The organism is Micromonospora sp. WMMD1082, assembly GCF_029626175.1.
Classification (GTDB): Bacteria; Actinomycetota; Actinomycetes; order Mycobacteriales; family Micromonosporaceae; genus Micromonospora.
This window is the reverse complement of record NZ_JARUBM010000002.1, coordinates 3,988,815-4,103,288: the sequence shown is the minus strand read 5'-3', so window position 1 is coordinate 4,103,288 and position 114,474 is coordinate 3,988,815. Positions and strand designations below refer to the sequence as shown.

The 114,474-nt window shown below is 72.2% G+C and carries 98 protein-coding genes, 1 tRNA gene, 2 pseudogenes and 1 riboswitch (1 of these 102 cut by a window edge); of the genes and pseudogenes, 37 read left to right on the top strand and 64 right to left on the bottom strand.

The window, feature by feature from the left end; all coding sequences use genetic code 11:
• On the bottom strand, nt 1–4,611 hold the 5' portion of the coding sequence (locus O7615_RS18805; RefSeq protein ID WP_278179016.1) for an NAD-glutamate dehydrogenase. The gene continues 444 nt to the left of window position 1, outside the view; 4,611 of the gene's 5,055 nt are visible here — the first part of the coding sequence; its start codon is at nt 4,609–4,611; its stop codon lies beyond the left edge, outside the window.
• Between the two features lie 286 nt (nt 4,612–4,897).
• On the opposite strand from O7615_RS18805, the gene O7615_RS18800 reads away from it, so the two are divergent.
• Nucleotides 4,898–6,850: a penicillin-binding transpeptidase domain-containing protein gene (locus O7615_RS18800; protein WP_278179015.1), complete on the top strand. Its 1,953-nt coding sequence runs from the start codon at nt 4,898–4,900 to the stop codon at nt 6,848–6,850.
• A 1,204-nt stretch (nt 6,851–8,054) separates the two neighbouring features.
• Here the strand turns inward: O7615_RS18800 and O7615_RS18795 are convergent.
• The 6 genes and pseudogenes from O7615_RS18795 to O7615_RS18770 all read right to left on the bottom strand — a co-directional run.
• Nucleotides 8,055–9,154 (bottom strand): annotated as a pseudogene (locus O7615_RS18795) (arginase family protein); the annotation flags it as partial.
• A 236-nt stretch (nt 9,155–9,390) separates the two neighbouring features.
• The gene (locus tag O7615_RS18790) at nt 9,391–10,302 is read right to left on the bottom strand and encodes a tetratricopeptide repeat protein (RefSeq protein WP_278179014.1); all 912 of its coding nucleotides are present in this window, start codon (nt 10,300–10,302) and stop codon (nt 9,391–9,393) included.
• A gap of 100 nt (nt 10,303–10,402) precedes the next feature.
• Nucleotides 10,403–12,091, bottom strand: a complete 1,689-nt coding sequence (locus O7615_RS18785; RefSeq protein ID WP_278179013.1) for a methylmalonyl-CoA mutase family protein — start codon at nt 12,089–12,091, stop codon at nt 10,403–10,405.
• A gap of 105 nt (nt 12,092–12,196) precedes the next feature.
• A complete protein-coding gene (locus O7615_RS18780) occupies nt 12,197–12,601 on the bottom strand; it encodes an Asp23/Gls24 family envelope stress response protein (protein WP_278179012.1) in 405 nt (134 codons plus the stop codon).
• 88 nt (nt 12,602–12,689) lie between these two features.
• On the bottom strand, nt 12,690–13,694 hold the full coding sequence (meaB, locus tag O7615_RS18775; RefSeq protein ID WP_278179011.1) for a methylmalonyl Co-A mutase-associated GTPase MeaB: 1,005 nt from the start codon (nt 13,692–13,694) through the stop codon (nt 12,690–12,692).
• Nucleotides 13,691–14,890 (bottom strand): acetyl-CoA C-acetyltransferase, encoded by a 1,200-nt coding sequence (locus O7615_RS18770; protein ID WP_278179009.1) that lies wholly within the window; start codon nt 14,888–14,890, stop codon nt 13,691–13,693. Before O7615_RS18770 ends, meaB begins: the two co-directional genes overlap by 4 nt.
• A gap of 61 nt (nt 14,891–14,951) precedes the next feature.
• Between O7615_RS18770 and mce the strand changes: the two genes are divergently transcribed.
• The 3 genes from mce (at nt 14,952) to O7615_RS18755 (ending at nt 19,531) form a co-directional block, all read left to right on the top strand.
• Nucleotides 14,952–15,419: a methylmalonyl-CoA epimerase gene (gene mce / locus O7615_RS18765; RefSeq protein ID WP_278179008.1), complete on the top strand. Its 468-nt coding sequence runs from the start codon at nt 14,952–14,954 to the stop codon at nt 15,417–15,419.
• A 354-nt stretch (nt 15,420–15,773) separates the two neighbouring features.
• The gene (locus O7615_RS18760) at nt 15,774–17,048 is read left to right on the top strand and encodes a DivIVA domain-containing protein (protein WP_278179007.1); all 1,275 of its coding nucleotides are present in this window, start codon (nt 15,774–15,776) and stop codon (nt 17,046–17,048) included.
• Between the two features lie 167 nt (nt 17,049–17,215).
• Nucleotides 17,216–19,531 (top strand): hypothetical protein, encoded by a 2,316-nt coding sequence (locus O7615_RS18755; protein WP_278179005.1) that lies wholly within the window; start codon nt 17,216–17,218, stop codon nt 19,529–19,531.
• Between the two features lie 77 nt (nt 19,532–19,608).
• On the opposite strand, the gene O7615_RS18750 is transcribed toward O7615_RS18755, so the two are convergent.
• Nucleotides 19,609–19,950 (bottom strand): hypothetical protein, encoded by a 342-nt coding sequence (locus tag O7615_RS18750; protein ID WP_278179004.1) that lies wholly within the window; start codon nt 19,948–19,950, stop codon nt 19,609–19,611.
• 371 nt (nt 19,951–20,321) lie between these two features.
• Between O7615_RS18750 and O7615_RS18745 the strand changes: the two genes are divergently transcribed.
• From O7615_RS18745 to O7615_RS18735, 3 genes are all read left to right on the top strand, one after another.
• Nucleotides 20,322–21,122, top strand: a complete 801-nt coding sequence (locus O7615_RS18745; protein ID WP_278179003.1) for a helix-turn-helix transcriptional regulator — start codon at nt 20,322–20,324, stop codon at nt 21,120–21,122.
• Nucleotides 21,113–21,295, top strand: a complete 183-nt coding sequence (locus O7615_RS18740; RefSeq protein WP_278179002.1) for a DUF397 domain-containing protein — start codon at nt 21,113–21,115, stop codon at nt 21,293–21,295. The genes O7615_RS18745 and O7615_RS18740 overlap by 10 nt, the downstream gene beginning before the upstream one ends.
• Nucleotides 21,296–21,878: 583 nt before the next feature.
• The gene (locus O7615_RS18735) at nt 21,879–22,985 is read left to right on the top strand and encodes an AI-2E family transporter (RefSeq protein WP_278182139.1); all 1,107 of its coding nucleotides are present in this window, start codon (nt 21,879–21,881) and stop codon (nt 22,983–22,985) included.
• Nucleotides 22,986–23,001: 16 nt separating this feature from the next.
• On the opposite strand, the gene O7615_RS18730 is transcribed toward O7615_RS18735, so the two are convergent.
• The 5 genes from O7615_RS18730 to O7615_RS18710 all read right to left on the bottom strand — a co-directional run bounded on the left by O7615_RS18730 (nt 23,002) and on the right by O7615_RS18710 (nt 27,866).
• Entirely contained in the window at nt 23,002–23,811 is an 810-nt protein-coding gene (locus tag O7615_RS18730) for an alpha/beta hydrolase (RefSeq protein WP_278179001.1), read from the bottom strand.
• A 59-nt stretch (nt 23,812–23,870) separates the two neighbouring features.
• Nucleotides 23,871–24,197 (bottom strand): hypothetical protein, encoded by a 327-nt coding sequence (locus tag O7615_RS18725; protein ID WP_278178999.1) that lies wholly within the window; start codon nt 24,195–24,197, stop codon nt 23,871–23,873.
• Between the two features lie 49 nt (nt 24,198–24,246).
• Entirely contained in the window at nt 24,247–25,923 is a 1,677-nt protein-coding gene (locus O7615_RS18720) for a 3-hydroxybutyryl-CoA dehydrogenase (protein ID WP_278178997.1), read from the bottom strand.
• 126 nt (nt 25,924–26,049) lie between these two features.
• A complete protein-coding gene (locus O7615_RS18715) occupies nt 26,050–27,114 on the bottom strand; it encodes an alpha/beta hydrolase (protein WP_278178995.1) in 1,065 nt (354 codons plus the stop codon).
• Between the two features lie 203 nt (nt 27,115–27,317).
• A complete protein-coding gene (locus O7615_RS18710) occupies nt 27,318–27,866 on the bottom strand; it encodes an FHA domain-containing protein (protein WP_278178994.1) in 549 nt (182 codons plus the stop codon).
• A 169-nt stretch (nt 27,867–28,035) separates the two neighbouring features.
• Between O7615_RS18710 and O7615_RS18705 the strand changes: the two genes are divergently transcribed.
• Nucleotides 28,036–29,532 carry an aldehyde dehydrogenase family protein gene (locus tag O7615_RS18705; protein ID WP_278178993.1) on the top strand — a complete coding sequence of 499 codons (1,497 nt, stop codon included), beginning with the start codon at nt 28,036–28,038 and terminating at the stop codon, nt 29,530–29,532.
• Between the two features lie 19 nt (nt 29,533–29,551).
• Here O7615_RS18705 and nucS read toward each other — a convergent pair whose 3' ends face one another.
• Nucleotides 29,552–30,211 carry an endonuclease NucS gene (nucS, locus tag O7615_RS18700; protein WP_278178992.1) on the bottom strand — a complete coding sequence of 220 codons (660 nt, stop codon included), beginning with the start codon at nt 30,209–30,211 and terminating at the stop codon, nt 29,552–29,554.
• 71 nt (nt 30,212–30,282) lie between these two features.
• Between nucS and O7615_RS18695 the strand changes: the two genes are divergently transcribed.
• The 3 genes from O7615_RS18695 (at nt 30,283) to O7615_RS18685 (ending at nt 32,726) form a co-directional block, all read left to right on the top strand.
• The gene (locus O7615_RS18695) at nt 30,283–30,903 is read left to right on the top strand and encodes a DUF4126 domain-containing protein (RefSeq protein ID WP_278182138.1); all 621 of its coding nucleotides are present in this window, start codon (nt 30,283–30,285) and stop codon (nt 30,901–30,903) included.
• A 129-nt stretch (nt 30,904–31,032) separates the two neighbouring features.
• Nucleotides 31,033–31,881 carry an ABC transporter ATP-binding protein gene (locus O7615_RS18690; RefSeq protein WP_278178991.1) on the top strand — a complete coding sequence of 283 codons (849 nt, stop codon included), beginning with the start codon at nt 31,033–31,035 and terminating at the stop codon, nt 31,879–31,881.
• Nucleotides 31,878–32,726 (top strand): ABC transporter permease, encoded by an 849-nt coding sequence (locus tag O7615_RS18685; protein WP_278178990.1) that lies wholly within the window; start codon nt 31,878–31,880, stop codon nt 32,724–32,726. Before O7615_RS18690 ends, O7615_RS18685 begins: the two co-directional genes overlap by 4 nt.
• Before the next feature lie 42 nt (nt 32,727–32,768).
• Here O7615_RS18685 and O7615_RS18680 read toward each other — a convergent pair whose 3' ends face one another.
• Together O7615_RS18680 and murA are read right to left on the bottom strand one after the other, a co-directional pair.
• The gene (locus O7615_RS18680; protein WP_278178989.1) at nt 32,769–33,617 is read right to left on the bottom strand and encodes a 3-hydroxyacyl-CoA dehydrogenase family protein; all 849 of its coding nucleotides are present in this window, start codon (nt 33,615–33,617) and stop codon (nt 32,769–32,771) included.
• A gap of 73 nt (nt 33,618–33,690) precedes the next feature.
• Nucleotides 33,691–35,133 carry a UDP-N-acetylglucosamine 1-carboxyvinyltransferase gene (gene murA, locus O7615_RS18675; protein ID WP_278178987.1) on the bottom strand — a complete coding sequence of 481 codons (1,443 nt, stop codon included), beginning with the start codon at nt 35,131–35,133 and terminating at the stop codon, nt 33,691–33,693.
• On the opposite strand from murA, the gene O7615_RS18670 reads away from it, so the two are divergent.
• Entirely contained in the window at nt 35,132–35,704 is a 573-nt protein-coding gene (locus tag O7615_RS18670; RefSeq protein ID WP_278178986.1) for a cob(I)yrinic acid a,c-diamide adenosyltransferase, read from the top strand. The genes murA and O7615_RS18670 overlap by 2 nt on opposite strands.
• Nucleotides 35,680–36,093 (top strand): VOC family protein, encoded by a 414-nt coding sequence (locus tag O7615_RS18665; protein WP_278178985.1) that lies wholly within the window; start codon nt 35,680–35,682, stop codon nt 36,091–36,093. The genes O7615_RS18670 and O7615_RS18665 overlap by 25 nt, the downstream gene beginning before the upstream one ends.
• Before the next feature lie 314 nt (nt 36,094–36,407).
• Here the strand turns inward: O7615_RS18665 and O7615_RS18660 are convergent, their stop codons facing one another.
• The 13 genes from O7615_RS18660 to O7615_RS18600 all read right to left on the bottom strand — a co-directional run bounded on the left by O7615_RS18660 (nt 36,408) and on the right by O7615_RS18600 (nt 47,165).
• A complete protein-coding gene (locus tag O7615_RS18660) occupies nt 36,408–36,989 on the bottom strand; it encodes a hypothetical protein (RefSeq protein ID WP_278178984.1) in 582 nt (193 codons plus the stop codon).
• Between the two features lie 467 nt (nt 36,990–37,456).
• Nucleotides 37,457–37,912, bottom strand: coding sequence for a DUF2550 domain-containing protein (locus O7615_RS18655; protein ID WP_278178983.1), 456 nt, complete (start codon nt 37,910–37,912; stop codon nt 37,457–37,459).
• 12 nt (nt 37,913–37,924) lie between these two features.
• Complete coding sequence (locus O7615_RS18650) at nt 37,925–38,209, bottom strand: F0F1 ATP synthase subunit epsilon (protein ID WP_278178982.1); 285 nt, start codon at nt 38,207–38,209, stop codon at nt 37,925–37,927.
• A gap of 88 nt (nt 38,210–38,297) precedes the next feature.
• Nucleotides 38,298–39,455, bottom strand: a complete 1,158-nt coding sequence (locus O7615_RS18645; protein WP_278178981.1) for an LCP family protein — start codon at nt 39,453–39,455, stop codon at nt 38,298–38,300.
• Nucleotides 39,456–39,671: 216 nt separating this feature from the next.
• Complete coding sequence (atpD, locus tag O7615_RS18640) at nt 39,672–41,126, bottom strand: F0F1 ATP synthase subunit beta (RefSeq protein WP_278178980.1); 1,455 nt, start codon at nt 41,124–41,126, stop codon at nt 39,672–39,674.
• Nucleotides 41,126–42,064 carry a F0F1 ATP synthase subunit gamma gene (locus tag O7615_RS18635; protein WP_278178979.1) on the bottom strand — a complete coding sequence of 313 codons (939 nt, stop codon included), beginning with the start codon at nt 42,062–42,064 and terminating at the stop codon, nt 41,126–41,128. The genes atpD and O7615_RS18635 overlap by 1 nt, the downstream gene beginning before the upstream one ends.
• A gap of 9 nt (nt 42,065–42,073) precedes the next feature.
• Nucleotides 42,074–43,720, bottom strand: a complete 1,647-nt coding sequence (atpA, locus tag O7615_RS18630; RefSeq protein WP_278178978.1) for a F0F1 ATP synthase subunit alpha — start codon at nt 43,718–43,720, stop codon at nt 42,074–42,076.
• A 93-nt stretch (nt 43,721–43,813) separates the two neighbouring features.
• On the bottom strand, nt 43,814–44,635 hold the full coding sequence (locus O7615_RS18625) for a F0F1 ATP synthase subunit delta (RefSeq protein ID WP_278178977.1): 822 nt from the start codon (nt 44,633–44,635) through the stop codon (nt 43,814–43,816).
• A complete protein-coding gene (locus O7615_RS18620) occupies nt 44,635–45,162 on the bottom strand; it encodes a F0F1 ATP synthase subunit B (protein ID WP_278178976.1) in 528 nt (175 codons plus the stop codon). Before O7615_RS18620 ends, O7615_RS18625 begins: the two co-directional genes overlap by 1 nt.
• Nucleotides 45,163–45,191: 29 nt before the next feature.
• Nucleotides 45,192–45,416 carry an ATP synthase F0 subunit C gene (gene atpE, locus O7615_RS18615; protein WP_169595663.1) on the bottom strand — a complete coding sequence of 75 codons (225 nt, stop codon included), beginning with the start codon at nt 45,414–45,416 and terminating at the stop codon, nt 45,192–45,194.
• A 93-nt stretch (nt 45,417–45,509) separates the two neighbouring features.
• Entirely contained in the window at nt 45,510–46,331 is an 822-nt protein-coding gene (gene atpB / locus O7615_RS18610; protein ID WP_278178974.1) for a F0F1 ATP synthase subunit A, read from the bottom strand.
• A complete protein-coding gene (locus O7615_RS18605; RefSeq protein WP_278178973.1) occupies nt 46,332–46,553 on the bottom strand; it encodes a hypothetical protein in 222 nt (73 codons plus the stop codon). It lies immediately after the preceding gene.
• A 165-nt stretch (nt 46,554–46,718) separates the two neighbouring features.
• Nucleotides 46,719–47,165, bottom strand: coding sequence for a hypothetical protein (locus tag O7615_RS18600; RefSeq protein WP_278178972.1), 447 nt, complete (start codon nt 47,163–47,165; stop codon nt 46,719–46,721).
• 35 nt (nt 47,166–47,200) lie between these two features.
• Between O7615_RS18600 and O7615_RS18595 the strand changes: the two genes are divergently transcribed.
• Nucleotides 47,201–48,700 (top strand): SDR family oxidoreductase, encoded by a 1,500-nt coding sequence (locus tag O7615_RS18595; protein WP_278178971.1) that lies wholly within the window; start codon nt 47,201–47,203, stop codon nt 48,698–48,700.
• A gap of 64 nt (nt 48,701–48,764) precedes the next feature.
• On the opposite strand, the gene O7615_RS18590 is transcribed toward O7615_RS18595, so the two are convergent.
• The 4 genes from O7615_RS18590 to prmC form a co-directional block, all read right to left on the bottom strand.
• Nucleotides 48,765–50,876 (bottom strand): transglycosylase domain-containing protein, encoded by a 2,112-nt coding sequence (locus O7615_RS18590; RefSeq protein ID WP_278178970.1) that lies wholly within the window; start codon nt 50,874–50,876, stop codon nt 48,765–48,767.
• A 96-nt stretch (nt 50,877–50,972) separates the two neighbouring features.
• Nucleotides 50,973–51,584 carry a phosphotyrosine protein phosphatase gene (locus O7615_RS18585; protein ID WP_278178969.1) on the bottom strand — a complete coding sequence of 204 codons (612 nt, stop codon included), beginning with the start codon at nt 51,582–51,584 and terminating at the stop codon, nt 50,973–50,975.
• Complete coding sequence (locus O7615_RS18580) at nt 51,585–52,229, bottom strand: L-threonylcarbamoyladenylate synthase (RefSeq protein ID WP_278182137.1); 645 nt, start codon at nt 52,227–52,229, stop codon at nt 51,585–51,587.
• Nucleotides 52,230–52,251: 22 nt separating this feature from the next.
• A complete protein-coding gene (prmC, locus tag O7615_RS18575; RefSeq protein ID WP_278178968.1) occupies nt 52,252–53,199 on the bottom strand; it encodes a peptide chain release factor N(5)-glutamine methyltransferase in 948 nt (315 codons plus the stop codon).
• Between the two features lie 73 nt (nt 53,200–53,272).
• On the opposite strand from prmC, the gene O7615_RS18570 reads away from it, so the two are divergent.
• Nucleotides 53,273–54,820 (top strand): GGDEF domain-containing protein, encoded by a 1,548-nt coding sequence (locus O7615_RS18570; RefSeq protein WP_278178967.1) that lies wholly within the window; start codon nt 53,273–53,275, stop codon nt 54,818–54,820.
• A gap of 6 nt (nt 54,821–54,826) precedes the next feature.
• Here O7615_RS18570 and prfA read toward each other — a convergent pair whose 3' ends face one another.
• The 7 genes from prfA to O7615_RS18535 all read right to left on the bottom strand — a co-directional run bounded on the left by prfA (nt 54,827) and on the right by O7615_RS18535 (nt 66,410).
• Entirely contained in the window at nt 54,827–55,915 is a 1,089-nt protein-coding gene (prfA, locus tag O7615_RS18565; RefSeq protein WP_278178966.1) for a peptide chain release factor 1, read from the bottom strand.
• Between the two features lie 93 nt (nt 55,916–56,008).
• Nucleotides 56,009–56,233, bottom strand: a complete 225-nt coding sequence (gene rpmE, locus O7615_RS18560; RefSeq protein WP_278178965.1) for a 50S ribosomal protein L31 — start codon at nt 56,231–56,233, stop codon at nt 56,009–56,011.
• Between the two features lie 284 nt (nt 56,234–56,517).
• Entirely contained in the window at nt 56,518–58,530 is a 2,013-nt protein-coding gene (gene rho, locus O7615_RS18555) for a transcription termination factor Rho (protein WP_278178964.1), read from the bottom strand.
• Between the two features lie 294 nt (nt 58,531–58,824).
• Entirely contained in the window at nt 58,825–59,769 is a 945-nt protein-coding gene (gene thrB, locus O7615_RS18550) for a homoserine kinase (RefSeq protein ID WP_278178963.1), read from the bottom strand.
• Between the two features lie 78 nt (nt 59,770–59,847).
• Entirely contained in the window at nt 59,848–61,134 is a 1,287-nt protein-coding gene (locus tag O7615_RS18545; RefSeq protein WP_278178962.1) for an MFS transporter, read from the bottom strand.
• Between the two features lie 89 nt (nt 61,135–61,223).
• Nucleotides 61,224–64,529, bottom strand: coding sequence for an efflux RND transporter permease subunit (locus O7615_RS18540; protein WP_278178961.1), 3,306 nt, complete (start codon nt 64,527–64,529; stop codon nt 61,224–61,226).
• Nucleotides 64,530–64,538: 9 nt separating this feature from the next.
• Nucleotides 64,539–66,410 carry an ABC transporter ATP-binding protein gene (locus O7615_RS18535; protein WP_278178960.1) on the bottom strand — a complete coding sequence of 624 codons (1,872 nt, stop codon included), beginning with the start codon at nt 66,408–66,410 and terminating at the stop codon, nt 64,539–64,541.
• A 72-nt stretch (nt 66,411–66,482) separates the two neighbouring features.
• On the opposite strand from O7615_RS18535, the gene O7615_RS18530 reads away from it, so the two are divergent.
• A complete protein-coding gene (locus O7615_RS18530) occupies nt 66,483–67,049 on the top strand; it encodes a TetR/AcrR family transcriptional regulator (protein WP_278178959.1) in 567 nt (188 codons plus the stop codon).
• A 146-nt stretch (nt 67,050–67,195) separates the two neighbouring features.
• Here the strand turns inward: O7615_RS18530 and thrC are convergent, their stop codons facing one another.
• Genes thrC through argS form a run of 4 tightly spaced genes read right to left on the bottom strand, consistent with a single transcriptional unit; the run spans nt 67,196 to nt 72,665 of the window.
• Nucleotides 67,196–68,245, bottom strand: coding sequence for a threonine synthase (gene thrC, locus O7615_RS18525; protein WP_278178957.1), 1,050 nt, complete (start codon nt 68,243–68,245; stop codon nt 67,196–67,198).
• A 44-nt stretch (nt 68,246–68,289) separates the two neighbouring features.
• Nucleotides 68,290–69,612: a homoserine dehydrogenase gene (locus tag O7615_RS18520; RefSeq protein WP_278178956.1), complete on the bottom strand. Its 1,323-nt coding sequence runs from the start codon at nt 69,610–69,612 to the stop codon at nt 68,290–68,292.
• Entirely contained in the window at nt 69,609–70,994 is a 1,386-nt protein-coding gene (gene lysA, locus O7615_RS18515) for a diaminopimelate decarboxylase (RefSeq protein ID WP_278178955.1), read from the bottom strand. The genes O7615_RS18520 and lysA overlap by 4 nt, the downstream gene beginning before the upstream one ends.
• A gap of 6 nt (nt 70,995–71,000) precedes the next feature.
• Complete coding sequence (gene argS / locus O7615_RS18510; RefSeq protein ID WP_278178954.1) at nt 71,001–72,665, bottom strand: arginine--tRNA ligase; 1,665 nt, start codon at nt 72,663–72,665, stop codon at nt 71,001–71,003.
• 100 nt (nt 72,666–72,765) lie between these two features.
• Here argS and O7615_RS18505 point away from each other — a divergent pair, with 100 nt between their 5' ends.
• The 4 genes from O7615_RS18505 to O7615_RS18490 all read left to right on the top strand — a co-directional run bounded on the left by O7615_RS18505 (nt 72,766) and on the right by O7615_RS18490 (nt 75,288).
• Nucleotides 72,766–73,584, top strand: coding sequence for a DUF3105 domain-containing protein (locus O7615_RS18505; RefSeq protein WP_278178953.1), 819 nt, complete (start codon nt 72,766–72,768; stop codon nt 73,582–73,584).
• A 1-nt stretch (nt 73,585) separates the two neighbouring features.
• The gene (locus tag O7615_RS18500; RefSeq protein WP_278178952.1) at nt 73,586–74,239 is read left to right on the top strand and encodes a DUF305 domain-containing protein; all 654 of its coding nucleotides are present in this window, start codon (nt 73,586–73,588) and stop codon (nt 74,237–74,239) included.
• Nucleotides 74,240–74,418: 179 nt separating this feature from the next.
• Nucleotides 74,419–75,111 carry a winged helix-turn-helix domain-containing protein gene (locus O7615_RS18495; protein ID WP_278178951.1) on the top strand — a complete coding sequence of 231 codons (693 nt, stop codon included), beginning with the start codon at nt 74,419–74,421 and terminating at the stop codon, nt 75,109–75,111.
• Between the two features lie 105 nt (nt 75,112–75,216).
• Nucleotides 75,217–75,288, top strand: a tRNA-Arg gene (locus tag O7615_RS18490).
• A gap of 241 nt (nt 75,289–75,529) precedes the next feature.
• On the opposite strand, the gene O7615_RS18485 is transcribed toward O7615_RS18490, so the two are convergent.
• Nucleotides 75,530–76,006, bottom strand: coding sequence for an SRPBCC domain-containing protein (locus O7615_RS18485; protein WP_278178950.1), 477 nt, complete (start codon nt 76,004–76,006; stop codon nt 75,530–75,532).
• A gap of 141 nt (nt 76,007–76,147) precedes the next feature.
• Here O7615_RS18485 and O7615_RS18480 point away from each other — a divergent pair, with 141 nt between their 5' ends.
• Nucleotides 76,148–76,573, top strand: coding sequence for a helix-turn-helix domain-containing protein (locus O7615_RS18480; protein ID WP_278178949.1), 426 nt, complete (start codon nt 76,148–76,150; stop codon nt 76,571–76,573).
• Between the two features lie 44 nt (nt 76,574–76,617).
• Here O7615_RS18480 and rph read toward each other — a convergent pair whose 3' ends face one another.
• Entirely contained in the window at nt 76,618–79,215 is a 2,598-nt protein-coding gene (rph, locus tag O7615_RS18475) for a rifamycin-inactivating phosphotransferase (protein ID WP_278178948.1), read from the bottom strand.
• A gap of 300 nt (nt 79,216–79,515) precedes the next feature.
• Nucleotides 79,516–79,863: pseudogene (locus tag O7615_RS18470) on the bottom strand (MerR family transcriptional regulator); the annotation flags it as partial.
• Nucleotides 79,864–79,964: 101 nt separating this feature from the next.
• On the opposite strand from O7615_RS18470, the gene O7615_RS18465 reads away from it, so the two are divergent.
• Nucleotides 79,965–80,663, top strand: coding sequence for an SDR family oxidoreductase (locus tag O7615_RS18465; protein ID WP_278178947.1), 699 nt, complete (start codon nt 79,965–79,967; stop codon nt 80,661–80,663).
• A gap of 89 nt (nt 80,664–80,752) precedes the next feature.
• Nucleotides 80,753–82,945, top strand: coding sequence for a heavy metal translocating P-type ATPase (locus O7615_RS18460; protein ID WP_278178946.1), 2,193 nt, complete (start codon nt 80,753–80,755; stop codon nt 82,943–82,945).
• 10 nt (nt 82,946–82,955) lie between these two features.
• Here the strand turns inward: O7615_RS18460 and O7615_RS18455 are convergent, their stop codons facing one another.
• The 5 genes from O7615_RS18455 to O7615_RS18435 all read right to left on the bottom strand — a co-directional run bounded on the left by O7615_RS18455 (nt 82,956) and on the right by O7615_RS18435 (nt 88,161).
• The gene (locus O7615_RS18455) at nt 82,956–84,068 is read right to left on the bottom strand and encodes an ABC transporter ATP-binding protein (RefSeq protein ID WP_278178945.1); all 1,113 of its coding nucleotides are present in this window, start codon (nt 84,066–84,068) and stop codon (nt 82,956–82,958) included.
• Entirely contained in the window at nt 84,065–84,973 is a 909-nt protein-coding gene (locus O7615_RS18450; protein ID WP_278178944.1) for an ABC transporter permease, read from the bottom strand. Before O7615_RS18450 ends, O7615_RS18455 begins: the two co-directional genes overlap by 4 nt.
• A complete protein-coding gene (gene modA / locus O7615_RS18445) occupies nt 84,876–85,604 on the bottom strand; it encodes a molybdate ABC transporter substrate-binding protein (protein WP_278182136.1) in 729 nt (242 codons plus the stop codon). The genes O7615_RS18450 and modA overlap by 98 nt, the downstream gene beginning before the upstream one ends.
• A 56-nt stretch (nt 85,605–85,660) precedes the next feature.
• On the bottom strand, nt 85,661–86,086 hold the full coding sequence (locus O7615_RS18440) for a TOBE domain-containing protein (protein WP_278178943.1): 426 nt from the start codon (nt 86,084–86,086) through the stop codon (nt 85,661–85,663).
• 119 nt (nt 86,087–86,205) lie between these two features.
• Nucleotides 86,206–88,161: an ABC transporter ATP-binding protein gene (locus tag O7615_RS18435; protein WP_278178941.1), complete on the bottom strand. Its 1,956-nt coding sequence runs from the start codon at nt 88,159–88,161 to the stop codon at nt 86,206–86,208.
• 246 nt (nt 88,162–88,407) lie between these two features.
• Here O7615_RS18435 and crcB (O7615_RS18430) point away from each other — a divergent pair, with 246 nt between their 5' ends.
• From crcB (O7615_RS18430) to O7615_RS18420, 3 genes are read left to right on the top strand one after another with little or no spacing between them, the layout of a single operon-like run.
• Nucleotides 88,408–88,887, top strand: coding sequence for a fluoride efflux transporter CrcB (gene crcB, locus O7615_RS18430; protein ID WP_278178939.1), 480 nt, complete (start codon nt 88,408–88,410; stop codon nt 88,885–88,887).
• Nucleotides 88,884–89,258 carry a fluoride efflux transporter CrcB gene (gene crcB, locus O7615_RS18425; protein ID WP_278178938.1) on the top strand — a complete coding sequence of 125 codons (375 nt, stop codon included), beginning with the start codon at nt 88,884–88,886 and terminating at the stop codon, nt 89,256–89,258. The genes crcB (O7615_RS18430) and crcB (O7615_RS18425) overlap by 4 nt, the downstream gene beginning before the upstream one ends.
• A 41-nt stretch (nt 89,259–89,299) precedes the next feature.
• Complete coding sequence (locus O7615_RS18420) at nt 89,300–90,340, top strand: cation transporter (protein ID WP_278178937.1); 1,041 nt, start codon at nt 89,300–89,302, stop codon at nt 90,338–90,340.
• A gap of 38 nt (nt 90,341–90,378) precedes the next feature.
• Here the strand turns inward: O7615_RS18420 and O7615_RS18415 are convergent, their stop codons facing one another.
• From O7615_RS18415 to O7615_RS18405, 3 genes are all read right to left on the bottom strand, one after another.
• Nucleotides 90,379–91,425 carry an FUSC family protein gene (locus tag O7615_RS18415; protein WP_278178936.1) on the bottom strand — a complete coding sequence of 349 codons (1,047 nt, stop codon included), beginning with the start codon at nt 91,423–91,425 and terminating at the stop codon, nt 90,379–90,381.
• A 98-nt stretch (nt 91,426–91,523) separates the two neighbouring features.
• Complete coding sequence (locus O7615_RS18410) at nt 91,524–91,889, bottom strand: sensory rhodopsin transducer (RefSeq protein WP_278178935.1); 366 nt, start codon at nt 91,887–91,889, stop codon at nt 91,524–91,526.
• Nucleotides 91,889–93,109, bottom strand: coding sequence for a D-arabinono-1,4-lactone oxidase (locus tag O7615_RS18405; protein ID WP_278178934.1), 1,221 nt, complete (start codon nt 93,107–93,109; stop codon nt 91,889–91,891). Before O7615_RS18405 ends, O7615_RS18410 begins: the two co-directional genes overlap by 1 nt.
• 124 nt (nt 93,110–93,233) lie before the next feature.
• Between O7615_RS18405 and O7615_RS18400 the strand changes: the two genes are divergently transcribed.
• Together O7615_RS18400 and O7615_RS18395 are read left to right on the top strand one after the other, a co-directional pair.
• Nucleotides 93,234–95,033 carry a glycoside hydrolase family 15 protein gene (locus O7615_RS18400; protein WP_278178933.1) on the top strand — a complete coding sequence of 600 codons (1,800 nt, stop codon included), beginning with the start codon at nt 93,234–93,236 and terminating at the stop codon, nt 95,031–95,033.
• A 114-nt stretch (nt 95,034–95,147) separates the two neighbouring features.
• On the top strand, nt 95,148–95,921 hold the full coding sequence (locus tag O7615_RS18395; RefSeq protein ID WP_278178932.1) for a zf-HC2 domain-containing protein: 774 nt from the start codon (nt 95,148–95,150) through the stop codon (nt 95,919–95,921).
• 66 nt (nt 95,922–95,987) lie between these two features.
• Here O7615_RS18395 and O7615_RS18390 read toward each other — a convergent pair whose 3' ends face one another.
• Nucleotides 95,988–96,557 (bottom strand): sigma-70 family RNA polymerase sigma factor, encoded by a 570-nt coding sequence (locus O7615_RS18390; protein WP_278178931.1) that lies wholly within the window; start codon nt 96,555–96,557, stop codon nt 95,988–95,990.
• Nucleotides 96,558–96,661: 104 nt separating this feature from the next.
• Here O7615_RS18390 and O7615_RS18385 point away from each other — a divergent pair, with 104 nt between their 5' ends.
• Together O7615_RS18385 and O7615_RS18380 are read left to right on the top strand one after the other, a co-directional pair.
• Nucleotides 96,662–97,486: an MEDS domain-containing protein gene (locus tag O7615_RS18385; RefSeq protein WP_278178930.1), complete on the top strand. Its 825-nt coding sequence runs from the start codon at nt 96,662–96,664 to the stop codon at nt 97,484–97,486.
• Nucleotides 97,483–98,439 carry an anti-sigma factor RsbA family regulatory protein gene (locus O7615_RS18380; protein ID WP_278178928.1) on the top strand — a complete coding sequence of 319 codons (957 nt, stop codon included), beginning with the start codon at nt 97,483–97,485 and terminating at the stop codon, nt 98,437–98,439. The genes O7615_RS18385 and O7615_RS18380 overlap by 4 nt, the downstream gene beginning before the upstream one ends.
• 69 nt (nt 98,440–98,508) lie before the next feature.
• Here O7615_RS18380 and O7615_RS18375 read toward each other — a convergent pair whose 3' ends face one another.
• The 4 genes from O7615_RS18375 to O7615_RS18360 all read right to left on the bottom strand — a co-directional run bounded on the left by O7615_RS18375 (nt 98,509) and on the right by O7615_RS18360 (nt 102,244).
• Nucleotides 98,509–98,682, bottom strand: coding sequence for a CsbD family protein (locus O7615_RS18375; protein WP_278178926.1), 174 nt, complete (start codon nt 98,680–98,682; stop codon nt 98,509–98,511).
• A 73-nt stretch (nt 98,683–98,755) separates the two neighbouring features.
• Nucleotides 98,756–101,008: a heavy metal translocating P-type ATPase gene (locus tag O7615_RS18370; protein ID WP_278178925.1), complete on the bottom strand. Its 2,253-nt coding sequence runs from the start codon at nt 101,006–101,008 to the stop codon at nt 98,756–98,758.
• A gap of 13 nt (nt 101,009–101,021) precedes the next feature.
• Nucleotides 101,022–102,002 (bottom strand): hypothetical protein, encoded by a 981-nt coding sequence (locus O7615_RS18365; RefSeq protein ID WP_278178924.1) that lies wholly within the window; start codon nt 102,000–102,002, stop codon nt 101,022–101,024.
• Nucleotides 102,003–102,034: 32 nt separating this feature from the next.
• Entirely contained in the window at nt 102,035–102,244 is a 210-nt protein-coding gene (locus O7615_RS18360) for a copper ion binding protein (protein ID WP_278178923.1), read from the bottom strand.
• A 119-nt stretch (nt 102,245–102,363) separates the two neighbouring features.
• Here O7615_RS18360 and O7615_RS18355 point away from each other — a divergent pair, with 119 nt between their 5' ends.
• The 3 genes from O7615_RS18355 (at nt 102,364) to O7615_RS18345 (ending at nt 105,632) form a co-directional block, all read left to right on the top strand.
• Nucleotides 102,364–102,660 (top strand): metal-sensitive transcriptional regulator, encoded by a 297-nt coding sequence (locus O7615_RS18355; protein ID WP_266248359.1) that lies wholly within the window; start codon nt 102,364–102,366, stop codon nt 102,658–102,660.
• Nucleotides 102,661–102,952: 292 nt separating this feature from the next.
• Nucleotides 102,953–104,317, top strand: coding sequence for a YibE/F family protein (locus O7615_RS18350; protein WP_278178921.1), 1,365 nt, complete (start codon nt 102,953–102,955; stop codon nt 104,315–104,317).
• Nucleotides 104,318–104,483: 166 nt separating this feature from the next.
• A riboswitch (cyclic di-AMP (ydaO/yuaA leader) is annotated at nt 104,484–104,615 on the top strand.
• Nucleotides 104,616–104,618: 3 nt separating this feature from the next.
• Nucleotides 104,619–105,632, top strand: coding sequence for a hypothetical protein (locus O7615_RS18345; protein WP_278178920.1), 1,014 nt, complete (start codon nt 104,619–104,621; stop codon nt 105,630–105,632).
• A gap of 99 nt (nt 105,633–105,731) precedes the next feature.
• Here O7615_RS18345 and O7615_RS18340 read toward each other — a convergent pair whose 3' ends face one another.
• Nucleotides 105,732–106,430: a carbonic anhydrase gene (locus O7615_RS18340; protein WP_278178919.1), complete on the bottom strand. Its 699-nt coding sequence runs from the start codon at nt 106,428–106,430 to the stop codon at nt 105,732–105,734.
• Between the two features lie 202 nt (nt 106,431–106,632).
• Between O7615_RS18340 and O7615_RS18335 the strand changes: the two genes are divergently transcribed.
• The 3 genes from O7615_RS18335 to O7615_RS18325 all read left to right on the top strand — a co-directional run bounded on the left by O7615_RS18335 (nt 106,633) and on the right by O7615_RS18325 (nt 109,567).
• Nucleotides 106,633–106,968 (top strand): helix-turn-helix domain-containing protein, encoded by a 336-nt coding sequence (locus O7615_RS18335; protein ID WP_278178918.1) that lies wholly within the window; start codon nt 106,633–106,635, stop codon nt 106,966–106,968.
• A gap of 256 nt (nt 106,969–107,224) precedes the next feature.
• Nucleotides 107,225–108,007 (top strand): hypothetical protein, encoded by a 783-nt coding sequence (locus O7615_RS18330; RefSeq protein ID WP_278178917.1) that lies wholly within the window; start codon nt 107,225–107,227, stop codon nt 108,005–108,007.
• Between the two features lie 177 nt (nt 108,008–108,184).
• Nucleotides 108,185–109,567, top strand: a complete 1,383-nt coding sequence (locus O7615_RS18325; RefSeq protein ID WP_278178915.1) for an AI-2E family transporter — start codon at nt 108,185–108,187, stop codon at nt 109,565–109,567.
• Nucleotides 109,568–109,886: 319 nt separating this feature from the next.
• Here the strand turns inward: O7615_RS18325 and O7615_RS18320 are convergent, their stop codons facing one another.
• Nucleotides 109,887–110,555 carry an alpha/beta fold hydrolase gene (locus O7615_RS18320; protein ID WP_278178914.1) on the bottom strand — a complete coding sequence of 223 codons (669 nt, stop codon included), beginning with the start codon at nt 110,553–110,555 and terminating at the stop codon, nt 109,887–109,889.
• 171 nt (nt 110,556–110,726) lie between these two features.
• Between O7615_RS18320 and O7615_RS18315 the strand changes: the two genes are divergently transcribed.
• Entirely contained in the window at nt 110,727–110,906 is a 180-nt protein-coding gene (locus O7615_RS18315) for a hypothetical protein (protein ID WP_278178913.1), read from the top strand.
• Between the two features lie 61 nt (nt 110,907–110,967).
• On the opposite strand, the gene O7615_RS18310 is transcribed toward O7615_RS18315, so the two are convergent.
• Complete coding sequence (locus tag O7615_RS18310) at nt 110,968–113,343, bottom strand: glycosyl hydrolase family 65 protein (RefSeq protein WP_278178912.1); 2,376 nt, start codon at nt 113,341–113,343, stop codon at nt 110,968–110,970.
• Nucleotides 113,340–114,092 (bottom strand): HAD-IA family hydrolase, encoded by a 753-nt coding sequence (locus O7615_RS18305; RefSeq protein WP_278178911.1) that lies wholly within the window; start codon nt 114,090–114,092, stop codon nt 113,340–113,342. The genes O7615_RS18310 and O7615_RS18305 overlap by 4 nt, the downstream gene beginning before the upstream one ends.
• Between the last annotated feature and the right edge of the window lie 382 nt (nt 114,093–114,474).

The window sequence follows — 114,474 nt, the reverse complement described above, 5'->3', positions numbered from 1 at the left end:
CGGCACACCACGCTCGGTCATCGACCCGATGTGCGCCACGATGGCCTCCCGCTCGCTGCCGTAGAACAGCGTCTCCAGCTGCGGCAGCAGCCGGGCGATCCCGTCCCGCAGCCGGGCGATCTCCGCCGGCACGTCGATCGGCGACCGCCGGTTGGTCACCAGCCAGCGCACCGCGCGGTCCAGCAGCCGCCGGGTGTCCAGGTAGAGGCTGGTCTGCAACTCCGGGTCGATCCGGTTGTCCAACGCCTCGACCGCGTCCCAGAGCTGGCGCAGCCCGAAGACCTCACGGACCACCACGTACGCCCGGATCACGTCCGCCGCCGACGCGGCGGTCTCCTCGACCACCCGGAAGACGAACGAGATGCCGCCCCGGTTGATCGCCTCGTTGACCAGCACCGTGGTGACGATGTCGCGGCGCAGCCGGTGCCGGCCCATCCGGTCGGCGAACCGCTCCCGCATCGGCGTCGGGAAGTAGTTGACCAGCACCTCGCTGGTCCACTCCTCGTCGGCCAACCCTTCGGTGAGGATCTCCTTCTCCAGGGCGATCTTCACGTACGCGAGCAGCACCGCGAACTCCGGGGCGGTCAGCCCGGACTCGGCGCGTACCGCGAGTTCATCGTCGGGCGGCAGTGCCTCCAGCGCCCGGTCCAGCGCGCCCGAGCGCTCCAGCTCGGTGATCATCCGTCGGTGCACCGGAAGCAGCGAGATCGCCTGGGCCTGGGAGTTGTTGATCGCCCGGGCCTGGTCGTAGTTGTCCCGCAGCACCAGCTCGCCGACCTCGTCGGTCATCCGGGCGAGCAGCTCGTCCCGCTCGGGAACGGTCAGTTCGCCGTCGGCGACCGCGGTGTTCAACAGGATCTTGATGTTCACCTCGTGGTCGGAGCAGTCCACCCCGGCCGCGTTGTCGATGAAGTCGGTGTACATCCGGCCGCCCGCCTGGGCGTACTCGATCCGGCCGTGCTGGGTGAAACCCAGGTTGCCGCCCTCGCCGACCACCCGGCAGCGCAGGGCGCGCCCGTCCACCCGGATCGCGTCGTTGGACTTGTCGCCCACCTCGGCGTTGGTCTGGCTGGACGCCTTGACGTAGGTGCCGATGCCGCCGTTCCAGAACAGGTCGACCGGCGCGGTGAGGATGGCCTTCATCAGCTCCTGCGGGCTCAGCTGTTCGACGTCGTCGTCCAGCCCGAGCACGGCGCGGACCTGCGGCGACACCGGCACCGACTTCGCCGCACGCGGGTAGATCCCGCCACCGGCGGAGATCAGCTCGGCGTCGTAGTCCTCCCAGGTCGAGCGGGACAGCTCGAACAGCCGCTTCCGTTCGCGGTACGAGCTGGCCGCGTCCGGGTCCGGGTCCAGGAAGATGTGCCGGTGGTCGAAGGCGGCCACCAGCCGGATGTGCTCCGACAGCAGCATGCCGTTGCCGAACACGTCACCGGACATGTCACCGACCCCGACCACGGTGAAGTCCTGGCTCTGGGTGTCGTGGCCCAGCTCCCGGAAGTGCCGCTTGACCGACTCCCACGCGCCCCGCGCGGTGATGCCCATCTTCTTGTGGTCGTAGCCCGCCGAACCGCCGGAGGCGAAGGCGTCACCCAGCCAGAAGCGGTGCGCGGTGGAGATCTCGTTGGCGGTGTCGGAGAAGGTTGCGGTGCCCTTGTCCGCCGCCACCACCATGTACGGGTCGTCGCCGTCGTGCCGGACCACGTCCTCCGGCGGCACGATCTCGCCGGCCACGATGTTGTCGGTGACGTCCAGCAGCGCCGAGATGAACTCCTGGTAGCAGACGACGGCCTCGTCCCGGTCGCCCGGCTTCTGCTTGAGCACGAAGCCGCCCTTGGCGCCCACCGGCACGATCACGGCGTTCTTCACCATCTGCGCCTTGACCAGGCCGAGCACCTCGGTGCGGAAGTCCTCCCGCCGGTCCGACCAGCGCAGGCCGCCCCGGGCCACCGGCCCGAACCGCAGGTGTACGCCCTCGAATCGGGGCGAGTACACGAAGATCTCGAACTTCGGTCGGGGTGCGGGCAGCTCGGGGATCGCCTGCGGATCGAGCTTGAACGCCACGTACGGCTTGGGTCGCCCACCGACCGGCTTCTGGTAGAAGCTGGTCCGCAGGGTGCCCTGGATCAGGGTCAGGTACGACCGCAGGATCCGGTCCTGGTCGAGGCTGGCCACGCCGTCGAGTGCGGTGTCGATCTCGGCAACCAGTTCGGCGCTGCGCCGCTGACGCTGCTCGTCGCCGGCCGGACCCGGCTCGAACCGCGCCTCGAAGAGCTGCACCAGCAGGGTGGCGATGGCCGGGTACGCGATGAAGGTCGACTCCATGTAGTCCTGGGAGAAGACCGTGCCCGTCTGGCGCAGGTACTTCGCGTACGCCCGGAGCACCACCACCTGGCGCCAGGTGAGCCCGGCGCGCAGCACCAGCTCGTTGAAGCGGTCCACCTCGGCCTCGCCCCGCCATGCCGCGGCGAAGGCGTTCTCCACGTGCGGGCGCACCTCGGCCAGGTCCTGGTGCCCCTCCGGCAGGCGCAGCCCGAAGTCGTACAGCCAGATCCGGCCGTCGACCCGCTCCACCTCGTACGGGTGCTCGTCGACCACCTTCACGCCGAGCGAGTGCAGCACGGGCAGCACCGCCGAGAGCATCATCGGCTCGCCGTACCGGTAGACCTTGAACCGCACGTCCATCGACTCGTCGACGTCCGGGCCCCGGCCGCCGGCACGCGGCATCAGCTGCTTGCGGAACAGGTGCATCTCCAGCTGGCCGGACTCCTCCAGCAGCTCCAGCTTGGCCAGGTCCTTCATCGCCTCGTACGGCGTGTGCCCGTCCTTGTAGCCCTCCGGGAACGCGTCGGCGTACCGGCCGAACAGGTGCTTGGCCTGCTCGTCGCCGAGCTTGCGCTCCAGCACCAGCCGGTAGTCGTCGTCCCACAGCCGGGTGGCGTCGGCCAGCTCCTCGGCGAGCAGGTCGGCGTCGATGTCACCGGGCGGGCTGGTCGGGTCGGTACGCACGATGAAGTGCACCCGGGCCAGCATCGACTCGGTCACCCGGGTGGTGTAGTCCACCCCGACACCGTTCAGCTCGCGCAGCAGGATGTCCTGCATGCGCAGCCGGTTCTGGGTGGTGAACCGGTCCCGGGGCAGGTAGATCAGGCAGGAGATGAACCGCCCGTACGCGTCCCGGCGCAGGAAGACCCGCAGCTGCCGGCGGCCGGCCATGCGCAGCACACCGATGACCGCGTGGTAGAGGTCGTCGGTCTTGATCTGGAACAACTCGTCGCGCGGGTACGTCTCCAGGATCTGCATCAGGTCCTTGCCGGAGTGGCTGCGCAGGCTCAGCCCGGAACGGTCCAGCACCTCGGCGACCTTGCGCCGGACCACCGGCAGCTCCTGCACGCTGGTCCGGTACGCGGCGGTGGAGAACAGGCCCAGGAACCGCCGCTCGCCCACCACCTCGCCGTTGGCGTCGAAGATCTTGAAACCGATGTAGTCGAGGTACGCCGAGCGGTGCACGGTGGCCCGCGAGTTCGCCTTGGTGATGATCAGCAGGCGCTTCTCGGTGACCTTCTCGTGCGCCTCCGGCGTCATCGACGACAGGGCGCGGGCCTCGGGCGAGTCCTGCCGCAGGATGCCCAGCCCGGTGCCGAGCACCGCCTCCAGCGCCGGCCCGCCCCGCTCCGAGTCCGGCACCAGCCGGTACTCCCGGTAACCCAGGAAGGTGAAGTGGTCGTGGGCGAGCCAGCGCAGCAGCTCCACCGAGTCCGTGATGTCCTTCTCCGGCACCGGCGGCCGGTTGTCGCTGGTCCGCGCGGCGGCCAGCTCGTCGGCGAGGGACAGGGCCCGCTGGCGCATCTTCGGCCAGTCCTCGACGGCCTCCCGCACGTCGGTGAGCACCCGCTGCAACTCCCGGCGCAGCTTGTCCCGCTCCTCCGGGCCGCGAACCGGATCGATCTCGATCCGCATCCAGCTCTCGACCAGGTCGCCGGAGATCGCGTCGTCCGGCTCCACGTCAGCGGCCACCTCGACCAGCCGGCCCAGCGGCTCCCGACGCACCACGACCAGCGGGTGCACCAGCAGGTGCACGTCCAGATGGTGGGTGTTGAGCAGGGCGGTCACCGAGTCGACCAGGAACGGCATGTCGTCGGTGACGATCTCGATGACGCTGTGGTGCTGCTCCGCGTCGGGTGAGTGGATCCGCAGCCGCAACTCGCCCGGCACCCGCTGCTGGGCCAGCTCCCGATGCGCGCGGGCGGCGTCGAGCATCTCCTCGGCGGTGAACCCGATCAGCTCCTCGTCCGGCGCGAACCGCCAGAAACGGCCCACCAGGGTCGCCGCGTCGTGGTCGTCGCCGGCCAGTGCCACCGCCTGCGCCACCAGCCGCTCGGCGTTGGGCACCGGCTCGTCGAGTTCGGCGTCCTCCACGTCGTCCGTCAGCGCCTCCGGCGGCAGACCCAGGTCGTAGAGGGTGTCGATGCTCGAACCGGTCGCGCCGGTCACGCCTGTTTCGAGTCGGCCGAAACCGTCCCCGTCGGTCTCCGTGTCGAAGCTGTCGTCCCGGCCGGTGTCAGCCTGCCGGAGGTCGGGACCCGGTTTGATCGCCGGACGCCGGTCCATCGGTGCCACTCCCCTCGACCCACAACGCTGTGGGTCACTCTGCCGCCAAGCCTAGGCCGACCGAGCGGTTCCTCCGTCGGCGGACCACCGGCCGGACGTCCGGATCTCCGACGTCATCCCTTCACCCGTTGCGGTACGAGGTTCGGCCGGATCAGGAGTACCCCACCAGATGTTGTTCATCACACCGTCGCGGTCCGTCTTTTCGCCTGGCAGGGCACGCCAGGGACAGTGCCGGACGCCGGGGCGTACTAGCGTGCGGGGCAGCCCGACCAGGAGGAAGCACCGCATGGAGCGCACCCGCCGTCACCGTTACACACGGTCACGACTCGCCGTCGTCGTCACCTCCCTGCTCGCCTCGGCCACCCTGGTCGCCTGCTCCGGCGAGGACGGCCCGCAGCGCAGCGTCGACGCCTTCCTGGCCGGCTGGCGGTCGGGTGACCTCCAGGCGGTCGGCTTCGTCGACCCGACCGGCGCGAAGGTCGCCGCCGCCGACGTCGCACGGGAGATCAAGGAACTCTCCGGCGAACTGGCCGGCACGCCACCCACGCTGAGCCGGCGCGGCGATCCCGAGGTGGTCCAGAACACCGCTACCGCCACGATCCGGGTGGAGTGGGTGCTGCCGGGCGAGACCAGCTGGGCGTACGACCGACCGGTACGGCTCACCCGGGGGCGCGACGAGGACTGGCAGGTGATCTGGGAGCCCCAGGTGGTGCAGGAGCAGCTCACGCGCGGTGACCGGCTCGGCCTTCGGCGGGACGCCGCACCGCGCGCCGGGGTGCTCGACGGTGCCGGCGAGCCGATCCTGGCACCGCGCCCGGTGGTCCGGGTGGGCCTGCAGCCCAGCGAGGTGACCGACGTCAAGGCCCTCACCCGCGAACTGGACGCCGCGTTCCGCGCGATCCGGCCGGCGATCTCCCCGCCGGTCGATCTCTCCGGCCTGGCCAAGCGGCTCGACGAGGCCGATCCGGGCGCATTCGTCGAGGTGGTCATCCTGCGCGACGAGGCGTACCGGCAGATCAAGCCCCGCATCTACGACCTACCGGGGACGAAGTTCCGCGCCGAGAAGCTGGACCTCGCCCCGACCCGCGAGTTCGCCCGGGCGGTGCTGGGCACCGTCGACCCGGCGCAGGCCGACGACCTCACGAACTTCCCCGACCGGTACTCCCCCGGTGACCTCGTCGGGCACGGCGGGTTGCAGGGGCGGTGGGACGAGCGGCTGCGCGGCGTACCGGGGCTCACCGTGATCATCAAGCGCTCCGGCGCGGACGGCACGGTGGAGCCGACCGGCACCGAGGTGTTCCGGCGCGAGCCACAGCCCGGCGAGCCGGTGCGGACCACCCTCGACGTGGCCACCCAGAACGCGGCCGACCAGGCGCTGCGCGGGGAGCAGAGGCGGTCCGCCCTGGTGGCCGTACGCATCAGCGACAGCGCGGTCCTCGCCGCCGCCAACGGTCCCGGCGCCGCCGGGGAGAACCTGGCCTTCACCGCACAGGTGCCGCCAGGCTCGACCTTCAAGATGGTCAGCGCGCTCGGGCTGGTGGAACGCGGGGCGGTGACCCCGGACACCATCGTCGACTGCCCCAAGACGCGTATCGTCGACGGCCGTTCGTTCAAGAACTCCAACGACTTCGCACTCGGCAAGGTGCCGTTCCGCACCAACTTCGCCAGGTCCTGCAACACCGCCTTCGCCGCGCTCGCCCCGCAGTTGGGCGCGGACGGGCTCGCCGCCACCGGGCGCACCCTGGGCCTGGAGGGTGAGTGGGAGGTGGGCCTCGACGCGTTCACCGGAAAGGTCTCCGCGGGCGGCGGCGCCACCGAGCAGGCCGCTGCGGCGATCGGGCAGGGTACGACCGTGGTCAGCCCGCTGGCCATGGCCGCGGCCACCGCAGCGGTGGCCAAGGGCGGCTTCGTCCCGCCGAAGCTGCTCCTCGACCCCGCGCCGGAGCGGGCGGGCGAGCCGGGCCCGGAGCTGAAGCCCGAGGCGGTGGCGGCGGCGCGAAGCATGATGCGCGAGGTGGTCACCAGCGGCACCGGCACCGCGTTGCGGGACGTCCCGGGCGAGCCGGTGCACGGCAAGACCGGCACCGCCGAGTACGACAACAACCCGGAGAACACCCACGCCTGGTTCGTCGGCTGGCAGGGCGACATCGCCTTCGCGGTCTTCGTCGAGAAGGGTGGCTCGGGCAGCGGCACCGCCCTACCGATCGCGGAACGCTTCCTGCGCGCCCTACCCAACTAACCGCGACACTCCACGGACCATCCCAAGCACCCCCGCCGACGCAGACGCCCCCTGGCACCGCGAGCAGCACAGCGCGGGGCAGCGCGCGCAGCACAGCGCGGGCAGCGCGCGCAGCGCAGGCAAGCAGAGCAGGCAAGCAGAGCAGCGCGGATGTCTCCCGGGCAGCGCTGTCCGTGCTGCGCGGACAACACCCCGCGGACAACACCCCGCGGGCAGGGCAGCGCGGGCAGGGCAGCGCGGACAATACCCCCCGCAGCACGGGCAGCGCGGACACGCCCCGCGCAGCACGGACAGCCCGGGCTTGGGATGGCAGCGGATGCGAAACCCGGCGCGTCCGGGCGCGGATCAGGTCCGCCCGCCGGATGAGCGGACCAGCCGACCAGCGGCGCGCGGCGAACCATCGGTGGTACGGCCCTGTCGAGCTGATGGCGCGAGTGAATCGGGCGCCTGCGGCCGGGCTACGGCACGGATCGCCTCAGATCTTGGACAGTTTCCGTTCCGCGCGAACGGAAACTGTCCAAGATTGACATTGGTTACGCCGCACAGCAGCAACGTGGGGCCGGACAGTGCGCGAACCTGGCAGGCCAGATCGACAAGATCAGCCCAGCGCGAGCCGGCCGGCCGGACGAAGGGCGACAGGCAGACGAGGGCGACAGGCCAGGCATGGGCCGGGAGACGGGCGAGAGCGAGAAACGGGGCAAGGGCGAGAAACGGGGCAAGGGCGAGAGACGAGGCGAGGGCGAGACCGCACACGGCCAAGAGCGAGGGCCGGACCGCACGGGGATCACCCAGCGCGAGCGTCAGACCCGACGAGACCATGCGGCCGGAGAGCCAGACCTCCACGAGACCACGCAGCGCGAGCACCAGACCGCACGAGACACCCGGCGGGAGAGCCAGACCCTCAAGAAACCACCAGGCGCGAGCACCAGAACCGCCGAAACGAGGACCAGAGCGCCCATGACCGCGAGGGCGAGGCCAGACGGGCGCGTGGGTGGGACGGTGGTTCGTCGATCAGGCGGTCAAGCCGCCCGGGGCAGGCGCGGGGCGGGTGGCGTCCGCCTCCGCGGGATCGGCGCTCTCCAGGCTCCGATCGTCGGTATCCGGATCGTGGCCGCCGCGCGCCGGCCGCGACGTGGCGTTCGCGCCGCTGTCCGGGGACGGGGACCAGCCGTCCAGGCTCTCCTCCGCCTGCCGGCCCTGACCGTCGAGCGCCGGGTACGGCAACGGCTCCGCCGGGGCAGCGATCGCGTCCGACACCGGTACGGCCGCCGGACCGGGACGGTCGACGGCCCGGCGCGGAGCCGGCGCGGAAGCGGGCGCGGGAACCGGCGCGGGTACGGAAGCGGGGCGCTCGGGCTGCCCGGGGCGCAACCGGGGCGGCACCGAGCCCGGGGCGGTGACCGGGCGCAGGCCGGCCACCACGGTGTTGACGATCTCGGCGGCGTACGCGCCGTCCGGGTCGTAGTCGGGGTCGAAGACGGTCACCTCGACACCGAGACAATGCGGGGTGTCGACCAGTCCGGCGAGCAGGATCTCCAACTCGGCGAAGGCGATGCCGCCCGGATCGGGGGCGTCGACCGCCGGCATCACGGCGGGGTCGAGCACGTCCACGTCGATGTGCACCCAGTAGCCGGCGCAGTCGGCGAGCTGCTCGTGCGCCCATTGTGCGGTGCGCGCGGCTCCCTCGGCCCGCAGCGCCGGCACCGGCCTGGTAATGATCCCGGCGGCCTGCAGGTCGAGCCGGTACTCGTCCTGGGCGCGGATGCCGAGCACCACCACGTCGATGTCCCGGAAGTAGGGTCGCCGCCCCTCGATGGCCGCCAGGTCGGCCTGGCCCCGGCCGGTGACCAGGGCGAGATCCTCGCCCGCTGCCGCGCCCACGTAGGAGGCGTTGCCGGGATGCCGGAAGTCGGAGTGGCCGTCAACGAAGACGAGGCCGATCCGGCCGCCGACCGCCTCGCCCAGCCGGTGCATGGCCAGCGCCGAACCGAGCAGGATCGAGCAGTCACCGCCGAGCACCACGGGGAACTCGCCCCGGTCGATGATCCCGCCGATCCGGTCGGCCAGCGCCGCGGAGTAGTCCGCGATCTCCCGCGCGTGGCAGACGCCGTCGCCCGGTCGCCAGTCACCGACGTCGTAGCGGGGCGGGGTCAGGCAACCGGCGTCGCGGGCCCGCAACCGGGGCAGCAGGCCCTGGTCCCGGAGCGCGCCGGGTGCCTTCGCGCAACCGGGGACCGCGGTGGGCGTGGGCGGGCGCAGGCCGAGGTTGCTCGGCGCGTCGAGGACGGCGATCCGGCGCATCACGGGCCGCTGTCGTTCGCGACTGCGGGGCTCGCAGGCTCACTCCTCGCGCTCACCGAGCCGGCCCTTCGCTCGCGACTGCGGGGCTCGCAAGCTCACTCCTCGCGCTCACCGAGCCAACCCCTCGTTCACGACTGCGGGGCTCGCAAGCTCACTCCTCGCGCTCACCTAGGCTCCCGTCCCTTTTGGCTGTCGGGCGGGCCGGCGGCACGCCGGCCCGCGCTGGCGTGTCAGGTGGCTCAGAACAGTGCGCTGGCCAGGGCCCGGCGGGCCGAGGCGACCGCAGGATCCTCCGGGCCGGCGATGGTGAACAGGCCGACCAGATGCTGACGGACCTTCTCCCGGTCGTCGCCGACGGTGCGGCGGACCAACCCGACCAGGCGCTGGTACGCCTGCTCGGCGATGCCGCTGAGCACCTCGATGTCGGCGGCGAGCAGCTGGGCGTCGACGTCGTCGGGGTCGGCCGCCGCGGCGGTGAGCGCCGCCTGCGGGTCGGCGCCGGCCACCCGCCGGGCCAGACCCACCTGGGCCAGCCCGGCCTCCGCCGCGGCGTCCGCCGGGGTCTCGGCCAGGATCTTCCGGTACGCCCGCTCGGCGGCGTCCAGGTCGCCGCTCATCAGGGCGTCGTCCGCCTCGTCGAGCCGGGGATCCTCCGGTTCCGCTCCGGCCACCCCACCGGCCTTGAGCACCGCCTGGATCCACTGCCGCAGCTGCGGCTCGGGCACCACGCCGGAGAAGGCGTCGACCGGCTGGCCGCCGACCACCGCGTACACCATCGGGATGCCCTGCACCCGGAACATCTGCGCGAGCCGCGGGTTGGCGTCCACGTCGACCTTGGCGAGCACCCAGGCGCCGCCGCCCTCCACGGCCAGCCGCTCCAGCACCGGCGAGAGCTGCTTGCACGGCTGACACCACTCGGCCCAGAAGTCCACCACGACGGGTGTGGTCAGCGAGCGCTCCAGGACCTCGGACTGGAAGGTCGCCTCGGTCACGTCGACGACGGTGACGCCGCCGACGGACCCGCCGGGCGCGCCGGCGGGAGGGCCGGCCTGGGCCGGAGCCGGCGCGGGACTGGGTGCAGGGGTGCGCAGCGCGCTGAGGTCGACCGCGCCGCGTGTGAAGATCGACGAGGTGATCCGTGGGTCGCTCATGGTTATCTAGTCTCGCACGCAACTTGCCGAACTCGGATCAGCCTCGGCCCGCACAGTTGCCACTGTCACCCCTGCCCAGCCGGCCCGGCGGGGCCGAAGGTCAGAAGCGTGCAGGCTCGCGGTAAACGCCCCATTCGACGCGAAGCGCGTCGCAGATCTCGCCGAGGGTCGCCTCCGCCCGGACGGCGTCGAGCATCGCCGGGATCATGTTCTCCCCGGTACGGCTCACCGCCACCATCGCCTCGACCGCGGCGCGTACCCGGGCGTCGTCCCGACCGCTCTTGCGCTCGGCGAGCACCCGGCGCTGCTCCAGCTCCACCTCGTGCGAGATGCGCAGGATCTCCAGCTCCTTGGCGACCGTGCCAGTGTGGCAGTTGACGCCGACGATCTTCTTGTCGCCCTTCTCGAGCGCCTGCTGGTACGCGAACGCCGACTCGGCGATCTGACCGGTGAACCAGCCGTCCTCGATGCCGCGCAGGATGCCGGCGGTCATCGGGCCGATGGCGTGCGGTCCCTCGCCACCGAGCGCGCGGATCCGGGCGAAGATCGTCTCCGCCTCGGCCTCGATCCGGTCGGTGAGCGCCTCGACGTACCACGAGCCGCCCAGCGGGTCGGCCACGTTGGTCACCCCGATCTCCTCCATCAGCACCTGCTGCGTGCGCAGGGCGATCTCGGCCGAGGAGTCGGTCGGCAGGGCGAGGGTCTCGTCCAGAGCGTTGGTGTGCAGCGAGTTGGTGCCGCCGAGCACGGCGGCGAGCGCCTCGACGGCGGTGCGTACGACGTTGTTGACCGGCTGTTGCGCGGTCAGCGACACCCCGGCGGTCTGCGTGTGGAACCGCAGCCACAGCGCCTTCTCGCTGGTGGCGCCGTAGACGTCGCGCAGCCACCGGGCCCAGATCCGGCGGGCGGCACGGAACTTGGCGATCTCCTCGAAGAAGTCGACGTGCGAGTCGAAGAAGAAGCTCAACCCGGGTGCGAAGACGTTGACGTCCAGCCCGCGCGACAGCCCCAGTTCGACGTAGCCGAAGCCGTCGGCGAGGGTGTACGCCAGCTCCTGCGCGGCCGTCGAGCCGGCCTCGCGGATGTGGTAGCCGGAGACCGACAGCGGCTTGTAGCGCGGGATCTCAGTCGCGCAGTACTCCATCAGGTCGCCGATCAGGCGCAGGTGCGGCTCGGGGTCGAAGAGCCACTCCTTCTGCGCGATGTACTCCTTGAAGATGTCCGTCTGCAGGGTGCCGTCCAGCGTCGACAGGTCGGCGCCCTGGCGCTCGGCGGCGACCAGGTACATGCAGAACACCGGCACGGCCGGGCCGGAGATGGTCATGCTCGTGGTGACCCCGGCCAGGTCGATGCCGTCGAAGAGCGCCTCCATGTCGGCGGCGCTGTCCACCGCCACCCCGCAGTGCCCCACCTCGCCGAGCGACTGCGGGTCGTCGGAGTCGCGGCCCATCAGGGTGGGCATGTCGAAGGCGACCGAGAGCCCGCCGCCGCCGGCGCCGAGGATCATCTTGTAGCGCTCGTTGGTCTGCCGGGCGTTACCGAAGCCGGCGAACTGCCGGATGGTCCAGGTCCGCCCCCGGTAGCCGGTCGGATACAGACCCCGGGTGTACGGGAACTCCCCCGGCCAGCCGATCCGCTCGAAGCCCGGGTACGCGGCACCCTCCGGCGGCCCGTACACCGGCTCGACGGGCATCCCGGAGAGCGTGGTGAAGTCGGCGTCCCGCTTGCGCGCGGCGTCGTAGCGGGCCTGCCAGCGGGCCCGCCCGGCAGCGATCTCGTCGGCGTTCATCCCCGGGCTCCTCCTCGAGTCCTCGACTGCAATCGAGTGTAGAGCCCTTACCTGAACGATCGATAAGGTGGTTCGTACCTACGGGTAACCGGAGCTGCGCATACGTCAGGCGGCCGGGCCGCCGATGGCCACGTCGTCCACCCGGATGTTGATCTCGTCGACCCGCAGCCCGTACGCCTCGACCGCCTGGGTCACGCCGACCCGCACCGCCGTGGTCACCTCGGGCACCGGATGCCCGGCGTCGATCACGATGACCAGGTTGATCACCGCGCCGCCGTTGGTGACGTGCGCCGAGCAGCCGCGCCGCGCATCGCCCACCTGGTCCAGCCCGACCCGGTCCAGCACCGCGTTGAAGAACCGGGCGAGATCGCCGCCCAGCTCCACCACGCCGGGCACCGCCTTCGCCGCGGCCACCGCGATCTTCTCCACCACCTCGTCCGAGATGTGCGTACGCCCGCCCGCCACCGCATCCGCCGTCATCGGCAACTCCTGCGTCATCTCGTGGTCCATGCTTCCCCCAGCGGCCGTCGCACCGCCCCACGCGCGTCGGCGGGGCGGTGCGAGCGTAGCGGTCCGGAGCGGTCCGTAGTGGACACGCCTACCCGTGCAACTGGGCGAGCAACGCCTCGGCGGCGGCGTACGGATCGGTCGCACCCGCCGCCACCTCGGCGGCGAGCGCCGGCAGCTGCGTACCGTCGCGCAGCGAGCCGATCCGGGCCCGGAGCGCGCCGAGCGCGATCGCCTCGATCTCGGCGGCGGCCCGCGTCTCGCGGCGGTGGCGCAGCTCGTCGTGCTCGACCAGCCAGGCGCGGTGCTTGTCGATCGCAGCGGCGATGTCGTCGATCCCTTCGCCCCGCACGGCCACCGCCCGCACCACCTGCGGCCGCCACTGACCCGGACCGCGCTCGCCGAGGGCGATCATGCCCTGGATGTCCCGGACGGTCGCGTCGGCGCCGTCCCGGTCGGCCTTGTTGACCACGAAGATGTCGGCGATCTCCAGGATGCCGGCCTTCACCGCCTGGATCGCGTCGCCCATGCCCGGGGCGAGCAGCACCAGCGTGGTGTCGGCCAGCGAGGCCACCTCGACCTCGGCCTGCCCGACCCCGACGGTCTCCACCAGCACCACGTCGCAGCCGGCACCCTCCAGCACCCGCACCGCCTGCGGGGTGGCCGCCGACAACCCGCCGAGGTGCCCCCGGCTGGACATCGACCGGATGTAGACGCCCGGATCGGTGGCGTGGTCCTGCATCCGCACCCGGTCACCGAGGATCGCGCCACCGGTGAACGGGCTGGACGGGTCGATGGCCAGCACGCCGACCCGGTGACCGCGCACCCGCAACGCGCGGACCAGCTCGTTGGTGGTGGTGGACTTGCCCACCCCGGGCGACCCGGTCAGGCCGACCACCTGCGCCCGGCCGGCGTACGGGGCGAGCGCCGCGGCGATCTCCGGCAGCGTCGGGTCGCCCGACTCGACCAGCGTGATCAGCCGGGCGACCGCGCGGGGGTCACCGTCGCGGGCCCGCTCGACCAACGCCGGTACGTCCCGGCTGCGGCGCACCGACCCGGTGGCCGCCGCCGACGCCCCGCCGTTCGACTCGCTCATAGATCACTTTCGGCGCTGCCCGGCACGTGGATGATCAACGCATCGCCCTGGCCGCCGCCGCCGCAGAGCGCCGCCGCGCCGGTGCCGCCGCCGCGCCGCTTGAGTTCCAGGGCGAGGGTGAGCACCAGCCGTGCGCCGGACATGCCGATCGGGTGGCCCAGCGCGATCGCGCCACCGTTGACGTTGACCTTGGTCGGGCTGATCCCCAGGTCGCGGATCGACTGGATGCCGACCTGGGCGAACGCCTCGTTGATCTCGATCAGGTCGAGATCGGTGACGCTCAGCCCACCCTTGCGCAGGGCGTGCTGGATGGCGTTGCTCGGCTGCGAGTGCAGGGAGTTGTCCGGCCCGGCCACGTTGCCGTGCGCCCCGACCTCGGCCAGCCAGGTCAGGCCCAGTTCGTTGGCCTTCGCCTTGCTCATCACCACCACGGCGGCCGCACCATCGGAGATCGGCGAGGAGCTGCCGGCGGTGATGGTGCCGTCCTTCGTGAAGGCCGGGCGGAGCTTGGCCAGGGACTCGGCGGTGGTGTCCGGCCGGATGCCCTCGTCCTCGCTGATCACCAGCGGGTCACCCTTGCGCTGCGGGATGACCACGGGGGTGATCTCCTCGGCGAAGTGGCCGTTCTTCTGCGCCGCGGCGGCGCGCTGGTGGCTGGCGGCCGCGAAGGCGTCCTGTTCCTGACGGGTGATGCCGCGGGCGCTGCCGTGCCGCTCGGTGGACTCCCCCATCGAGCAGCAGTCCCAGGCGTCGGTCAGCCCGTCGAGCGCCATGTGGTCCTTGACCACCACGTCGCCGTACTTGTAGCCGCCGCGCTGGCCGAGCAGCAGGTGCGGGGCGTTGGTCATCGACTCCATGCCGCCGGCCACCACGATGTCGAACTCGCCGGCCCGGATCAGCTGGTCGGCCAGGGCGATCGCGTCCAGGCCGGAGAGGCAGACCTTGTTGATCGTCAGGGCCGGTACGGACATCGGGATGCCCGCCTCGACGGCCGCCTGCCGGGCGGGGATCTGCCCGGTGCCGGCCTGGAGCACCTGGCCCATGATCACGTACTGCACCTGGTCGGGGGCGACCCCGGCACGCTCCAGAGCGGCGGCGATGGCGACGCCGCCGAGTTTCGTCGCCGGTAGGTCCTTGAGGTTGCCCAGCAGCCGCCCCATCGGGGTTCGCGCGCCGCTGACGATAACCGAAGCCATACCTGCCTCCGAGGGGGTGCCGACCTGTACGCCTTAACGATTGTTCGGCCAGACTAGCGTCATGCCTGAGAACTCCCCCGCCGAGCCCGCTGCCGACTATGTCACAGACATCGGCCTGCGCCGCATCGACCATGTCGGGGTCGCGGTGGCCGACCTCGACGCCGCGATCGACTTCTATCAGCGGACGTTCGGGATGCGCTGTGTGCACACGGAGACGAACGCCGAACAGGGCGTCCGCGAGGCGATGCTGACGGTCGGGCCGACCGCCGAGGGCGGCTGCGTGCAGTTGCTCGCGCCGCTGACCCCGGAGTCGACCATCGCGAAGTTCCTCGACCGCAACGGTCCCGGGGTGCAGCAGGTGGCGTACACCGTGACCGACATCGACGCGGCCTGCGCGGCGCTCCGCGAACGCGGCCTCCGCCTGCTCTATGACACCCCCCGACGCGGCACCGCCAACTCCCGCATCAACTTCGTCCACCCCAAGGACGCCGGTGGCGTCCTCGTCGAACTGGTAGAGCCCGCCGCCTGACCCACCCCGATCTTGGTGCGGAAGCACCCCGGAGGGCGTTCCGTACCAAGATCGCCGGGCGCTGGCCTGACGGGGGAGGCATCGATGGCCATTCGGTGATCGTCGATTGGCTTTCCACACACCCGGGCCCGCGCCCATTCGTGTGATCGGGGCGGAGTGGAAACAAAGGACCGTCGGTACGCCCCGTGGCCCTTTTCCACGTCACGCTCCGTGCCATCCGGCTCGCCCCGGAGCTGGCAAGATCGCCCGTCGGCCCACCGGTTCCACCGTGGCGCAGAGTTGACCATGTAATGCCGACGGCAAAGGCCGGCACGCTCTTGCGAAGCACCCCGGGGGGTCTGCCAGTATGTCCCAATGCCCCAGCAGCAGTCCTCCCCTCTCGCGTTCTTCGATAACGCGAACTCGCAGCCAGATTTCACGGTTGGCCTGCGCGGATACAACACCGGTCAGGTCGACGACTTCATCGGCCGGCTGAACGCCGCGCTGAGTCAGGCCAACAAGGACCGCGCCGACGCCGAGCAGGCGCTCAACGACGCGCAGCGCCGGCTCCGGCAGTCCGAGCAGCGGCTCACGGCGCTTGAGCAGAAGCTCACCGACACCAGCAAGCAGCTGGAGGAGAACAGCCGGCCCACGCTGTCCGGCCTCGGCACCCGGGTCGAGCAGATCCTCCGGCTCGCCGAGGAGCAGGCCAACGACCACCGCAACGAGGCCAAGCGCGAGTCGGAGGGGATCCTCTCCGCCGCCCGCCTCGAAGCCCGGGAGATCACCGACAAGGCTCGCGCCGAGGCGGCGGCGATGAAGGCCACCGCCGAGCGGGAGGCGGGCAACCTCCGCACCGCCGCCGAGCGGGAGGCCGCCGAGGTGCGCGTCCAGGCGCGCCGCGAGGCCGACACGCTGCGCGCCGACGCCGACCGGGAGACCAAGCAGCTGCGTACGGTGACCGCCCACGAGGTCGCCGAGCTGAAGTCGACCGTCGAGCGGGAGGTGGCCACCCTGCGCGCCACCGCCGAGCGGGAGATCACCCAGCAGCGGGCCAAGGCCGCCCGCGAGGCCGAGGAGAAGCGCGCGGAGGCCACCAAGCTGCTCACCGACGCCCGCGACAAGCGCGACAAGGACCTCCAGGCCCTGGAGCTGCAGCTCGCCGAGCGGCGGGAGAAGGCCGAGCGCGAGGAGTCGGAGCGGCACGCCGCCCAGGTCGCGCAGACCCAGAAGCTGGTCAACGAGGCCGAGCAGCGGGCGCGGGCCGCGCAGGAGCGGGCCAAGGAGATCGAGCAGCGCGCCGAGGGCCGCCGGGTCGAGTCGGAGCGCACCGCCGTCGAGACGGTCGAGAAGGCCAAGGCGCTCGCCGAGCGTACGCTGAGCGAGGCCCGCGCCGAGTCGCAGCGCCTGCTCAACGAGGCCCGCACCGAAGCCGAGCTGACCACGCAGGCGGCCAGCCGCGAGGTCGAGGACCTCACCCGGCAGAAGGACGCGGTCACCGCCCAGCTCGTCCAGATCCGGTCCAGCCTCGCCGGCCTCGCCGGTCTCGTGCCGGGCGTGGCGGAAGCGGTCAAGCCGGAGGCCGCGAAGGCCGAGGCACCCAAGGCGGAGGGTACCGAGGAGCGGGTCGCCGCCGAGTCGACCAGCTGAGCCGCCGCTCGCACCGGGGCATGATCCACGGCGCGGGGCGAGACCGGGTGACCGGTCCCGCCCCGCGCCGCCCTGCGTTGCGCGGCCGTTTCGACAATCGGTGACGTGCGCCAAACGGTGGCGTCCGTATCGCCCCAGGAGGGGCCGATGCGTGTGAGGATGGGGGCATGTCGCACGGCGAGGAACTGTTCGCGCTCGGCGGGGACGTGACCACGGAGCCCAGCTTCGAGTCCGCTCTGCGGGGATACGAGAAACGGCAGGTCGACCGGTACGTCGCTCGTGCGGAGCACGAGATCGCGGCGCTGGCGGCGGAGCGGGAACAGGCCTACACACAGATCCACAAGCTGGCCGGTCAGGTCGAGGTGCTCCAGCGCGACCTGACCCAGGTGCGCAAGCAGATCGGTGTCGTCGACCGGGCGGCCTTCCGGCACCTCGGTCCACGGGTCGAGCAGATCCTCGCGCTGGCCGAGGAGCAGGCCGAGGACATCCTCGCCGGCGCGAACGAGGAGATCGAGGCGCGCCGGGCCACCGCCGAGCACATCATCGAAGAGGCCCGCGCGGAGGCCGCCAAGGCACTCAAGGACTTCGAGATCGCGCTGGCCTCCCGGCGCGCCGAGGAGGAGCGGCACGCCGCCGCACGGCGCGCGGAGGCGGAGGCCGCCAGCAGGGCGGCCAAGGAGGAGGCCGCTCGGCTCCGCAAGACCGCCCAGGAGGCGTTGGCCAGGGCCGAGCAGGAGGCCACCCACCTGCGGGACACCGCCAAGGAGATCCACTCCCGGGCCCAGCAGGAGGCCACCAAGCTGCGCGAGGCGGCCCGCGAGGCGCACGCCAACGCCCAGCAGGAGGCGACGCAGCTGCGCGACGCCGCCAAGGAGATGCACGCCAACGCCCAGCGGGAGGCCAAGCGCCTGGTCGACCAGGCCACCGAGGCCGGGCGGGCCACCCACGCCAAGGCCCAGCAGGAGGCCAAGCAGATCATCGACGACGCCGCCGAGGCCGGCCGCGCCGCCCGCAACAAGGCCCGCCAGGAGGCCGAGCGACTGACCGCCCAGGCCACCGAGGCGGCCAAGCGCACCCGCACCGACACCGAGGCGTACGCGCAGCGCATGCGCGGCGAGACCGAGGCGTACGTGCAGCACGCTCGTGCCCAGGCACAACAGGAGCTGGGCGCCTGGCGGGCCGGGGTCGAGAAGGAGGTCAACGGCCGACGGGCGGCGGCGGACCGGGAACTGGCCGAACGCACCGCGACCGCCGAACGCGAGTTCACCAGCCGCCGCACCGAGCTGGAGAAGCAGTACAAGGCACGCAACACCGAGCTGGACGAGCGGATCCGCGCCCGCACCGCCGAGGTGGACGAGCAGATCCACACCCGCACGGCCGAGTTGGAGGAGCAGGTCCGCAGCCGTACGGCCGAGCTGGACGAGCACATCCGCAGCCGCACCGCCGAGTTGGAGTCCGGGTTCGAGGCGCGCCGCACCGAGCTGGAGTCGGCGTACACCGCGCGGAGGAACGAGATCGAGCAGGGCGCCGACCAGGTCCGGCAGGCCGCCGAGCAGGAGGCCGCCACCGTCCGCGCGCAGGCCGAGGAGTACGCCGACGAGTTGCGGCGCGACGCCGAGGCCGAGTCGGTCACGAAGCGCCAGGAGGCCGACGAGTACGCCACCACCACCCGCCGCGAGGCAGACGAGCATGTCACCGCCACCCGCCGGGAGGCCGACGAGTACGTTGCCTCCTCGCGCCGGCAGTTCGAGGAGTACGCGGCCACCACCCAGCAACACCTGGCCACCACCCAGCAGCACCTGGCCGCGACGCAGCAGGAGGCGGCCGCCGGCCGGCAGCAGCTCGCCCAGGTGATGCTGGAGATCGCGAAGGCCCAGCAGCAGCTCGCCGACCTGCGCCAGGAGACCTGGAAGTCCCGGCAGGAGTCCGACGAGTTGCAGCGCAAGCTGCTCGACCTGCGCCGCCAGGCGCCGTCGACTCCCGACGGCCCGACCTCCCCGGCACCGGCCGGCACCGCCGCCCCCCGCCCCATCACCCCCGCCGGTGTCGGCGCGCCCGCCAACGGCGTACGCCTCGACGTGGGAGATGTCGCCGCGGTTCCGGCCGGCGCTGGCGCAGCCACCAACGGCGCACGCCCCGCCAGCGACAACGCCGTGGTGCTGCCCACCGCAGCCTCTGCCGACGGTGCCGTCCCGGCGACGAAGCCGGCCGACGGCGCGGTTCCGGCGACGAAGCCGGCCGCCGAGCCGGTCACCACGGTCGAGGACCCGGCGGCGAAGCCGGCCGACGAACCGGCCACCGTCGATGGCGGCACCGCCAGCGCCGGAGTGGACGGCGAGCCGACCGTGGCCGCCGTACCGGGCGAGGGTGGCCGGGGCGCCACCCCGACGAAGATCACCAGCACCGGCGAGAACGGCAAGCGGCCGACCAAGCCGACCACCGACGAGCGCAGTGCCAAGCCGAGCAAGGTCACCTCAGACTGAGCCCGAGCCCTGCCCACCCCGCCCCCCGCCCCCACGCCCGACACTCACGGCAGCACCGCGCACACGGCAGCACCGCGTTACGGCAGCTCTGGACGATGCACGGTGGGCCGGCGCGACGCGCCCCAGGCGACGAACCGGTTGAACAGCGCGGTGGGCTCCGGGCCGCCGTGCGGGTTGAGCTGATAGAGATCCCGCATCGCCTCGTACATCAGCCCGGCGAGATAGATCGCCAGGCCGACGTTGTTGCCGTCGTACTCCCGCCGGAGCAGTAGTCGTGCCTCCCCGCAGGGCCAGGGCTGCCCGTCGGCGCGGCAGCACCAGGTCGGCCGGAGCGGGGTGTGCGGAGGGCGCCCACCGGCGACGCGTGGACGCTCGGGACGAGGTCCATCGCCCGGTGTCGGCAGTCGGGTACTGATCACGGCTGCCCGCCGAGCGTCTGCCGCTGCTGGCGTTGCGGCAGGACGGGCAGGATCTGCGTCGGGCACTGGTACCACTGGCTGCGCACATCGACCTCCCTCGGGAATCTTTGGGTGCATCTATTGCTGCTCCAGCGACAACAGATGCACCCAAAGCGGCTGGATGGGGCCGCCCGCACTCGGGGGAAGCCGGGCGGCCCCGGCCAGGACCGGCCCGCGCCCTCCTCGGCAGCGGACCAGCCCGGCATGGGTGACAGTTTGGTGAGGGCGGCACTACTGTCGGAAGGCATCGAGGCTGGTCGTAGGGGTGCTTCGAAGCCGGAAGATCGCTTGGGAATGCCGAGCGATTCTCGACCCTTGATTGTGGAGGCATTGTGGAGGAGTCGACGGCGGACCTGATCCGGGCACAGTTCCGCCGGCTGCGGGTCGCCGCCGGGCTGAGTCAGGAGGAGTTCGGCAAGCAGGTGCACTACTCGGCCTCGATGGTCTCCGCCGTCGAGACGGGCACCCGGCCGTACGACCGGCCGTTGCTCGCCCGCGCCGACGAGGTGCTGCGCTCCGGCGGGCTGCTGGTGTCGCTGCTGCGGATCGCCGAGCGGGAGGGGCAGCCCTCGTGGTTCCTGCCCTGGCTGGACGCCGAACGTTTGGCCCGGCAGCTCAGGATCTTCCAGCCGACGCTGATCCCGGCGCTGCTCCAGACCGAGGGCTACGCCCGCGCGGTGATTCGCTGCGACGACCTGCTCAGCGACGAGGAGGTGGAGAAGCGGGTCGCCGCCCGGCTGGATCGGCAGGCCATCCTCACCCAGCCGGACCCGCCCCAGCTCATCGCGGTCATCGACGAGGCCATGCTGCACCGGCGGGACGAACGCTTCCGCGCACTCATGGTGCACCAGATCGAGCACCTGATCGCCTGCGCCGAACGGCCGAACGTCAGCATCCACGTGATCCCGCTCAGCGTCGGGCTGCACGTCGGTTTGTCCGGACCGTTCTCGCTGGCCCGGGGCGTGGACGGGGGCTGGGTGGCCATCATGGAGAACCAACTGACCGCCTCGCCGACCGACGGCGAGGCGGACCTGGCTACGCTGTTGGCGCGCTGGGAGACGGTGCGCAACGAGGCGCTGTCCCGCCAGCAGTCGATCGAACTCCTCAAGGAAGTGGCGAAGTCATGGACCTGACCGGCGCGACCTGGCGCACCGCCACCCGCAGCGGAAACACCGACTGCGTCGAGGTCGCCGACAACCTGCCCGGCGTGGTCGCGGTCCGCGACAGCAAGGACCGGCAGGGGCCGGTGCTCGCCTTCACCCCGCAGACCTGGCGCTCCTTCGTCACCCACGTCAAGCGCCACTGAGCCGAGCCGCGCCGCCGTCACCCCGTCACGCGCGGCCGTTGAGCCGGTCTTGCCTCCACAGCCGGCACGGACACCGCAGCGGTAGAGACCTCGACACCACGAGACGACGCATCCGCTGGCCCGGTCCGCCACCCGGCACTACCCTGCCGATCAGGACCCACCGGCTGCCGACGCCGGACGGGCCGGCACGGCTCCGGCGCACCCCGCCGGGCCCGAACGGGGAGGCCGGATGACGCAGGACAGACCGGAGCAGCCCGGCGCACGGCAGCCCACCACAGACCAACCCAAGCTGGACCAGCCCGGCACGGACCAGCCCGAGGCAGAGCAGCCCGGCACGGACCAGCCCACCACCGACCAGCCCGACACGGACCGACCCACAGCAGACCAGCCCACCGCCCACCAGCCCGAGGCAGACCAGCCCGACACGGACCGACCCGCAGCAGACCACCCCACCACCCACCAGCCCAAGGCGGACCAGCCCGGCACGGGCCAGCGCGGGGCCGAGCAGCCGGGGACGGCACCGTCCGGGGCGGAGCGGCGGGGGGCGACGGGAGGCGGCAGCGAGGACACGGAGGCGGCGGCGCTGGTGGCGGAGGAGACGTCGGCGGTCGGGGCACCGCAGCGGCCGACGAACGGGGAGTCCGGGCGGTTCGGTACGCCGGGGCGGCCGCTGCGGCGTAACAGCTTCCTGGTCGGCTTCACCGGCGCGCTCGGCGTGCTGCTCGCGTACGTCGTCTATCTGGGCCTGCGCAACGCGGCCGGGATCCTGGTCCTGGTGGTCATCGCACTGTTCCTCGCGGTGGGCCTGCACCCGGCGGTGGTCAAGTTGCGTTCCTGGGGGTTGCCGCGCGGGCTGGCGGTGGCGCTGGTCGTGCTGACCCTGCTGGCGCTGCTGAGCGCCGGGGTGCTGGCGCTGGTGCCGCCGATCGTGACGCAGTCGGGGCAGTTCATCGAGCAACTGCCGAGCTACGTGGAGTCGCTGCGCCGCAACGAGACGGTCAACGAGCTGGTCGAGCGGTTCGATCTGATGCGCCGGGTCCAGGAGGCGGCCAGCGCGGACGTGGTCGGCCGGGCCCTGGGCGGTGTGCTCGGCGGCGCCCAGTTGGTCTTCGGCACGGTCTTCCGGGTGCTGACCGTGCTGGTGCTGACGATCTACTTCCTGGTCTACTTCGACCGGCTGCGCGACCTCGGGTACGCGCTGGTGCCGCGCTCCCGCCGGGAGCGGGTGCAGCTGATCGGCGACGAGATCCTCACCAAGGTCGGGGCGTACATGGTCGGCGCGCTCGCCATCGCGGTGCTGGCCGGCGCGACGACCTTCGTGTTCGCGCTGGTCGTGGGCCTGCCGTACCCGTTCGCGCTGGCCGTGGTCGTCGCGGTGACCGACCTCATTCCGCAGATCGGCGCGACCCTCGGCGCGGTGATCGTCAGCCTGGTCGGCTTCGCCACCGAACCGTCGATCGGCATCGCCTGCGTGGTCTTCTTCGTGGTGTACCAGCAGATCGAGAACTACCTCATCTATCCCAAGATCATGCGACGGTCGGTGCACGTCAACGAGGTGGCCGCGCTGGTCGCCGCGCTGCTCGGGGTGTCCCTGGTGGGGGTGATCGGCGCGCTGATCGCCATCCCGACGGTGGCCGCCGTCCAGCTCATCCTGCGCGAGGTGATCATCCCGCGCCAGGATGCCCGCTGACCGGTGCCGGCGGCGCTCACTCGGCGCGGCGCTGCGGCGGCCCCGCCACCGGTGTGTCGGCGAAGGCGGCCACCGTGCGGTCGGCGTACGCGCTGGCGTCGCCGGTCTCCATCGGGCCGTCCCAGGTGCTCGGCAGCGGCACCGCCACCGCCGGGTTGACCCGCCGGACCACCTCGTCCAGGGCGGTCTCGGCGTCACCGACCCAGAGGTGCTTCGCACCGGGTACGCCGACCACCTCGGCCTGTGGCACCGCCGCGAACCGCTCGCGGGCCTGTTCCGGGCGCAGGTAGTCGTCGAACTCCGGCACCAGCGCGGTCAGCGGCTTGCCCGACTCGGCCCACTGGGCCAGATCGGGCGCACCGGCGAAGCGCAGTGGCGGGGAGAGCAGGATCGCGCCGGTCACCGCCGGGTCGCAGCCGTAGCGCAGCACCAGGTCGGTGCCGAACGACCAGCCGAGCAGCCAGACGTTCGGCAGCTCGTGGAACTCGGCGTACTCGATGGCGGCGGCGACGTCGAAGCGCTCGCCCACGGCCGAGTCGAAGGTGCCCTCGCTGGTGCCGCGCACGCTGCTGGTGCCCCGGGTGTTGAACCGGAGCACGGCCAGGTCGGCCAGCGCCGGCAGCCGCCAGGCCGCCTTGCGGAAGACGTGGCTGTCCATCATCCCGCCGTGGGTGGGCAGCGGGTGCAGGCAGACCAGGGTGGCCGCCGGCTCCCGGTCCACCGGGCGGGCCAGCTCGCCGACCAGGCGCAGGCCGTCCGCGGTGTGCAGCTCGATGTCCTCCCGGTGCCCGGGCAGGATGGACGACGCGCGGATCGGTGTGCTCATGCCTTCAGTCTGCCCCGGCCCGGCCCGGCCGTAACGAAGGGCCCCTTGATGGCCACGCCTCAGCCGTGCCGGGGCGCACCGCGACCGCGCTGGATCACCGGGGCCCGCCGGTCGCGGGCCCGCCAGCAGCCGCTGTGCCAGTGCCGCCGGTCGGTGAGGTCACCCCGACCGTCCGCCGGCCAGGCGACCACGTGCGCCACCCCGGGACGGATCTCCTGGTCACACCCGGGGCAGCGGTACGTCTTGGCCGACGCGCCGCCGCTGATCCCGCGCACCTGCCAGTCGCCGTCGCGCCACTGCTGCACCGCCGCGACGCCGTGCCGGGCACGCTCGGCGTCCAGGCGTTCGGCGTCGTCACGGCGGGGACGGTTGCGACGAGGGCTCACGTCATCCAGCGTACGGTCGGATCTCGGGGGCCGGCCGGCGGCGCACCCGTCAGGGGCGGGCGTGGTCGCGGAAGCCGCGGCCCGCCCTGCGGCCCAGGTAGCCCGCCGTGACCAGGTGCTCCAGCAGCGGGACCGGGGCGAGGCCGGGCTCTCGCACGGCGCGGTACAGCTCCCGCTGGATGGCCAGCGCCACGTCCAGGCCGACCGCGTCGAGCAGCTCGAACGGGCCCGTCGGGTAGCCGCAGCCCAGCTTCATCGCGTGGTCGATGTCGTCGGCGGTGGCGTAGCTGGCCTCCAGCATCCGCACGGCGTCGTTGAGGTACGGGAACAGCAGCGCGTTGACGATGAAACCGGACCGGTCGGCGCAGACCACCCCGGTCCTGCCGAGGGCGGCACAGACCGCGCTGGCGGTGGCGGTGGTCTTCGCCGAGGTGCGGATCGTCCGCACGATCTCCACCAGCGGCGTCGTCGGGGCGGGGTCGAAGAAGTGCAGCCCCACCACGTCGGCCGGGCGCTGGGTGGCCATCGCCAGCTCGATCACCGGCAGCGCGGAGGTGGTGCTGGCCAGCACGACGCCCGGCTTGCAGACCTCGTCCAGGCTGGCGAAGAGCGCCTGCTTGACGCTCAGCTCCTCGGCCACCGCCTCGACCACCAGATCGACGTCGGCCAGGTCTTCCAGCGTCGCCGCCCCCTCGGTCACCGCGACGACGTCGTAACCGGCCTGGGCGAAGACCTCGACGATCCCGGTGGCCAGCGGGCCGGAGCCCACCACGCCGACCGTCGCAACTTCCCGGGCGCCGTCGGCCGGCGCCGGCGCCGCCGTGGCCGGCGTCTGCTCGTCCGGTACGACCTTCGGTGAGCCGGGCTGCTCGTAGGTGTAGAACCCCCGGCCGGACTTCCGCCCGAGCAGCCCGGCGGTCACCAGCTGCCTGAGCAGCGGCACCGGGGCGTGCCGGCGGTCCCGGCCACCGCGCCGGTACATGGTCTCCAGGATCTCGTACGCGGTGTCCAGCCCGATCAGGTCCAGCAGCGCCAGCGGACCCATGGGCAGCCCGCCGCCGAGCTTCATCGCGGCGTCGATGTCCTCGCGGGTGGCGTAGCGGGACTCGACCATGCCGACCGCCTGGTTGAGGTAGCCGAAGAGCAGCGCGTTGGCGATGAAGCCGGCCCGGTCGCCGATGGTCACGTCGACCTTGCCGAGCCGCGCGCAGAGCGCCGCCACGTCTGCCACCACGTCGGCGGCGGTGACCACCGTACGCACGACCTCGACCAGCCTCATCACCGGCGCGGGGTTGAAGAAGTGCATGCCGATCACCTGGTGGGGGCGGGCGGTGGCCACGGAGATCTCGGTGACGCTCAACGAGGAGGTGTTGGTGGCGAGGATCGCCTCGGGCTTGCAGACGCGGTCCAGCTCGCCGAAGATCCGCCGCTTGAGGTCGAGGCGCTCGGGTGCCGCCTCGATCACCAGGTCCACCGAGTGCAGCGCGTCCAGCCCGACGACGAAGTCGACCCGGGCCAGCAGGGCGTCCCGGTCGGCGACGGCGAGCTTGCCCCTGGCCACCGCGCGGTCGGTCGAGCCGGTCAGGTTGGCCCGCCCGCGGTCCAGGGCGGCATCGGAGATCTCCACGGCGACCACGTCGATGCCGTTGCGGGCGAAGACCTCGACGATGCCGGCACCCATGGTGCCCAGACCCACCACACCCACGCTGGTGAACTCCCGCGCCACGACCCCGCCTCCCCTTGTCCACACCGACCCGGCCGAACATGAACGACCCCTAAGGTATGCACGCGAGTCTGCCACCCTCACCCCGCACGTGAGGTCTCACCCCCTGGCCCCACCGATGGCGAAAGGTCAGGGTGCGGTGGTGGGGGTGGTGAGGGCTAGTAGTTCGGCGGCGAACTCTGCTGGGCGTTCGAGGTGGGGGGTGTGTCCGCAGCCGGGCAGCGCCACCTCGCGGTAGCTGCCGCCGGCGGCGGCGTACCGGTCGAGCACCGCGCGGGTCTGCCCGATCATCGGCTGTGGCGGGCACTCGTCCGGTCCGGGCCAGCCGGGCACCACGCCCAGCGCGCCCAGCTGCGCCAGGTCGAACAGGGACGTGTCGGAGACGATCACGTCGGCGTCGCCGCGGATCCAGGTCACCGGCGGCTTGGGCGTCACGGCGAGCAGTTCCTCGGCGATCCGGAAGTGCGTCGGGGCGAGCGCGTTGAGCACGCCGCGCCGGCCCGGTGCGCTGCCCGGCCAGTGCGGCGACTCCACCGCGTCGCCGGGGTAGTTGTCCGGGCCGGTCGAGGTGGAGAGCACGCTGTCGAGCAGCAGTTCCTCGTCGTCGCCGAGGCAGGACGGGTCCGCCACGTACGCGGCCCGCAGCACGCTGCGGGGGCTGGTTCGCGCCTCGGCGCTGCGGTCACCGGCGGCCAGTCGGGCGACGAAGTCGGCGTTCGCCGTACCGGCGCCGGTGCCGGCGAAGTCCGGCGTGGTCGGGGTGCCCGCGAGATCCCGGGTGCCGCCGAAACCGTACGGCGACACCGGCGCCGCGAGCAGCAGCCCGGCCACCCGGTCGGGGTGGTCGACCAGCAGCCGCATCGCCACTCCCCCGCCGAGCGAGTGGCCGACCACCACGGGCCGGGCACCCTCGGCGAAGAGGGTCGGCTCGTCGAGCAGCGCCGCCACGTCGTCGGCGAAGTCGGTCAGGCCCCGGCCGGCGTCCACCGGGGCCGCCTGCGTGGCGCCGTAGCCGCGCAGATCCGGCGCCACCACCCGCAGCGTCTCGGGCAGCCGCCGTACCAGCGGCTCCCAGAAGGCGGCCGACGAGCAGTTGCCGTGCACGAGCAGCACCGGTACACCCTCGACGGGGCCGGCCACCCGGAAGGCCTGGGCGATCCCGTTCGCGGTGACGACGTGCTGCTCGGTCTTCATTGCGGCATGGTGCCACGACCGGCACCGCCGGTCCATGTGCCCGCCATCCACGAACCGGACCCGGCGCATGGCGGCCACCACCGACCGACCTCGGCGATTACCACCGATCGTCCGGCAGACAGCGGCGGGCGACCGGCGGGCAACGACGGACGTCCCGGCGGGGAACGACGAGCCCCGGCGGCCAGCGGCGGGCGTCCCGGCGGTCAGCGGGGAGTGCCGGCGGCGACCGCAGCCGTGACCGGAGCACCGGCCTTCCCGCGGGCCACCGGCGCGACCGCGACGGGCAGCGGCAGGGTCGGTCGCCGCTCCTGGCGGCACAGCTCGAAGCTCAGGCTCACCGGGTCGGTCCGGGCCACTCCCGGGTCGAAGAATCTCAGCTCGGTGCGGCCGATCCGGATCACATCGCCGTCGGTCAGGCGGGCCACGCCGGTGGTCCGGAGGTCGTTCACCCAGGTGCCGTTGGTGGACCCGAGATCCACCACGGAGACCCCCTCACCGGCCAGCCAGATCTCGGCGTGCCGCCGGCTCAGGTGTGGATCGTGCACGACGATGTCGACCGCCGGGTCACGGCCGATCACCTGCGGCCGCTGGAGCAGCCGGAAGCCCAGCCCGCGCATCGGCCCCGCGGCCACCGTCAGCAGCGGCATCAGTTGCGGATGTTCCTCCATGGACAGTCGCCCCTCCACCCCGTGCGGCCACCCCCGGCCAGCCTGCCGTCGCTGGGTGGTGGCCTCCACCGCCCAGTCGGGCACCTATGAGTGACCAGGAGAATACCCTCCGCTCACCCCTTCCGGCGAGGTACGCGACGACACCATCGAGTCGACGCCAGGGGTTCATCCGACCCGACCGCCCACGGGCCGGGTGATTCGCCCCGTTACGACACCCTTACCAGCGAGTAGTTTCCGGGTCTAGACTTCCGACATGACGGCTGTACGACTCCCCGGCATCCCGCAGATCGAGGGCGACCATCTGATCTCGACCAGCCCGGCCACGGGCGACGAGGCGGGCCGCGTGCCGGTCGCCACGACGGTGGACGTCGAACGCGCCGTCGAGCGGGCCCGGGCCGCCGGCCAGTGGTGGGCGGCGCTCGGCTTCACCGGACGGCGGGAGCGGCTGCTGCGCTGGCGACGGCTGCTCGCCCAGCGGATGGAACAGCTGGCGGAGCTGATGCACGCCGAAGGCGGCAAGCCGGTCGCCGACGCCCTCGTGGAGATCGTGACCGCCGTGGAGCACGTCGACTGGGCGGCCCGCAACGCCCACCGGGTGCTCGGCCCGCGCCGGGTCCGCTCCCGGCTCGTCCTGGCCGAGTTCTCGGCCCATCTGGAATACCAGCCGCACGGCGTGGTCGGCGTCATCGGCCCCTGGAACTATCCAGTCTTCACCCCCATCGGCTCCATCGCGTACGCGCTGGCGGCCGGCAACGCGGTCGTCTTCAAGCCCAGCGAGTACACCCCGGTCATCGGCCAGTGGCTCGTCGACAGCTTCGCCGAGGTGGTGCCCGAGCAGCCCGTGCTCATCACGGTCCACGGGCTCGGCGACGTCGGCGCGGCGCTGTGCCGCGCCGGTGTCGACAAGCTCGCCTTCACCGGCTCGACGGCCATCGCGAAGAAGGTGATGGCCGCCTGCGCCGAGTCGCTGACCCCGGTGCTGCTGGAGGCCGGCGGCAAGGACGCCATGATCGTGGACGCGGACGCCGACCTGGATGCCGCCGCCGAGGCGTGCGTCTGGGGCGCGATGACCAACGCCGGGCAGACCTGCATCGGCATCGAGCGGGTCTACGTCGTGGAGCCGGTCTTCGACGCGTTCGTCGACAAGGTGGTCGAGCGCGCCGGCCGCCTCACCGTCGGTCCCGACGACGCGGACGTCGGCCCGATCACCATGCCGAGTCAGCTCGGCGTCATCCGACGACACATCGAGGACGCGCTGGCGCGCGGCGGCCGCGCGGTGCTCGGCGGGCCGGACGCGGTGCGCCCGCCGTACGCCCACCCGACCGTTCTGGTGGAGGTGCCGGAGGATGCCGCCGCCGTACGCGAGGAGACCTTCGGCCCGACCGTGACCATCAATCGGGTCCGCACCGCCGACGAGGCCCTCACCCGCGCCAACGCGCTGCCGTACGGGCTGGGTGGTTCGGTCTTCGGTCAGCGGCGCGCGGTCGCCATCGCCCGGCGGCTGCGCTCCGGCATGGCATCGATCAACTCGACCCTCACCTTCGCCGGCATGTCCACGCTGCCGTTCGGCGGCGTCGGCGACTCGGGCTTCGGCCGGATCCACGGCGAGGACGGGCTGCGCGAGTTCGGCCGGGCCAAGGCGGTCACCCGTCGCCGGGCCCGCTCACTGCTGCCCTCCACCACGTTCGAGCGCACCCCGGCCGACCTCGCCCGCCTCGTGAAGGCGGTCAAGATGCTCTACGGCCGCTGACGACCCGTAGAGCCGCGCCCTAGAAGAGGGTCAACTCGTCGCGCTCGATGCCGCGTAGCCGGTGGTAGTCCACCACCACGCAGCGGATCCCCCGATCGGTGGCGAGCACCCGGGCCTGCGGCTTGATCTCCTGCGCGGCGAAGACCCCGGCGACCGGGGCGAGCAGCGGGTCCCGGTTGAGCAGTTCGAGGTAGCGGGTGAGCTGCTCCACGCCGTCGATCTCACCACGGCGCTTCACCTCGACCGCAACCGTGCCCTGGTCGGCGTCCCGGCAGAGCAGGTCGACCGGGCCGATGGCGGTCATGTACTCGCGGCGGACGAGGGTGAACCCCTCGCCCAGGGTCTCCGGGTTGGCCGCCAGCAGCTCCTGTAGGTGCGCCTCGACGCCGTCCTTGCGCAGCCCGGGGTCGACACCCAGGTCGTACGACGTGTCCTGGAAGATCTCCTCCAGGGTGATCCGCAGCTCCTCGCCGGCCTTGTTGACCACCCGCCAGACGCCGGGGGCCTCCTCCAGCCGGCACGGCGGGCTCATCCAGTTCAACGGCTTGTACGCCCGGTCGTCGGCATGGATCGAGACCGACCCGTCCGCCTTCACCATCAACAGCCGGGTCGCCGGCGGCAAGTGGGCCGAGAGCCGTCCGACATAGTCCACCGAGCACTTCGCAATCACCAACCGCACCCGACGAGGGTAGCGGAGCCGCCGGGCATCGCCGCCGAGCGCCGCTGGCGTGCCGGTGCGATGCTGAGATGGTGCTCGAAGTCCTCACCGGTACCGGCCTCGCCGCCTCGGCGGGCCTGAACGCCTACATCCCGCTCCTGATGATGGGTCTGCTGGCCCGGTTCACCAGCTTCATCGACCTGCCCGGCAGCTGGCAGTGGCTCGGCAACGAGTGGGTGCTGGGCATCCTCGCGGTGCTGCTGGCCGTCGAGGTCGTCGCGGACAAGGTCCCCGTGGTGGACCACATCAACGACGTGGTGCAGACCGTGGTCCGGCCGACCGCGGGCGGCCTGGCCTTCGGCGCCGGGTCGGCCTCCGACACCGTCACCGTGACCGACCCGGACAGCTTCTTCGCCGGCGGCGGCCAGTGGCTCCCGGTGCTGGTCGGTGTGCTCATCGCGCTCGGCGTGCATCTGCTCAAGTCGGCCGCCCGGCCGGTCATCAACGCGACCACGGCCGGCCTGGGCGCACCGGTGGCGAGCACCGCCGAGGACGCCACCAGCGTGGTCATGTCGCTCGTGGCGATCATCCTGCCGGTGCTGGTGCTGGCGTTCCTGGTCGGGTTCGTGCTCTTCCTCCCCTGGTTGCTGCGCCGCCGGTCGGAGCGACGCCGGGAGCGGCAGGCCGCGCGCGAGGCGGGCTTCCGGGTCTGATCCGGTACGCCGGGCCTGCCCGCGCCTCCGGCGGCCCGGCCGGTTCCGCCGGCGCGACCCGCCCCCGGTGACGGGCACCACCACCCCCGGTGCGGACGGCGGATGACGGCGGGCCGCACACTTGACGGCATGAGTGACGACGTCGCGATCCACGTCCGGGGGTTGCGCAAGGCGTACGGCGACACCGTCGCGGTGGCCGGGCTGGACCTGGACGTCTTCCGGGGCGAGGTGTTCGCCCTGCTCGGGCCGAACGGCGCCGGCAAGACCACCACCGTGGAGATCCTGGAGGGCTACCGCCACCGGGACGGCGGCGAGGTGCGGGTACTCGGCAGCGACCCGGCACACCCGGCCCGTCACTGGCGGGAGCAGGTCGGCATCGTCTTCCAGGGCACCGGCGAGTTCGACGAGCTGTCCGTCGCCGAGGTGGTGCATCACTTCGCCGGCTTCTACGCCGACGCCGAGGACCCGGACAAGGTGATCGAACGGGTCGGGCTGGCCGCCAAGGCCCGCGCCCGTACGCACACCCTCTCCGGCGGGCAGAAGCGCCGCCTCGACGTGGCGCTCGGCATCATCGGCCGACCGGAACTGCTCTTCCTGGACGAGCCGACCACCGGTTTCGACCCGGAGGCCCGGCACGAGTTCTGGGACCTGATCCGGGACCTCTCCGCCGCCGGCACCACCATCGTGCTCACCACGCACTACCTGGACGAGGCCGAGGCGCTCGCCGACCGGGTCGGCGTGATCGCCGGCGGCCGGCTGATCGAGGTCGCCGCCCCCAACCGGCTCGGTAACCGGCAGGAGGCGCTGGCCACCGTCTCCTGGCGTACGCCGGACGGCACGCCCGACAGCGCGGAGAGCGCGACGCCGACGGCGCTGGTGGCGGAACTCGCCGCGCGGTTCGGCGGCGAGGTGCCCGGCCTGACCGTCGCCCGGCCCACCCTGGAAGACATCTACCTGAAGATGATCGGACACCGATGACCACCACGACGAAGCCCGCGGCCCCGGTCGCCGCCGCCCACCCGGCCCGCCGGCTCGGGCCGGTCAGCCTCGCCCTGCGCCAGGGGCGGCTGGAGATCCGGCAGTTCCTGCGCAGCCGGGAGTCCGTCGTGTTCACGCTGGGCTTCCCGCTCATCATGGTGCTGATCTTCGCCTCGATCTTCGACGAGGAGATCGCGCCCGGGGTGAGCTACACGCAGTACTTCATCACCGGCATGATCGCGACCGGCCTGATGACGGTCAGCTTCCAGAACCTCGGCATCTGGATCCCGATCGAGCGGGACCGGGGCGTGCTCAAGCGCTACCGGGGCACGCCGATGCCCAAGTGGGTCTGGTTCGCCGGCAAGGTAATCATGGTGCTGGTGATCGGTGTGCTGATGACCGCCCTGCTGCTCGCCGTCTCGACGGCCCTGTTCGACCTGGACCTGCCGGCCACCGGGACGGCCTGGCTGACCTTCGGCTGGGTCAGCGCGCTGGGGATCACCGCCTGCACCCTCTGCGGCATCGCGATCACGTCGCTGGCCCGCACCGCCCGCAGCGGCTCGGCGGTGGTCACCCCGATCGCGCTGGTGCTCCAGTTCATCTCCGGGGTGTTCTTCCTCTTCACCAACCTGCCGACCTGGATGCAGCAGGTGGCGGCCCTCTTCCCGCTCAAGTGGATGTGCCAGGGGCTGCGGGCCGTCTTCCTGCCGGAGAGCTTCGGCGCCCAGGAGCCCGGCGGCTCGTTCGAGCTGACCCGGGTCGCCCTGGTGCTCGGCGCCTGGTGCGTGATCGGCCTGGTGCTCTGCCTGACCACCTTCCGCTGGACCACCAGCCGCGACGGCTGACCGGTGGCGGGGAAGGGCACCGAGAGGGCCCTTCCCCGTCGCTCAGTAGGAGTAGAAGCCCCGGCCGGTCTTGCGGCCCAGGTCACCGGCCGCGGCCATGCGCTGGAGCAGCTCCGGCGGAAAGAACTTCTCGTCGGCGGTGTCGGTGTAGATGTTCTTCGTGGCGTTGAGCAGCACGTCCACGCCGGTCAGGTCGACCGTGGCCAGCGGGCCCATGGCGTGCCCGAAGCCGAGCTTGCAGGCGGTGTCCAGGTCCTCGGCGGAGATGACGCCCGACTCGACCAGCCGGATCGCCTCCATGGCCAGGGCGCTGATCAGCCGGGTGGTGACGAAGCCGGCGATGTCCCGGTTGACCACCACGACGGTCTTGCCGATCTCCTCGGCGAACGCCTTCGCCGCGTCCAGGGTGGCGTCGCTGGTCTTGTAGCCACGGACCAGCTCGCAGAGCCTCATCATCGGCACCGGGGAGAAGAAGTGGGTGCCCACGACCGCCTCCGGACGCTCGGTGACCGCCGCGATCTGCGTCACCGGGATGGCCGAGGTGTTGGTGGCCAGGACGGCGTCCGCCCTACAGATCTTGTCCAGCGCGCGGAACACCTCGTGCTTGATCTCCAGTCGCTCGAAGACCGCCTCGACCACGATGTCCGCGTCGGCCGCCGCTTCCAGGTCGGTCGTCGGGGTGATCCGCCCGAGCGCCGCCTCGACGTCGGCCGCGTCGATCCTGCCCTTCTCGGCGAACTTCGTCAGCGACTTCCGGATGCCGTCCACGCCGCGCCGCGTCGCCGCGTCGTCCAGGTCCCGCAGTGTCACCTGCCAGCCTGCCTGCGCTGCCACCTGTGCGATGCCTGAGCCCATCAGCCCGGCGCCGACGACCGCGAGTCGACCCGCCATCTGCCTCTCCCTCGCTGCGATTGAGTGTCTGCCTGCACCCTAATCGGCGAGCCTGAACGACGGCTAAGGCGGCTCAGATGGTCAGCTCCGGCTCCTCCGGTGCGGTGGCCCGCTCGACCTCGATGCCCAGCGCCCGCAGGTCGGCCACGAAGTCCGGGTAGCCCCGATCGACGTGGTGCACGTGGGACACCTCGGTCACCCCGTCGGCGCAGAGCCCGGCGATGATCAGCCCGGCGCCGGCCCGGATGTCGGTCGCGCGTACCGGTGCGCCGGAGAGCCGCTCCCGCCCGCGTACCACCGCGTGATGCCCGTCGGTGTTGATGTCCGCGCCCAGCCGCATCATCTCGTTGGCGAACATGAACCGGCCGTCGAAGATGTTCTCGGTGATCAACGAGGCGCCTTCGCTGAGCGCCGCGAGCCCGATCGCCATCGGCAGCAGGTCGGTGGCGAAGCCCGGGTAGGGCAACGTCACCACGTCCACCGCCCGGGGCCGGTCGTCCATGCGTACCCGGAAGGCGTCCGCCCGGGTCTCGACCAGGCCGCCGGCCGCGACCAGCTTGTCCAGCGCGACCTCCAGGAACGCCGGGTCGAGGCCGGTCACGGTGACGTCGCCGAGGGTCATCGCCGCGCCGAAGGCCCAGGTCCCGGCGACGATCCGGTCCCCCACCGTGGCGTGCCGGACCGGCCGCAGCCGGGGTACGCCGACGATGGTGATGGTGGACGTGCCCTCACCGTCGATCAGCGCGCCCATCCGCTGAAGCATCGTGCAGAGGTCGACGATCTCGGGCTCGCGGGCGGCGTTGTCGATCACGGTGGTGCCGTCGGCCAGCACCGCCGCCATGATCAGGTTCTCGGTCGCGCCGACGCTGGGAAAGTCCAGCACGATCTCCGCACCGCGCAGGCCGTCGGGCGCGGAGGCGATCACGAAGCCGTGCTCGCCGCAGGTCTCGGCGCCCATCCGGGTCAGCCCGGAGATGTGCATGTCCAGGCCCCGCGAGCCGATCGCGTCGCCGCCCGGGTGGGCGACCCGCACGTACCCGCGCCGGGCCAGCAACGGGCCGAGCACGCAGATCGACGCGCGCAGCCGGCGGACCAGGTCGTAGTCGGCCTCGACCCCCGGTTGCTCCGGCACGTCGATGGTGACCGAACGGGATCGGGCCACCCCGCCGACGGTGACCATCGGGTCCACCGGATCGTCGGCGTCGAACCGTACGCCGCAGCCGAGGCGGCGCAGCACCTCGCCCATGATCGCGATGTCGGTGATCCGGGGAACGTTGGTGATCACGCTGCGGCCGGGGGCGAGCAGCGCGGCGGCCATCAGCTTCAGCGCCGAGTTCTTCGCACCGACCACGTGCACGGTGCCGGCGAGCCGGGCGCCGCCGCGTACCCGGATGACATCGACGTCGGCGACCGCGGCGTCACCCGCGTCGCCCGGACCGACCCCGGCGGACCACCCCGAGCCGGCGTCCGGCCGCGCCGGGATCGTCAGGTCCGGTATCCGTAGGCTGTGCGTCATGGCCGTCCACCTCACGCGCATCTACACCAAGGCCGGCGACGCCGGCATGACCAGGCTGAGCAACAACGAGCAGGTGCCGAAGAACGATCCACGGATCGCCGCGTACGCCGACGTGGACGAGTGCAACGCCGCGATCGGCGTGGCGCTCGCCCTCGGCCAGCTCGACGATGGACTGCGGGCGGTGCTGGGGACGATCCAGAACGACCTGTTCGACGTGGGCGCCGACCTGTCCACCCCGGTCGAACCGGAGCCGAAGTATCCACCGCTGCGGGTCACGGAGGAGTACGTCGAGCGCCTTGAGGGCTGGTGCGATGAGTACAACGCGCGCCTGAGCAAGCTCGACTCCTTCATCCTCCCCGGCGGCACCGCGGGCGCGGCGCTGCTGCACGCGGCGCGGACGATCGCCCGGCGCGCCGAGCGGTCGGCATGGGCCCTCGTCACCCACGACCCCGACCGGACCAGCCACCTCCCGGCAAAGTATCTCAACCGGCTGTCGGACCTGCTCTTTATCCTGGCAAGAACGGCAAATCCCGGCGGAGACGTGCTATGGGTGCCGGGCGGAGCCCGTTGACGGTCGGAGCACTGCACCACGTGGAGGTCTGGGTACCCGACCTGGCCGCCGCGATACGCAGTTGGGGCTGGCTCCTCGGCCAGTTGGGCTGGACGTCCTTCCAGCAGTGGCCGAACGGCCATTCCTGGCGACTCGGCCCGACGTACCTCGTGCTGGAGGAGTCACCCGCACTCTCCGGCCGCCGCCACGACCGGCTCGCCCCGGGGCTCAACCACCTGGCCTTCCACGCCGGCCCACCCGCCGCCGTGGACCGACTCACCGAGCAGGCCCCGGCGTACGGCTGGCAGTTGCTCTTTCCCGACCGCCACCCGCACGCCGGCGGGCCGCAGACGTACGCCGCGTACCTGGCCGACGGGCAGGGGTACGAGGTGGAGCTGGTGGCTTCCTGAGCGGGGTCGGGTTGGGGTTGGGGTTGGGCTGGCGGTGGCTGGGCTTGAGGGCTGGGGGCGACCGTGCCCGGCTCCGGGCGGTCAGGCTTGATCCCTGCGCCGGGCACGGTCGCCCCCAGCCCGTCGTGGTCGTTGGCCGTACGGCCGCTCAGGTGGTAGTGGGAGTGATTCTTTGGGCTGGGTTGGGTTGGGTCTGCTTGGGTTTGCTTGCTCGTGGCGGGGGGACGCCGCTGGCCGGCACCCATCCGGGTGCCGGCCAGCGGTTTCCTGCTCCCCCTGTGGAGGAATGTCTATCGGGTCAACTGCTCCCGTTGTCAGCTGTTCCAGTGCTCGGCTACCAGATCGGCGGCCAGCTGCTCCCACTGCGCGTAGTGATCCGGGAACGCCGACACCTGCACCGTCTGCGCGGCCACGGTCAGCGGCATGTCCTGCCAGCCGTCGACCTGCTTCAACCCCTTCAGGAACGCCAGGGTCGAGTACTCCGGGTCGGTGATCTGCTCCACCGTGCCCCAACCACTGGACGGACGCTGCTGGAACAGACCCTGCGAATCGTGGTCGTTGCGGTCACCCAGGTGACCCAGGTTCTCCAACTTCGACTCCTGCAACGCCGTACCGATCGCCACCACGGCGGCACGCTCATCCATGTCAGTCTTCTTCGTCGCCGCGATGATCGCCTTCACGTTGCCGACCTGCTCATCGGAGAGGTCGATGCGCGACTGGGCGCCCTGCACACCATGCGGGATCAGCGTGCTCATATCCGGCTTGTCAGCCTGCACCACAGTCGTGGCACCCGCCAGCGGACCCTCCGCGAACGCGGCAACCGGACCAGCAACCAGCCCACCAGCACACGCCACACCAGCAACACCCAGCACCGTCTTACGCAACATCGAGTTCATGACAAGCTCCATTCGGGGGTCGACGCACACCGACCAAGGGGGGACCGGACATGCGCAAGCACCGTCAGGCGCCCAAACAAAAAAGGGGGAAAGAAGACCTGCTCGGCGCGCGGGGCCAACAGAGCCACACCACCGCGCCAGACCATGTACAACGACCGACCGGCCCGGGCCATTCCCCGACCCCGACCCACCCGCCACACCGGGCGTCCTCCTCGGCCGTTCAGGGGTGTACAACCACCCCCACCCCCCAGCCATTCCGGCCCGGGAGTGACCCCGACCACCCGCGAACCGGACATCGCGCGTCGATCGGCGCACACGGGTGCAGAGCTCGGACGGTTTACCGTTCTACGGCCCCCGCCCGCCGCTGGGTCACGGGTTGCGGCAACTTGGGGGCATCGCGTGGGTGGGAAGGCCCCAGTTGCCGCATGTCGTGGCTCGGCCAGCCGAGGCGCCGGCCCGGCGGTGCGTCAGGCGGCCGGCCAGTCCTGGGAGGCCATACGCGGCGAGACCGCCCCCGGAGGGGCGGCCTCGAGCCAGGAGAGAAACCCGGTGACGGTGGATCGTGCCATGGCGATCTCGACCGGGGCGTGTCGACTGGTACAGCGGAGGATGATCCAGTCGGCCGGCATGGACATCCGTTCCTGCGCTTCGGGCAGTCGCCGTCGCTCCACCGTCAGCCCTTCGCGGGAGAGCACCCGCTTGGGGCGTACGGCGAAACTGAACATCCGGTACCAGCGGAGTTCGTCGCCGACGAAGCGGCCGAAACCGGGTGCCCAGCCGCGGCCGTCGAGCATGGTGGAGGTCCGCACGCTGAGCCGGATGATGCCCCCGCTACGGGTGACCAGAGCCCGCCGGATGAAGAGGAACAGGATCGCGCCGAGGACCACGGCGACGCCGATTCCGATCCCTTCGACGATCTCCATCGGCGGGTCGGCTCAGTTGCCCGCAGCGGCGGAGGCCGGGGTGGCGTTCTCGGCCAGCACGGTCACACCCCGCTCGCTCACCGACAGGAACCCGCCGGCCACCTCGTAGGTGAGCTGCTCGCCCCCGGGGAGCTTGATGCGCACCTGGCCGGGCTCGGCGAGCTGGCCGAGCAGGGGCGCGTGCCCCGGCAGCACGCCCAGCTCACCCTCGGTCGTCCGGGCCATGACCATCTCGGCCTTGCCCGACCAGACCTTTTCCTCGACGGCCACGAGCTGGACGTTAAGCTGCTCTGCCACGCTGTCTCCTTGCTGAGGCGGCGGATTGGGAAAGTCTAGTCCCGTACCGGACGTGTTCTTCAGGCGGGTGCCGAGACCCGCGGGCCGATCAGGTCCTGTTCACCAGCTTGGGATGTTCGAGGAGGAACGGGTCCAGCAGTTCCCGTTCCAGCGCGACGAAGAAGTCGTCGACCTCGGACTCGAAGCGCTCGCCACGGTACTTCCCGTTCTCGAAGACGCCGCCACCCGGCAGCTTGATCATCTGGATGTTGCCGGGGCGGATGTCCTTGAGCGCGAGGCCGAAGTCGATCACGCTGTGCCCCCGGCCGCTGAAGATCAGCGACTCGCCCGCCGCCCGGAGCACCCGGTCCAGCTTGACCGGGTTGGTCACCACGTCGGCGCTGAGGGCCTGGCCGGCCATCGCCTTGACGAACTGCTGCTGGTGCCGCTGCCGGCCGTAGTCACCGTCGATCACGCCGTTCTTCTCGTAACGCTGGCGGACGTAGTCCAGCGCCTGCCAGCCGCTCAGGTGCTGCTTGCCCTTCGGGTAGACCGCCTGCGGCCCGACGTAGCCGCCACCGCCGGGCTTGCCCTTGCGGTGCTTGCCGTCCGGCTCGCGGTGCTCGGAGCGGACCTCCCGCTCGATGTTCATCGTGACCCCACCCATGGCGTCGACGATCTTCTGGAAGCCGGAGAAGTTGATGATCGCACCGGCGTCGAAGCGCTCGATCCCGGTGACCCGCTGCGCGGTGAGGGCGAGCAGCTCGAAGCCCCGCGCGGCGTCCGGCTTCCCGCCGGGCACCCGGCTGCCGAAGGACATCGCGTCGTTCAGCTTGCTGGTGGCGCCGTTGAACTCCGCCTTCCGGAACGGCGGGATCTCGACGTAGAGGTCGCGCGGGAGCGAGAAGAGGTAGGCCCGGTCCATCTCCTTCGGCACGTGCAGGACCATGATCGCGTCGGCCAGGGGCGGGGTGTCCTCGTCGCGCGGGTCGATGCCGACCAGCAGGATGTTGAGCGGGCCCTTGATGTCGCTCTTGCGCTCGCTGGCGCCGGCCGCCTGGTCGCCGAAGAGGTCGGCCTTGCCGATCGCGCCCTCGTAGCGGGCCATCAGCGCCTCCGCGCCGACCAGACTGGTCCCGCTGAGCACCATCAACACGACGCCGAAGATGGTGCAGAGCTGCGCCCAACGCGGCACACCCCGCCACACGGACGAGCGCCCACCGCGCTTGCCGCGCTTACCACCCCTGCCGGCCTTACCCACAAGCATCTCCGTTCGTCGCGCCCCCTGGGAGATACGGGCGCGCGTGGCCGAATGGTTTAAACCCATCACCGCGCATCTGTACGAGCGTGGCTAGACGGTATCTCGCGGGCGGCGTGATCGCCGAGCACGGGAAACCGGGCAGCGGAGATAGTACGTCGCGAAGATGAACGGAAGGCCGCCCCGGGGTTACCGGGGCGGCCTTCTTTCGTTCGAGCCGAAGGGTCAGCCCTTCATCAGCTCCTCGGCCTTCTTCTCCAGGTCATCGAGCCCACCGCACATGAAGAACGCCTGCTCGGGGAAGTGGTCGTACTCCCCCTCGCTGATCTTCCGGAACGCCTCGATGGTCTCCTTGATCGGGACCGTCGAGCCCGGCACGCCGGTGAACTGCTCCGCCGCGTAGGTGTTCTGCGACAGGAAGCGCTCGATCCGGCGGGCCCGCTGGACCGTGATCTTGTCTTCCTCGGAGAGCTCCTCGATACCGAGGATGGCGATGATGTCCTGCAGGTCCTTGTAGCGCTGCAGGATCCGCTTCACCTCGCTGGCCACCTGGAAGTGCTCCTGGCCGACGAACTCGGGGGCGAGGATCCGCGACGAGGAGGCCAGCGGGTCCACCGCCGGGTAGATGCCCTTGTCGGAGATCGACCGCTCCAGGTTGGTGGTCGCGTCCAGGTGGGCGAAGGTGGTCGCCGGAGCCGGGTCGGTGTAGTCGTCCGCCGGCACGTAGATCGCCTGCATGGACGTGATGGCCTGGCCCCGGACGGAGGTGATCCGCTCCTGCAGCTCACCCATCTCGTCGGCCAGGGTCGGCTGGTAACCCACCGCGCTGGGCATCCGGCCCAGCAGGGTGGAGACCTCGGAACCGGCCTGGGTGAAGCGGAAGATGTTGTCGATGAAGAGCAGCACCTCCTGCTTCTTCACGTCACGGAAGTACTCCGCCATGGTCAGCGCGGAGAGCGCGACCCGCAGCCGGGTGCCCGGCGGCTCGTCCATCTGGCCGTAGACCAGCGCGGTCTTGTCGATGACGCCGGAGTCGGTCATCTCGTGGATGAGGTCGTTGCCCTCACGGGTGCGCTCGCCCACCCCGGCGAAGACCGAGGTACCACCGAAGTTCCGGGCCACCCGGGTGATCATCTCCTGGATGAGCACCGTCTTGCCCACGCCGGCACCGCCGAACAGGCCGATCTTGCCGCCCTTGACGTACGGGGCGAGCAGGTCGATGACCTTGATGCCGGTCTCCAGCATCTCGGTCTTCGGCTCCAGGTCGGCGAAGGCCGGGGCCTTGCGGTGGATGCCCCAGTGGTCGTCGGCCTGGATGGTCTCACCCTCGGTGAGGTTGAGGCACTCGCCGATCGCGTTGAAGACGTGGCCCTTGACCCCGTCACCGACCGGCACCCGGATCGGGCCACCGGTGTCCCGCACCTCGGCGCCGCGAACCAGACCGTCGGTCGGCTGCATCGAGATCGCGCGGACCAGGTTGTCACCCAGGTGCTGGGCGACCTCCAGGGTCAGCGTCCGCTCGCCGCCGGAGAGGGTCACGTTCACGTGCAGCGCGTTGAACAGGTCCGGCATGGCGTCGCGCGGGAACTCGGCGTCGACGACCGGGCCGATGACCCGGACCACGCGACCCGTGGCGGTCTTGGTCTCGGCTGGTCCACCAGCAACTGCGGAAACAGTCATCACACTTCACTTCCCGACGCGGCCAGCGCGTTCGCGCCGCCGACGATCTCACTGATCTCCTGGGTGATCCCGGCCTGGCGGGCCGAGTTCATCTCACGCGTGTACTTGTCGATCATCTCTTCGGCGTTGTCGGTGGCGCTCTTCATCGCCCGCCGCCGGGCCGCCGACTCGCTGGCCGCCGACTCCAGCAACGCCGCGTAGATCCGCGTGTTGATGTACTTCGGCAGCAGCGCGTCGAGCAGCGCCTCCGCGTCCGGCTCGAACTCGTACGCCGGCAGCACGCCGGGGGCCGCCTCCGACCGGGGCCGCTCCTCGATCTGCAGCGGGCCGATGATCCGGGTGATCGGGTTCTGGGTCATCAGGGACTTGAACTCGGTGAAGACGATGTGCAGCTCGTCCACCCCGCGTACCCCGTCCGGACCCGGCTCGCCGTCGGCGTCGTCCGCGCCGGCCGAGAACGCCTTGATCAGCGTCTCGCCCACCTCGCGCGCGTCGGCGAAGGACGGCTGCTCCGAGAAGCCCGTCCAACTGGCCTCGATCGGCCGGTTACGGAACCGGTAGAAGGTCACACCCTTGCGCCCGATGACGTAGAGCACCGGCTCCTTGCCGTCGGCCTGAAGCCGGGCGATCAGCGACTCCGCCGTCCGGATGGCGTTGGAGCTGTAACCGCCGGCCAGGCCCCGGTCGGCGGTCACCAGCAGGACGCCGGCCCGCCGCACCCGCTCGCGCGGGGTCAGCAGCGGGTGGTCGACCGAGGCGTTGGACGCCAGCGCCGTGAGGACGCCGGTGATGGCCCGGGCGTACGGCAGGGACGCCCCCACCCGGGCCTGGGCCTTGGCGATCCGGCTCGTCGCCACGAGCTCCATCGCCTTGGTGATCTTCTTCATCCCCTTCGCCGAGCGAATCCGTTGACGAAGAACACGTACCTGCGCCGCCATGGCCCGACCCTACTGCTTCTGGGCCGGGGCCCCGCCGCTGTAGCGGGTGACCGTCTCGTGCTCGGCCTCGCCCTCCAGCGGCGCCGCCGGCGCCTCGTTGACGGTGCGCTCGTCCTCGCGGCCGAGGAAGCCCTGCTTGAACTCGGTGATGGCGGCGTCGAGGGTGGCGACGATCTCGTCGTCCCACTTGTTGTCCGCGATCGCCTGCAGCGTGGCGTTGTGCTTGCGCCGCAGCTGCTCCAGGAACTGCGTCTCGAAGCGCTTGACGTCGCCGACCGGGATGTCGTCCAGCTTGCCCTCGGTGCCGGCCCAGACCGCGACGACCTGGTCCTGCACCGGGTACGGCGAGTAGTTCGGCTGCTTGAGCAGCTCCACCAGGCGGGCGCCGCGGTCCAGCTGGGCGCGGGAGGCCTTGTCCAGGTCCGAGGCGAAGGCGGCGAACGCCTCCAGCTCACGGAACTGGGCAAGGTTCAGCCGCAGCGAACCGGAGACCTTCTTCATCGGCTTCACCTGCGCGGCGCCACCGACCCGGGAGACCGAGGTGCCGACGTTGATGGCCGGCCGGACGCCCTGGTTGAACAGGTCGGTCTCGAGGAAGATCTGGCCGTCGGTGATCGAGATGACGTTGGTCGGGATGAAGGCCGAGATGTCGTTGGCCTTCGTCTCGATGATCGGCAGGCCGGTCATCGAGCCGCCGCCCATCTCGTCGGAGAGCTTCGCGCAGCGCTCCAGCAGCCGGGAGTGCAGGTAGAAGACGTCACCCGGGTACGCCTCACGGCCCGGCGGGCGACGCAACAGCAGCGACACGGCACGGTACGCCTCGGCCTGCTTGCTCAGGTCGTCGAAGACGATCAGGACGTGCTTGCCGCCGTACATCCAGTGCTGGCCGATGGCCGAGCCGGTGTAGGGGGCGAGGTACTTGAAGCCGGCCGGGTCGGACGCCGGGGAGGCGACGATGGTGGTGTACTCCATCGCGCCCGCCTCCTCCAGCTGCCCCTTGATGGAGGCGATGGTGGAGGCCTTCTGGCCGATGGCGACGTAGATGCAGCGGACCTGCTTCTTCGGGTCGCCGGAGGCCCAGTTCTCCCGCTGGTTGAGGATGGCGTCCAGGGCGACCGTGGTCTTACCGGTCTTGCGGTCACCGATGATCAGCTGCCGCTGGCCGCGACCGATCGGGGTCATCGCGTCGATGGCCTTGATGCCGGTCTGCATCGGCTCGAAGACGGACTGCCGCGCCATCACGTTCGGGGCCTGGAGCTCCAGCTCCCGGTAGCCCTCGTCGGCGATGTCGCCGAGGCCGTCGATCGGCTGGCCGAGCGCGTTGACCACGCGACCCAGGAAGGCGTCGCCGATGGGCACCGAGAGCACCCGGCCGGTGCGCTTGACGCGCTGCCCCTCCTCGAGCCCGGAGTAGTCGCCGAGGACGACGACACCGATCTCCCGGACGTCGAGGTTCAGCGCCACGCCGAGCGTGCCGTCCTCGAACTCCAGCAGCTCGTTGGTCATGGTCGAGGGCAGGCCCTCGACGTGGGCGATGCCGTCGCCGGTGTCGGCGACGGTGCCGACCTCCTCACGGGAGACGTCGGGCGAGTAGGAGGAGACGTAGCGCTCCAGAGCGCCGCGGATCTCTTCCGTCGAGATGGTCAGCTCGGCCATCCTCTGCTTCCTTAAGTATCAGGGGCCCGGGATACCTAGTACCGACCGGTCCTCGGGTCGACTGTCGTTTCCGGGCGCTTCGCGGGGTGCTGGTCAGCGCTTCGCGAGCGCGTTACGGGTCTCGTTGAGGCGGCGCAGGATCGTCCCGTCGTACAGGTCCGAACCCACCCGGACGCTCGCTCCGCCGAGGATCGTCGGGTCAACCGTAAGCTTCAGAGCCACGGCCCGACCGTAGATGGCCGAGAGCTGGTCGCCCAGCCGGCGTTCCTCGTCCTCGGTCAGCGGTGCCGCGACGGTCACGTACGCGACCTGCCGGTCACGCCGTTCCGCCGCCAGCTCCACCAGCCGGGTCAGCGCGGCGGAGAACGACCGGCCGCCGAAGCCGGCCAGGGCCGCCTCCACCAGCCGCACCGTCACCGGGCGCGCCTTGTCCGCCAGGAGCATCCCGACCAGCTCGGCCCGCTGGGCCGTCGGCGCGATCGGGTCGGACAGGGCGTTGGACAGCTGCGGGTCCGCGGCGACCACCTGGCCGAAGCGGAACAGCTCGTCCTCCACCTCGCCGAGCTCGTCGGCGCGGTCCGCGCTGGCGAGCAGCGCCTGCACACCGAGGCGCTCGGCACCGTCGAGCAGCTCCGACGGTGCCGACCACCGGCCGGCGACCAGGGTGCCGAGCAGGTCGAGCGCGTCCGCGCCGACCTTGCCGGAGAGCACCGAGGTCAGCAGCCCGGTCCGGTCCGCGCCGTCGCGGGCCGGGTCGGAGAGCGCCCGGCGCAGCCGGACCTCGCGCCGCAGCAGGTCCGCCACGGCGAGCAGCTCGCCGCCGGTGGTGGCCACCGCCGACGGCTCGGCGCTGCCGACGTACTCCTCCAGCCGCGCGAGCGCGGTGGCGTAGGACTCCCGGCTGGCGGCCTGCATCAGCGGGCCCCCGCGCTCTCGAGGTCGGTGAGGAACCGCTCGACGGTGCCCTTGCGGCGGGCCTCGTCGGCGAGCGACTCGCCCACGATCCGGCTGGCCAGGTCGACCGCGAGGCCACCGACCTCCGCGCGCAGCTCGCGCACGATGGTCTGGCGCTCCACGTTCAGCGACTCCCGGCCGGCGGCGATGATCCGGTCGGACTCCTCCCGGGCCTTGGCCAGGATGTCCGTGCGGATCGACTCGGCGTCGGCGCGGGCGTCGTCCCGGATCCGGGCTGCCTCGGTACGCACCTCGGCGAGCTGGGCACGGTACTGCTCGAGCAGCTGGTTCGCTTCGGCCTGAGCAGCCTCGGCGCGCTTGAGGCCGCCCTCGATCGCGTCGACCCGCGCCTGGTACATCGCCTCCATGCGCGGCAGCACGAACTTCATCAGCACGAAGCAGAGCAGCGCGAAGGCGATCGTCCCGACGACGAGCTCCTGCCAGATCGGCACGAGCGGGTGGTGACCCTCAGCGGCGAGAATCTTCATGTCAGACCTCCGGATCGACTAACGGACGGTCAGTTGACGGCGAAGGCGAGCACCAGGCCGAACAGCGCCAGCGCCTCGACCAGCGCGAAGCCCAGGACCAGCCAGGTGCGGTTGTAGCCGGCGGACTCCGGCTGGCGGGCGCTGGCCTGGATGTAGGCCGCGAAGACCAGGGCGACGCCGATACCGGGGCCGATGGCGGCGAGGCCGTAGCCGATGGTGTTGACGTTACCGTTGATGGCGGCGAGAACGTCCATTGCGGGTATTCCTCCTAGTAGACGCGTGAGTTCTCACGCGTACGCGGTCGTGCCGGAAGCTCTTGTCGGGCCGGGCGGCCCGCCGGGTCTGGGTCAGTGCTCGTCGGCGAGCGAGCTGCCGACGTAGTTGGCGGTCAAAGTGACGAAGACATACGCCTGCAGCAGCGCGACCAGCACCTCGAAGAAGGCCATCACGATGGCCATCAGGAAGGCGGCGATCGACGAGATCTGGACGAAGAGATTGTCCGAGGCGAGCATCACGAAGCCGCCGACGGTGAAGACCAGCAGGATCAGGTGGCCGGCGAACATGTTCGCGAAGAGCCGGACCGCCAGGGTGACCGGCCGCACGATGAACGTCTGCAGGAACTCGATCGGGATCAGCAGGAAGTGCATCGGCCACGGCACGCCCGGCAGGATCAGGCTCTGCTTGAGGTAGCGGCCCAGACCGTGCTTGCGGACGCCGATGTAGAGGTACATCACGTAGGAGATGACGGCGAGCACGATCGGGAAGGCGATGTGCGAGTTCGGCGAGATCTGCAACCCGGGGGTGATGCCGAAGAGGTTGGTCACCACGATGAAGCAGAACAGGACGGTGAAGTACGGCGCGAACCGGATGCCGTCCTTGCCCATCTGCTCCCGGGCGATGTTGTCCCGGACCAGGCCGTAGATCGACTCCGCGTACCACTGGCCCTTGCTCGGCACAAGCTTCGGGTTTCGGTAGGTCAGCATGAAGAAGATGATCAGCAGCCCGACGGCCAGCCAGATCATGAGCGTGAACTTCGTGACCCACGGGCCGGCGAGATCCGGCGGGTAGAAGTCTCCGACGCTGGGGGGCCAGGGAAGGCCCTCAGCGGCGACAAGCTGTCCGCTCACCGTGTCATCCTCCGCACTCGACAGACCCGCGCGTGCCGGCACTCAGGCACCGAGCCTCTTCATGATCAGGTAGATCGCTCCGGCTGCGCCGAGCATCATGCCCACGGCGATCCCGACGCCGGTCGGCACGCCGAGGAACTCCCCCGCCAACCAGCCGAGGAATCCCCACACCACGATGCCGGCGAGCAGGTAACCGAGGACGGCTCCGGCCACACCTTCCGACGAGTGCTCGTCGGGGCTTCTGCGGTGAGGGTTGTCGGCCATGACGAGGCGAACACTATCAGTCGGGTGTTTCGCGAGTGTGCGGCACCCCCCACACTGCGAGCAGCGTGCGGGCGGCGGGTGCGGGCGCGTCAGCCAGGGTCAGCGTACTCCTGTCCGGCCGGCCCGACAGGCCCACGAAACGCCCGGGAAACGGCAGCCGTACGGTCAGTGCTCGCCCGAGCGGTCCACGGTGGGCAGCGGGGAGCGCAATGCCCAGGTCAGGTGGGCCGCGGTCCACACCACCACGGCCAAGATGATGGCCACGCCCATGTCCGGCAGCCCGGGCCAGCCGGTGGCCGCGACGGCGGCCATCACCACGCCCAGGATGACGATCTTCGTGACGTAGGTGACCAGCCCCACCGACATGATGAGTCTCGGATGCACCGCGTCGGCCCAGGCCACCGAGAGGCTGGAGATCAGGTAGCTGACGACCACCAGGGCGATCCCGGCGGCCACCCCGGCGGCGCCGGTGGGGCCGCGCAGCAGCGCGGCGGCCGGCACCCCGGTCGCCGCCAGCGCGGCGCAGGCCAGCAGCGGCAGGCGCAGGTGGGGCAGGCGGGCCCGGATCGCGCCCGGCTCTCCCGCGCGCGGCGCGCTCTTAGCGGTCTTCACAGCGCCAGAGTCTATGGGGCCGCAGACTGGAGACCGTGAGATGCCTGGTGACCGGTGCGACGGGATACATCGGCGGGCGGTTGGCACCCCGCCTGGTGGCCGAGGGATACGCGGTGCGCTGCCTGGCCCGCCGGGCCGGACGGCTGCGCGACGTGCCGTGGGCCCCGGCCGTCGAGGTCGTCGAGGGTGACCTGAGCCGGCCGGAGACCCTGGCCGGGGTGTTCGACGGCGTCGACGTGGCGTACTACCTGGTGCACTCGCTCGGCCAGGCCGGCTTCGAGGCCGCCGACCGGCAGGCCGCGACGGTCTTCGCGGCGGCGGCCCGCGCCGCGGGCGTACGCCGGATCGTCTATCTGGGCGGGCCGGAGCCGGCGGCGGGCGACGGCGGCGCGTCGGCCCACCTGCGCTCCCGCAGCGAGGTCGGCCGGATCCTGCTGGACAGCGGGGTGCCGACGGCGGTGCTCCGGGCGGCGGTGATCATCGGCTCGGGCTCGGCGTCGTTCGAGATGCTGCGTTACCTGACCGAACGGTTGCCGGTGATGGTCACCCCGCGCTGGGTCGCCAACCGGATCCAGCCGATCGCGGTCCGCGACGTGCTGCACTACCTGGTCGGCTGCGCGCACCTGCCGCCCGAGGTCAACCGTGGGTTCGACATCGCCGGCCCGGACGTGCTCACCTTCGGCGACATGATGCAGCGCTACGCACGGGTGGCCGGGCTCTCCCCCCGACTGCTGCTGCCGGTACGCCCGCTGACGCCCGCGCTCTCGTCTTACTGGGTCGGACTGGTCACCCCGGTACCCAACGCGCTCGCCCGCCCGCTGGTGGCGAGCCTGGTGCACGAGTCGGTCGCGCACGAACACGACATCGCGGCGTACCTGCCGGACCCGCCGGGCGGGCCGACCGGCTTCGACCGGTCCGTCGAGCTGGCCCTGGCCAAGATCCGCGACGCCCAGGTGGAGACCCATTGGTCCAGCGCAGCCGGACCGGACGCGCCCGCCGAGCCGCTGCCCAGCGATCCGGACTGGAGCGGCGGCACCGCCTACACCGACGTACGGGAACGGGCGGTGGCGGCCTCGCCGGAGGCGTTGTGGCAGGTGATCGAGGGGGTCGGCGGAGAGAACGGCTGGTACTCGTTCCCCCTCGCCTGGTCCGTGCGGGGCTGGCTGGACCGGCTGGTCGGCGGGGTGGGACTGCGCCGGGGTCGGCGGCACCCGCACCGGCTGCGGGTGGGCGAGGCACTGGACTTCTGGCGGGTGGAGGAGATCGTGCCCGGCGAACTGCTGCGGCTGCGCGCCGAGATGCGCGTGCCCGGCCGGGCCTGGCTGGAGATGCGGGTGCACCGGGACGACGCCGGGCAGCTCCGGTATCGGCAGCGGGCGGTGTTCCTGCCCCGGGGCCTGGCCGGGCACGCGTACTGGGCCGCGGTGGCGCCGTTCCACGCGCTGGTCTTCGGCGGGATGGCCCGCAACATCGCCGAGGGCGCCGAACGGTTCGCCGAGCGGGCCACCGAACCGGCCGCGCCACGGCCACACTGACCCGCCCGGCCCGACGGCGCCCGGCCCGTCGGCGTCGGCGCACTGGCGCGCGCCCGGCGTCCGGTCAGTTGCCGGTGCGCTGCCCGGTGGGCCGCCAGGCGGTCGCCTCGCTGGGCGGCACGAAGTCCCGGGCCGGCTCGTTGCGCAGGGCGAAGGAGAGGATCTCCCCCACCCCCTCCACCATGGCGGTCTGCACCGCCCGACCGACGGCGTCGCGCGGCTCGTCGGGGTTGGCCGCCATCGCCGCCACCGCCAGCTGCGGCGTGAAGGCCACCACGGTCTCCGTGGCGTACCGCTCGGAGCTGCCGGTCTTGCCCGCCACCGGCCGGCCGAGCTGGCCGCGCAGCCGGGTCGCCGTGCCGCCCGTGCAGCCGTGGTACATGGACTGGTCGCCGACCGGGCAGCGAGCCGCGTCCGCCGCCGCGCGGGCCACGTCGACGTCGAGCACCTGCCGGCAGTCCGGCTGCCCGGCGATCACCCGGCGGCCCGCCGCGTCGCTGATCGAGGTGACCGGCGTGGGCGCGCACCACGTCCCCTCGGCACCCAGGGTGGCGTACGCGCCGGCCAGGTCGAGCGGGGTGGTGGCGGACACGCCCAGGGTGAACGGTCCCCACTCGCGCGCGCCGTGCCGGGCCAGTTGCGCGTCGTCCTCGGCCCGGAACACGATGCCGAGCCGCTCGGCCATCTCCACCACCCGGTCGGCGCCGACCCGCTCGGTCAGCCAGGCGAAGTACGTGTTGACCGAGTCACCGAACGCGGTCCACATGTCGTGCTCGCCGCTGGTCGACGCGCTGGCGTTCTCGGGGCACCAGTACCCGCCACAGCTCGCCTCGCCGCTGATCCGGTAGTCGGTGACGATGCGCGGCGGCGCGTCGAACACGGTGTTCAGCGGCAGTCCGGCCTCCAGGGCGGCCAGCATGGTGAAGAGCTTGAACGTGGATCCGGCCTGGTAGCCGACGATGGTGCCGCCGCCGGCGACGAGCTGGTTGACGGTGTTGGGGTGGTTCTTCTGCCCGGTCGGGTTCGCGGCCACGCTGTAGACGCGGTTGACCGACATGGCGACCACCCGTCCGGTGCCGGGCTGGACCACGGCGGTGGGCAGGGCGTGCCGGTGCTCGACCGGGTAGATCCGCCGCACCTGCTCGGTGGTGGCCCGCTGCACACCGGGGTCGAGCGAGGAGACGATGGTGAACCCGCCCCGGCGCAGCGTGCGCTGCCGCTCGTCGACGCTGCCGCCGAACGCCTTCTGGCCGTTCCACCAGCGGGTGAACCAGTCGCAGAAGAAGCCCCAGTCGTTGTGGCCCTCGGGCACTGCGGTGCAGTCGTTCGGGGTCTCGCTGGGGTGCAGGTTCAGCGGCTCGGTCCCGGCCCGGGCCGCCTCCTCGGGCGCGATCAGGCCCGACTCGACCATCCGCTCCAGGACGTACCCACGGCGCTCCGTCGCGCTGTCCGCGTCCCCGTTGATCGGGTCGTCGCTGTGCGGCGAGCGGACCAGTCCGGCCAACAGCGCCGCCTGGGCCAGCGTGAGCTCCGCCGGGGCGACCGAGAAGTACCGCTTGCTGGCCGCGGCGATGCCGTACGCCCCGGCGCCGAAGTACGCGATGTTGAGATATCGGGCCAGGATCTGGTCCTTGGTCAGCTCCCGCTCCAACGCCAGCGCGTAGCGGATCTCCTGGACCTTGCGGGCGGTGCTGACCTCGGTGGCCGCGGTCCGCTGCGCCTCGGTCAGCCGGGGATCGGTGCTCAGCACGTTGCGGACGTACTGCATGGTCAGCGTGGAGGCGCCCTGCCGGGTGGCGCCGTCGCGCCGGTTGACGGTGAAGGCCCGCACGATGCCCCGCAGGTCCACCCCGCTGTGCTCGTGGAAGCGGGCGTCCTCGGCGGCGATGATGGCCTGGCGCATCACCGGAGCCACCTCGCCCAACGGCACGTCGACCCGGTCCTCCTGGTAGAAGGACGTGATCAGGGTGGTGCCGTCGTTGGCGTAGAGGTTGGACCGCTGGGCGGTCGGTGGCGTACGCAGGGTGTTGGGCAGCTCCGCGTACGGCGCGGAGAGCGCCGAGAAGCCGATGCCGAACACCAGCGCGGCCGGCAGCGCGGCCGCCGCCAGCACCAGGCCGGCCAGTGCGCCGGCCAGCAGGACGGTGAACATCTTCGGCAGGAACGCCCGGGTCATCAGCTCTCCCCGCAGGAGCCGTCAGGACTCCCCCAGAATGGGGCTAATCACCCAATCCACCACGCTTTTCTCTCAAACCCGGATGGAATTCGCCGATCAGGGGAGCAGGACCGCGGCGAGCGGGTGGACCGTCTCCTCGATCTCGTCGGCCACCCGGCTGAAGCACTGGTCGCCGCGCCCCCACGGGTCGTCGAGGTCGTCGGTGGGCAGCGGCGTGCTCGCCTGGCGGGCCTCGTGCGCCGCCTGCACCAGCGCCACGCCACGGGCGTGCACCGCCGCCGGGGTGGCCTCGGCCGCCGGCAGCACGGCCGGGTCGAGCACGGCCAGCAGCCGGCCGAACTCGCCCAGCACGAACGTGCGGGAGGCGGCGTCGGGCCGCAACGCGACCACGTACTCCTGCTGGTCCGCGGTGGCGGTCAGGATCAGGTCGGAGGCGTCGATGTGGTCGGACCGCAGCTTGCGCGCGGCGAACCCGGCGACGCTGCCGCCACGGGTGTTCACCTGGCGGGCGGCCGGCGGGTTCATCTCCTCACCGGCGTGCCAGCCGCCGGTGCCCGCGCTGTGGCTGTGCAGCAGCTCCTCGGCCCGGGCCGGGTCCGCGTCGCGCCGGGTCAGCCGCTCCCCCACGGCGAGGGTGAGCAGCCGCTCGGCCATCGGCGAGCGGCAGATGTTTCCCATGCAGACGTGCAGGACGGTGAAGGGAGGCACCTACGCCACCTGGCTCTCGCGCATTGCGGGCACCACGTCGCGCAGCCGGGCCAGGTCGATGGCGCCCTCCCGGACGAGCACCGGATCGTCGCCGGTCAGGTCCACGATCGTGCTCGGCACCGGATCCACCGCCGGCCCCGCCTCCAGGTAGGCGCGCACGGAGTAGGCCAGTTGATCCCGCGCCTGGTCGGCGGTGAGCGCGGCGGGCTGGCCGGTCTTGTTGGCCGAGGCCACCGCCATCGGCCCGGTCTCGCGCAGCACCTCCAGTGCCACCGGATGCAGCGGCATGCGCACCGCCACCGTGCCGCTGTCGTCGCCGAGATCCCACCGCAGGCTCGCCGAGTGCTTCACCAGGATGGTCAGCGCCCCCGGCCAGAACGCCTCCACCAGGTCCCGCGCGGCGCTCGGCAGCGTGTAGGTCAGGCCGTCGAGGGTGTGCCGGGAGCCGATCAGCACCGGCGGTGGCGCGTGCGGGACACCCTTGGCGTCCAGCAGCGCCTTGACCGCGTACGGGGTGAACGCGTCCGCGCCGATCCCGTAGACCGTGTCGGTCGGCAGGACCACCAGCTCGCCGTTGCGGACCGCCTCGATGGCCGCAGCGATGCCGCGGTCCCGGTCGGCGAGCGACCGGCAGTCGTAGAGCATCACGAGGAGCCAGTCTGCCACGTCACGGCCGCGTCGGGTGGTGGGCGTCCGGCCGGCGGGACGCGGTGACGAAACGCGGCCGGCCGGCGAGGTCGTCACGGTCGACGATCGCCGCGTACCGGCCGTCCGCGGCGAGCAGGCCGGGCACCGCCGTGCCATGGGTGTCGTCGTGCTCGATGCCGAGCACCCCGCCCGGACGCAGCAGGGCCGCCGCCCGGTCGATCACCGGGCGGATGACGGCCAGGCCATCCGCCCCGCCGAACACCGCCTCCGCCGGGTCGTGCCCGGCCACCTCCGGCGGCACGGCCACGGCCTGCGGGACGTACGGCGGGTTGCACAGCAGCACGTCGACCCGGCCGACCAGGTCGCCCAGCAGGTCCGGATCGGTGGCGTCCGCCTCGACCACCTCGATCGGCCGGTCGCCGGCAGCGGACCGGGCCGCCGCGTTGCGCCGCAGCCAGGACAGCGCGGCCGGCGATCGTTCCACCGCGACCACCCGGGCCGACGGCGCCTCGTGGGCGACCGACAGCGCGATCGCCCCCGACCCGCTGCACAGGTCCACCACCAGCGGCCCCGCACGCCCCCCGGCCCGCTCACCATCGGCCTGGCGGGCCTGGTCGGCGCCCCAGCCGGCGAGCAGTTCGGTCTCCGGACGCGGCACGAAGACACCCGGCCCGACGGCCAGCTCCAGGTGCCGGAAGCCGGCGCTACCGGTGAGATGCTGCAACGGCTCCCGTCGGGATCGCCGGGCCACCAGCGCCTGGTAGCTGTCGAGCTGCCCGTCGGTGAACCCGTCGGCGAGGGCCAGCCGCCCCCGGGGCACGTCGAGCACGTACGCGGCCAGCAGCTCCGCCTCCGCCCGGGCCGAGGCGACGCCCGCGGCGGCGAGGGTACGGGCCGCACGGGCCACCACGGGAGTGGGACGGTGGCGTCTCGTCCCTTCGGACGGGTGTTGCGGCGCGGCGGTCACGCAATAATCATGAAGCGTCGCCGTGCACGTGCATAAGCGGGTGCAGCCGCGGCACACCGACGGGAGGTCGCGGGTGGGTTGGCTCGACCGGGTCGATGACCAGGTTGACGCCCTGACGAAGGCGCGGGCGTTGCAGGAGGTGAGCCGTTCCGCCGAGGCGTACGGGATCCTGGAGCGGGTGCTGCGTACCACCCGCGATCCACACACCTGCGCCGACGCGCTGGTGCAGCGGCTCTCCGCACTGATCAATCTCGGCCGCACCGCCGAGTACACCCGGGCCATCGAGGAGGCCTCCGCCGCGGTACGCGATCTCGCCGAGCCCTACCTGCACGGGCACCTCAACGCGCTGGCCGCGCTGGCCGCCCACCATCAGGGCGCGCTGGACCGCTGCGTGACGCACCTGGTCAAGGCCGCCCGGGCGCTCGGTGCGGTCGAGGACCCGGATCGGGACACCGCCTGGGGCTGGCACGACCTCGCGATGGCCTACTCCTACCTCAGCTTCCACGGGTACGCGCTGGGCGCCATCGAACGCGCCCGTCAGCTCGGCACGGCCGCCGGGATCCCGGAGGAGACCTTCGCCGCACCGGGCATCCGGCTGCGCAACGCGGTCGCGCTGGACCACACCGGCGACAGCGACGGTTGCCTGCGCGTACTGCGGGATGTCGCGAGCGATCTCGACCGGTTCGTGGCCGCCGGGCGCGCCGACCGGCTGCGCCCCAGCAGCCTGGCCGCCTACGGCTACGCCGCGGCCCGCCGATCCGCGCTCGGCGACGACGTCGTCGCGGCGGGCCGTGACCCGTACCGGCTGCTCGGGCACGGCGCGGACAGCGCCCGCGCCCGCGACATGCGCCAGCTCGGCCAGGTCTGCCTGGCCATCGCCGGCGGCCGGCCGATCGAGGCGGTCGCCCGACTGGACACCATCCAGGTCTCCGCCGAGACGCTCGGCGCGGCCGAGCCGGCCCGGCTGCGCAGCATGGCGCTGGCGCGGGCCGGCGACCACGCCGCCGCGCACCGGGCAGACCGGCTGGCCTTCCGGCTCGCCGCCCAGCGCCACGACCGGCTCCGCGACGTCTACATCGACGGCATCGCGGCCCGGATCGACCACGAGGAGATGCGCCGCGAGGCGGCGCGGTTCGAGGGCGAGGCGCTGACCGACCCGCTGACCGGCCTGCCGAACCGGCGCCGGCTGGAGCGCTACATCGCGGCCGTGGTCGCCCGGGGTGAACAGGTGGTGATCGGCGTCTGCGACCTGGACGGGTTCAAGGCGGTCAACACCCGGCACGGGCACCACTCGGGGGACCTGGTCCTCCAGCGCGTCGCCGGGGTGATCAACAGGGTGATGCGCCGGGGCGACTTCGTGGCCCGCTACGGCGGCGACGAGTTCGTGGTGGTCCTGCCCGGAGCGGGAATGGCCGAGGCGGCCGAGGTGGCGCGCCGCATCGACAGCGCCGTGCGCACCGAGGACTGGGAGTCCCTCGTCCCGGGCACCCCGGTCGGCGTCAGCATCGGCTTCGCCCAGGTGGGTGCCGCCGGTCCGGGCCAGCGGGACGCGCTCGGCGCCGCCTTCGAGGCCGCCGACCGGGAGATGCTGCGGGCGAAGGACCGACCACGCAGCGGCTGACCGGCGTCAGCGACGGGCCAGCTCCGCCTCACCCGCCAGGCGGGCGGCCCGGTCGGCCTCGCTGAGCGCGTCGAGCACGCCGTCCAGCTCCCCGGCGAGCGCCAGGTCCAGGTTGTACGCGGTGTACCCGATCCGGTGGTCGGTGATCCGGTTCTGCGGGAAGTTGTACGTGCGGATCCGCTCGGAGCGGTCCACCGTACGCACCTGGGCCTTGCGGGCGTCCGACGCGGCGGCGTCGGCCTGCTCCTGCGCGGCGGCGAGCAGCCGGGCCCGCAGAATCCGCATCGCCTGCTCCCGGTTCTGCAACTGGGACTTCTCGTTCTGGCAGGAGACCACGATGCCGGTGGGCAGGTGGGTGATCCGCACCGCCGAGTCGGTGGTGTTCACCGACTGGCCGCCCGGCCCGGACGAGCGGAACACGTCGATCCGCAGCTCGTTCGGGTCGATGGTGACGTCGACCTCCTCGGCCTCCGGCAGCACCAGCACGCCGGCCGCGCTGGTGTGGATGCGCCCCTGCGACTCGGTGACCGGAACCCGCTGCACCCGGTGCACGCCGCCCTCCCACTTCAACCGGGACCACACGCCGTTGCCACCCTCGGGTACGCCCTTGGTCTTGATCGCCAGCGAGACGTCCTTGACCCCGCCGAGGTCCGAATCCTGGGCGTCGATCACCTCGGTGAGCCAGCCGCGCCGCTCCGCGTACCGGGTGTACATGCGCAGCAGGTCACCGGCGAACAGCGCGGACTCCTCGCCGCCCTCACCGGCCTTGATCTCGACGATGACGTCCTTCGCGTCGTGCGGGTCGCGCGGGATGAGCAGCTCGGCGAGCCGCTCCTCCAGCCCCGGCAGCGTCGCCGCGATCGTCTCGGCCTCGGCCGTGAAGGAGGGGTCCTCGGCGACCAGCTCCCGCGCGGCGGCGAGATCCGCCCGGGCCTGCGCCAGCTCCCCGGCGGCCTTGTGCAGCGGCACCAGTTCGGCGTACCGGCGGCCGACCCGACGGGCGGTGCCCTGGTCGGCGTGGATGGCGGGATCGGCCAGCCGCCGCTCCAACTCGGCGTACTCGTCGAGGAGGGCGGCCAGGCGCTCGCTGCTCATGCTGGGGATCGCTCCTTGGACGGCGGGGAGACCGGGACACAGACGGACGACGCCCGCGCCCGGGGAAACCGGACGCGGGCGTCGGACGAGGAGCTACTTGGCCTTCTTGCCCTGAACCTTGGCGTACTTCTGCTGGAACTTCGCGACCCGACCAGCGGTGTCCAGGACGCGCTGCTTGCCCGTGTAGAACGGGTGGCAGGCGCTGCACGTCTCGACGTGGATCGAGCCGCCCTTGGCGGTGCTGCGGGTGGTGAAGGTGTTACCGCAGGAGCAGGTGACCTCGGTGGTCACGTACTCCGGGTGGATGTTGGGCTTCATGTCGCCTCGGTCCTCTCGTCGTGGTCGCCGGGTCGCCCTGGCTGCTGATGCGTGCGGGCGTGAACCGGAACCGGTGGCCGATTGACCAGTCTGCCATGGGCGTCGGCCGACCCGGAAAGCGGGCCGTACCAGCTGGTCCGGCCGGATCAACGCCGGGCCGTCCCGGCGCATTCCCACCGCCCGGCAGAAGCATTCCTGCCAGCCCGTGCGGATCGTGCACCGGGCATGCCGAAGGGGCGCGGCCGATGCCGGCCGCGCCCCTTCGTCGATCTACCCGGCGGAGGTCACTCCCCCGGCGTCGACTTGGCGATCTGCATCAGGAACTCGATGTTGGTCCGGGACTGCTTGAGCCGGTCCAGCAGGAGGTCCAGCGCCGCCTGCGAGTCCAGCGAGTGCAGCACCTTGCGGAGCTTGTGCACGATGGCCAGCTCCTCCGGCGCGAGCAGGATCTCCTCCTTGCGCGTGCCGGACGGGTGGATGTCGATGGCCGGGAAGGTCCGCTTGTCGGCGATCTTCCGGTCCAGCTTCAGCTCCGCGTTACCGGTGCCCTTGAACTCCTCGAAGATGACCGTGTCCGCCATGGAACCGGTCTCCACCAGGGCGGTGGCGAGGATGGTCAGCGAGCCGCCGTTCTCGATGTTGCGGGCCGCGCCGAGGAACCGCTTCGGCGGGTAGAGCGCGGTGGAGTCGATACCACCGGACATGATCCGGCCGCTGGCCGGCGCCGCCAGGTTGTACGACCGGCCGAGCCGGGTCACCGAGTCGAGCAGCACGACCACGTCGTGCCCCAGCTCGACCAGGCGCTTGGCCCGCTCGATCGCCAGCTCGGCGACGGTGGTGTGGTCCTGCGGCGGGCGGTCGAACGTGGCCGCGATGACCTCGCCCTTGACCGATCGCTGCATGTCGGTGACCTCTTCGGGCCGCTCGTCGACCAGCACCACCATCAGGTGGCACTCCGGGTTGTTGTGCGTGATCGCGTTCGCGATCGCCTGGAGCACCATCGTCTTACCGGCCTTCGGCGGCGAGACGATGAGCGCCCGCTGCCCCTTGCCGATCGGCATGACCAGGTCGATCACCCGGGTGGTGAGGATGTGCGGCTCGGTCTCCAGCCGCAGCCGCTCCTGCGGGTACAGCGGGGTGAGCTTGTAGAACTCCGGCCGGCGCTTGGCCTCGTCCGGCTCCATCCCGTTGATGGTGTCCAGCCGGACCAGGGGGTTGTACTTGTCGCGCCGCTGCTCGCCGTCGCGCGCCGCCCGCACCGCACCGGTGATCGCGTCACCACGCCGGAGGCCGTACTTCTTGATCTGGGACATCGACACGTACACGTCGTTCGGGCCGGCCAGGTAGCCGGTGGTCCGGACGAAGGCGTAGTTGTCGAGCACGTCGACGATGCCGGCCACCGGCACGAGCACGTCGTCCTCGCCGACCTGCGGCTCGCGACCGCCCTCGCCGCCGCCGGACTCGCCGCGGTCACCACGGCCCCGCCGGCGGTCCCGGAAGCGGCTGCGCCGGCTGCGCCGACCGCCGCCCTCGTCGTCGTCACCGTCGTTGTCCCGCTCCGCACGCTGCCCACGGTCGCCCCGCTCGGCCCGGTCGCCACGATCGGCGCCACGCTCGCCCCGGTCGCCACGATCGGCGGCGCGCTCACCGCGCTCGGCCCGGTCGCCGCGCTCGGCGGCACGGTCGCCACGGTCAGCACGGTCGCCCCGCTCGGCGCGGTCGCCACGCTCGGTGGCGCGCTCACCCCGCTCGGCACGGTCGCCACGGTCGGCGGTGCGCTCGGCACGCTCAGCGCGGTCGCCACGGTCGGCACGCTCGGTGCGGTCGGCGCCACGGTCGCGGCCGGAGCGGCCCTCGGCCCGCTCGCCGTCGACGGCGGCCTCGTCCGGGCGAGGTTCCGACACGGCGGTCCGGCTACGCCGGGTCCGGCCACGGCCCTCGCTCTCGACGCTCGCCGCCGGTTGCTCGGCGCCACGGCGCTCGGCCTCCGGCCGCTCACCCGCGTCCCGTACCTCCGCGTGGACCTCCTCGCGGACCGGGGCGGCGGCCGCCGCGACCTCGGCCCGTGGTCGAGGGGCCCCGGCAGCGCCCTGCCGCTCGGTGATCGCGCTGATCAGCTCACCCTTACGCATGCGAGCCGTCCCCGAGATGCCGAGCGACGCGGCCAGGCTCTGCAGCTCCGGCAGCAGCATCGCCGACAGGCCCGTGCCGCTGCGCCGACGACGGGCAGGAGCAGCGGTGGTGGCATCGCCAGCGACGTTGGAAACATCCGACGTCACGTCGGTGGTGTCGCTCAATGGATTCCTTCCCTCGATAGGCCGGGGCTGCCCGGAATCGACAACAGGTGGCCGGGCGGCCTCGGTGCACCCGCCTCGCATGACGCTTCGCGGGAGTCTGTAACACAGCAGCCGGTCGGTCACCCGACCCACCAGGAAACCGGTGAGCGGGTTTCGCCGTCTGCGGCGACCAGTGAAGACTGCGGTGCGGCGTGTGCCTAGGCAGGGGTGACGGGCTTACCGCCGAGAGCTTCGGGGGTGCGCCGACCCGCAGGAGATCGCATGCTTCGCGGCTGTGCTAAGTCTAGAGCGTAATCAACTCTTCCGACCTGCGGCAACAGGGTCCCGCTCCGCGTGTCCGAGTCTACCCCGCCCGACCTGTGCGCCGCGCACGTCTACCGGCAACCGCAGCAGTTGCCAATCTGTTCCCGTGTCGAAGCCTTCGGGCAGCTCAGACAGGGCGAGCACGGTCGGGCCCGCCCCACTGACCACGGCCGCCACACCGACCTCACGCAACGCGTTGACCAGGTCTGACGTCGCCGGCATCGAGGCCGCGCGATATTTTTGATGCAGCCGATCGACGGTGGCGGGCAGCAACAGCGCCGGCTGCGTGGTCAACGCGTGCACCAGCAGCGCCGCCCGGCCGGCGTTGGTCGCGGCGTCACCGTGCGGCACGGTCGCCGGCAGCGCGGCACGGGCCGAGGCGGTCAGCCCCCGCTCGGCGGGTACCAGCACCGTCGGGCGTACGCCGTCGGCCACCGGCAGCGACACCGCCCGGGCGCCGGAGGGCTCCGTCCACGCCACGGTGAAGCCGCCGAGCAGGCAGGGCGCGACATTGTCCGGGTGGCCCTCGATTCGGGCGGCCAGCCGCAGCGCCGCCTCGTCGTCGAGACGGTGTTCCCCCTCCGTCACCAGGCCCCGGGCCAGCAGCACCCCGGCGACGATCGCCGCCGACGAGGAGCCGAGGCCACGCGCCTGCGGAATGCGGTTCACGCACTCCACCGCCAACCCCGGCGGCTGCCCGCCGAGCGCGTCGAAGGCCGCGCGCATGGCGCGTACCACCAGGTGCCCCTCGTCGACCGGCAGGTCGCCGGCCCCCTCGCCGGTCACCGACACCGTCACGCCGCCCGCCGTCACCTCGGCGGCCACGTCGTCGTGGAGCGCGAGGGCGAGCCCCAGCGCGTCGAAGCCTGGTCCGAGGTTCGCACTGGTGGCGGGAACCCGGACCCGGACCGGACCGGCGGCGAATGAGGTCGGCACGCGCCCATGCTAGGGCCCGCACCCCGGCGGACGGGCCACCGCCCGACTCCTGGGACGGTACGGTGCCACGCCGGGCCCCTACGGCACGGTGGTGGCCCGTGGCGTGGCGGCCGTCCCCCGGAGCTGTGCGCCTTCGCCGGGCGTGCCGGGATCCGCCTCGGTGAGCGAGAGGTGCCGGGTGGCGAGCCGCCAGCCGACCGCGTAGGCCAGGGTGACCAGTCCGCAGCCGGCCAGCACCACCCGCTCGTCCACCACGTCCACCACCGCCGCCACCACGAGTTGGCTGACGGAGATCGCCAGGGTCGCCAGCATCATGTCGGTGGCGAAGACCCGGCCCCGCAGCCGGTCCGGCACCTCGCCCTGCAACGCGAAGTTCGACATCACCCAGTTGCTGCCGCCGGCGAAGTGCGCCACGAAGACCAGCACGAGCACCAGCGGGAACCAGGCCACCACCGAGGTGCCGAGGTAGGCCAGGCCGTACACCGACATGGACAGTGCCAGGCCGGGCAGCAACCAGGCCCGGTTGGTCAGCACCCGGCGCATCAGGATCGGGCCGACCAGCGCGCCGGCACCGCGTACCGCGAACAGCAGGCCGGCGCCGAGCGCGCCGACGCCGTACACCCCGGCGAGCAGCGGGAAGACGGTCAGCACGCCGTTGCCGAGCCCCACCGCCGACTTGACCGTCACCAACGCCAGCACCCGTGGGCGGTGCCCGATGTAGCCCAGCGCCTCGCGGATGGCCGCCCAGGTCTGCGGCACCGCCGTGCCCCGCTCGCGCGGCGCCTGCAACGGGCGGCGGATGAGTGTGGCCAGGCCCGCGGCGACCACCAGCGCCACCGCACCCGCCCAGAAGCACACGTACGGCCCGGCCGCGGCACTGAGCACGCCGCCGAGCGACGCCCCGACGACGGTCATGGTGCCCCACGCCGATCCGGCGACCGCGTTGCCCGCGGCCAGTTCCTCCGGTTCGAGCACGTTCGGCAGGGCGGCCTGCGCCGCCGGGGAGTAGAACGCCTTGGCCAGCGCGACCACGCCGATGCCGAGCAGCGCCAGCCAGGCCGTCCCGGCACCGCGTACGCCGAGCAGGAGCAGGACCCCGACCAGCGCGGCGACGTTCGAGACGATCATGATCTTGCGACGGTCGAAGCGGTCCGCGATGGTGCCGGTGTACGGCAGCAGCAGCGCCACGATGCCGGTGTCCACCGCGAGCACCAGGGCGCCCCACACCCCGCTGCCGGTCAGCTTCGGCAGCAGGACGAGCAGCGGCACCATGACGAACCAGTCGGCGCCGAAGACCACCAGCTCGGCCAGGAAGAGATTGCGGAAGCTCCGGTTGCGGGTGAGGACCGAGAGGGTGGACGGCACGCAGCGGACCATACCCGGCCACCGTCAGTGGTGGAGTCGGCGCTCGGACAGCACCCCGGAGGGTCGGTGGACCCTCCGGGGCACGCCGGTTACTCGCCGGGTGGGATCGGTGAGTTGCGGCTCCTCGGCAGCCGGAGCACCTCGAACTGGTCGGTTCCCTCGATCAGCGCCCCGGAGGGCGCCGCCGGGACGGGCCGGCTCTCCGGCCTACCGGCGTCCGTCGTGGCGGCGCCGATCCCCGCGCCCACCGGAACCCGATCGGCCGCCGTCGCCGGCCCCGCCGCACCCGCACCGGTCCCCTCGACGTCCCGCCGCTCGTCCTCGGGCGCGTCGCCGGAACGGGGCCGGAACCGGCCGCGCACCGACACCTTGGTGTCCTCCACCATGGCGTAGAGCGTCGGCACCAGGATCAGCGTGAGCAGGGTGGAGCTGAGCAGTCCGCCGATCACCACGATCGCCAGCGGCCGGGAGATGAAGCCGCCCTCGCCGGTGAGCCCGAAGGCCATCGGCGTCAGCGCGAAGATGGTGGCGATCGCGGTCATCAGGATCGGCCGCAGCCGGTGCCGCCCGCCCTCGACCACCGCCTCCCGGACGCTCATGCCCTGGGCGCGGTACTGATTGACCAGATCCAGCAGCACGATCGCGTTGGTCACCACGATGCCGACCAGCATGAGCACGCCGATCAGCGCCGGCACGCTCAGCGTCGTGCCGGTGGCCAGCAGCAGGGCGACCGCGCCGGTGGCCGCGAACGGGATGGAGACCAGCAGGATCAACGCCTGGACCACGCTGCGGAACGTCGCCATCATGATCAGGAAGACGATCGCGATCGCGGCCAGCACGGCCAGGCCCAGGTCGGCGAAGGTCTCCCGCTGCTCGGCGCTGACGCCGTCCAGGGTGAGGGTGGCGCCCGGTACGGCGATCGCGTCGAGTCGACTCTGCAGCTCGGCGCTGATCGCGCCCAGGTCGGATCCGGTGACCGTGCCGGTCACCGAGGCGCTGCGCTCGCCGTCGATCCGCCGCACCTGCTGCGGCCCGGTGGTCTCCGTGACGTCCGCGATGTCGTCCAGCTTCACCGGGCCGACCGGCAGCGACCGCAGGTCGTCCACCGTGACCGGCGGCGTCGCCGACAGTCGCAGCACCACGTCCCGGGCACCGCCGTCGAGGGTCACCTGGCCCAGGGGCGTACCCCGGAACGCCTGCGACACCAGCTGCCCGACGGCGGCCTCGGTGAGCCCGGCCCGGCTGGCGGCGACCCGGTCGACGGTCACGTCGACACGCGGTACCCGGTCGGCCAGGGTGGTCGAGACGTCCTCGACGCCCCGGATGCCGGCCAGCGCCGTCTCGGCCTGCCGCACCGCGTCGGCCAGTGCCGCCGGGTCGGCGGCCCGCACGACCACCGCCAGTTCGTTGGCGGACGCCCCGCCCTGCCCCGCCGGGAAGGTGATCTCGCCGGCCTCCTGCCCGAGCGCCGCGAATCGTTCCCGCAGCACGCCGCGCATCGCCTTGGCATCGGTCTCACCGCCGAGCCGCAGCGCGTAGTTGGCCACGTTGTTGCCGGCGGTGCCGGCCCAGGGCGTGTCGCCGCCACCGGCCGTGACCTGGTACGACTCGATGCCCGGGGTGCCCGCCAGCACCGCCTCGACCCGCCGGGCCGCCGCGTCGGTGCCGGCCAGCCCGGTGCCCACCGGCAGCTCCTGCCGGACGTTGAGGGTGTCCTGGCCGGAGTCGTCCAGGAAGTTCGTCTCCAACTGGCGGGCCAGCCCGACGGTGCCGACCAGCACCAGCAGGCCCGCCGCCAGGGTCGCCCAGCGGAACGCCCGCCGCCCGGTGGCGAACCGGATCACCGGCAGGTACGCCCGCTGCAGCGGGCTGCGCAGCTCGCGCTCCTCCGCGGCCCGGCGGATCGCGGCTCCGTCGGTCGCGCCGGTCACCGGCTTGAGGAACCAGTACGCGAGCACCGGGACCACCGTCAGCGACACCAGCAGCGAGGCGAGCAGCGCCACGGTGACCGTGATCGCGAAGGGCGCGAACAGCTGACCGACGAAGCCGCCGACCAGCGCGATCGGGGCGAAGACGGCCACCGTGGTCAACGTCGACGCGGTGACCGCGCCGGCCACCTCACGGACGGCCGTGAGGATGGACTCCCGCTTCGGCCCGCCGTACGTCAGGTGGCGCTTGATGTTCTCCAGCACGACGATCGAGTCGTCCACCACCCGGCCGACCGCGACCGTCAGCGCACCGAGGGTGAGCAGGTTGAGCGAGTAGTCACCGATCCAGAGGGCGATCAACGCGACCACCACCGACAGCGGGATGGAGACCGCGGTGACCACCGTGGAGCGCACCGACAGCAGGAACACCAGGATGACCACCACGGCCATGATCAGACCGAGCAGCCCCTCGGTGCTCAGCGTCTTGATGGACTTCTCCACGAAGGGCGCCTGGTCGAGCACGACGGTCAGCTCGGTGCCGGTGGCGGCCCGCAGGTCGGCGAGCCGGTCGGCGACCGCGTGTGAGATCTCCACCGCGTTGCCGTCCGGGTCCGCGGTGACCGCGATGCCGAGGCTCTCCCGACCGTTGGTACGGGTGATCGCGGTGGCCGGGGCGAGCTGCTCGGAAACCGTGGCGACGTCGCCGAGGCGGACCGGGCCGGCCTTGCCGGCGGGCGGCGCGACCACCACCCCGCGCAGGTCCTCCAGGGTGGCCAGTGGGGCGCCGACCTGCACCGGCAGGGTGCGCTCGCCGTCGAGCACGGCGCCGGCCGGCACCGCCACGCCGTTGGCCCTGAGCGCGGTGCCGATGGCCGTCGGCGGCACCTTCGCCTTCGCCAGCTTGGCCGGGTCCGGCGTGATCACCACGAGGTCGTCCCGCACGCCGGTCAGCTCGGCGCTGCGGACGCCCGGGATCGCCGCCAGCTCCGGCACCACCGTGTCGCGCAGCTTTCCGGCGAGCGCCCGCTCGTCACCGTCTCCGGTCGCGGCGAGCACCACGGCCGGCAGGTCGTCGGTGCTTCCCGCGATCACCTGCGGCTCCACGCCGTCGGGCAACTGGGCGCGGTTTAGCGCGGTCTGCATCTTGCTGACCACGTCGTCCAGGTCGGTACCGAACTCGTACTGCACCTGGATGGTGGTCAGACCCTCCCGGGATGTCGAGATCACCGTGTCGAGGCCCGCGATGCCCCGCAGGCTGTTCTCGATCGGCTCGGCGACCTGGGACTCGACGACCTCCGGCGCGGCGCCGGGGTACTGGGCCACGATGAAAGCGGCGGGGAACTCCAATGACGGTAGGAGTTGCTGCTTCAGCGACGGCACGGCGTAGACACCGAACGCCGTGGTCACGACCGCGATGAGGGCTACCAACCCTCGGTTGGCGAGGCTGAATCTGGCGAGCAGCGACATCGGCGTAGCTCACTCCTGGGGGAGACGGTCGAGGGGTACGAGCAGTCTGCCCGACCCCGTCGACCCACCGACCTCCGGGGCGGGCGGGGTCTCGGTGGTGCCGATACGCAGCGATGTCACCAGGTCGCGGTACAGCTCATCGGTGCGCAGCAGGGCCGCATGGTCGCCGACGGCGCGGATCCGGCCGCGGTCCATCACGACGATCTGGTCGGCGTCGAGCACGGTGGAGAGCCGGTGGGCGATCGTCACCACCGCACCCGCCGCAGCCCGCTGCCGGACGCACCGCCCCACCGCCGCCTCGGTCAGCCCGTCGACCTGGGAGGTGGCCTCGTCGAGCAGCAGCACGTCCGGGGTACGCAGCACGGCCCGGGCCAGCGCGATGCGCTGCCGCTCGCCGCCGGAGACGTTGGTGGCGGTCAGCGGCGTGTCCAGCCCGAGGTCGAGCGAGCGCACCTTCTCGTGCAGGTCGACCGCGCGCAGCGCGGCCCAGAGTTCCTCGTCGGTGGCGTCCGGATGGGTGAAGCGCAGGTTGTCGCCGACGGTGCCCGGCACCACCGGCGCCTCCTGCTCGACGTAGGCGAGCCGGCCACGGATCTCCCCGGGCGTGTGGTCCGGATAGGGGCGGCCGTCGAGCAGCAGCCGACCCTGCTCCGGTTCGAGGAAGCGCAGCATCAGCGAGAAGAGGGTGGTCTTGCCCGCGCCGGAGGGTCCGACGATCGCGGTGTGGCCGAGGCGGGGGATCTCCAGGTCGATGTCCCGCACGGCGGGTGGCGCCCCCGGTGCGTACCGTGCGGTGACGCCCCGGAAGGCCAGTACGGCACCGCCGGGGGCGGAAACGCCGGCCGGTGCCGCGTGGTCGGACGGTGCGGAGGCCGTCGACGCACCGGGCTCGACCGCGATGGCCTCGATCTCCCGCAGCCGGCCCGCCGCCGCGATGCCGGCCTGCATGGCGGTCATGTTCTGGGTCAGCTCGCTGATCGGCCCCATCAACTGGAAGGCGTAGAGCAGGAACGCGATCAGCGTGGAGACCTCGATCAGGCCCTGCCCGGCCCGCGCCGCGCCGAAGCCGAGGATGACGATCACCGCGAGCTGGATGCCGGTCCAGGAGATGGTCCAGACCACCGCGGCCCGCCGGGCGGCATGGATGCCGTGCCGCGCCGAGTCCTCGGCGTGCGTGGTGATCAGGGCCGCCTGGCGTTGCTCGGCGCGGCTGGCCTTGACCGTCCGGATGGCACGCAGCGAGCCCTCCAGCGCCCCGCCGAGGCGCCCGACCGATTCCTGCGCCGCCTCCTGGGCCCGCCCGATCGACGGCAGCAGCAGCCCCATCAGCACCGCGACGGCGACCACCGCGACCAGGGTGGTGCCCAGCAGCACCAGGTCCAGCGTGCCCATCAGCACGAGCGTCCCGACCAGCGCCACCGCGCCGTTGATCAGGCCGACGAGGCTGCCGGACGCCTCGTGCAGCAGCCCCGGGTCGGAGGTGGCCCGGGTGACCAGTTCACCGCTGGGCCGGCGGGTGAGCTGCTCGATCCGGGCCGCGAAGTAGCGGCGGATCACCCCGGACCGTGCGTCGAGGACCACCCGCTCGGCGACGCCCCCCATCAGTACCCACTGCCACAGCGAGATGGCGGCGCCGACCACGACGAGGACGAGCAGCACGGTGACCGGGCGCCCCAACGAGCCACCGGCGCCGAGGGTGTCCAGCACCCACTTGGTCACCAGCGGGGTGGCCAGCCCGGCGGCGTTGGCCACGAGCCCGAGCAGCAGCCCGAGCAGCATGGCCGGCCAGTGCGGCCGCAGGTACGCCAGCAGCAGGCCGGTGCGGGCCCGTTGGGCGGTCGGCGGAGGGTCGGTCGGGGCGGGAGCAACGATCGCAGTCACCCCGCAATGGAACATCAATGTTCCACTACGGGCAAGCTATATTCCGAATCCGGACATTGGTAACCTCTGCTCGTGGTGACTACCGAGGAGAGCGGCAGCCGGGTACGGACCCGGCAGGCCATCCTGCAGGCGGCGATCGAGGTGCTGAGCCGCAACCCGGCCGCCAGCCTGAGCGAGATCGCCGCCGCCGCACACGTCGGCCGGACCACCCTGCACCGCTACTTCGCCGAACGGTCGGACCTGCTCGCCGGCGTGGTCGCCGAGGGCGTCGCCCGGCTGAACCGGGCGACCGCCCGCGCCCGCCTCGACGAGGGCAGCGGCGCGGAGGCCCTGCACCGGCTCTGCGCCGAGTACTTCGACCTCGGCGACCTGCTCTCGCTGATCTTCGCCGAGCCGCAGCTGGTCAACGACCCGGCGTGGGCCACGGAGGTCTGCGACGACGACTTCCACACCGTGGTGACCCGGGGGCACGCCGACGGCAGCATCGACCCGGCGCTGCCCGCGACCTGGTTGCAGTCCGTCCTCTGGTCACAGTTGTACGCCGGCTGGAGCTACCTGGCCGAGCACGACGTGTCCCGCCACGAGGTGCTCGGCCTGGTCACCCGCACGATCGCCGGCGCGGTCGCCCCGCGCCGCTGACCCACGACCGCGCCGACCGGCCGGCCCTGCCGCCCCGTCGGGCCAGCGATAGCGCAGACGGCTCAGCTCGACAGGGCATATGCACGCTGACCTGCAAGGCCGCCGGCATTCAAGGGCTCAGGCGAGGTCGGGAATCGGGCGGGAACTCAGGCGAGGTCGAGGGACCGGGCGGCGGCAAGCGGGTCGTTGGCGATGGTGACCGGGGCGGGGGCGGTGGAGATGGCCCACTCCGGGTCCTTCAGGCCGTGCCCGGTGACCGTGCAGACCACGGTGGAACCGGCCGGCACCCGACCGGCCGCGGCCTGCTGGAGCAGGCCGGCGACACTGGCCGCGCTGCCCAGTTCCACGAAGACACCGACCTCCCGGGCGAGCAGCCGGTACGCCGCCAGGATCTCCCGGTCGGAGACCGCCTCGATCAGGCCGCCGGAGGCGTCCCGCGCGTCCAGGGCCTTCGTCCAGCTCGCCGGGTTGCCGATCCGGATGGCGGTGGCGATGGTGGACGGCTCGGCCACCACCTGCCCGGTCACGATCGGTGCCGCGCCGGCCGCCTGGAAGCCGTACATCTTCGGCCGCCGGCTGGCGTTGCCCGCGTCGAGATCCTCCGCGTAGCCCATCCAGTACGCGGAGATGTTGCCGGCGTTACCCACCGGCAGGCAGTGGATGTCGGGTGCGTCGCCGAGTGCCTCGACGATCTCGAACGCCGCCGTCTTCTGACCGTGCAGCCGGTGGATGTTGACGGAGTTGACCAGGGCCACCGGATAGTCCTGGGCGAGCTTGGCGGCCAGCGCCAGGCAGTCGTCGAAGTTGCCGTTGACCTGGAGCAGCTTGGCACCGTGCACGAGCGCCTGGGCCAGCTTGCCCAGCGCGATCTTGCCCTGCGGCACCAGCACCGCGCAGGTCACCCCGGCCCGGGCCGCGTACGCGGCGGCCGAGGCGCTGGTGTTGCCGGTGGAGGCGCAGATAATGGCCTTGTTGCCGGCCTCGACCGCCTTGGAGACGGCCATCGTCATGCCCCGGTCCTTGAACGAGCCGGTGGGGTTCGCGCCCTCCACCTTCAGGTACACCTCGCAGCCGAGCCGGGCGGAGAGCACCGGCGCGGGAAGCAGCGGCGTGTTCCCCTCGTGCAGGGTGACCACGGGCGTGGCATCGGTGACCGGCAGCCGGTCCCGGTAGGCGTCGATCAGGCCACGCCACATGTCGCGCTCCTCGCCTCCGCGGACGCTCCGCCCGCCCCGCCCGCTCACAGTCCACCCTCGACCCGCAGCACGCTCGCCACCGACCGGACGATGTCCAGGCCGCGCAGCTCGCGCACGGTCGCCGCGAGCGCCGCGTCCGGCGCGACATGGGTCACGATCACCAACACCGCGTCGCCGGCCCCACCGGCGGCCCCACCGGCCGGCCCCTGACGCACGGTGGCGATCGAAACCTCGTGCCGGGCGAACACCCCCGCCACCGACTCCAGCACGCCGGGACGATCGGCCACGTCCAGGCTGATGTGGTAGCGGGTGAGCGCCTCCCCCATCGGGCGTACCGGCAGGTCGGCGTAGGCGGACTCGCTGGCCGCGCGTACCCCGGCGAGCCGGTTGCGGGCCACCGCCACCACGTCGCCGAGCACCGCGCTGGCGGTCGGCGCCCCGCCCGCGCCCCGCCCGTAGAACATCAACTGCCCGGCCGCCTCCGCCTCGACGAAGACCGCGTTGAACGCGTCGCCGACGCTGGCCAGCGGGTGGGTCAGCGGGATCATCGCCGGGTGCACCCGGACGCTGACCGCCTCCCGGCCCTGCCCGTCGGCGCCCCGGGCGGCGATGCAGAGCAGTTTGATCGTGCAGCCCATCGCCTTCGCACTGGCCACGTCGGCGGCGGTGACCTCGGTGATGCCCTCCCGGTGCACGTCGGCCGCGCCGACCCGGGTGTGGAAGGCCAGCGAGGCGAGGATGGCGGCCTTGGCGGCGGCGTCGAAGCCCTCCACGTCGGCGGTCGGATCGGCCTCGGCGTACCCCAGCTCGGTCGCCTCCTCCAGGGCCTCGGCGAAGCCGGCCCCGGTGGCGTGCATGGCGGAGAGGATGAAGTTGGTGGTGCCGTTGACGATGCCGGTGACCCGGGTGATGCGGTCGCCGTGCAGCGACTCGCGCAGCGGGCGCAGCAGCGGGATGGCGCCGGCCACGGACGCCTCGTAGTAGAGGTCGCCGCCGCCCTCGACCGCCGCGTCGTGCAGGGCGCCGCCGTCCTCGGCGAGCAGCGCCTTGTTGGCGGTGACCACGCTCTTGCCGGCCCGCAACGCCTCCACCAGCCAGCCGCGCGCCGGCTCGATCCCGCCGACCACCTCGACCACCACGTCGACGTCGTCACGCTTGATCAGCCCGAGCGCGTCGGTGGTGAACACGGCCGGATCGACCGGCAGGTCGCCGCGGTCGCGTCCGATCCGGCGTACGGCGATGCCGGCGATCTCCAGCGGGGCACCGATCCGCGCGGCGAGGTCCGCCGACTGCTCGTGCAGCAGCCGGACCACCTCGGCACCGACGGTGCCGCAGCCGAGCAGGGCGAGGCGTACAGGTGACGTCATCCCACATCCAAAGCGAGCAGGTCCTCTTCGGTCTCCCGTCGAACGATCAGCCGGGCCCGGCCGTCACGAACCGCGACCACCGGGGGGCGGGGAACGTGGTTGTAGTTGCTGGCCATGCTGCGGCAGTAGGCACCCGTGCCGGGCACCGCGACAAGATCTCCGGGCTGCACGTCGGCGGGCAGGAATTCATCCTTCACCACGATGTCCCCGGACTCACAGTGCTTTCCCACCACGCGGGCGAGCATCGGCTCGGCGGCGCTCGCCCGCGAGGCCAGGGTGGCCGAGTACGAGGCGTCGTAGAGGGCGGTACGGATGTTGTCGCTCATCCCGCCGTCCACGCTGACGTACGTGCGGATGCCGTCCACGTCCTTGACCGTGCCCACCTCGTAGAGGGTGAACACGGCCGGGCCGACAATCGCCCGGCCCGGCTCGATCGACAGCCGAGGCGTGGCGAGCCGCTCCGCCGCGCACTCCGAATCCACGATCTTGCGCAGCCGCTTGGCCAGCTCCTGCGGCGCGGCGGGGTCGTCCTGCGAGGTGTACGCGATGCCGAAACCGCCGCCGAGGTCCAGCTCGGGCAGCTCGACCCCGCGCGCGTCGCGGATCTGCGCCTGCAGGGCGAGCACGCGGCGGGCGGAGACCTCGAACCCGCTGGTGTCGAAGATCTGCGAGCCGATGTGCGAGTGCAGGCCGCGCAGCTCCAGCACGTCCTCGTCGAGGATGCGCAGCGCGGCGGCGATGGCCGCCCCGCCGGCCAGCGAGAAACCGAACTTCTGGTCCTCGTGGGCGGTGGCGATGAACTCGTGGGTGTGCGCCTCCACGCCGACGGTGACCCGGATCAGCACCCGGGGCCGGACGCCGCGCTCGCGGGCCAGCGCGGTGAGCCGGTCGATCTCGGCGAACGAGTCGACGATGATCCGCCCGACCCCGACCTCCAGCGCCCGGCTCAGCTCGGCCACCGACTTGTTGTTGCCGTGGAAGCCGATCCGCTCCGGTGGCATCCCGCCGGACAGCGCCACGGCCAGCTCGCCGCCGCTGCACACGTCGAGGAACATGCCCTCCTCGGCGATCATCCGGACCACGGCGCGGCAGATGAACGCCTTACCCGCGTAGTAGACGTCCTCGGTCGGGAAGGCCGCCCGGAAGTCCCGGCAGCGCGCGCGCAGGTCGTCCTCGTCCAGCACGTACACCGGGGTGCCGAACTCGGCGGTGATGTCGCGTACGCCCAGGCCCGCGACGGCCAGGGCACCGTCGGCGCCGCGCGCCGCGTGGCGCGGCCACAGCTGCGGCACCAGGGCGTTGACGTCCGCCGGGGTACGCAGCCAGGCCGGCCCCCGGTTGCCGATGTCGCCGTGCAACGCACCCGCCTCGTGAGCCCGCATGTGCCGCTACATCCTTTCCGGGGCCGAGACGCCGAGCAGGCGCAGGCCGTTGGCGATGACCACCCGGGTGGCGTCGTTGAGCCAGAGCCGGGCCCGGTGCAGGTCGGTGACCTCCTCGTCACCCCGGGGCAGGATCCGGCAGTTGTCGTAGAACCGGTGGTACGCCCCGGCCAGATCCTCCAGGAAGCGGGCCACCCGGTGCGGTTCGCGTAGTTCGGCGGCGGCGCCCACCACAGCGGGGAACTCGGCGAGCGCCTTGAGCAGCTCGTTCTCCTTGTCGTGGTCGAGCAGATCCGGCCGGAACGACCCGGCGTCGCCCCGGGTCAGCCCGACCTCGGCGGCGTTACGACCGACGCTGGCCGTGCGGGCCGCCACGTACTGCACGTAGTAGACCGGATTATCCCGGGTCGCCCGCGTCCACAGCTCGATGTCGATGTCGATCGGCGAGTCGCTGGAGTAGCGGGCCAACGCGTACCGGGCGGCGTCCACCCCGATCGCGTCGACCAGGTCCTCCAGGGTGACCACGGTGCCGGCCCGCTTGCTCATCCGCACCGGCGCGCCGTCGCGGACCAGGTTGACCAGCTGGCCGATGAGGATCTCCAGCGTGCGCTCGGGATCGTCGCCGAAGCAGGCCGCCATCGCCTTCATCCGGCCGACGTAGCCGTGGTGGTCCGCCCCGAGCATGATCACCACCCGGTCGAAGCCGCGCTCGCGCTTGTCCAGGTAGTAGGCGCAGTCCGCGGCGAAGTACGTCCACTCACCGTTGGACTTGCGCAGCACGCGGTCCTTGTCATCACCGAAGTCGGTGGTCCGCAGCCAGGTGGCGCCGTCGGAGTCGAAGACGTGGCCCTGCTCGCGCAGCCGGTGCAGGGCGTGCGCCAGCTCGCCCCGGTCGTGCAGGTCCTTCTCGTTGAAGTAGGTGTCGAACTCCACGCCGAAGTCCCGCAGCGAGGACTTGATCTCCTCGAACATCAGCGCGACGCCCTCTACCCGGAAGGCCTCCTGGGCGGCGGCGTCGTCCAGGGCCAGCACGTCCGGCCGCCGGGCCCGGACCTGCTCGGCGATCTCGGCGATGTACGCCCCGCCGTAGCCGTCCTCCGGCGCCGGCTCGCCCCTGGCGGCGGCGAGCAGCGAACGGGCGAAGCGGTCGATCTGGGAACCGGCGTCGTTGAAGTAGTACTCGGTGCCGACGTCGGCGCCGGTGGCACGCAGCAACCGGCTCAACGCGTCGCCGACCGCCGCCCACCGGACCCCGCCGATGTGCACCGGACCCGTCGGGTTGGCCGAGACGAACTCCAGATTGATCTTCAGCCCGGCGAGCCGGTCGCCGCGGCCGTACTCCTCGCCCGCCTCGACGATCGCCCGGGCGAGCTGGCCGGCGGCGGCGGCGTCGAGCCGGATGTTGAGGAAGCCCGGCCCGGCGATCTCGACCGACTTGATCCCCGGGGCGCTGGCCAGCTGGGCGGCCAGTGCGCCGGCCAGCTCCCGCGGCGGCAGACCCACCTTCTTGCTCAGCTGCAACGCCAGCGTGGCGGCGTAGTCGCCGTGCTCGGGGTTGCGGGGTCGCTCGACCGTCGTGTGCTCCGGCAGCGCGGAACGGTCCAGTCCTCGTGCGGCGAAGACGGCGTGAGCGGCGGCGAGGACGGCTTCGGCTAGTTCTGCGGGAGTCACCGATCCATGTTATCGGGGGTAGACTCGGTCCTCGCGGCGGCGACCCGGCATCGGGGGCCGGGCCGCCACAACCCCTGACCGACCGACCTGACGAGGCACGATGAGCATCAGTACCCCGGGCGGCCCGCAGCGCCGCCCGACCGTGGTCAGCACCGGCAAGAAGCCGGCGGCGGGTCGGCCGGCCGCCGGCGCCAAGCCGACCGGCACCAAGGCCGGGTCCGGCAAGCCGGCGACACCCCAGCGCGCCGGCGGAGGCAAGGGGCCGCGCAAGCCGATCACCCCGGTCAAGGTCAGCCAGGGCCGCTCGTGGGGGCCGATCGCGCTCTTCGTCGCCGTGGGCGTGCTGGCCACCTCGATCATCGGCTTCGGCGCCTGGGCGACCTTCAAGGGCAGCCAGTCGTGGGAGGACAAGGCGGCGAGCATCGAGGGCATCGTCAACTACCGCGAGACGGACCCGGAGAGCATCTCCAACCAGGAGCACCGCTCCGGCAAGCAGGAATACCCGCACAGCCCGCCGGTCGGCGGCCCGCACAACAACACCTGGCAGCGCTGCCTCGGCGACATCTACGACGCGCCGATCGCCAGCGAGCACGCGCTGCACAGCCTGGAGCACGGCGCGGTCTGGCTCACCTACCGCCCCGACCTGCCCGAGGCCGACGTGGCGAAGCTGGCCAGCGTGATCCGCGGCAACGACTTCATGTTCATGAGCCCGTACGAGGGCCTCGACCGGCCCGTCTCCATCCAGGCCTGGGGCTACCAGCTCAAGGTCGACAGCGCCGACGACCCGCGCATCAAGGAGTTCGCCACCGTCCTGGCGCAGAACGCCTCGATGGAGCCGGGCGTGCCCTGCTCCGCCGGGAACTACACCACCGGCACCGGCACCGAGCCACGCGAACTCGCGCCGCCGCAGGGTGGCTGACGTGCCCAGCGCGGTGCAGGAGTCGCCGGTGGCGGAGCGGCCCGGCCCGACGGAACCCCGCCGGTCGCCCCGGACGCTGCGCTACCTGACCCTGGCCGTGGCCGCGCTGCTGCTGCTCGGCGTCGGCTGGACGGCCGCGACGCTCGCCATCGGGCGGACGCCGGGTGACGAGTCGGCCGAGGCGGGCTTCGCCCGAGACATGTCCCGCCATCACGCCCAGGCGGTGGAGATGGCCATGCTCGCGTACGCCAAGGGGCAGGATCCGGCGATCCGGCAGCTCGGTTACGACATGGCCCTGACCCAGCAGGCCCAGATCGGTCACATGCAGCGCTGGTTGCAGGAGTGGGAGCTACTGCCCACCGGCTCCCGGCCGGCGATGGAGTGGATGCCCGACGGGGTGACCGTGGACGAGAACGGTCTGATGCCCGGCATGGCCACCCGCGACGAGATCGGCCGCCTGCACGAGGCGCAGGGTGCCGAGGTCGACCCGCTCTTCATCGAGCTGATGATCAAGCATCACATCGGCGGCGTCCACATGGTCGACGGGCTGCTCAAGGTCTCCGACCGCGCCGAGGTGGTCCGGCTCGCCCAGGCGATGAAGCAAGCGCAACAGAAGGAGATCAACGAGCTGCGGAAGCTACAGCAGGCTGGTTGAGGCCGCGTCCCGCGGCAGACCTTGGCGCCGCCCCGCTCACCACGAGCGGGGCGGCGCTGTCGTTTGTCCGGAACCGAAGCACCGCGACCGGGATCATAGACTCCGTCATACCTTGGGGCTATACGACCGATTTTCCCTCTAGGGGTTACTTGGAGCGAACTGCACTCGTTGTCCCGGACGTGGGGGTTGCACTCAGAGACGCGCGGCGTTCGGTCACCAGCTGGTGCCGGCGCCACACCATCGGCGGTGACGGGGCGGTGGCAGCCGTCCGTCGCGGACAGCGGCAGGGCGAGCCGGGAACGCTCAGCCGCGAACAGGAGCTGGAACTCATCGACACCCTCCGGGGCGTTTATCCCGACGCGTTCGGCCTGGACGAGGAGCTGTGGACCCGCCAGAGCCTGCACGCCCTCATCGAGCAGCACTTCGGGCTGACACTGGACGCGGGAGTGGTCGGGGCGTACCTGCGGGCCTGGGGGTTGGGCCCGCGCGAGCCCCGGGAACGGGCCTGCGGGCTCTGCGTCGGCGCGGTCGAGCGCTGGGTACGCAGCGAGTACCCGGCCATCACCCGGGCCGCCCAGGAGCACCTGGCCGAGGTCTACTGGATCGGCCAGGTTCGGCTGCGCGGCACCATGCCGGCCGCCGACGTGATCTCGGCGGTCTCCTCGCGGGGCCGCGTCCGGTTCATGGTCACCACCCCGTCGGTCGACCCACCGCTGTCCCGGGACTTCGTGCTCCGGCTCAGCGGCGCCGAGCAGCGCACGGTACACCTGATCGTGGACGGCTCCTGGGCCCGCAACGAGTGGCCGCGCCGGCTCCCCCGGCGCATCGTGCCGCACCCGCTACCCAGCTGCGGACGCGCCCAGGCAGCCTGACCGCCGCCCGGGCCCGCCGCCTGGACCGCCGGCGACCGGAGCCGACCCGCCCGATACCGATTCGGCGATCGTGTACGGGGTTTGCTAGTCTTCTCCAGTCGCTGAGCCCCCGTAGCTCAGGGGATAGAGCACCGCCCTCCGGAGGCGGGGGCGCAGGTTCGAATCCTGCCGGGGGCACCTCGAAGATCAACCTAGTTTCCATTGAGCTGCGGATACCAGCCCAAGAGGGCTGCCGCCAGTCTGACGGTCCTCGGCGATGAGCCGGACCGGGACACCGCTCGACGTCATGGAGGGGCCCCACGAGTGTCCACCACCGCCCAGAGGCTGATCTGGTCTTATCTGTGCCAGGGTCGGTACGGGCCGGTGCGCTCGTAGATGAAGCAGATCTCGGTGATCAGCTTGCCGGAGACGAGCTGCCTCACATCGTCGTCGTACCTCGCAGAGCCGCGTCGAGGCCGTTCAGCTGCAGCACACTTCCGCCGCGCAGGTGAGCCAGGTCCGCACTGCCGTCCCCGGTGTATCTGAGGAAGGTCACCTGTTCGGTCCGTGTCAGGCGGGTTCCGTCCGTCTCGGCGTCGAGTAGGACGGTGACCAGCGAGGTCCATCGCAGTTCGCCGTCGACGACGGCCTCGTAGCTGTAGACGATCCGGTGGCCGTCCGCGATGTCGATGTACCGCGACCGGTACTCCAGTCGCTCGGGCGCCGTGTCCAGCCCGGTGAAGATGCTACGCGCGACCTCGCCACCGCCCACCCGGAAGTCGTGCTCGTAGCCGGCTTCACTGCCCGGAAGCCGGAACCATCTCTGCCTGATCGCGGCGTCGGCGAACGCGGCGAAGACCTCGTTCGACGGTACGTCGAGGTGCCGCGCGATCGTGAAGGTGTCGTGCAGGACCATGTCGTCCTCCCACTGTCGTGGCCACGAACGGGTGACCGCATGCCAGTTACGATCAGTAAGAAGCACGCGTCCACCGAATTTAATCCGGCGCTCCCACACGCACTGTGAAGTCAGCTACTGACGCACGAGGAACTAACGAGCATGACACCCCTCCTTGGTACCGAACTCGCAGAGCGCGGGGTCGCACCGGACTGCATCCAGACGATCGAACTCGCTCGCGACGTGCTGGCACGGGTGGGCGACAGGTGGACACTGTGGACAATTACCGTCCTGGCGCCCCGCCCACTGCGCTTCACCGCGCTACACGAGCGGGTCACCGGCATCTCCCAGCGGATGCTCAGCCAGACACTGCGCGCCCTCACCCGCGACGGGTTGGTGACCAGGACCGCGTACCCGCAAGTGCCCCCGAGGGTCGAATATGCGCTGACGCCGCTCGGCCGCTCACTGCACGAGGCCGCGAACGGACTCGTGCAGTGGGTCCGTGATCACCAGGCCGACATCGTCGGCAACCGCGACACGTTCGACCAGACGCTCCCCACCAACACGGCCACCGCACCCCACGCATAGCTGGGGGTCTCCCGGACCATCCCGCCACCATGTCAAGGTCGTGTTCAGGGCAGGATCTCGACGTATCCGTCGGTGCCGTGTAAGCGGATCCGCTGTCCATCGGGGATCAGCCGAGTGGCGTCCACCACACCGACGACGGCCGGCAATCCGTACTCCCGCGCGATCACTGCGCCGTGCGTCATCAGTCCTCCGACCTCCGTCACCAGGCCGGCGACGGCGACGAAGAGGGGCGTCCAGCTGGGGTCTGTGTGGGCCGTGACGAGGATGTCGCCCGGTTCGAGATCGGCCCGTGCCAGGTCCAGGATGACCCGGGCCCGGCCTTCGACGGTCCCGGCGGAGACCGGTAGGCCGACCAACGCACCGGTCGGCACGTCGTCGCGTCGGTACGCCCCGGCGACGGCCTCGCCGTCCGAGGTGAGCACCCGGGGCGGCGTGAGTGCGTGATACGACCTGAACGCGTCCCTACGCTGGCCGATGAGCCGGTCATCCACGCGTTTCGTGCGTACGACGTCGTGGAGTTCGGGGAACGTGAGGTAGAAGATGTCCTCCCGCTCGCGGAGTACGCGGGCCCGCACGAGGCGCTCGGCCTCTTCCAGCAGGGCCCGCTTGTACACGAAGTAGCGGCTGACCATGGCGTACTTCGGATACTCCCGGTACCCGATGAAGGTGCGGACCCGGTCGATCATCTGCTTCGTCTCGTCGGCCCTGCGCTGCCCGTCCGGCAGGGCCCGCAGGCGCTCCAGCAGCTCCTGCTCCTTCCTCCAGGCCTCCTGCCGGCCCTGCTCGAAGCGTCGCGCGCCGGCGCCCGGCTCGACGTTCTTGATGTTGCCGAGGATCAGGGGCACGAGCGTGGTGGGGCGTTCGCGCCAACGCGGCCGGGTGATGTCGATCTCGCCGACGCAGCGCATGCCGTACGTGTCGAGCCAGGCCTCGATGGCGTCCCGCGCCTCCCGCCCGCCCGCGAGCTTGGGCAGCTCGGCCAGGAAATCCTCGTCCTCGACGTGCTGCAGGAACGCCACGACGGCCGGATGCGGGCGGATCACGTCGGCGACGTCGAGCAGCGCCAGCCCCATCTCCGACGTGACGTTGTGGGGTACGGACTGCGTGAGGGTGTCCGCCGCGTTCTTCTCGCCCAGCCACGCCTTCAGCCGCTCGTTGAGCCACCACGTGGCCTCCATCGCCGACATGAAGACCTGGTGGCTCTGCGGATCGAACAGGATCCGTCGCAGCTCCTGGATGTCTGCCTGGATGAAGTCGAGCAGCGCCTCGCCGGACTTGGTCCGGATGCCGCTTTCCGCGGCGGCGATGGATGCCTCGCTGCGCGCGATCAGCTCGGTGACGATGGCCGGATCCGTCTCGATCGGGGCTGGCATGCCGCCGGACAATGATCCGGGGAGACCCTCGTCGGGCTGCGGCCGGATGAAGTCGTCCCGCTCGATGATGGTCTGCAGCGCATCCCCGATCAACGGATCGGATCTCCCCACGAGCGCCAGGAAGCCGGCACGGCTCGCCGGCGAGGCCAGGTTTCGGGTGACGTCGACGAACAGGCGGCCGCCGGCCTCGGCCATGGGCGCGGGGGTCGTCATCTGCCAGAAGGAGAGCCCGAGGGGCTTCATGGGGTCGGTCATCATCTGCTGGTGGCCGACGGAGACATAGACGTGGTTCTCCCGGTCGTCGGACTCGGGGATGGGAAACAGCGTGGTGATGGGCCGGCTCTGGACGATCTGGAAGCCGTCGTCGACCAGGCACCATTCGATGTCCTGGGGGCGGCCGAAGTGCGCCTCGATCCGCCGGCCGAGCTGCGCGAGCCGCACGACCTGCGCATCCGTCAGCGCAGGCCGCTTCTGCAGCTCCGGCTCGATCGCCTGGTCCTGCGTACCGCCCGCTGGCAGGGCATGCACGGCGCGCCGCTTGGTGGCGATCGCCCTGGCGACGACCGCGCCGTCGCGCACCGTGAAGATGTCCGGATTCACCAGGCCGGAGACCAGGGCCTCGCCGAGGCCGAGGCTGGCCTCCACGGAGACGACCTTCCGGTGGCCCGTGACGGGGTCGGCCGTGAACAGGACGCCGGCCGCCTGCGGGAAGACCATCCGCTGCACGACCACGGCCAGGTGGACCGTACGGTGGTCGATGCCGTTGCGCTGGCGGTAGGTCACGGCCCGCTCGGTGAAGAGCGAGGCCCAGCACCGGCTGACGTGGTGGAGGATCGCGGCCGGCCCCACGACGTTGAGGTACGTGTCCTGCTGCCCGGCGAAGGAGGCCGTCGGCAGGTCCTCTGCCGTGGCGCTGGACCGGACGGCGTAGGCGGCGTGCTCGCCGAACTGGGCGAGAGCGCGGGTGATCGCCACCGCGAGATCGTCCGGGATGGCGACGCCTTCGATGGTCCGGCGGATCTCGGCGCTGAGCGTGCGGATCGCCTCCCGGTCGTCCGGGTTCAGGCGTACCAGCTGATCGAGCCGGTCGCCGATCGGGGCTGCTTCCGCCATGATCCGCCGGAAGGCGTCCGTCGTGATGCAGAAGCCAGCCGGCACGCGGATGCCGTCGATCCGAGACAGCGCCCCCAGGTGTGCGCCCTTGCCGCCAACGACCGCGACCTGCGTCTCGTCAACCTCGTGAAGACCCACCACGTACCGCTCGCTCATCCGATACCTCCGGCGCGTCGTGCCCCGCGTCTTCGTCCGTTCCTGGTTCGGGCGACGATTCTGCAGCGCGACCCGGGTCTTGCGGCAAGCCCCCCGGCCCGCTATACGTTGAGAGTGGCAAGGAGCGCGATCTCCTTGCCTTGCGGGGCTTCACGTGCGCCGCATCGGCCGCGATCAGGTCGAGGACTACGCCGTGCGCCGTGTCGTCGACCGCGGCGAGGTCGACCGCTGGCTCCGGCCCCACTTGGCGTACGGCCCGGAGTGAACGGATGACGGTCCGTCGTCCATCACGTGCGCGCAGCCGCTGGCCGGGCTCTCGCTGTAGGCGATCACCGCGTCGAGCCGGTCGCGGGCCTCGGCCAGTCGGGAGATCTGCGCGTCGATGCGATCGCGTTCGGCGCGGAGCAGGGCGCGGGACTGAGGCGTGTTCACCTTGGCGTCGACGCACGGCAGCAGGTCGAGGACGGTCCGGCTGGACAGGCCGGCCGCGTAGAGCGTCTGGAGCAGTTGCACCCGGTCGACCGCGTCGTCCGAGTAGTCGCGCTGCCCACCGCCGGTACGGGCCGGAACCAGCAGTTGCTGCTCCTCGTAGTACCGCAGCGCGCGCACCGACACGCCCGTCCGCTCCGCCAACTCGCCGATCCGCACAACGCCCCCACCCTGGTCATGACCTGGGTCACGCCACTTGCACCTCACGTCTACGTCAGGTTCTAGCGTAGCCCGCATACCTGACGCAACGGGAGGCAACAATGAAGATCTCGGGTTCGGTAGCGCTGGTCACCGGCGCCAACCGTGGCCTCGGCCGGCACTTCGCCGAGCAGCTCCTCGCCCGCGGCGCGGCCAAGGTGTACGCGACGGCCCGCGACCCGCAGCGCATCGACGTGCCCGGGGTGCATCGGCTGCGGCTCGACATCACCGATCCGCACCAGGTCGCCGCTGCGGCGGAAGCGGCCGGTGACGTCACCCTGCTGGTCAACAACGCCGGCATCTCCACCGGTTCCAACCTGGTCACCGGCGACCTGGAGCTGATCCGGCAGGAGATGGAGACGCACTACTACGGCACGCTCGGCGTGGTGCGGGCCTTCGCCCCGGCGCTCGGTCGCAACGGCGGTGGGGCGATCCTCAACGTGCTGTCGGCGCTGTCCTGGTTCTCCTATGACGGGGCCAACGCGTACGGCGCGGCTAAGGCCGCCGCGTGGAGCCTGACCAACGGCGTACGGATCGAACTCGCCGCCCAGGGCACGCTCGTCACCGGCCTGCACCTGGGCGCCGCCGACACCGACATGAGCCGCGACTACGACGGCCCCAAGACCGATCCGGCGGACGTCGTCCGGGCGGCCCTCGACGGGGTCGAGTCCGGCCTCCTGGAGGTCGTCGCCGACGAGTGGTCGGCGCAGGTCAAGGCGTCCCTGGCCGGTGACCCCGGTCAGTTCTACGCCACCGCCTGACGCCGCCGCCGGGGATCTCGTCGAGGTGGGAGCACCACCGCCACCATATACCCCCACCGGGTATATGGTGGCGGTGAGGAGGCGATGAGATGTCCCACGGCGACCACGCCCGTCCCCCCGAGGAGCAGCCCGACCAGCACGCCGGGCACGACAAGCACGGTGGGCACGATCAGCACGGTGGGCACGACAAGCACGCCGGGCACGATCCGGAGGCGTTCCGGCGCAAGTTCTGGCTGACCCTGGCGCTGACCGTGCCGATCGTGGTCACCAGCCCCATGGTGATGGACTGGTTCGGCTACCAGCTGGACTTCCCCGGGATCGACCTGGTGGGGCCGGTGCTCGGCACGGTGGTCTTCGGTTACGGCGGCTGGCCGTTCCTCCAGGGCGCGGTACGCGAGATCCGCGACCGCGCGCCCGGGATGATGCTGCTGATCGCCATGGCGATCACGGTGGCCTACGTGGCGTCGCTGGCCACCGCGTTCGGCGCGTTCGACCTGGATTTCTGGTGGGAGCTGGCCGCGCTGGTCACCATCATGCTGCTCGGGCACTGGCAGGAGATGAAGGCGATCGGGCAGGCCCGGGGCGCCCTGTCGGCGCTGGCCGCGTTGCTGCCCGACGACGCGGAACGGCTCGGCCCGGACGGGCAGCCGCACCGGGTGCCGGTGACCGAGCTGCGCGTCGACGATCTGGTGCTGGTCCGCCCGGGTGCGCGCGTCCCGGCGGACGGGCAGATCGTCGAGGGCCGGGCCGAGCTGGACGAGTCGATGATCACGGGTGAATCGCGGCCGGTGTCCCGGTCGACCGGTGACCGGGTGGTGGCCGGCACGGTGGCCACCGACGCGGCACTGCGGATCCGGATAGCGGCGGTCGGCGACGACACCGCGCTCGCCGGCATCCAGCGGCTGGTGGCGCAGGCGCAGCAGTCCAGCGGTCGGGCGCAGGTGCTGGCCGACCGGTTCGCCGCCTGGCTGTTCTACATCGCCACCGCGACCGCCGTGGTCACGCTCCTGGTCTGGTCCGCGCTGGGCAGCCCGGACGAGGCGGTCGTGCGCACGGTGACGGTGCTGGTGATCGCCTGCCCGCACGCGCTCGGCCTGGCCATCCCGCTGGTGATCGCGCTGTCCACCGCGGTCGCCGCGAAGGGCGGCATCCTGGTCAAGGACCGGTTGGCGTTGGAGCGGATGCGCACCGTCGACACGGTCCTGTTCGACAAGACCGGCACGCTGACCCGGGGCGCGCACGTCGTCACCGGCGTCGCCGCCACCCGCACCACCGGGCAGGACCAGGCCGCCGGACCGGACCAAACCACCGAACCGGACCAGGCCACCGGACCGGACCAGGCCGGCATGACCGAACGGGACGTGCTCGCCATCGCGGCGGCGGTGGAGGCCGACAGCGAGCACCCGCTTGCCCGGGCGATCGTGGCCGCCGCCGCACAGCAGGGTGACCGGCGGGCGGCGACGGGATTCCAGTCGCTGACCGGCCGCGGGGTACGCGCCGAGGTGGACGCGGTGACCTGGGCCGTCGGCGGTCCGGCGCTGCTGCGGGAGTTCGACGTCCCGGTCCCCGACGACCTCGCCCGACACCAGCGGGACTGGTCGGGCCGGGGTGCCGCGGTGCTGTACCTGCTGCGACTGGACGAAGACCCGGGCCGGGACAGCGGCGATCGGCACGCCACCGTGCTCGGCGCCCTCGCCCTTGAGGACGAGGTGCGGCCGGAGGCCCGGCAGGCCATCGCCGACCTGCGCGGGCAGGGCATCCGGAAGATCGTGATGATCACCGGGGACGCACGTCCGGTCGCCGAGGCGGTCGCCGCCGACCTGGGGTTCCGCTCCGGTGAGGACGAGGTCTTCGCCGAGGTGCTGCCGGCCGACAAGGACGACGCGGTGACCGACCTGCAACGGCGGGGACTGCGGGTGGCCATGGTCGGCGACGGGGTCAACGACGCTCCCGCGTTGGCCCGCGCGAATGTGGGCATCGCGATCGGCGCCGGCACCGACGTGGCCATCGAGTCCGCCGGGGTGGTGCTCGCCTCGTCCGACCCGCGCGGCGTGACCGGAGTGATCCGGCTGTCCCGGGCCGCGTACCGGAAAATGATCCAGAACCTGGCCTGGGCCGCCGGTTACAACGTGGTCGCCCTGCCGCTCGCCGCCGGTGTGCTGGCCTGGGCCGGGGTGGTGCTGAGCCCGGCGGTCGCCGCGGTGCTGATGTCGGCCTCCACGATCGTGGTCGCGCTCAACGCCCAGTTGCTGCGCCGGGTCCGGCTACGCCCGCAGGACTGAGCCGCCCGGGTCAGGGTGCCGGTGCGGCGGGATAGGCGCGGGTCTCGGTGGCCTTCACCGCCGCCCAGACCGGCTGCCCGGGGGTCAGCTCCAGCTGGGCGGCGGCCGCCGGTGTCACGTCGGCGGCCACCTCGATCGGGCCGGTGAGCTGGATCCGCAGGTTGTCGCCGTGCCGCTGGATGCCGGCGATGGTGGCCGGCCAGGTGTTGCGGGGGCTGCCGTCGGGTTGCCGGGGATGCAGGGCCACGGCCGACGGCGGGAAGGCGACGAAGACGTCGCCGTCGTGCGGGTCTCCGGTGGTCAACCGGAAGCCGTCGGCGAGCCGGACGCGGTGCCCGGTGGCGTGTCCCCGGTAGAGGTTGAGCCCGACCAGCCGGGCCACGTAGTCGGTGCGCGGCTGCGCGGTCACGGTGGCGGCGCTGCCCTCCTGGACCACGCGGCCATGCTCGATGATGACCAGCCGGTCGGCGAGGACGAGGGCGTCGAGGGGGTCGTGGGTGACCAGCAGCGTGGCGCCGGCGTGCGCGGCGAGGTGCCGTTGCAACTGGGCCCGGGTGTCGAGCCGGGTGCCGGCGTCGAGCGCGGCCAGCGGCTCGTCGAGCAGCAGCAGCACCGGCTCGATGGCCAGGGCGCGGGCGAGCGCGACGCGCTGGGCCTGGCCGCCGGAGAGCTGCCGGGGCTTGCGGCGGGCCTGCTCGGCCATCCCCATCCGAGCCAGCCAGTCGGCGGCCCGCCGCCGGGCCTGCTGCCGGTTCAACCCGCGCCGGCGCGGCCCGAACGCGATGTTGTCCGCCGCACTGAGGTGCGGGAAGAGCAGGTAGTCCTGGAAGACCACGCCGATCGGGCGCCGCTCGGGCGGCGTCCACATCCGGCGGCCGGGGTGGTCGAGATCGCGGCCGGCCAGGGTGAGGTGCCCGGCCGCGAGCGGGAGCAGACCGGCGAGCGTACGCAGGGCGGTGGTCTTGCCGGCGCCGTTGGGCCCGAGGAGCGCGACGACCTCACCCGGATCGATGGTCAGCGGCAGGTCGAGCCGGAAGGTACCGCGATCGACGACGAGATGGGCGTCGAGCAGGGGCACAGCGCGGCTCGGCGCGGCGTCCCGTTCGGTCTGCCGGTCGGTCATGGCGTGCTGAGCCAGCGGTCGCGGAGGCTGGCGAGGATCACCACGGAGACGGTGAGCAGGATGAGGCTGAGCACGATCGCGGCCTCCAGGTCGGTCTCCAGGGCAAGATAGACGGCCAGCGGCATGGTCTGGGTACGGCCGGGATAGTTGCCGGCGAACGTGATGGTGGCGCCGAACTCGCCGAGGGCCCGGGCCCAGCAGAGCACCGCCCCGGCGGCGATACCGGGCGCGACGAGCGGCAGCGTGACGTGGGTGAAGGTGGTCCACCGGCCGGCGCCGAGGGTGGCGGCGGCCTCCTCGTAGCGGGTGTCGGCGGCACGCAGCGCCCCCTCCACGGCGATGATCAGGAACGGCATGGCGACGAACGCCTCGGCGAGGACGACGCCGGTGGTGGTGAACGGCAGGGTGATGCCAAAGGTCGAGTCGAGCCAGGAACCGAGCAGGCCGCGCCGGCCGAAGACCAGCAGCAGGGCGACGCCACCGACCACGGGAGGCAGCACCAGCGGGACGGTGACCAGGGCGCGGACCACCCGGCGGCCCGGGAACTCGACGCGGGCGAGCAGCCACGCCAGCGGGGTGCCGAGGACGAGGCAGAGCAGGGTGGCGAGGGTGGCGGACTGCACCGACAGCCGCAGCGCGGTGAGCACGCCCGGCTCGGTGAGCCGCTGGGCGAGCGTGCTCCACGGCGCCCGGACGAGCAGCCCGACCAGCGGCAGCACGAGGAAGGCCAGGCCCAGTGCGGCGGGCAGCAGCAGCGCGACCGGTACCCGGCCGGTGCGCCGGGTGCCCGCGAGCGACGCGGCGATCTCAGGGCGCCTGGAAGCCGGCCTCGGTGAGCACGCCGCGCCCGGTGTCGGAGCGGACGTACTCGACGAAGGCCCGGGCTGCCGGCTTGTTGGCCGCATCCTTCAACACGATGATCGGATAGTCGTTGATCGCCTCGGCGGACTCGGGGAACTCGATGCCGTCGACCTCGTCCGAGGCGGCCCGCGCGTCGGTGCGGTAGACCAGCGCCGCGTCGACCTCGCCCAGCCGGACCTTGGCCAGCGCCCGCTTGACGTCCTGTTCCAGGGTGACCGGGGTGAGGGCCACGCCGGCGGCGTCCAGGGCCGTGCGCGCCGCCGCGCCGCACGGCACCTGCTCGGCGCAGAGCGCGACCTTCGCGTCGGGCTTGGTGAGATCGCTCAGGCCGGTCACCCCGTCCGGGTTCCCCTTGGGTACGGCGATGACGAGCTGGTTGCGGACGAAGGTGACCGGTTCGCCGTCGCCGTTGCCGGCGTCCGTGACCGTCTTCATGTTGGCCGGCGCGGCGGAGGCGAAGACGTCGGCGGGCGCACCCTCGTTGATCTGAGTGGCGAGGGCGGAGCTGCCGGCGAAGCTGAAGGTCACCTGCACCCCCTGGTGGGCCGCCTCGAAGTCCTGGCCGATCCGGGTGAACGACTCGGTCAGTGACGCGGCGGCGAACACCGTCAGCTCGCCGCTGATCGCGTCGCCGCCGGCCGGTGGGTCGGCGGGATCATCGCCGCACCCCGCCAGGCCCAGCACCGCCAGTGCGGTGAACGCGGCCAGGATCGTACGGAAGCGTGCTGCTCTCACGAGTTGGCTCTCCCTCTGCTCCCGGCCGGCACGGCCGACTTCTCCACCACGACGGTGGTCGACTTGATCACCGCGACCGCCACCGATCCGACCTCCAGGCCGAGGTGGTCCACCGCCTCCCGGCTCATCAACGACACCAACCGGAACGGGCCGGCCTGGATGTCCACCTGGGCCATCACCGCGTCCTTGACCACGGCGGTGACGATGCCGCGCAGCCGGTTACGTGCCGAGGACTCCTCGGCGCGGCCGTCCGGGTCGTCGGCCTGCGCCCGGACGAACGCGGCGAGATCGACCCCGTCGACGACGCGGTGGCCCTGCTCGTCCCGGCCCGCGGTGAGCCGGCCGGCATCCACCCAGCGCCGCATCGTGTCCACACTGACACCGAGCAACTCGGCCGCCTCGCCCATCCGGAACAGTGCCACGGTGGCCATGTTAGACGGCGGCGACTACGGCCGATAGACGGTGGAACTCCTCTTATCTTCGATGGCGTGAGCCGGATTCAACCCGCAGATGCGAGCGCCCGATCCGCCGGCGAGCGCTTTCACTCTCCGTGTTGGCGAGGGCCGGGGATCCGGTCGGTGTCCGCGTACCCGGCGGCCTGGAGGGAGAACAGCTCGGCGTAGCGGCCACCCGCGGCCACGAGTTCGTCGTGGGTGCCCTCCTCGACCAGGCGACCGTGGTGCAGGACGAAGATCCGGTCGGCGTGCCGGACATTGGCCAGCCGGTGCGTGATGAGGATGGTGGTGGCCCGGCCCCGCCGGTCGCGGATGGCCTGGAAGAGTGCGTCCTCCGCGCGCGGGTCGAGGGCGGAGGAGGGCTCGTCCATCACCAGCAGTTCCGCGTCGCGGAGGAACCCCCGGGCGGCGGTGATCCGCTGCCACTGCCCGCCGGAGAGATCCTGACCCTTGGCGAAGGTGCGATCGAGCAGCGTCTCGTACCCGTGGGGCAGCTCGCGGATCATCTCGTCGGCGACGGCACGGGCGGCGGCGGCCTCGATCCGGTCCTGCCGGGCCTCGGCGTCGATGTCGCCGATGGCGATGTTCGTGGCGGCGGTGAACGGCCACTTGTGGTACTCCTGGGTGACCACGGCGATGCGGTCACGCAGCCCGTCGCGGTCCCACTCGGGCAGCGGCCGCCCGTTCCAGCGGATCACTCCGTCGCTGGGCGTACGCAGACCGGCGATCATCGCGGCGAGGCTGCTCTTGCCCGAGCCGTTCTCCCCGACGAAGGCCACCGTCTGCCCCGCCTCGACGGTCAACGTCACCCCGTCGACCGCGGCGCTGTCGCGGTCCGGGTAACGCAGACTGACCCCGTCCACGGCCAGTACCCGCAGCCGGTCGGGTGACTCCGCCGTCACCCGCTCCGGCAGGTAGGCGGCGGCCCGGGCCATGAAGCCGGTGTAGTCGCGGAAGTGCTGGCCCTCGGTGTAGACGCGGTCCATCTGGAAGGTCACCACGGAGAGCGAGCGCTGCGCCGCCTGCACCGCGATCACGCAGGTCGCCGCCGCCGCGAGCGGGATCTGTCCGTCGATGAGCAGCAGCCCGAGCAGCACATAGACCACGGCGGTGGCGACTCCCCCGATCATCGACCCCACCGTGATGGTCGTGGTGACCCGGCGAGCCAGGGCCAGCTCGATGTCGGTCTCCACCCTCATCACCCGGTCGTACTGGTCGAGCAGGAACCGGCGCAGCCCGTACGAGCGCAGCTCCGGCGCCGAGGCCCGTTCCGCCATCAGCCGGTGCAGCAGCCACATCCGGCGCCGCCGGACCGAGCCGGCGATGTAGGTCTGGTAGCGCAGGTGTCCCGCCCGCAGCGACGCCCACGCGTTCGGCACGGTCGCGACCAGCAGCGCCGGCAGCAACAGCGGATGGATCACCACGACGGCGACCGCCACCGCGACCACCCCCACCAGCCCGGCGAGCAGGTTCATCGAGGCGGGCACCAGGCTGACCGCCGACTCGGTGCCCCGGGAGGCGCGCTCCATGTCGTCGGCGAACGCGTCCGCGTCGAAGGCCTCCAACCGGACCGCGGTGGTCACCTCGAACAGCCCTCGCTCGACCTCCCGGCTCACCCGGGGCGTCAGCCCGTTCAGCGCGTACCCGGTGGCGATCGCCATGCCGGAGCGCACCCCGGTGGCGGCGGCCAGGACCGCGAGCGCCGGCAGCGCGGCCACCACCTTCTCTCCGGTCGGTCCGCCGGCGAACAACTCGACCAGCACCCGCTGCGTCGCCAGCAGCCCGAACGCCGACATCACCCCGGCGCCGACCGTCGCCACCGCCACCACCGAGGTCCGCAACCGGTCGGCCTGCCAACTGATCCGCAGGGCCGCCCGGACCAGCCTCGGCAGCCCGGCGAAGACGGCGAACAGGCCGGCCTGCGTCCGCGCCCGCATTCCCGTCTCCCACCACATCGCCCGCAGCTCGGGGAGCACCGACTCCCCCACCAGCGGATCGGCCCGTTCGGATCGGCGGCGACGGCGGGTCGACGTGGCGGCCATGGAGATACCTCCCTGAGGGTCGGCGACGCGCGGTCGCCGCCGACGGCGACGCGCGGCGGGCACCGCTCGGGGCGGAGGGGATGCGCCACTGCCATAGCCGAAGGCACTCGACCAGCCACTTATAGTCACCGTCGATGCGGCGGCGGTCCAGCCCTTTCGGCGCGCCGACACCGCCCGGCCGGTCGCCGGGCAGCCCGTGCCCGGCAGCGCTATCCTCGGCAACCGGGTACGGGTAGGGGGTGTTCCGTGCGGCCCGAGCCGCCCACCGATCCGGATGTCGACCTCAGCGTCGCGCGCCACCGCGCGGAGTTGCGGGGCGGCACCGCCAGCCTGCTCCTCGCGATCGCTGTCGGCGGCGTGGTCGGTTCGCTGGCGCGGCATGGGCTGAGCGTGGCCGTTCCGCACCCGCCCGACGGCTTTCCGTGGGCCACCTTCACCGTCAACGTCTCGGGCTGCCTGCTCATCGGCGTGCTAATGGTGCTGATCACCGAGGCGTGGACGGCACCACGACTGGTCCGGCCGTTCCTCGGCGTCGGCGTCCTCGGTGGCTACACCACCTTCTCCACGTACGCCGTCGAGGTGCAGCAGGCGGTGGCCGTCGGCGCGGCGCGAACCGCGCTGTGGTATCTCGCCGGCACCCTCGTCGCCGCCCTCACCGCGGTCCGGGTCGGCATGACGCTGACCCGCCTGGCGACCGGCGCGGGCCGGAACCGGGGCGCGGGATGAGTGTGCTCCTCGTGGCGCTCGGCGCCGCCGTCGGTGCGCCACTGCGCTACCTGGTCGACCGGGCGGTCCAGGCGCGGTACGGCTCCGCGTTCCCCTGGGGCACCCTCATCGTCAACGTGGTGGGCTCGCTCGTCCTCGGTGTCCTGATCGGTGGCGCCGCCGTGGGCGCGGTGCCCGGTTCCCTGGTCACCCTGCTCGGCACCGGCCTGTGCGGGGCGCTGACCACCTACTCGACGTTCGGTTACGAGACCGTACGGCTCTTCGAGGACGGCACCCGCGGGTACGCGCTGCTCAACGCCGGGCTCAGCGTCGCCGCGGGTCTCGGCGCCGCCTTCGCCGGGGTGGCCCTCGCCGAGGCACTCTGGTCCTGACCGGCCGGGTTCGGGCGGGGCTTTCCGGGAATCCCCGGCCGGTGGCGGACATCCTGACGCCTCCGTGGCCGCTGGGCTGGAGCATCGGCGTGTTTCTGCTCGCCGGTGTGGTCACCGTGCTCGGCAGCATCCGGCTGGTCGCGCTGGGCGACACCCTCGCCGACCGTACGGGCTGGGGTGAGGCGCTGTTCGGGGCGGTCTTCTTCGGGCTGGCCACCTCGCTGTCCGGGATCGTGATGACGGCGGTGGCCGCGGCCGGCGACCAGCCGCAGCTCGGCTACGGCAACGCCGTCGGTGGCATCGCCGCCCAGACCACCGCGGTGGCCGTGGCCGACGCCTTCCACCGCCGGGCCAACCTGGAACACGCGGCGGCGTCGCTGTCGAACCTGCTCTTCGGTGCGCTGCTCATCGCGCTGCTGTCACTCGCTCTGCTGGGCAGCTTCGCGCCCGACATCGCCATCGCCGGCCTGCACCCCGCCTCGTACGCGATGGTCGGCTGCTACCTCGGCGGGCTGCACCTGGTCCGCCGGGCCGGCGCGAGCCCACCCTGGCAGGCCGTCGCCACCGCCGAGACGCTCCCGGACGTCCCCCACGAACACGGCGAGTTGGATCGCCGACGCTCGGCCTGGCTGTGGCGCCGGTTCGTCCTCGTCGGCCTGCTGGTCGCCGCCGGTGGGTGGGTCATCGCGCTGGCCGCCGAGAACCTTCTCACGGTCACCGGCCTCAGCGCGGGCTTCGTCGGTGCGAGCCTGATGGGCGCGGTCAACGCCGTGCCGGAAACGGTCACCGCCGTGGCCGCCGTCCGGCGTGGCGCGCCCACCCTGGCGATCGCCGCCGTGCTCGGCGGCAACAGTCTGGACGCGCTCAACCTCGTCGTCGGCGACATCGCCTACCGGGGCGGCTCGATCTACCATGCCGCCGGCACGGAGGAACTCTTCGTCACCACCACCGCCCTGTTCATGACCGCGACCCTGCTCGGCGGGCTGCTCGTCCGGCAGGCGTGTGGGTGGGGCCGGCTCGGCTTCGAGGGGATCGTGCTGCTCGGCACGTACGTCGTGATGACCGCCGCACTCGTCGCCTGAGCCGCACGGCCCGCTGCGTCACCGGTCCGTTGGGCGCGTCACCGGCCGGCGGCGGCGTGCCGGACCAGTCGGCGTGCCTCCTCGCTCGGCACACCGGTGGCGCGCAGCATGTCGTTGGCGATGCTCCGCAGCTGGGACACCACGATCGTGCCGGAGAAGCCGATCTCCTGCCGGCACGCCTCACCGGCGTCGCGGACGGCCCGCAGCACCCGTTCCCGGGTACGCACCGGCTCCCGCATCGCCAGGAACTCCTCGTGCAGCAGGCACACGCCCTGCCCGAAGTGCTCGACGGCGGCGGGCAGGCCGGCCGGCACCGGTTCGTGGTCGCGCAGCGCCGTGGCGGCCCGGCGGACCAGCGTCCGGCTGCTGCGGAACGCCCGGTCCAGATGCTCGGCACCGGCGCCGTACGCGGCCAGCGCCCGGCGTCGCCGCCAGCGCAGCGGCGAGAACCGGACCACCTCCTCGGCCGCGGTCACCACGTCACTGACCTGCCGCAGCTGCTTCTCGGAGGCGTGCATGTCGTCCAGCACGCCGTCGACCTGGCCGATGTCCCCCTTGGCCAACCCGTCCGCCGCCGCCGTCATCTGCCGGGCGAAGGTGTCCAGGGCCGGCCCGGCCACCCGGCGTACGCTCCGGGTCGGGTTCATCGGTGCCAGCAGGAGCACCACGACCAGTCCGGTCAACCCGCCCACCAAGGCGTTGGTCGTCCGGGGCAGGACGACGTCCGGCGCGCCCGGGGTGAGGGTGGCGACCAGCACCGCCGCGCTGCCGGCCTGGGTCACCAGGGCGCCGGTGCCGCGCACGGCCACCGCCACGAGCAGCGCCCCGAACACGATCACGAACGTCTGCCACGGGCCGGTGCCGATCGCCTCGACCAGCAGATCGCCGATCAGGACACCGATCGTCACCCCGACGATCAGTTCGCCGGCCCGGCGGGCCCGCCGGCCGATCGCGGTGGCGATCACACCGACCGCCGCGGCCGGGGCGAAGGTGGGTTCCGGGTTGCCCAACACCTGGTTGGCCACCACGAAGGCCAACGACGCGGCCAGCGCGCCCTGGAAGGCCAGGATCAGGTACTGCTGCAAGCGGCGATAGCCCCTCCGGCCGGCGGCCGAGACACGCCCCCGGAGGCTCTCCACCGAGATCCGCATGGCCCCGGTTACCCGGTGCGCCGCGCGGCAAGCTATCCGATGGGATGGGCCATCGTGCCGGTGAGCGCCACCGTGCCCGGCAGCCGGGTGTCCTGCCGCAGGAACTGCACCACCACCGGGATCGGGGAGCGCAGCACGCAGCCGTACGGGCGGTCGAGACGGACGGCCTCCGGATCGATCAGGTCGTTGACGCGTACGTGCCGGATCCGGCGGGCGCCGACGACGATCCGGTACGGCCCGACCGGTTCGACGTCCTCGTAGTAGAAGACGAGCGTCAGATCCGCCTCGGTGTCCGTGGTGTTCAGCACGCAGAGCTGGTCGAAGCTGGTGAACTCCGGTTCGCCGCCGGTGCCGCCGAACGGGACGTGCCCACCGGGCACCGCCCACACCTGCGCCATCACGCCTCCTCCAACAGCCGGGCCAGGTCGGGGGTGAGGAACACCCCGTCCGGGTCGAGGCGGCGACGCGCCGCCTGGAAGTCGTCCCAACGGGGAAAGAGGGGACGCAGTTCGCGGGCGGTCAGCCAGTGCTTCTTGCCCCAGTGCGGCCGGCCGCCGTACTGCCGGAAGACGGCCTCCATGTCCCGGAAGTACTCCTCGTAGGGCAACGAGGTGTTCTGCAGGCAGGCGATGGTGGTGGTGGAGCGACCGTACGCGTTGCTGAGCCAGATGTCGTCGGCGGCGATGGTCCGCACCAGCACCCGCCAGGCCACGGTGCGCCGGTGCCGGTTCAGGATCCGCCGCCGGACCTCGGCGAAGCAGGCCGGGAACGCCTCCGACGGGAGCATGTACTCGATCTCCTCGAAGCGCAGCGTGCGGTCCTGCGGGATGGTGCGGTGGGTCGGCCCGATCTTCAGCTCGCGCGGTTCGTTCCACGGGCCCGAACCGACCACCCGGCGGGGCGCCCACATCCGGCCCTCGATCGGGTCCTCGGCCCGGTTCAGGGTGCGGATCTGGGTCAGGTCGCTGCGCGGATACCAGTAGAAGTCCATGTTGCGGTTGGTGTGCTGCAGCTCGGCCAGGTGGTCCAGGGTCCACTCGATCGGCGCGCACAGCGCCATCCGGCGCAGCTCGTAGCGGGGTTGCACGTCGAGGGTCAGCTGGGTGACCACGCCCAGCGCGCCGAGGGAGAGCCGGGCCGCCGGCAGCAGGTCGGTGTTCCGGGTCGCGGAGACGTCCAGCACCTCCCCGGTGCCGGTGACCAGCCGCAGCTCCGCCACCTGGGTGGAGAGATTGCCGAAGCCGAGGCCGGTGCCGTGCGTACCGGTGGCGGTGGCGCCCGCGATGGACTGGTAGTCCACGTCACCGAGGTTGTCCATGGCCAGCCCGGCCTCGTAGAGCCCCTCACCCAGTGCCTTCAGCCGGCTGCCACCCCGGACCGTGGCCCGTTCCCCCGCCTGGTCCACCACCCCACCCATCCGGTCCAGGCTGACCAGGATGCCGTCGTCGGTGCGGACCAGTGGGCTCGACGAGTGCCCCGAGCCGACCGGCCGCAGGGTGGTCCCCGACTCGCGGGCCCGCAGCACCAGCTCCCGCACCTCGTCCTCGTCGGCCGGCTCGGCGTACCCGGACGGGGTGAACGTGAGGCTGCCGGACCAGTTCACGAACGGACGCGACACCCCGCAACCTCCTTCTGGCGGACGAACCGTGCGCTTACCCCCGAGCCTGCGGGGTAGTCGTATGCATCCGCGCCCAGGCCGCCTTCCTCGACCACTTCGGCACCCACGTCCTTCCGGAGCTGCGATGACCTATCCCTCGATCGACTCGTACGCCTTCCTCTCCGACACCCACACCGCAGCGCTGGTCGCCGCCGACGGGGCGGTCGAATGGTTCTGCGTGCCGCACTTCGCCGGCGACGCCGTCCTCGCCCGGCTGCTGGACCGCCAGACCGGTGGCGCGCTCGACCTCTCCGTGGCCGGCTGTCCCGGCCCGAGCCGGCGGTACCTGCCCGACACCCTCGTGCTGGAGAGCCGGTACGTCACCCCGGACGGGACGGCCCTCGTCCACGATTTCCTGGCGGTGGCCCCCGGCGAGGCCGAACAGCCGCTGCGCGCGGACAAGCTCCTGGTCCGCCGGGTGACGGTCGAGCAGGGCACGATCCGGCTGGCCCTGCGGGTGCGGCCCCGGGTCGGGTACGGCGCCCGTGAGGTGGCCTGGGAACAGGTCGACGGGCGGTGGCGGGCGACCGACACCCCGCTCTGGGTCGACTCCGACCTGCCCGCCGAGGTGACCGGCGGTGTGCTGCGGGTGGCGGCGGAGCTGTCCGCCGGGCAGACGGCGGCCCTGCTGGTCGGCTACGGCGACAACCCGGCCGAGCCCGCCGGGGCCGCCGAGCTGTTCGGGCGTACCTGCCGGACCTGGCAGACGTGGTCGGCGCGCAGCGACTACCGCGGGTTCGGCGCGGATGCCGTCCGGCACAGCGCGCTCGTGCTGCGGGGGCTCTCCTTCGACGAGACCGGTGCGCTGATCGCCGCACCCACCACCAGCCTGCCGGAGGAGATCGGCGGGGTACGCAACTGGGACTACCGGTACGCCTGGCACCGGGATGCCGCGCTGCTGCTGTTGGCGCTCTTCCGCCTCGGCCATGCCGAGGAGGGCCGGCGGTACCTGCACTTCCTGATCTCCATCTGTACCGGCCGGCTGCTGACCCCGCTGGTCAGCATCCACGGCAGCACCGCCGAGGAGCGGGAGCTGCCGCACCTGGACGGGTACGCCGGCTCCCGGCCGGTACGCATCGGCAACGAGGCTGCCGAGCAGGTGCAGTTCGACACGTACGGGCATGTGCTGGATGCCGCCCTGGCGTATCACCAGCTCACCGGCGAGCTGACCGACGAGCAGTGGGCGCTGCTGCGCAGGCACGTCGAGGTGATGGCCGAGCGGTGGCAGGAGCCGGACCACGGCATCTGGGAGGTACGCGGGCCGCGCCGGCACTACGTCAACGCAAAGGTGATGACCTGGGTCTGCCTGGACCGGGGCATCCGCCTGGCGGAGTTGCTCGACGACCGGTCAGCGAAGATCGAACGCTGGCGGGCCGCCCGGGACGCGGTGCACGCGGAGGTCCTGGACCGCGGCTTCGACGCGCAGGTCGGCAGCTTCGTGATGGCGTACGACTCGACCGAGCTGGACGCCTCCCTGCTGCGTATCCCCCTGGTCGGGTTCCTGCCCGGCGACGACCCCCGGATGCAGGCCACCATCGACCGGCTGCGCGAGCAGCTGGAGATCGGTCCCGGCCTGGTGCGGCGCTACGTGGCCGACGACGGGTTGCCGGGCGAGGAGGGCGCCTTCCTGCTCTGCTCGTTCGAGCTGGTCTCGGCGCTGGTGCTGGCCGGCCGGCGGGACGAGGCCCGCAAGGTCTTCGACCAGCTCCTCGGGTACGCCGGCCCGCTCGGCCTCTACGCCGAGCAGCTCGCCGCCGACGGGACGGCGTTGGGTAACTACCCGCAGGCGTTCACCCACCTCGCGCTCATCGAGGCCGCGCTGAACCTCGACGGCGCGGGCGACCGGGAGGCGCTGCACGCCTGGGCGGCCCGGGGCGGCCCCTGACCCGCCGGCTCCTGCGCCCCGGCGGGGTCCGGCGATCGGGCCGCCCGGGCAGGGTCCGGCGATCGAGGTCGTCCGGGCGGGAACCACGCCGAGCCGGGGAGCGACTATCGATACATGGGGTGCGAGCAGTGGCGGGAGATCCTGTCGGCGCAGTTGGACGGCGAGGCCACGGCGGACGAGCAGCACACGGCCGGGCTGCATCTGGAGACCTGCGCCGGCTGCCGAGCCTGGCTGGACTCGGCGGCGACGGTGACCCGGCGGGCGCGTACCCAGGTGGTGACCTCGCTGCCGGACCTGACCGGAGCGATCCTCGCCGCCGCACCGCCGCCCCGCCAGCGCTGGCGCACGCTCGCCGCCGCCGTTGCCGCGCGCTGCGGCCGGCTGCCGCTCGCCGGACGCGCCACCCTGGTCACCAGGCTGCGGGCCGCGCTGGGCCTGCTCGGAGCGGTGCAGCTGGTCCTCGGGCTGGCCCAGGTCGGCCGGACCGAGGTCGCCGTGCACCTGCACGCCACCGGCCAGCACCTGTGGCACGAGTCCGCCGCCTGGAACGTCGCGGTCGGCGCCGGTTTCCTCTTCGTCGCCCTGCGCCGGACCTCGCCCTCCGGGCTGCTGCCGATGCTCGGCGCCTTCGTGGGAACCCTCGTGCTGCTGTCGGTCAACGACCTCGCCGCCTCGCAGGTCGCCACGGAACGCCTGGTCAGCCACGGGTTCCTGGTGGTCGGCTACCTGATCACCGTGCTGCTGGCGCGCAGCTCGCCGCCAGCCGGTGACCCGAGCGAGCGGCACCGGCCGGAGCGGCCCCGCTGGCGGCTGCGGCTCGACGAGACCGACGAGCCGACTCCGCTACGCCTGCTCCCGCCCCACCCCCACGCGCACTCGCCGAGTTGACGATGAGGTAAGCGGCGAAGCTGATCCCTTCGACCGCCGCCAACCTCGTGATCAACGCGGAAGGGATCAGGTGGCGGTGTGGGGACGGGGGGCGGCCGTGGGATGCATCGCCGCGATCAACTCCTCGCGGGCGCGGGCCACCCGGGAGCGGATGGTCCCGACCGGCACGTCACACACCTGCGCGGCCTCGGCGTAGGACAGGCCGAGCAACTGGGTGGTCACGAACGCCTCCCGGCGCTCGGGGGCGAGGCCGGCGAGCAGCCCGTGGAGCACCACCTGCTCGTCCACCCCGGCGCGCCTCCCGGCCGGCGTCGCCTCCGCCACGGCCTGCCAGTCGGTGAGGTTCGCGGTGCGGGGCCGGGAGGTGGCGGCGCGCACCTGGTCCACGGCGACCCGGCGGGCGATGGCGAGCAGCCAGGTCCGCGCCGTGGACCGGCCGGCGAACGACGGCAGGGCCCGCCAGGCCCGCAGGTACGTCTCCTGGACCAGGTCGTCGACCTCCCGCACCCCGGGGAGGTGGCTCAGGAACCGGCGCACGTCGTGCTGCGTCGCCCGCACGAACGCTGCGGCGGCGGCGTGGTCGCCCCGGCCCGCGGCGATCGCGTACCCGCTGATGTCGTCGGTCACTGCTGTCATCGCCGTATTGGTCGAACGGCATCGCCGGTTGGTTCCCGGGCGACCCAAACAATCGAAGTTTATGCATATCTAGCCCGCCCGGGCCGCGCCGTAGACTGCACCCCATGAGTGGCCAGGCTCGACGGTACGGGCACCTGTGCTGGGCGTACGACGACCGCGCCGGGTTCATGGCCCGTGCCGTGGAGTTCCTGCGCGCCGGCCTCGCCGCCGGCGAGCGGGTCTGGCTCGTCGTCGCCGGTCCACCCGAGCCGATCCGGGACCGGCTGCTCGGTCTCGACGACTTCGCCACGGCGCTGGCGGCCGGGGCCGCCGAGGTGCGCTCCCTCGACGGGGCGTACACCAGCGTCGCGGTGACCGATCCCGCCAGCCAGGTGGCGGCCTACCGGGCGGCCACCCGGACGGCGCTCGCCGACGGTTACACCGGGCTCCGGGTGGCCGCCGAGGCCACCGGGCTGGTCCGCACGCCCGCCCAGCGCGACGCGTTCGCCCGCTACGAGCACCGCGTCAACGAGATGATGGTCACCGAGGCGTTCCGGGCCATGTGCGGGTACGACCGTGCGGAGCTGGGCGACCGGGCGGTAGCCGAGTTGGCCTGCCTGCACCCGGAGCACAACGTCGACGACCTGCTGTTCCGGTTGTACGCCGCACCGCCGCACGCGGGGCAGGTCGCCCTCGCCGGGGAACTCGACCCGTCCAACCACGACCTGTTCCGCACCGCGTTGGATCGCGCTGACCTGGCGCCCGTCGGCGACGAGTTGGTGCTGGTCGCCGACGCGCTGCGCTTCCTCGACCACCGGGCGCTCATCCATCTGAGCGAGTACGCCCAGGACCGCGACGCCACCCTCGTGCTGCGCGCCGCCCGCTCCGGGGTGGCGCGGCTCGCCGCCCTGCTGGACCTGCCCGCCCTGCGGGTGGAGGTGCTCCGGTGAGGACCGGTCCGGCCGCCGGGCGCACCGGCTACTTCCACGAGGCTCTCTGCTACCGCTCGGACGAGGAGCTGCTCGCCGTGGCGGTGCCGTTCCTGCTGGGCGGCGTCGAGGCGGGTGAGCCCACCGTCGTGGCGCTCGACGAGCGTGCCGGCGGCCTGGTCCGCGCCGCCCTGCCGGCCGAGGCGAAGGTCGAGTTCCTGTCCGGCGGTGACGTCTACGCCCGGCCCACCGCGACCATCCGGATGTATCGCCAGCTCCTCGCCGACCTGGTGGCCGGTGGCGCCAGCCAGATCCGGATCATCGGCGAGGTGCCCTCGGTCGGCCTCGGTTCCGGCTGGGACTGGTGGGCCCGGTACGAGGCGGCGATCAACCACGCGTACGACGACTGGCCGCTCTGGAGCATGTGCGCGTACGACACCCGGACCACGGCGACCTCGGTGCTGGCGGACATCGCCGCCACCCACCCGCGCTTCGCCACGGCCGGCGACCGGCACCTGCCCAGCGCCGACTACGTCGCACCGGAAACCTTCCTGCGCCGGGAGCGAGCGGTGCCGCCCGACCCGATCCAGACGGCCCCGCCGCTGGTCGAGTTGGTCGCCCCGTCCGCCGCGCAGGCTCGCGCGGCGGTGCACCAGGTCGCTCAGGGTCGGCTGCCGGACGACGAGTTCGACGACTTCGTCGTCGCCGTCAGCGAGGTCGTCACCAACGGGTTGCGGCACGGCCGGCCGCCGGTCCGGTTCCGGCTGTGGGCGGGTACGGACCGCGTGGTGGCCACCGTCAGCGACACCGGCACCGGTCCGGCCGACCCGTACGCGGGGCTGCTGCCGTCCCGTGCTGGGGAGCCGGGCGGGCTGGGCCTGTGGATCACCCACCAGTCGTGCCGCCACGTCACCCACTATCGGGACGCCGAGGGCTTCACCCTCCGGCTCACCGCCGGCCGACCGCCGCAGTAGCCACACCCGAGCCGGACACGCGACCGCCGGGCCGGCAGATGGCCGGCCCGGCGATTCGTCGCGTACGAGTTACTTCCGGAACGCGTCCTTGATCTTCTCGCCGGCCTGCTTGAGGTTGGCGCGCATCTGGTCGCCGCGACCCTCGGCCTCCAGCTGCTCGTCGTCGGTGGCGCGACCCACACCCTCCTTGACCTTGCCGGCGGTGTTCTCGGTGGTGTTGTTGAACTTGTCCTCGACACCCATGTCAGCCTCCCGGGGTTCCGTATCGCTACCTGGAGTCAGATACCCCGGCCCGCCGTCGGCCAACCGTCCCGGTTCAGGAAACCGGACGAAACCGGCGCAGCCGGAGGCTGTTGGCCACCACGAAGACCGAGGAGAAGGCCATCGCCGCACCGGCGATCATCGGGTTGAGCAGCCCGGCGGCGGCCAGCGGCAGGGCCGCCACGTTGTAGGCGAACGCCCAGAACAGGTTCCCCTTGATCGTGCCCAGGGTGCTCCGGGCCAGCCGGATGGCGTCGACCGCGGCCAGCAGGTCGTCCCGCACCAGGGTCAGGTCGGATGCCTCGATCGCCACGTCGGTACCGGTGCCCATGGCCAGGCCGAGATCGGCCTGGGCGAGCGCGGCGGCGTCGTTCACCCCGTCGCCGACCATCGCCACCACCCGGCCCTCGGCCTGCAACCGGGCGACCACCTCGACCTTCTCGGCGGGCAGCACCTCCGCGATCACCTCGTCGACACCCACCTCGGCGGCCACCGCCCGCGCGACGGTGGCGTTGTCGCCGGTGAGCAACACCGGGGTCAGGCCGAGCGCCCGCAGCCGGGTGACCGCCTCCCGGCTGGTCGGCTTGACCTGGTCGGCCACGACCAGCACACCGCGGGCCCGGCCGTCCCAGCCGACCAGCACGGCGGTACGCCCCGCCGCCTCCGCGCCGGTCGCCGCCCGCGCGATCTCCTCCGGTACGACCAGACCCCGCTCCCGCAGCAGCCGGGCCCGGCCGAGCAGCACCTGACGGCCGCCCACCGTGCCGGTCACGCCGAGCCCTTCGACGTTGGCGAAGCCGGTGACCGCCGGCAGCGGCCCCACCTCGGCGGCGCCGGTGACGACCGCCCGGGCGATCGGATGCTCCGAGCCGGACTCCAGGGCGGCCGCCGTCCGCAGCACCTCGTCGCGGTGCTCGCGGTCGCCGGGGGTCACCTCGATCAGGGTCATCCGGCCGGTGGTCACGGTGCCGGTCTTGTCCAGCACCACGGTGTCCACCCGCCGGGTGGACTCCAGGGCCTCCGGCCCCTTGATCAGGACGCCGAGTTGTGCGCCGCGCCCGGTGCCGACCAGCAGCGCGGTCGGCGTGGCCAGGCCGAGGGCGCACGGGCAGGCGATGATCAGCACCGCGACGGCGGCGGTGAACGCGGCGGTCGGTCCGGCGCCGGAGCCGAGCCACCAGCCCAGCGTGCCGGCGGCCAGGGCGATCACGATCGGTACGAAGACTCCCGAGATGCGATCGGCGAGCCGCTGCGCGGCGGCCTTGCCGGTCTGCGCCTGCTCCACCAGCCGGGCCATCTGGGCTAGTTGGGTGTCGGCGCCCACCCGGGTGGCGGTGACCACCAGTCGGCCACCGGCGTTGACACAGCCGCCGATCACGGTGTCGCCCGCACCCACCTCGACCGGCACCGACTCGCCGGTCACCAGGCTGGCGTCGACCGCCGAGGAGCCCTCGTCGACCGTCCCGTCGGTGGCGATCTTCTCACCGGGGCGCACCACGAAGCGGTCACCCACCACGAGTTGGTCGACCGGGATCCGGGTCTCCGCACCGTCGCGCAGCACGGAGACCTCCTTGGCGCCGAGTTCCAGCAGCGCCCGCAGGGCCGCACCGGCGGTCCGCTTGGCGCGCGCCTCGAAGTAGCGACCGGCGAGGATGAACGCGGTCACCCCGGCCGCCGCCTCCAGGTAGATGTTGCCGGCACCGTCGGTGCGGCCGATGTCGAGGCTGAACGGGTGGGTCATGCCGGGCGTACCGGCGGTGCCGAGGAAGAGCGCCCAGACCGACCACCCGAGGGCGGCCAGCGTGCCCAGCGACACCAGGGTGTCCATGGTCGCGGCGCCGTGGCGCAGGTTGACCAGCGCGGCCCGGTGGAACGGCAGCCCGCCGTAGACCACGACCGGGGCGGCCAGGGTCAGCGACAGCCACTGCCAGTAGGTGAACTGCCACGACGGCACCATGGCCAGCACGATCACCGGCACGCTCAGCACGATCGAGACCCACAACCGGGTACGCAGGGCGCGCAGCGCGTCCACCGGCTCGGCGGCGGCTGCCGGTGCGGCCGGGCCGGTGGACGGCGGTGGCGGCAGGGCGGCGCGGTATCCGGTCTTCTCCACCGTGGCGACCAGGTCGTCCGGCGTGACCGGATCGTCGTAGGAGACGGTCGCCTTCTCGGTGGCGTAGTTGACGGTCGCCTGCACGCCGTCCATCCGGTTCAGCTTCTTCTCGATCCGGGCGGCGCAGGCCGCGCAGGTCATCCCGCCGATGGCCAGCTCGATCAGGTTCGGCGCGGTCGTCAGAGGTCGGCTCATGAGTCTGGTCCCGTCAGTCGTGCCCGTGCCCGGGCGTGCCGGTCCCGGCATCGGGCGCGGGTGTGTCGGGCGCGTGCGTGTCACCGGGCTCGCCCACGTGCACCGTGAACTCGGCGGTGCGCACCACGCCGCCGTGGCGGAAGTCGAGGTAGAGCCGGTACGCGCCGGCCGAGGGGAACTCGGTGGCGAAGCTCACCTGCGGGCCGGGGGTGGTCCGCCCGTCGCCCGGTGCGCCCTCCGGGTGCACGTGCAGGTACGCGAGGTCACCGCGTCGCAGGGCCACCAGGTGACCGTACGCGCCCAGATACGGCTCCAGGTCGGTGACCGGCGCGCCGGCCCGGCTGACGGTCAGCGCCAGGGTCGTGGTGTGGCCGGGCTGGGGTTCACCGGCGAGGGTGACCGTGTAACCGTCGACGGTGGTGCTGCTCGCCGGGGCGGGCAGTGGTCGCTCGACCAGGTCACCGGGGACGGTCACGTCCACACCGAGCGTCATGGGCTCGCCGCCGGTCGGGATGAAGTCGGCGAACGCCCGCCACACCCCGGGAGAGCCCAGTGGCGAGGCGATCCGCCAGGTGCCGTCGGCGGCCATCTCGGGGTGCACGTGCCGGAAGCCGGAGAGGTCGCGGCGGGCCACGATCAGGTGCATCCGTTCGTCGTGGCTGACGTCGTACCCGGTCACCGGCTCGCCGTCGGGGCCGGTGATCCGGAAGGCGAACTCGCCTGCCGGCGCACCGACCGGCACCAGGGTGTAGCCACGGTCGGAGACCAGCAGCCCGCCGGGCAGGTGCCCGCCCGCCCCCTGGTCAGGCCCCTCGCCGCCCGCGTCGTGTCCGGCGGCACCCGTGTCGTGGCCGTCCCCGGGGCCGGTGCCCTCGCTGTCGTGGTCGGCGACGACCACGCTCGCGGGACCGGTGATCTGGCCCACCCCGTACGCCGCGCCGAACACCGCCGCGAGGCCGAGCGCGAAGCCGCTCAGCTTCGTCGCCGCGTTCATCGTGCCTCCTCGGTTCCTCACCTCCGGCAGTCTCAGGCGCCGGTCAGCTCGTATCCCGCCTCGTCGACGGCGGCACGCACCGTGTCGTCGGTCAGCGGCTGGTCGCTGGTGACGGTGACCCGGCCGGCGGCCAGATCCACCTGGACGTCCTTGACGCCGGGGATCGCGCCGACCTCGGCGCTGACCGCGCTGACGCAGTGCCCGCAGGTCATGCCCTGCACCTGGTACGTCGTGGTGACCATGGAACCTCTCCTCTCCTTCACCCGCGCGAGGCGGGTCGAGCACACTGTCCGGATACCCGCCGGGGGTATCGACCGGTCGACCGTACCATACCCCCTGGGGGTAGGTTATCCTTGCTGGCATGACCACACCGACGCCGATCCGCGGCTACACCGCCAGCAAGGACCAGCTGCTCGCCCGGCTACGCCGGGTCGAGGGCCAGGTACGCGGCATCGAGAAGATGGTCGACGAGGATCGCTACTGCATCGACGTGCTCACCCAGATCTCCGCCATCCAGGCCGCGCTGGACAAGGTCGCCCTCGGTCTGCTCGACGGGCACGCCCGGCACTGCATGCACGAAGGCGCCGCCGAGGGCCGCGCCGACGAGATGGCCACCGAGATGATGGCCGCCGTCGGCCGCCTGATGAAGCGCGGCTGACCCGGGTCGGGTACCGCGACACGCGCTCGCGACCTGCGTTCCGATCTGCGGCTGGTTACCATTCGCACACGATGGCCAGCCGAAACCCGTGCCTTGCGGCCCGCGCCCGCTGTCGGGCGCCCGCCCCCGCCGACCCTCGGCGGCCGCCGAGAGCCCGCATCCGGCTTACGGTACGCAGCCACCACGCCACGCTCAGGCCATTCGGGCCGCGCGTCGCCACGGTCGTCCGGCGACACTGAACCGTCTCGCCCATCGACACGTATTCCGCCCTGAAATCGTTGGGAGACACTGAATGGGCGCCGACCACACCCGTTCCGCTCCGCCCGCCCCGCCCGGGGTGCGGCGGATCCTTGTCGTGACGGTGGTCCCCCTGCTCCTCGCCACCCTGGTCGCCGCCCTCGTGCTCTGGCCCCGGGACGCGCCGCGGCCGGAGGCAGCGGACGACGCGCCCCGCTACCACGGCACGGTCACCCGGGTGGTGAGCGAACCCTGCCCGCCCAACCCCGCGGTCCCGGAGGGCACTCCGACGACGGCGGAGGGGCCGTGCGGCACGGCCACCGTCCGGGTGCAGAGCGGCCCGGACGCCGACCGGGACGTGCAGACGCCCATCCCGGCCGGCCCCGGTGCACCCCGGGTCAGCGTCGGCGACGACATCATCCTGGTCTCGCTGATCGACCCGGAGGACCCCTCGATCAGCACCTACAACATTGCCGAGCACCAGCGCGGCAAGCCGTTGGTGTGGCTGGCCGTGCTCTTCGCCGCCGCCATCGTCGCCTTCGGGCGGCTGCGCGGGCTGGCGGCGCTGGCCGGCCTCGCGGCCAGCTTCGCCATCCTGCTGACCTTCGTGCTGCCCGGCATCAGTGCCGGCCAGCCGCCGCTGGTGGTCGCCATCGTCGGCGCATCGTTGATCATGTTTGTGGTGCTGTACCTGACGCACGGCATATCCGTGCAGACGTCGGTGGCCGTCCTCGGCACGCTCGGCGCCCTGGTGCTGACCGGGCTGCTCGGGCTGGCCGCCACCGGGGCCACCCACCTGACCGGATTCGGCAGCGAGGACGCCACCACGCTGTCCATGTTCCGGGCCGATGTCGACCTGCACGGCCTGCTGCTGGCCGGCATCATCATCGGCTCGTTGGGCGTGCTCGACGACGTCACGGTCACCCAGGCCGCCGCGGTCACCGAGCTGCGCAACGCCAACCCGAACTTCTCCCGCGGCGAGTTGTACCGCTCGGCGACCCGGGTCGGGCGGGCGCACATCGCCTCGGTGGTCAACACCATCGTGCTGGCGTACGCCGGCGCGTCGCTGCCGCTGCTGCTCCTGTTGACTGCGGACACCCGCGCGCTGGGGCAGATCGTGACCAGCGAGTTCCTCACCACGGAGATCGTCCGCAGCGTGGTGGCCACCCTCGGGCTGATCGCCGCCGTACCACTGACCACCGCCCTGGCCGTGGTGGTCAGCACCGCCGGTCGCGGCGGCACCGCCAGCCATGTCGAGGCGGGCGGTCCCACCGGCGAGCCCACCCCCGCAGTCCCCCGGCCGGCGACGGACCGGGCCGAGGCGCTCCACGCCCTCAGCACCCCACCCACCCGTAACACGTCCCCCGCCACCCGCACGGGGTGGCCCGACCCGGACAGGAGCACCGACAGCACATGGTGACACTCCTCAGCGTGACCACCCCCGACGATGCGGCCGAGTTTCGTGTCGCTGGTCACCCACCGCGATTACGAAATGACGCATCTAGCCGGGTTCGGGGCGTAGAAGCACCGATGGACTGTCGGGTAACCTCACTGCCGGTCACCGCCGAAGGCGCGCAGCGGCGCCTGCGGTGCCGCCGCCCAATCGCCGCCAGGCGAGCCGGGAACCCAGGTACGTGGGGTGAATCCGCGAGAGCGGTAGGGACCACTTCCGTCCCGAACCCGTCAGCTAACCCGGTCGGCGGTCGATGGAAGGGACGACAGTGACGGCACCCCTACGCCGCTGGTTGACACCCGTGGTGGCCGTGTTCGCCGCGTTCGCCGTCTTCGCCGGTTCCGTGCCGGCGACGGCCGCGCCGACGAACCCCAAGCCCGCGCAGCATGACGACGACCCGCCGATGCTCAACGATCTGATCGAGGCGACCAACCGGGACTTCTCCAAGGCCAAGGCCAAGCTGGAGAAGTCCAAGAAGAAGCAGCTCCAGTACGCGGTGGAGGTCCGCCGCGCCCAGGCGGACTTGGACGCGATCTCCCCGCAGGTCGCCCAGATCGCCACCCAGTCGTACCGGACGGGCCGGGTCGGCGCGATCGCCATGCTCCTGCAGAGCAACGCCCCCGACTCGTTCATCGACCGTGCCTCCGCACTGGACGAGTTGAACCTGGTCAACGGCAAGAAGCTGGGCGAGGTCAACTCGGTCAAGCTCCGCGCCGAGCAGGCCAAGCTCGCGCTCGACGCCGAGGTACGCGAGCAGCAGAAGCTGACCAACGACATGGCGCGCAAGAAGTCCGAGGCCGAGAAGTCGCTCCGGCTGGTCGGCGGTGTCGGCCTCACCGGCGGACTGGTGGACGCCACCTCCCCGGTGGCCCGGGTCGGCCCCAACCGGGCGTCGGACGGCGGCTGGAAGTCCGAGTCGTGCAACCAGAACGACCCGACCACGTCGGGCTGCATCACGCCCCGGACGCTGCACATGTACAAGGAGGTCAAGCGGGCCGGCTTCAACCGGTTCGTCGGCTGCTTCCGGCCGGGCGACAAGTTCGAGCACCCCAAGGGGCGGGCCTGTGACTGGTCGCTGGAGAACAGCGGCTTCCGCCCCTGGCACAACAACGACACCCGGATCTACGGCAACAACCTGGCGGCATTCCTGGTCCGCAACGCCGACCGGCTGGGCATCTACTACGTGATCTGGAACCGGCAGATCTGGTTCCCGGCGACCGGCTGGAGTTCCTACAGCGGCCCGTCGAACCACACGGACCACGTCCACGTGTCGATGCTCTGAGCGCTCCCGCGCGACGCACCGAGGGCCGTTCCGCCATCCGGCGGGACGGCCCTCGCCGTCGGACCCGGGGCCCGGGCCGTCGGACGCCGGGCGCCCCGGTCAGCCGGCCGGTGCCACCGCGCCGGCCAGTTCGGCGGGCTCCGCGGCCACCGCCCGCACCTCACCGGCGGCCAGCCGGTACGACATGCCGACCACCGCGCACCGCCCGGCGGTCACCTCGGCGGCGAGGGTCGCGGAGGAGTCCAGCATCGCCTCGACGGTCCGCGCGATGTGGATGTCCACGATCCCGTCCAGCTCTCCCACCCCGGCCTCCTGCGCGCGGCGCAGGCTGGGCACCACGGCGTCGACCACGGCACGCAGATGGCCCGAGGGTGCGGTACCGGTGGCCGTCGCCTCGCGGGCCGCCTGCACGGCGCCGCACGAGTCGTGCCCGAGCACCACCACCAGCGGCGTACGCAGCACGGCCACCGCGTACTCCACGCTGCCCAGCACCTCCGGTCCGATGGTGTGCCCGGCGGTGCGGACCACGAAGAGGTCACCCAGCCCACGATCGAAGATGATCTCTGCCGCGAGCCGCGAGTCGGAGCAGCCGACGATCACCGCGAAGGGGTGCTGCTCGGCCGCGACGGCGGCGCGGCGCCCGGCGTTCTGGTTCGGGTGCCGGAGCGTGTCGGTGACGAACCGCCGGTTGCCGGCGATCAGTTCGGCGAGGGCCCGCTGCGGGGCGCCGGGAAGATCCGCGGTCAGCAGCTCGCGTTCGGGCCCCGGCTGCGCGCCGAGCGATCCGGGTCGACTCATCCGGCTACACCTCATTCTCTCGGTGGAACGCCTGGTCAACCCGGCCGACGCCGGTCGCGGGCTGCCATCACCGTCACACGCACTGCAACACAGGTCAAGCTATACGTGATATGCGTTTCATGCATCTGTCGACGCTTGCGCCGGCCGGAGCGGAACGCGAGGCGACCGCGCGACCCGGAAAACCCGAACGACAGGCCATACGATGACGGGCATGGCGACCACTGGCGATCGAGAGAGCACCCGGAACTGGACGTTCCTCACCAACCACGCCCACGTGCTGCTCGCCATCGCCCGCAACCCCACCGCCCGGCTGCGCGACGTCGCGACCGAGGTGGGGGTCACCGAGCGCGCCGCCCAGGCGATCGTCGCCGACCTGGAGGCGGGCGGCTACCTGCACCGCACCCGCGTGGGCCGGCGCAACGAGTACACCCTCAACCCCGCCGGGCGGTTCCGTCACCCGGCGGAGGCCGATCGACAGGTCGGCGACCTGCTGGCCCTGTTCACCCGGGAGCCGGTGGCCGGCGCCGCCGAGCGTTGAGCCCGACCGCGCACCGGCGCAGTCGTCAGCGGCGCAGTCGTCGGCGGCGCAGTCGTCGGTGGCGCAGTCGTCGGCGGCCAACGCCGCACCGATGAGCCGGCCCCCGGCCGACCGTCCGGATCGGACGACGTGGCGCGCTTCACGGCCCCCGGCCGTCGGCGCCGCTGCGGCGCCCCAACCCGCCGGATAGGTTTGGACGCATGCCGGCTCTCGCGTTCACCTTCGACGAACCGCATCCGATCGCGAGGTGTTGATGATGCGTACCGCCCTCTCCGCCATCCTGCTCGACGCGCCGCAGGCCGCCGCCATCTGGCTCGGCCTGCTCGGCGTGGCGACCCTCGCCGTCGCCGGCCTGCTGCTGCGTCCCCGACTCCTCCGTACCGACGCCGGTGCCCGGATCCGTGACGCCGCGCCGCCGGCCCGGTCGGAGCACGCCGACGACGAGCGCGACCGGGACCGCTGGGCCGAGGAGGTCAGCGTGGCCGCCGACCGGGCCGAGACCACGGCACGCCGCCGCCGCGCCGAGTGGCTCACCACGCAGGACGAGGCCGATCAGGCGTGGCAGGCGTACGAGGCGGCGGAGGCGGACGTCCGCCGGCTCTCCGGCGCCGCCGGCATGCCGCTGCCGAAGACCCCCCGCACCCCCGCCGAGTACGCCGACCGGGAGCGCTGGCTGCACCGCGCCGCCCTGGACGCGTACTGGCGGCGGGAGCTGGCGGTGGAACAGCTCAGCGACGTCTTCGCGCACCGGGGCTGGGATCCCCGGCTCCACCCGGTCGAGCAGGAGCTGATGCTGCGCCGCGCGGTACGCGACCACCTCTTCGCCCGCCAGCGGGCGGCCCGGGAACGGGAGCAGAGCGCCTGGCGGGCCGCGGAACTCGCCACGGCCGCCGCGCGCAGCCTGCGGGCGGAGGCGGTATCCGCGCTGCTGCCGGCGGCCGGGGAACGCGAATCGGTGCTGCCGCTGGCCGCGCTCGGTGCCACCGAGCAGACCCGCGAGATCCCGGCCGTCGTCGGCCGAGCCCCCCTCCCCGCCTAGCAATCCGCCGCCCCCACCCCCGTTGATCATGAAGTTAGCGGGTGTTTTGGAGATCAAACCGCCCGCTAACTTCATGATCAACGGGGGTGGGCTGGCGCGACCTGGGTCTTTGGGTGGGTAATCGGGGCCTGGGCGAAGCGGCTCCGGGGTGGGCGTCGGGAACCTAGCGTGGGATCGGTGTCGGAAGGACGCCGGCCGGGTACCGACCTCGCCGGACACGAGGAGGCCGACGTGGTCGCAGGCGGCGCCGGGCGTACGCCCGGAAAGACAGCGGACCGGGATGCCGGTCCGCGCCAGACATGGACCGCCCTGCCCTGGCTGGTCCGGTCGGCGGTGGTGTGGAGCGCCTGCCTGGTGGTGATCGCCGCCGGGCTCTACCTGCTGGCGCAGATCACGATGCTGGTCACCCCGCTCGCCATCGCCGTGGCCGCCACCCTCTTTCTCGCCGCACTGCTCGACCCGGTGCAGCTGGCGCTGCGCCGGCTGCGGCTGCCCGCCGCGTTGGCCGCCCTGCTCACCGTCCTGTTGCTGCTCGGCGTCCTGGGCGGTGTCGGCGTGCTGGTGTGGAACATCGCCGCCAGCCAGTTCAGCGAGCTGGGCGACGAGCTGGGTCAGGGACTGGAACGCACCCGCGACTTCATCACCTCCACCCTGCCGGTCACCGACGAGCAGCTCGACGGGCTGCTCGACCAGCTCCGCCAGGCGGTCAGTCAGCAGGAGGTGGATCCGGTCTCCAGCGCCCGGACGGTGGCCGAGGCGTTCGGCTCCGCCCTGCTCGCCCTGGTGCTGCTCTTCTTCCTGCTCAAGGACGGCCGGAGCATGTGGCACTGGACGCTGCGCCGGATGACCGGCCCGAACCGGGGCGTCGCCGCCGAGGCCGGGCGGGTCGGCTGGCACACCCTCGGCTCGTACAGCCGGGGCACCATGCTGATCGCGGGCATCGACGCCGTCGGCATCGGCCTGGCGCTGGTGCTGCTCGGTGTGCCGCTGGCGTTCCCGCTGGCATTGATCACGTTCATCGGCGGGTTCGTTCCGATCATCGGCGCCACCGTGGCCGGCGCGGTCGCGGTGCTGGTGGCGTTGGCCGCCAAGGGCCCGACCACCGCCCTGCTCACCCTGGCGGCCGTGATCGCCGTCCAGCAGATCGAGGGCAACCTGCTGGAGCCACTGGTCATGAAGCGCCAGGTACGGCTGCATCCGGTGGTGATCCTGCTCGCGGTGACCGCCGGCACCCTCATCGCCGGCATCGCCGGCGCCTTCGTCGCGGTCCCGATCACCGCCGTCGCCTGGCGCGTCATCGACAGCGTGCTCCGCCAGCGGCAGGCCGCCAAACCTCCCGGCCGGCCAGCACCACCGCGCCCGCCGCACTCGTCAGCCCCGCCGGCACCATCCGCCCCATCGGACTTGCCAGCCCCGCCGGCATCATCGGACCGGCCGGCATCACCCGGCCCGCCGACAGCCGCCGGCCCGCCGCCCTCGCGCGAGTCGTCGCCGCCCCACCCGCCGTCGCCGCCCCACCGGCCGTCGCCGCCATCTGGACCGAGCCCCGAGCCCGCCTGACGTCACCCGCCGCAGCCCTTCGGCCGCACCGAGCCACCGAAAGCTACTCGGCCGCCGCCTGTGGGTGCACTTCTTGCTGCTGGGACAACAAGAAGTGCACCCACAACTCCCCCGGGCTGTGCCGGCGGGGGCCATCACGCCCCCGCGACGGCCCGACATGGCGCACACCGCGACCCGCGCCCCGTCGAGAGCCCGGGAAGAAGCGCGCGAAGGACCCACGAGCCACAGCTCCGCCCGCCGGAGGCGTGGCGCTAGGGCCTATGTCGAAGTCCCTGCCGTCTGGACTCCGCCTCGGCTCGACCGAGGACTTCGACAGGCGCTAGGCGGTGGTGGGTTGGGGGTGGAGGTGGTCGTGGAACCAGCCGGCCGCCTCGTCGGCGACCTGTTCCAGGGCGCCGGGCTCCTCGAAGAGGTGCGTCGCGCCGGGGATCACGCGCAGCTCGGCCGGTGCGGTGAGCTGGTCGAGCGCCTGCTCGTTGAGGGTGATGACCTGCTCGTCGCGGCCACCGACGAGCAGCAGGGTAGCGGCACGCACCTGACCGAGGGAGGCACCGGCCAGGTCGGGTCGGCCGCCCCGGGACACCACGGCGTGCACCAGGTCCGGCTGCTGCGCGGCGGCGACCAGGGCGGCGGCGGCACCCGTACTCGCGCCGAAGAGGCCGATCGGCGCCGCGCCGAAGGGCCGCTCGGTGGCCAGCCACTCCACGACGCCGGCCAGCCGGTCGGCCAGCAGCCCGATGTCGAACCGCAGTTCGGCGGTGACCGCGTCCACCTCGTCCTCGGCCGAGGTGAGCAGGTCCACCAGGACGGTACCGAACCCGCCACGGTTGAGCTGGTGGGCCACCGCGACGTTGCGTGGACTGTGCCGGGAGCTGCCGCTGCCGTGCGCGAACAGCACCACCCCGACCGGATCCGCCGGCACCAGCAGGTCGGCCTGCAGGTAGGCCGCGCCCGCCGGGATCGTCGCCTCGCTGCCGCGTACCTCCATCTCTCGCCCTCCCCTGGCCGTTTCAGCGGCTCACCCGCCCGGATACCCGGGGCGGCCGGCGGCACGCCACCGGGTTCGGCACGGGTTTGCGCCCGAGGGCGCCGGGTAGCCGACGGGCGACCGCAGACGGACCGGCGTCACCGGCGCCGCCGACAGATCGCGAGGACCGTCATGCCGCATCACGAGCGTGAGCCCGTGCAGAAGGCCGCCGAGCGCGAGCGGCGGGAAGAGGACATCCAGGGCCGACGGGACTGGGCGGACGACGCGGCGCAGGCGCGTTCGGCCGACGATCCGCGGGCGCGGACACCCCACGACACCACCGGCCGCCCCTCCCAGGGCGAGCCGATCTGACCAGCGCACCGCCCAGGGCCCGGGTCGAAGCCCTCGCTCCACCGAGGACTTCGACACCGCGCTAGGCCGGCTGCTCGGGCAGCCGGAGCAGAGGAGCGCGGCCGGGAGCCTGCTCCGACGCCGGCAGGTCCGTGCGGGGCGGCGGGTTCGCCACGGTCACCGGCTCGTCGCAGACGACGCGTACCGGCTTGTCGTGGTGACGCAGCTCGATCACCGCGTCCGGCGGCGCGTGGTGCAGGTCGTACGTCGTCTCGTGCGGGCGTACGTCGACGCGCAGCCGCATCCCGCACCACTGGAGAGAGAACGACAGGCCGTTCAGCCGGCTCGACAGGCGGGGTGCGAAGGACAGCACCCCGTCGTGGTCCCGTAGCCCGCCGAACCCGGCGACCAGCGCGATCCACGCCCCCGCGAGGGAGGCCATGTGCACCCCGTCACGGGTGTTCTCGTTCAGGTCGTGCAGGTCCATCAGCGCTGCCTCGCGCAGATAGCTGTGCGCCAGATCCGGGTAACCGACCTCTGCCGCCAGCACCGCCTGTGTGCAGGCCGACAGCGAGGAGTCCCGGACGGTACGCCGCTCGTAGTAGAGGAAGTTACGCAGCTTCTCCTCGGGGGTGAACGCGTCCCCCCGCCAGTGCATGGCCAGCACCAGATCGGCCTGCTTGACCACCTGCTTGCGGTACAGGTCGAAGTACGGGTAGTGCAGCAGCAGCGGGTACTTGTCCGGCGGGGTCTGCTCGAAGTCCCACTCCTCCAGCCGGGTGAAGCCCTCCACCTGCTCGTGCACGTCGAGTTCCTCGTCGTACGGGATGTGCATGGCCGCGGCGGCGTCGCGCCACGCGGCGGCCTCCTCGTCGGTGACCCTGAGGTGGAACGCCTCGTCGCGGTAGCGCATCGCCACCTCGGCGGCGGCGCGCAGATTCCGCTGGGCCATCAGGTTGGTGTAGATGTTGTCGTTCTTCACGGCGGTGTACTCGTCGGGGCCGGTGACCCCGTCGACGTGGAAGTCGCCGTTGCGGTCGTGGTGCCCGAGCGAGCGCCACAGCCGCGCGGTCTCCACCAGCAGGGTCAGCCCGATCTCCCGTTCCAGATCCCGGTCCCCGGTGACCAGCACGTAGCGGCGCAGCGCGTCGGCGATGCCCGCGGCGACGTGGAACGCCGCGGTGCCCGCCGGCCAGTAACCCGAGGACTCCGGTCCCTCGATCGTGCGCCACGGGAAGGCGGCACCCGCGAGGTTGAGCGTGCGGGCCCGCTCCCGGGCCTGTTCCAGAGTGGAGTACCGCCAGTACAGCGCGTCCCGCACGGCAGCCGGATGGGTGTACGTCAGCACCGGCAGGACGAACATCTCGGTGTCCCAGAAGGCGTGCCCGTCGTACCCCGGCCCGGAGAGCCCCTTGGCCGAGATCGGCCGGCGTTCCGCCCGCGCGCCCGCCTGGAGCACGTGGAACAGGCCGAACCGGACCGCCTGCTGCACCTCCGGGTCGCCGTCGACCACCACGTCCGCGGCGTCCCAGAACTCGTCAAGGTACTCCCGCTGCTCGCGGACCAGCCCGTCCCAGCCGTCCAGCTTCGCCGCGGCCAGCGCGGCGCCCACCTGGTCGCGCAACGCCGGCAGCGAGCGCCGGCTCGACCAGCCATAGGTCAGGTACTTCACCACCTCAAGCTTCTGGCCGGGGGCCAGCACGCACCCCACGGTGGTACGCACCCAGTCCTCGTACCCCTCGGAACCGATGGTGGTCCGTGCCGGCGAGGTCACCTCGTGGTCCATCGCGGCGGCGACCCGCAGCCCGGAGACCTTGGTCTGGTGGATCAGCAGCCCGCCGGCGGCGGTGGTCAGCTCCTCCTCCGCCTGAAGTGGCGATTCGAGCACGGCGGCGACCCGGGGATCGCGGCTCTGCGGCGGCAGCGTCTCGTTGGCCACCAGCTCCGACTGGATGATCAGCCGCAGCGGCTTGCCGTCGGCGACCTCCACCTCGTACCGGATCGCGGCGACCGAGCGCTGCCGGAAGGAGACCAGCCGGGTGCTGTTCACCCGGACCTCCCGGCCCGCCGGGGAGCGCCAGTGCAGTGACCGGTGCAGGGTGCCGGCGCGCATGTCGAGGACGCGCTCGTGGGCGAGCACCTCGCCGTAGCGCACATCGAGCGGCTCGTCGTCGACCAGCAGCCGGATCAGCTTGCCGTTGGTCACGTTGACGATGGTCTGGCCGGACTCGGGGAAGCCGAAGCCGGCCTCCGCGTACGGCAGGGGGCGCAGCTCGTAGAACGAGTTGAGGTAGGTGCCCGGCAGCCCGTGCGGCTCACCCTCGTCCAGGTTGCCGCGCAGCCCGACGTGCCCATTGGACAGCGCGAAGACCGATTCGGACTGGGCGAGCACGTCCATGTCGAGCCGGACTTCCCGGACGTGCCACGGATCGACGGGGTACGCCCGCTCCCGGATCACTCGGGCCTCCCCGCGTCGAGCAACTCGGCGAGGTCGTCGACCACCACGTCGGCACCGTGTGCCCGCAGCTCGTCGGCCTGACCGGCCCGGTCCACCCCGATCACGTACGCGAACCCGCCGGCCCGGCCGGCTTCGACGCCGGCGAGCGCGTCCTCGACGACGGCCGCCTGGTCGGGCGTTACGCCGAGCAGTTTCGCCCCGGCGAGGAAGGTGTCCGGCTGCGGCTTGCCGCGCAGCCCTTCGGCGCGGGCGGTGAGCCCGTCCACCCGCGCCTCCAGCAGCGGCTCCAGGCCGGCGGCGGCGACCACCTCGCGGCCGTTGGCGCTGGCCGTGACGACCGCCCGGCGCAGCCCCGCCGCGACCACCGCCTTCAGGTACGCGACTGAGCCGGGGTAGACGTCCACCCCGACGGTGCGGATCCGTTCCAGCACCAGGATGTTCTTCTGGTTGCCGAGGCCGTGCACGGTCTGCGCGCCCGGCGGGTCCTCCGGGGTGCCCTCGGGCAGGGTGATGTCGCGCGAGGCGAGGAAGGTGCGGATGCCGTCGAGGCGGGGGCGGCCGTCGACGTAGCGGTGGTAGTCCGGGCCAGGGTCGAACGGCCGGTAGGGCTCACCCGCGTCGGCGGCATGCCGGCGGAGGAAGTCGTCGAACGTCTCTGTCCAGGCGGCGTTGTGCACGCGGGCGGTCTGCGTCAGCACACCGTCGAGGTCGAAGAGAACTGCGGTCACATGATCAGGCAGGCCGAGCACCGTACCAATCTATCCACCGGCGCGTACCGACAAACGCACTTCGGTCCTGCCGGCGCGGCGGGCGGGGTCGACCGCCAGCCGATGCCCGGAAGCGCCCGGTTCGCGGACTTCGTGCCTGCAATTCCCACCCAGGGGTTGCCGGCATCGGCGAATTCCCATAGGTTGCTTCGCAGCAAGCATTTTATGGCACGAGTCATCACGGGGAGTCTCGTTGTTCAGCGTTGTTTGCGACCGCCCATGAGGGCGCTCACCATCAGCGTTTTCTGCCTTCTTCTCACGGCCTACGCGGCGTCATCACTCGTCCGCGCGGCCCGCCGGGTCAACCGGGACCTGGCGCACCTCCGGTCACTGCCACCCAGCTCGACGGCCTCAGCACCCGCTG

What these genes read in the sequence shown, in the direction of transcription:
- O7615_RS18800 (WP_278179015.1), top strand. Translation starts at nt 4,898, where the DNA reads ATGGAGCGCACCCGCCGTCACCGTTACACACGGTCACGACTCGCCGTC.
- O7615_RS18790 (WP_278179014.1), bottom strand. Translation starts at nt 10,302, where the DNA reads ATGAGCGACCCACGGATCACCTCGTCGATCTTCACACGCGGCGCGGTC.
- O7615_RS18785 (WP_278179013.1), bottom strand. Translation starts at nt 12,091, where the DNA reads ATGAACGCCGACGAGATCGCTGCCGGGCGGGCCCGCTGGCAGGCCCGC.
- O7615_RS18780 (WP_278179012.1), bottom strand. Translation starts at nt 12,601, where the DNA reads ATGGACCACGAGATGACGCAGGAGTTGCCGATGACGGCGGATGCGGTG.
- meaB (WP_278179011.1), bottom strand. Translation starts at nt 13,694, where the DNA reads ATGAGCGAGTCGAACGGCGGGGCGTCGGCGGCGGCCACCGGGTCGGTG.
- O7615_RS18770 (WP_278179009.1), bottom strand. Translation starts at nt 14,890, where the DNA reads ATGGCTTCGGTTATCGTCAGCGGCGCGCGAACCCCGATGGGGCGGCTG.
- mce (WP_278179008.1), top strand. Translation starts at nt 14,952, where the DNA reads ATGCCTGAGAACTCCCCCGCCGAGCCCGCTGCCGACTATGTCACAGAC.
- O7615_RS18760 (WP_278179007.1), top strand. Translation starts at nt 15,774, where the DNA reads ATGCCCCAGCAGCAGTCCTCCCCTCTCGCGTTCTTCGATAACGCGAAC.
- O7615_RS18755 (WP_278179005.1), top strand. Translation starts at nt 17,216, where the DNA reads ATGTCGCACGGCGAGGAACTGTTCGCGCTCGGCGGGGACGTGACCACG.
- O7615_RS18740 (WP_278179002.1), top strand. Translation starts at nt 21,113, where the DNA reads ATGGACCTGACCGGCGCGACCTGGCGCACCGCCACCCGCAGCGGAAAC.
- O7615_RS18730 (WP_278179001.1), bottom strand. Translation starts at nt 23,811, where the DNA reads ATGAGCACACCGATCCGCGCGTCGTCCATCCTGCCCGGGCACCGGGAG.
- O7615_RS18715 (WP_278178995.1), bottom strand. Translation starts at nt 27,114, where the DNA reads ATGAAGACCGAGCAGCACGTCGTCACCGCGAACGGGATCGCCCAGGCC.
- O7615_RS18705 (WP_278178993.1), top strand. Translation starts at nt 28,036, where the DNA reads ATGACGGCTGTACGACTCCCCGGCATCCCGCAGATCGAGGGCGACCAT.
- O7615_RS18690 (WP_278178991.1), top strand. Translation starts at nt 31,033, where the DNA reads ATGAGTGACGACGTCGCGATCCACGTCCGGGGGTTGCGCAAGGCGTAC.
- O7615_RS18685 (WP_278178990.1), top strand. Translation starts at nt 31,878, where the DNA reads ATGACCACCACGACGAAGCCCGCGGCCCCGGTCGCCGCCGCCCACCCG.
- O7615_RS18680 (WP_278178989.1), bottom strand. Translation starts at nt 33,617, where the DNA reads ATGGCGGGTCGACTCGCGGTCGTCGGCGCCGGGCTGATGGGCTCAGGC.
- O7615_RS18670 (WP_278178986.1), top strand. Translation starts at nt 35,132, where the DNA reads ATGGCCGTCCACCTCACGCGCATCTACACCAAGGCCGGCGACGCCGGC.
- murA (WP_278178987.1), bottom strand. Translation starts at nt 35,133, where the DNA reads ATGACGCACAGCCTACGGATACCGGACCTGACGATCCCGGCGCGGCCG.
- O7615_RS18665 (WP_278178985.1), top strand. Translation starts at nt 35,680, where the DNA reads ATGGGTGCCGGGCGGAGCCCGTTGACGGTCGGAGCACTGCACCACGTG.
- O7615_RS18660 (WP_278178984.1), bottom strand. Translation starts at nt 36,989, where the DNA reads ATGAACTCGATGTTGCGTAAGACGGTGCTGGGTGTTGCTGGTGTGGCG.
- O7615_RS18655 (WP_278178983.1), bottom strand. Translation starts at nt 37,912, where the DNA reads ATGGAGATCGTCGAAGGGATCGGAATCGGCGTCGCCGTGGTCCTCGGC.
- O7615_RS18645 (WP_278178981.1), bottom strand. Translation starts at nt 39,455, where the DNA reads ATGCTTGTGGGTAAGGCCGGCAGGGGTGGTAAGCGCGGCAAGCGCGGT.
- atpD (WP_278178980.1), bottom strand. Translation starts at nt 41,126, where the DNA reads ATGACTGTTTCCGCAGTTGCTGGTGGACCAGCCGAGACCAAGACCGCC.
- O7615_RS18635 (WP_278178979.1), bottom strand. Translation starts at nt 42,064, where the DNA reads ATGGCGGCGCAGGTACGTGTTCTTCGTCAACGGATTCGCTCGGCGAAG.
- atpA (WP_278178978.1), bottom strand. Translation starts at nt 43,720, where the DNA reads ATGGCCGAGCTGACCATCTCGACGGAAGAGATCCGCGGCGCTCTGGAG.
- O7615_RS18625 (WP_278178977.1), bottom strand. Translation starts at nt 44,635, where the DNA reads ATGCAGGCCGCCAGCCGGGAGTCCTACGCCACCGCGCTCGCGCGGCTG.
- O7615_RS18620 (WP_278178976.1), bottom strand. Translation starts at nt 45,162, where the DNA reads ATGAAGATTCTCGCCGCTGAGGGTCACCACCCGCTCGTGCCGATCTGG.
- atpE (WP_169595663.1), bottom strand. Translation starts at nt 45,416, where the DNA reads ATGGACGTTCTCGCCGCCATCAACGGTAACGTCAACACCATCGGCTAC.
- O7615_RS18605 (WP_278178973.1), bottom strand. Translation starts at nt 46,553, where the DNA reads ATGGCCGACAACCCTCACCGCAGAAGCCCCGACGAGCACTCGTCGGAA.
- O7615_RS18590 (WP_278178970.1), bottom strand. Translation starts at nt 50,876, where the DNA reads ATGACCCGGGCGTTCCTGCCGAAGATGTTCACCGTCCTGCTGGCCGGC.
- O7615_RS18580 (WP_278182137.1), bottom strand. Translation starts at nt 52,229, where the DNA reads ATGCTCTACGACTGCCGGTCGCTCGCCGACCGGGACCGCGGCATCGCT.
- prfA (WP_278178966.1), bottom strand. Translation starts at nt 55,915, where the DNA reads ATGAGCAGCGAGCGCCTGGCCGCCCTCCTCGACGAGTACGCCGAGTTG.
- rpmE (WP_278178965.1), bottom strand. Translation starts at nt 56,233, where the DNA reads ATGAAGCCCAACATCCACCCGGAGTACGTGACCACCGAGGTCACCTGC.
- O7615_RS18540 (WP_278178961.1), bottom strand. Translation starts at nt 64,529, where the DNA reads ATGTCGCTGCTCGCCAGATTCAGCCTCGCCAACCGAGGGTTGGTAGCC.
- thrC (WP_278178957.1), bottom strand. Translation starts at nt 68,245, where the DNA reads ATGTGGCGTGGCCTGATCGACGCCTACCGGGACCGGCTGCCGGTCACC.
- O7615_RS18520 (WP_278178956.1), bottom strand. Translation starts at nt 69,612, where the DNA reads ATGACGTCACCTGTACGCCTCGCCCTGCTCGGCTGCGGCACCGTCGGT.
- lysA (WP_278178955.1), bottom strand. Translation starts at nt 70,994, where the DNA reads ATGCGGGCTCACGAGGCGGGTGCGTTGCACGGCGACATCGGCAACCGG.
- O7615_RS18505 (WP_278178953.1), top strand. Translation starts at nt 72,766, where the DNA reads ATGAGCATCAGTACCCCGGGCGGCCCGCAGCGCCGCCCGACCGTGGTC.
- O7615_RS18485 (WP_278178950.1), bottom strand. Translation starts at nt 76,006, where the DNA reads ATGGTCCTGCACGACACCTTCACGATCGCGCGGCACCTCGACGTACCG.
- O7615_RS18480 (WP_278178949.1), top strand. Translation starts at nt 76,148, where the DNA reads ATGACACCCCTCCTTGGTACCGAACTCGCAGAGCGCGGGGTCGCACCG.
- rph (WP_278178948.1), bottom strand. Translation starts at nt 79,215, where the DNA reads ATGAGCGAGCGGTACGTGGTGGGTCTTCACGAGGTTGACGAGACGCAG.
- O7615_RS18465 (WP_278178947.1), top strand. Translation starts at nt 79,965, where the DNA reads ATGAAGATCTCGGGTTCGGTAGCGCTGGTCACCGGCGCCAACCGTGGC.
- O7615_RS18460 (WP_278178946.1), top strand. Translation starts at nt 80,753, where the DNA reads ATGTCCCACGGCGACCACGCCCGTCCCCCCGAGGAGCAGCCCGACCAG.
- O7615_RS18455 (WP_278178945.1), bottom strand. Translation starts at nt 84,068, where the DNA reads ATGACCGACCGGCAGACCGAACGGGACGCCGCGCCGAGCCGCGCTGTG.
- O7615_RS18450 (WP_278178944.1), bottom strand. Translation starts at nt 84,973, where the DNA reads ATGCGGCCAACAAGCCGGCAGCCCGGGCCTTCGTCGAGTACGTCCGCT.
- O7615_RS18435 (WP_278178941.1), bottom strand. Translation starts at nt 88,161, where the DNA reads ATGGCCGCCACGTCGACCCGCCGTCGCCGCCGATCCGAACGGGCCGAT.
- crcB (WP_278178938.1), top strand. Translation starts at nt 88,884, where the DNA reads ATGAGTGTGCTCCTCGTGGCGCTCGGCGCCGCCGTCGGTGCGCCACTG.
- O7615_RS18410 (WP_278178935.1), bottom strand. Translation starts at nt 91,889, where the DNA reads ATGGCGCAGGTGTGGGCGGTGCCCGGTGGGCACGTCCCGTTCGGCGGC.
- O7615_RS18400 (WP_278178933.1), top strand. Translation starts at nt 93,234, where the DNA reads ATGACCTATCCCTCGATCGACTCGTACGCCTTCCTCTCCGACACCCAC.
- O7615_RS18395 (WP_278178932.1), top strand. Translation starts at nt 95,148, where the DNA reads ATGGGGTGCGAGCAGTGGCGGGAGATCCTGTCGGCGCAGTTGGACGGC.
- O7615_RS18390 (WP_278178931.1), bottom strand. Translation starts at nt 96,557, where the DNA reads ATGACAGCAGTGACCGACGACATCAGCGGGTACGCGATCGCCGCGGGC.
- O7615_RS18385 (WP_278178930.1), top strand. Translation starts at nt 96,662, where the DNA reads ATGAGTGGCCAGGCTCGACGGTACGGGCACCTGTGCTGGGCGTACGAC.
- O7615_RS18375 (WP_278178926.1), bottom strand. Translation starts at nt 98,682, where the DNA reads ATGGGTGTCGAGGACAAGTTCAACAACACCACCGAGAACACCGCCGGC.
- O7615_RS18370 (WP_278178925.1), bottom strand. Translation starts at nt 101,008, where the DNA reads ATGAGCCGACCTCTGACGACCGCGCCGAACCTGATCGAGCTGGCCATC.
- O7615_RS18365 (WP_278178924.1), bottom strand. Translation starts at nt 102,002, where the DNA reads ATGAACGCGGCGACGAAGCTGAGCGGCTTCGCGCTCGGCCTCGCGGCG.
- O7615_RS18360 (WP_278178923.1), bottom strand. Translation starts at nt 102,244, where the DNA reads ATGGTCACCACGACGTACCAGGTGCAGGGCATGACCTGCGGGCACTGC.
- O7615_RS18355 (WP_266248359.1), top strand. Translation starts at nt 102,364, where the DNA reads ATGACCACACCGACGCCGATCCGCGGCTACACCGCCAGCAAGGACCAG.
- O7615_RS18350 (WP_278178921.1), top strand. Translation starts at nt 102,953, where the DNA reads ATGGGCGCCGACCACACCCGTTCCGCTCCGCCCGCCCCGCCCGGGGTG.
- O7615_RS18340 (WP_278178919.1), bottom strand. Translation starts at nt 106,430, where the DNA reads ATGAGTCGACCCGGATCGCTCGGCGCGCAGCCGGGGCCCGAACGCGAG.
- O7615_RS18335 (WP_278178918.1), top strand. Translation starts at nt 106,633, where the DNA reads ATGACGGGCATGGCGACCACTGGCGATCGAGAGAGCACCCGGAACTGG.
- O7615_RS18330 (WP_278178917.1), top strand. Translation starts at nt 107,225, where the DNA reads ATGCGTACCGCCCTCTCCGCCATCCTGCTCGACGCGCCGCAGGCCGCC.
- O7615_RS18320 (WP_278178914.1), bottom strand. Translation starts at nt 110,555, where the DNA reads ATGGAGGTACGCGGCAGCGAGGCGACGATCCCGGCGGGCGCGGCCTAC.
- O7615_RS18315 (WP_278178913.1), top strand. Translation starts at nt 110,727, where the DNA reads ATGCCGCATCACGAGCGTGAGCCCGTGCAGAAGGCCGCCGAGCGCGAG.